Consider the following 115,343-nt stretch of genomic DNA (forward strand, 5'->3'; position numbering starts at 1 on the left):
GTTCGATGTCAACATATTTCATCCCTAGTATTCCTCCCTAACTTTACGAGAGATATATTGTGCTAGTAAGTTCATGAGTAGTGTAAAAACAAATAGTGTCATCGCAACAGCGTATAAGCTATAATAAATCGTCGACCCAGCAGGAGCATCCCCACCTGTCACCTCAACAATATAAGCGGTCATTGTTTGCATTGATTGCGTAATATCAAGGGTAAATGCTTTTGAACTTCCACTAGCAATCGTAACGATCATCGTTTCTCCAATTGCTCTTGAAATTCCTAATACAAAGGAAGCTATGATCCCAGAAGCAGCAGCAGGAAGAACGACTTTCCAAGTGACTTCAAGTTTTGTCGCTCCAAGAGCAAGTGCGCCCTCTCTCATTGAATTCGGTACAGAGCTCATCGCATCTTCAGAGAGGGAAGCAACCATCGGTATAATCATAATCCCCATAACTAATCCGGGACTTAAAATATTTGTTGCTTCTAAGCCTGGCACGAATGTTCTTAACAAGGGCGTAATTAAAGTTAATGCAAAAAAACCATAAACGATCGTTGGAATCCCAGCAAGAACTTCTAATATTGGTTTCAACGTTCTCCTTACTCTGTTTGATGCATATTCACTTAAATAGATCGCGGTCATGACACCAATGGGGATGGCCACGAACATCGCTATGACTGACGAGATAATCGTTCCGGTTACAAGTGGAAGAATCCCAAACTGGGCTTCTGAACTTAACGGTTTAAGAACAGTCCCTGTATAAAAATCTAAAAACGGGATATCAGTAAAGAAAAGAATCGTTTCACTTAAGAGTGTATAGAGAATACCGATCGTTGTTAAAATAGAAACGGTAGCAATGGCTAATAACATACCTGGTACCATTTTTTCCGTTATCGAACCAATACTAATTGTTTTCTTATTTTTATCTATCATTTCGCGGATATTGGCTTTTTTGCTATCTTCCGTAACCACGTTGTTTTCCAATTTTAAAACCCCTTCATCTCCTAGACATAAGATAAATTCTTAATTTCAAAACGGTGTCGCTGCAAACCTGCTGTAGGATACACACCTTACAGCAGGATCATATCGTCGCAGCGAATCACGTTATCTTTGATTACTTTAATGCTTCTAACGTTCCAAGATATCCTTCAATATCGTCATCTGCTAGCGGTGCAAAGCCAGTTTCAGCAGCTACCTCTTGCGCATGTTCCATTGTATAGATCGCATAATCTAATACTTGAGGCTTCTCTTTTGCCATGTCTACATTTAGATACGTAAATACAGGACGAGTGAACGGAGCATACTCTCCATCTTCAGCAATCGTGTCTAATGACGGTTCAACAGGTCCATTCCCAAAATCAACATGTACAGCTGTTAATTTATCGGTATTATTGACATAGTAACCATAACCAAAGAATGCAATTGCATTTTTATCTTCCGAAACTAGATTCACTAGTGTTGAGTATTCTTGTTGTAGATTCACACCATCAACGAGGTCTTGTTCATCTAAGATGACTTCCCAGAAAAATTCATACGTCCCATGGTTTTCATTTGGCCCCATAGCTACGATCGGCTCATCTGGAAATTCTGGACGGATATCAGACCATTTCTCGTTTTCAGCACTACCTAAGAAAATGTCAATTATTTCTTGTTCGGTAAGCTCTGTTGCCCAATCATTTTCCTTATTAATGACAAATGTCAATCCATCTAACGCTACTTTTAATTCTTGAACGTTAAGACCTAATTGTTCTGCTTCAGCTAACTCTTCTTCTTTAATCTCGCGAGAAGCATTGTTGAAATCTGTCCCATCTTCCTCTAAAAACTTTTTAAATCCAGCAGATGTACCCGCACGGCTCACTTCAACAGAAACATCCTCTTGTTCATTGATCATATAATTTTCAGCCATTTGCGCCATGAATGGAAAAACTGTCCCAGATCCATCGATAACAACCGAACCTGCTAATTCATCTTGGGTTACATCTTCATTGTTCTCAGTTTCATTACTTGCTGTTTCCTCTTCTGTTTCAACGGTGGTATCTTCCCCGCTTCCACATGCGACTGCCAACATCATTACAACGGCCATTACAACGAATAATAAAAACTTTTTCACAACTAGCCTCTCCTTTTACCAATTAAGGTGTCTCTGGTTTTGTTAATAGAGTAACTCACTTCTCTCTATCACAATTCAAAGTATAGTAGTCTATTATTAAGGACAATTAGAGTAGACATTAAGCTTTCATAAAAAATGTGAAGGTTTTGTAAAAAAATATAAAAACGCCTTAACAGTTCAATCTGTTAAGGCGTAAATCGCAATGTCAAACCCGCTGTCGCTGTCTGAACATAACCAGAATAATAGGCGTTTGCTTCCCTGACTAATTGCTGATGGTCACCAAAATGTGGGAGATGAGTTAATAGCAATTGCTTAGCTCCCGCTTCAGATGCTACCGTGGCTGCGTCCTTACTCGTCATATGACCAAAAGACGCCGCTTCTTGCCCTTCATAAAAACTTGCTTCAGCCACGAGCAAATCCGTTTCACTCGCGAATGCCGACAGTTCCGGAAAATAACTTGTATCTGCGGTATACACCAGTGAGTATCCATTATATTCAACTCGAATCGCGTAGCATGGCTTCGGGTGGATCGTTTTACAAAATGAGACTTGGAACGGGCCAATCGAAATCGTTCCGTCAGCTTGATAAGCAACTGCTTTAACATATGGCGGATAAGAAAGCTTCTTAAATTCATCTTCATCCTCACGATGCCCATATAAGAGAAGCGGATTAGTGCTTTTACCAAGCTTTGAGTTAATAAGACGATTATAGTGAAGAACACCGATATCAGCGATATGATCTTGGTGATAGTGTGAGACAATGACTGCATCTAATGTTTCTGGTGCACAGTATGCTTGCATTTGCGACATTGCCCCACTACCACAATCAAGTAATAGGCGATACCCATCAGCTTCAAGCAAGTAACTCGATGTCGCCTCCCCACTTCCCGGATACCCATGCCAATAACCAATCACCGTAAACTTCATTATATCCCACCCTTTCAATGACTATTTTTAGTATAACCCGAACGAACCTCTCTAAGCCTTACACCAAATAAAATTAAGAGAGGACAACCCTCCTCAGCGCTATATCCAATCAACATTCTTAACCACCCCTAAAAAAAGAATTGAATAACGTAGATAGCGAGACGCGAAACGGTGATAACCGTTTCCGCCGACGATACGTCCGCGTAGAGAAGATGTGGCGAACGCGCTGTAAGCATGCTTTTCGCTTACATAAGCGTACGACATATTCTTCTCGTCAAGGGTCAAGCGATTCAACCTATCCAAAGCGATAGGAGTATTACTCCTATGGGACGTTCGCTCTTAAAAAAGCTAAGAAAAAAGCCTTTAGTGATCGAATCACTAAAGGCTTTTTTAACTTATGCTTCTTGAGCAACTGGATATACACTTACTTGTTTGCGGTCACGACCAACGCGTTCAAACTTAACAACGCCGTCAACCTTAGCAAATAGAGTGTCATCTCCACCTTTACCAACGTTTACTCCAGGGTAAATACGAGTACCACGTTGACGAACTAGGATTGATCCACCAGTAACTTCTTGTCCGTCAGCACGCTTCGTACCAAGACGTTTCGAGATTGAATCACGACCGTTCTTTGTACTACCTACCCCTTTTTTCTGTGCGAAAAATTGAAGGTTCATTTTCAACATGTTCATTCACCTCCTGTGGTTTCAATAACTTTTATATGTTCGCTGTATTGTTCTGCGATTGATTGTAACGAGACAATCATGCCGTCTAATAAGAGTTGAACTTTCTCATGTGTATCACTGTCTAAATGACTAGGTATGATACAGCGGAGAAAGCCTCCGTCATCCTCCATCTCGACATCGAGTTGAACATGACATAGAGCATCAATTGCATTCACCGCTCCAAACGAGACCGCAGAAGCACCAGCACAAACGAGATCATAGCCATAAGGACCAGCATTAGCGTGTCCACTCATCGTAAATGATGAAATCTGCTTGTTTAGCTTACGTTCTACACGTACGTTAATCATCGTAATGCCTTATGCGTTGATTTTTTCAATAACAACTTTTGTATAAGGTTGACGATGACCTTGCTTACGACGGTAGTTTTTCTTTGGCTTCATTTTGTAAACGATGATCTTCTTCGCACGACCTTGTTTTTCAACTTTCGCGCTAACTGTTGCACCTTCAACGTAAGGAGCTCCAACTTTCACATCGTCTCCGCCTACCATTAATACTTTATCGAAATTAACAGCATCACCTTCAGCAGCGTCTACTTTTTCGATATAGATTTCTTGGCCTTCTTCAACTTTGATTTGTTTTCCACCAGTTTCAATAATTGCGTACATTCTCTGCACCTCCTCAATATACTAAGACTCGCCATCCCAGGTGCGCACTGCGCTTAAAACCTGTTCTGTGCGGTTGTAGCTCTTTGGGTGCTCACCAAACAACTAACAAAAGCTATAATAGCATGAGTCACTTCTTCGTGTCAATAACGTTTTAACAGTCATCAGCGCTCACTTGCTAAAATGATTATACTTAAAAGTTGCGCAGAAAGCAATGTGGGTTTAACGGTTAGTTTTTTCCAATTGAAGCAGTCTTTGCTTTGCGCCTTCATCCTCACCAATAAAACGTATCTCGTAGTCATGTTCAGTCATTTTTTCATTGCTATAAATATAGATATGATAATGAAACGCCTCTTCTAACGCTTTCACGTGCTCGTCATTTTCTCCTTTTATGATCGTAGCAACATGTGGAGGCACTTCAAGTAGCAACGCCTCATCATCCATATTTCGATATTCCCACAGCAACCGTTCTACTCGGTAGGCTTGTGCCTCGTCCGATAGCACGGTCCCCTTACCACTGCACGTCGGACAAGGCTTTGATAAGCTGTCCTGTAGGTTTTGACGAACCTTTTTCCTAGTCATCTCAACTAAACCTAACCCAGTTATGCCGACAACGTTTGTTTTCGTCCGGTCGTCCTGTAAAGCTCTTGTAAATGCATGCAATACCTCTTTGCGATCTGCCTCATGACGCATATCGATGAAATCAATGACAATAATTCCTGAGATGTCACGAAGTCGAAGCTGCTTGGCAATCTCTTTTGCCGCTTTTACATTCGTTTTCTTGATTGTCTCCCGCAAATCATTTTTCCCGGTGAATTTGCCCGTATTTACATCAATAATCGTTAGTGCCTCGGTTTGTTCAATTAATAAATAGGCACCATTTTTTAACCAGACATGATGTTTTAACGCTTTCTCTAGTTCTTTTTCGATGCCATGGTAAGAAAATATGTTTTCACGTTCACGGTATAGTTTCACCTTCGTTTGTAGGTGTGGATAGGGGTCTAGCAATTCTTTTAAACGTAGGTAATCCTTCTGGTTATCAATGACAATTTCATGTACATCATCAAACGTAAAGTCACGAACAATTCGCTCTAACAAACCGATATCTTGATGAACGAGTGCAGGCGGTTTTAATTCCTTACCCTCCTTCCACACGTCCTGCCAAAATCTACGTAAAAACCTTAGCTCCTGTTCTATTTTTTCAGCTGACTCTCCTTCACAGACGGTACGAATGATCATCCCTTCATTGTCACTTAACAATTCTTCACCGATCAGGCGCCAACGTTCCCGTTCCTGTTCCGTTTTCATGCGACGTGACACACCACAATACCCACCTTCAGGCATATACACGATATAACGGCCGGGAAACGAGACAAGGCCTGTTAGCCGTGGTCCCTTCGTTCCAAAGCCTTCCTTTGTCACCTGAACAAGCAGTTCTTCACCTTTGGTCACAAATTCAGAAATGTTGCGTTTCTTTTTTTCTTCTTCCTCTTCATCAAATCGTTGAAAACTCAGCAAATCATCGCGATACAAAAAACCATTTTTGTCACGTCCAAGGTCAACAAACGCTGCTTGCATCCCTGGTAAGACGTTGACCACTCTTGCCTTATATACATTACCGACGATACGATTTTCAACTGGGCGTTCCACCATGAGCTCAACGACTTGACCGTTTTCAGTTATCGCTGCTCTTCGTTCCGTTGTTGCCAAATTAAAATAGATCGTTTTCAATAATCTCATCCCCCGCTATTCAGACACCTTCATTACTTTTGTCGCACCCTTTCTTACTACCTTCCCTGCTTCATCTCTTCTATATAAAAAGCTAGGCTATTACACCGGACTTAGGAGATCAATCGAAGTGCTTCTTTCATTGTACTATACATATTGTTCCCTTCAAAAAAAACACGTAAAATTTCTTTCTCATCATATTGCTTCCGTTGCTGGTCTGCAAGTAAAGTAACAATGATCGTATGTGAAAAACCGCGCCGGAATTGCTGAACAACATCGCGAATTCGTGTGTCTTCTTGAACGATAATCTTTCGCCTCGCGAGGGGGATAAGCTGCGGACGATAAAACCGCTCCATTAAAAATCGCATAAAATAATAATTTCGTTGCCTCCATTGCAAATAGTGTGATGCATATAAAAAGGTTAACACCACCCATAAATTTAAATGAAACGGATAAAGGTAAATACTCGTTATACTCACAACAAATAAGCTAATAAAAGAAAATATAAGTGCTCGTTTTTGCGCCACTTGAAAGGGCCACTTCATGGAGCATAACAACAAGACTAATCTCCCACCATCTAACGGCCATACCGGCAAGAGGTTAAACAACAAAATCATTACATTATGAGCAACAAAAATCTCATGATCATTGACAGTCCAAAAATCAAATTGTAAACAAGCAAACGAAAGTAAAATCAACCAGAGGTGCTGCAGCGGTCCAGCTATAATAATAATAAACTCCTGATATAATGGCCGGTTCCCGTGTTCATCCATCTCTGCAACGCCACCGAACGGTAGCAATTCAATTTTCGTTATTTTCCATTTAAAAAAATGGGCCGCTATACTGTGACCCATTTCATGGATAAAAACAATTGTAAAAACCATTAACACTTCGCGAAAATACCCGGTTAAAATCCCGATACCGATCACAAACCAGAAGAATGGATTAATTTTTATTTTGTTGAAAAGGTCGAAGAAGCTAGTCAAATGAAATCACTTCAATCGGATCAATGTAATCCTCGCCTTGCTTTAACGCAAAGTAATATTGTCCATGTTCGGTTTCACCCTCCTTGGAGACACTGCCAACAACTGTACCCGTTGATACGTGATCATAGAGATTCACCTCGACCTCATCTAGCATTCCATACCATGACTCCCCACCATCATAATGTTGAATGACGACCGTGTTTCCTAGGTCAACCTCTTCATCAACAAAGGTTACTTGACCTCCCTTGACTGCTTCAACGACGGCATCAGCCTCTGTTTCCACTAGCACACCCGTCCCACTTTGTTCAAAGCTTTGGGTCACATGACCACTAGCAGGAACAGCGTAAGCCATTTCGACCGCTTCATTTTCAAAGTCTTCGAGAGCCACATCATTTGTCATCGGCAATAAAGCCATTGGTCGACCGAACTGATTTTCATACCAATTTGAAATTTGTGCAAATTGTAATTCATGTTCATAAGAGTGTTGTACAAACTGCCTAGCACCTTCAAGCTGTGGATTACCTGTTTTAAAGAGGATGGCAACGATTAAAAATAAACATACTGCAGCCATCAATCGGAATAGAAATAAATCTTTTTGCATCCACTTCTCCTGAGGTGGTCCGCCTTTCTTCTCATCTTGATAAAGGTAAAAATCAGGCTCGTCTCGCGCTTCATCATGACGGTCAAAAATCTGTGGTGCTGACCGTTCTTTCTGTTGTACTTTGCCCTCAACTTCTCTTCGTCGTTGCACGACTTTTTTACGAATCTTATCCACTCGTTTTGACATTAGTTCCCCCCACCTTTACAAGCCTTCATTTGTTTTGTCTGCTTTTTAAGCGTCTCTATCATGGGCCTTCGGTCATGACCTTGTCTCACTTGTTTTGTAATACATCTTATGACTTGTCCCCGCAAGATATGCAATAATAGAGGAAAGAGGAACGAAATATTAATAGTGCGTGTTTAAAAGTAGTATAAAAAGTGAAAGTTCAAGAGGTATAGCTATTATTACGTGAGCAGTGTACAAGTAAGCCAACGAAAGAAATTCGACAGTAACTTTTACGGGACACTTTGAACATTATCTAATAACAATGAGGGATTCATATGAAAACAGATCACAACATAACAGGCGTTGTCCTCGCTGGAGGGCAATCAAGAAGATATGGAAGTCCAAAGGCATTCGCCACGTTTCAAAACAAACCATTCTATCAATGGGCAGTTGAGGCATTAACGCCTCATACAGAAAAAGTGATTGTCATTAGCCACCCGACATTAACAAGACGGCTTCAAGATATCGGAAACTATGAAACGATTGAAGACGACTCAGCCGTAAAAGGACAAGGACCACTTGCCGGCATTTATAGCGCGATGTGCCACCACTCCTCCGAGTGGTATATGGTTCTACCGTGCGATACGCCACTTATTGACGAGAAAATCGTTGGGGTATTGTGTGCTCATGCAGTCCAAGGTAAAAATAGCGATGCGGTTGTACCAACAGCTGCAGGTAAGACACAGCCCCTTGTAGCGATCTACAACCGTCGTTGTTTACCGATCATTGAAAAGCTATTAGCAGATGGTCAGCTTAGGATGATGGACTTATTATCTAAAATCAAGGTTGAACACATTCGTCGAGATGAAATTGGCACCTCAGATCAAGCCTTTATCAATATTAATAAGAAACAAGATTGGGAGAAGCTACAGTGAAGGTCAAAGATATTCGCCGTTTTGTAAAGAAACGGACCCTCGGCCTCGGTTCGCTGTTTCCTCTTATTTCCCCTAATTGAGCAGGTAAACGGACTCTGGATCCCTTATCGGCTTTAAATGCACGGATTCCGCGCCATTTCTGGGCATTTAACGTCTCCTCTGTCCTCTTCACACCTTTATTAGACGAATTTTACCCGAATAGCGGAATCAGGGTCCGCTTCCTTCTATGAGCGGACCCTCAGTTCTTTATTTTGCGAGTGTACTTGCCCCTGCCTGCTACACCTTCAACTTAATTTCTCTTTCCTCAGTGAACCACCCTAAAATTCTAACCTAAGGCGGCGTGAGTAAGCTTACTCCTCTGAACACTCACCCCTGCTAGCGCACTCCGACCCCTTTTCTACCGAAAGAAAAAACACAGCCCTAATTAGGACTGCGTCTCATTCGCCTCTAGCTTTTCGAGCCGTTGTAATAAAGGCTTTTTCCAACTTGCGGCGAGTTCTTCTACATTTACTAATTTTTTTAACGCCTGCTGATTTTCCTTGTCATGATACATCGTTTGATTCGCAAATGCGATCGACACACCGCTTTTGTGTCGTTCTTTTACAACTAGCCGTGAATGCTTTGAAACATGACCTTCCTCTAGTACACGAAAGTAAAAGCCGCTGTAGCCTGTTTGTTGCACTCGTTGCGGCAAGTTCTCTAGCTTATGTACACGAGCAATCTTATAGCAGGGCTGCCGCGGCTGGCTTACTTGCACAACAGCACCACCAAGTTGAAACACATCTCCAATACAAACATCAGCCTCTGTTAATCCTCTAACCGTCAAGTTTTCTCCAAATGCGGATGCCTCAAGCTGTATACCCAGCTCACGTTCCCAATAATGATAATGGTCATAGCTATAAACACAAACAGCCTTATCAATACCACCATGGTTTTTCATATCGGCTTGACGATCCCCTGCCAAGTTTTCCTTAGACAAATAGACTGGCCCATCTACTGGCGTTTTTATGAAACCTGTTTCTACATCGCCTCGCTCGGAACGTAACCATTGCGGCTGCCCGACATTCACTGAAACTATTTCAATCATGAATACTCCTCCTTAGCCACCACTGACTGGAGGAATAAGGGCAACTGTATCTCCTTCTTTGATGACATCTTGATCGTCTCCATACTCTTCATTAATCGCCACCATAAAGCGCTCAAGCTCAGGTAAGCTCGGATAGCGCTCACTCAACAGTTGCTTTAACTCGGTAACGGTAAGAGATGACTGTTCCAGCTCAACCTCCCGCCGGCCTACGATTTCTTCCAATTCAGCAAAAAATAATACTTTGATCATCATTTTCCCTCCAGCTCAGGTTTTCCTGTTGGGTATGGTGTTTTTTCTAATTGGTCACCAATCCACTTCTCGCCGTCTTCCCAATGCTCTTTTTTCCAGATTGGCACAATCTCTTTAATTCGCTCAATCGCATAGCGACTCGCCTCATAAGAATCAGCGCGGTGCGGTGTTGAAACTGCGATCACAACCGCAATGTCGGTAATTTCTAACCGACCGATTCGATGAGTAATCGCAACTCTTGTATTTGGCCACTTTTCATTAATTTCACTACCTATTTGTGCTAGCTTTTTCTCAGCCATTGCCACATAGGCATCATATTCTAAATATAACGTCCGCTTCCCTTTTGTCAGCTCCCTTACAGTGCCGATAAACGTATTAATGGCACCAGCATGAGGATGTGTCACTTTCGTCACCACTTCTTCAATAGAGATCGGCTCATTTGTCATTATAAAAAGGTTGTCACTCATGCATATCCCCCCTTACATAATTGTCTCGTAACCACGTAATCGCTGTCTCATCACCGATCGAAAACACTGGGACTCTAATCCCTTTAGACAGGTCTATCAGTCGCTCATCCCACGTAATGACAGCGATAATATTTGTTAATTCGTGAAGCAACGCCCGATCACCTGCTTCTTTTATAATCACTACTTTCGGATAGTCTTCAAATTTATAACCTTCCACAACGATACAATCAAATTGAAACGGTTCATACAGTTGGATTAAATCCGCCAACCTCCAGGATTGATCGTTCGTGATTTGTAGCTGTAACTGGTTTTGTCCCGTCACTATCGTTGCTGCTGAGCCAGCTTGGCGATGGCGCCAAGAATCTTTCTTTTCATCCAGTGCCGTTAAAGGGCCTTTATGTCCGTGATGCTTAATGGTAGCCACGTTGATGTTGGATTGAGTAAACGAAGCAACAACTTTTTCAACAAAGGTCGTTTTGCCACTGTTACTATAGCCGACCACTTGAATGACGGATGTTACTCTCCCCACGGGTTCGAACTCCCTTCACCTTCTAGTAATAAAACATCGACAACGGTTCCTGCTTCAAATCCCCTTGTTCCTCCTGGCAGCACAAGTAGAGCATTTGCATCAGCAAGGGATGTGACGATTCCAGATTTATCAAGACCTGTCGGTGCGACAACAAGTTGATTACCCTCAATGGAGACGCGACTACGGACAAAACGCGTAAACGGATTGGGCTTCGGGAAATCCTTCGTCAATGTCGCCTTTGCTCGCTGTAAGTGTGGCTTTTCTGATGCAAAAAAGCGCTGAATGATTGGTCTCGCATAAAGCTCAAACCCAACATAACAAGCGGATGGATTTCCTGAAAGTCCAAATAACAGCTTTCCGTTATATTCAGCAACAGTTGTGACACTGCCCGGACGCATCGCAATCTTATTAAATAGCACGTTGGCTCCTAATTTTTTATAGATTTCAGGTAAATAGTCATAATCGCCAACAGACACCCCGCCTGTTGTTATTAAGACATCAACTTCATCAATGGCCGCTTTAATCGCGTTGAAACATTGATCAAAATCATCAACAAGTTTGCCATAATATTTCGGCTCAGCACCTGCACGTTTAATTTGTGAAGCGACCATATAGGCATTGCTGTTGCGAATTTTCCCTGGAACGAGCGGTTCACCAACATCAAGAAGCTCCGTTCCGGTTGCATAAATACCGACAAGCGGCTTTTTAAATACTGGTACCTTGGCATAACCAAAGGTCGCCAGCAATGCTTTAATCCCTGGATCAATCTTTCTACCTTTCTCAACGAGCGGATTCCCCTTTTGGGCATCTTCTCCTTGAACAGAAATGTTATCACCTGCTTGGAACGAGCGCTTAATCTGAATATAAGAGTTCCCTTCCTCGTCCGTTCGTTCCTTCGTCAACTCAAACATGACGATAACATCGGTTCCTTCAGGGATTTGTGCTCCTGTCATAATTCGAATCGCTTCGTATCGCTCTGGCACCTTAGTAGCAAGCGATCCTGCTCCGATTTCTTCGATCACTTTAAACTCAACCGGTGAATCTGCAGATGCTTCCTTCGTATCTTCAGCACGCACGGCAAATCCATCAAGTGGAGATTTATCAAACGGGGGGACATCATGGTCCGGGATGAGTGGCTCTGCTAAATACCTGCCATCACTGTCTTCAATCGAGACATGCTCAACCCCCGCTTGCTTTGTAAATTGTAAAACCGCTTGAACGGCCTCTTTCACTGGTATTGGCTTACGTTGTTCAAACATACATCCACCTCTATTTACTCCTCATTCTATTTGCATTACGTTATACCCATTATACGCCTGTTCTTACCTATTATAAAAGTTTCAATGCCAATTAACTGTACAGAAAATCACAACATTCATTATGTATTTGTTTATAATAGGGTTGATTAGCATGTACGTGTTCACTTCGTTGAATTATAATGAACGTATACACACAAACATCTCAAATCGAGAACAATATCACCTTATAGGAGATTTCTATGCACCTACTCATTTTCAAGACTAGAGACGTCCACCACTTTGGAGAACGGATTCAAATAAAAAACAAGCAAGAATACGCACCCGATAAAAGAGGTCAGGCACATGGGTGAGCTTAATTTATTTCCATTATTATTATCGTTACGCGTCGCAGGCACCGCAACCATCATTACGATCATCATCGGGCTGCCACTTGCCTATTATTTAAGTCGTTCAAAAGGCAAGCTGGCCGATATCCTCGATACGATGCTCACGTTGCCAGTGATTTTGCCACCAACAGTGTTAGGGTATTATTTATTAGTACTGCTCGGACGGCAAAGTAAGGTAGGACGTTTTTTAGAAGATACGTTTGGGATAACGATTGTATTCACACCCACAGGTGCAGTGATTGCGGCAACGATCGTCTCAATCCCTTTTACGATAAAATCCGCAAAAGCCGCCTTTTCTTCGATTGACCATAACTTGCTAAATGCAGCTCGAGTTCTTGGACGCAGTGAGTTCAATTTGTTCTTCGCTGTCATTATCCCCCTTGCCTGGCCCGGGATCGTCTCAGGGATTACGTTGAGCTTTGCACGAGCTTTAGGAGATTTTGGAGCGACATTAATGGTTGCCGGTAGCATTCCTGGTGAAACGATGACGATGCCAATCGCGATCTATGATGCACTTCTCGCTGGGGATCGTGAGCTTGCTAACTTGCTCGTCTTAATAATGACAGTTGTCTCGATCGTGATTATTTATATCGTCAACCGCCTAGAAAAACGAATGATTAAGGAGCGTCAATCATGATCGACGTTAATATCACAAAAGAATGGAACGAATTTCAATTAGATGCCTCATTTCAATTTAAAAAAGGGGTTCTCGGTATTTTAGGACCTTCTGGCTGCGGTAAAAGCTTAACCTTACAAGCCATAGCCGGCCTACAGACGCCTGATCATGGGACAATTACGTTAAATGGACAGACCCTTTTTGATGCAAAATCGAAAGTAAATGTAAAGCCAAAGGATCGTAACATCGGCTATGTTTTTCAAAATTATGCATTGTTTCCGCATTTAACTGTTGCCAAAAACATCGGCTTTGGCCTAAAGAAGGTCAACAAACGAGAACGTCTGCGTCGTGTTGATGAGATGCTAACAAAAATGCAGCTAGATGGCTATGGCAACCATTACCCATCAGAACTCTCAGGCGGCCAGCAACAGCGTGTCGCACTTGCGCGTACGCTAATAACCGAGCCAGAACTGTTATTACTAGACGAACCTTTTTCTGCGCTCGATCAGCACGTCAAACATGCCCTTGAACAAGAGCTCGTATCTCTTCTCAAAAAAAACTTTGATGGAATCGTTCTGCTGGTTACGCACAATATTGAAGAAGCCTATCGCTTATGTGATACGATCGTTATCTATGAAAATGGGAAGACAGTCCAAGTCGGAGAGAAACAAGAAATATTAGAGCGCCCCGCAACGTTAACAGGAGCGCGTCTGATTGGCTGCGATAACATCTTCAAAATCAATACCCTTTCAGAAGAACAACATGAGCTGGTTGTTCAAGTCAATCAACTTCTCATCCGTACAAGCAAAACAGAGCTAGCACCAACACATCTCGGTATTCATGCGCATAAACTCAAGCTCACCGATCAGCGAGATGAAGAGAGAAATCAGTTTTCATGTACACTTGAAACAGTGATTGAAGGTATTAACAGAACGACCATTCACGTCAACTGTCATGGAACAACCATGACAGTTGACGTAGAGAAAGAACAAGCAAATCTACTTCTTCAATCAAACGAGCTATACTTGACGATACCATCTGATAGTGTCTTTTATATTTCTAAAGAATCCCCTTGAACCACCTTCTGCTCCCAAGCTATCTTCCCTGCTAACTGTCACTAGCGTTCCAGCTACTACCAAAAACACTTGAGGCAAGAACCTCAAGTGTTTTTTTAACGTATCCCAAAGAATTTCTTCACTTTTGAAAAGACACCACTATTTTCCTCAAGAGATAGAAGAGGTACTGTTTCCCCTAATATTCGTCGTGCGATGTTTCGGTACGCGATAGACGCTTTTGTATTTGGTTCCATCGCAATCGGTTCACCTTTGTTTGAGGCTTTGATGACATTATCATCATCAACGACAATGCCGAGAAGTTCAATTGCAAGCACAGACACAATTTCATCGACATCTAACATGTCTCCGTTTTTCATCATATGCCCACGAATACGATTGACAACTAGTCGTGGTGGTTCAATATCTTCTTGCTCTAATAACCCGATAATCCGATCGGCATCTCGAACCGATGACGTTTCCGGGGTTGTGACAACAATCGCCTTATCTGCTCCTGAAATGGCATTTTTGAACCCTTGCTCAATTCCGGCTGGGCAATCGATTAACACATAATCATACTCACGCTTTAATTCCTCGATGATCTCGCGCATATGATCTGGATCAACGGCTGTTTTATCTTTTGTTTGCGCAGCTGGCAGTAATGCTAAGCACTCAAACCTCTTATCCTTAATTAGTGCTTGTTTCACGCGGCAGCGTCCTTCAATGACATCAACTAAATCATAAATAATGCGGTTTTCTAGACCCATAACGACATCTAAATTACGCAAGCCAATATCGGTATCGACAAGACACACTTTTTTTCCGGAAAGCGCAAGGGCTGTCCCAATATTTGCCGAAGTCGTTGTTTTACCAACGCCTCCCTTACCTGAAGTAATGACAATTGCCTCTCCCACGCTCATTTCCCCCTTCTTCCTCTAGTACAGATGCTAGATATCAATTTCTATAACTCTCTAATCTAGTTAAATTTGGTCTTAATTGTGTTAACTGTTGAACCCGTTCAAGCGTAATTTCATCCTCAGTTCCATCTATGTATGCACATTCCATTTCATATCCAACCGGCTCCGTATGATCCGGTGCATATTTGACCAACTCGGCAATCCGAAGCTGAGTCGCCGCCATATAGGATGACGCGATCACTGACTGCTTGTCACCATGACAACCTGCATGAGCCACGCCTTTTAAAGCACCCATAACAAAAATGTTCCCTGTTGCGATGACCGTCCCTCCTGGATTGACATCGCCAATAAGCAATAAATCACCTGTAATTTCAAGAACTTGTCCAGAGCGGATGATTCTAGCAATTGAAACGATTTGTGACTGTTTTCGTATATTCTCAGCCTCAACCTTACTGATCACATTCGAATCAATTTGCTCAACATGCAAATTTTTATTCTCAACTATGACTTGTTTTAAGTCTGACTCTTGTTCATCAGTTAAATAACGGTTACCAATCGAAACTTTCACACTTACTTGCGGTCCATCAGTTAATTGATAATGGTTAGATGATAGCTTTTCATCTAATTCTTTGATCAGTTCAGCATACGAACATCGGTCATCTAACATCAGAATAAGGCCATCTTTGGTTCCTTTTATTGTTACATAATGTTTTGTTTGTGTCATTCCAAAGTTCACCTCAAACACTGGTTAAATACATCCATAAATACTATTCAACAATGGGGCGGGCAATCCCTTTTTTATTAGATTAATTTTCTCGTTGATAGTCCAATCGTTTTATGTACAGCAAAAATTTCTTAAGTGGATACGCGATCAGCGCAGCAAATACACCATTAAGGATCACCCCTGGCAAAAGACGTGTAGATAAGAAAACCTCATGGACAACTTCAATGTGTCCGATTAATGTGTAGAGACCATAGACAAAGTACTCGACAAATACGACAGCTAGGAGCGTAAGAATAACAATCAAGGCATAACTGCGTTTAACCCTAGCAAAACCAAGGGCAAACGAGTAACCAACAAGTCCGAGCGCAAATGTATAGATCCCTAGTAAATTAGTATAAATCACATCATAAAAAATGCCAAAGATCATGCCATAGACTAAACCATATCCACGTCCATTAAAAATAGCAATAAATACAATCATTACGACAACAAAACGTGGAACAAGCAGCAAATCACTGCCATAGGCACTAGGTGAAAAAACTTGAAAAATTGTCCCTTCAAAAATAAATAAACAAAAGACGATCATAGGAAGGAGATAACGAATCACGAATCATCCCCCTCAATCAATTCCGGATCTAGCGACGTACTTGTTCGCTCAATCACCATCACGTAATCAATGTTATAAAAATCAGCTTCTGGCTCAACATGAGCGTTGGCAGTGAGGCCGTATTCATCTGGTTCTACATCAACAACTTTGCCAATCGGCAGTCCTTCTGGGAAGATTCCCCCTAACCCTGAAGTACTAACGATTTGATCCTCTTCAATATCAGCATCAACGTCCAACTTTTTTACTAGCAATGTCCCTCGCTCTTGATCATACCCTTCAACAAAACCAAAAACCGGCTCCTCACCGTGAATCATTGCGGATACCCGGTTTGTCGGATCATGATCCGATAATAGCTGTACTGTGGATGAAAATTGAGAAACATTATTGACTTTACCAATTAATCCTTGGGAATTGATGACCGCCATGTTCGGTTCAATCCCGTGTTGAGCACCTTTATTGATACCAATAAACTCACTCCAACGATCAGGGGTGCGGTGAATGACCAGTGCAGGTCTCATTTGATAGTCATTTAAGCTTTCTTCAATTTCAATCAGCTGTTTTAAACTTTCATTCTCACCCTTTAGCAAATTTCGCTCAACTGAAACCGCAGCATATTCATCTAAACGGGACTTTAGGACTTTATTTTCCTCATAAATGTATCTCATCTCTTGTATATTCTCAAAGAAACCCGCTACAGATTGAGCGGGTTTGTTGAAGATGGTTTGTACCCATCCGACAGAATCTCTCATAAATTGTTCTGGCCATGTCACTCTCTCGCGATCACTCATTGAAAAACCAATCAATGCCACTAAAATAATAATGCTGACCATAAGAACAATAAGTCGTTTGTTGGAAAAAAATTGTGGCATAGCTTACACCTTCTTAGCCTTTTCTTTGCGAGCGGACCGTAATCCCTGCCTTCGATCGAAACAGGTGAAGGTTCTCAAGCGCTCGTCCAGTTCCTAGTGCAACGCAATCAAGTGGCTCTTCAGCAACGAGTACTGGCATGTTCGTCTCTTCACTTAAGACACGATCAATGTTACGAAGAAGAGCTCCACCGCCTGTTAAGACGATGCCTCGGTCCATAATATCAGCTGCTAATTCTGGAGGTGACTTTTCAAGCGTGTTCTTCACTGATTCAATAATCGTTGTGACCGTATCATCTAACGCACCTGAGATCTCCTTTGCTGTGATGGAAACCGTTTGTGGCAAGCCTGTCACAAGGTCACGTCCACGAATATCCATATCCTCGACACCTTCAGGGTCACCAGCCGAACCAACTTCTACTTTTAGCGCTTCTGCTGTTCGTTCACCGATCATTAAATTATAATTTTTCTTAATGTATTGAATGATTGCTTCATCCATATCGTCACCTGCAACACGGATTGATTGACTCGTTACAATCCCACCTAGGGAGATGATAGCGACTTCTGTTGTTCCGCCACCAATATCAACGACCATGCTCCCTGTTGGCTCCCATACCGGTAGATCCGCACCAATCGCAGCCGCAAACGGTTCTTCAATTGTGTAGGCTTCACGTGCACCTGCTTGCTTGGTTGCATCTTCAACCGCTCTTTTTTCAACTGCTGTAATGCCAGATGGTACACATACCATCACATTTGGCTTTCTTGTAAAGATCGAGCGATTTTTTTGTGCTTGTTTAATGAAGTATTTCATCATTGTTGCCGTTGTGTCGAAGTCTGCAATAACGCCATCCTTCATTGGGCGAACAGCAACGATGTTTCCTGGCGTACGTCCAATCATATTCTTTGCATCATTCCCGACAGCCTCAATCGAACCCGTATCCGTCCGTAAGGCAACAACAGATGGTTCTCTAACAATCACACCTTTGCCCTTCACATAAACGAGCGTATTCGCTGTCCCTAAATCTATACCTAAGTCTTTTGAAAAACCACCAAACATCTATGTATCTCCCTTCATGAATAACGCAAAACTCATAAGCTTTATTATACTTAATTATTGCCAAAAAAAATAGCCTTAAAGTTCACCTTCGATAATTTTACATTTTTTTCACTCCGAATGGAAAGAGGCTTACCCGAATTTAAGTCGAAAGCTTCACTTTTTGCTATTGAACGTATCCTTTTTCCTTAAGACTTATATATTTTTGATCACCAATAATGACATGATCAAGTAGCTCAATACCTAGAACCTTTCCACTTTCAGCCAATCTCTTTGTCACTTCGATGTCCTCGTGACTCGGTGTTGGATCACCAGATGGATGATTATGAAGACAAATCATCGAGGCGGCTGAACGTCGAAAAGCCTCCTTAAAAACTTCGCGTGGATGAACAATGCTTGCATTTAAACTACCGATAAATACTGTTTGTTTATGAATGACTTGATTCTTCGTATTTAAATATAAGCAAACGAAATGCTCTTGAGTTAAAAAACGCATTTCATCCATCACATAGCGCGACACATCATCTGGGGAACGAATCACGTAACGATCTTCTGAGCGTAAGCAGCTAATTCTTCTACCGAGCTCAAGCGCTGCACGTATCTCAACCGCTTTTGCACGGCCTATCCCTTTGATCGCTATTAGCTCTTCAATGGTCGCATCCTTTAATAAATGCAAGCCATCAAAATGCTGCAACATTCGTTGCGCAAGTGAAATCACAGATTCATGACGTGTACCACTTCGCAACAATATCGCTAACAGCTCTTGATTCGATAAGTATTTTGCACCTTCATTAAGCAGGCGCTCTCTCGGCCGTTCACTGACAGGAACATCACGAATCATTAATCGATTTTCTTCCAATAGAAAGTTCCTCCCTTACCTATTGTTTACAATCAAACAGTTTTCATGTACATTGAATCGCTTTTTTACAGTGCGTGTTCAAAAAGGAGGACAAAAAGAACCGAGAAGTTCGAGGCGGCGTAGCTAGGATAGTGTAGCGTATGCTGTTCATACGTGAGCAGCGCACATGCAAGCCAGCGAAGAAATTCGACGGTGATTTTTACTGGACTTTTTGAACATCCTCTTACTATGTTGCAATTAGTGCCTTGAATGGTTAGTTAAGAGACCTGTGGGGTAATCCCAAATGACTTCAACTCACGAACCGTGCGCGCAAGTGGTAGCCCAACGACCGAAAAATAGTCACCTGCTATCGACTTGACAAGCGTTGCACCAAAGCCTTGGATGCCATAGGCACCTGCCTTATCAAACGGCTCATTGGTGCTGACGTATTGCTCAATCTCGTCAGCAGTTAACTCCCAGAAGGTGACGCTTGTTCTTTCATGGAATGTTCGAGTTTGGTCTTTGCTGACAATCGCAACCCCAGTATAGACCGCATGCTCTGTTCCTGAGAGTTGGCTGAGCATCGCTCTTGCATGATCAGCGTCCTTCGGTTTTCCGAGAATTTGCTGATCTAAGGCCACAACTGTATCAGACCCGAGCACGATAGCATCAGGATTTTTTTCAAAGACATCTGTTGCCTTTTGGCGAGCTAACGATTCGACAGCTTCACTTGGAGTGTGGTTGGGATTGATCTGTTCGTCTATTGAACTTGTGGATATGGTAAAAGGTAGAAAAGCTTGTTCGAGAAGTTCTTTACGGCGTGGTGAACCAGAGGCTAAAATAAATGTTTTCATGAAGAGATCATCCTTTACAATAAAAATTTACGGTATCTTTTATTGTACAAGGATTACCATTAGAATACCAAATTACACAACCACTCGCAACTCCATTTTTTGAACATTCTGTAACCTTAAGCTGATTTAGCTACCATTCGAGGGACAGGCACCCTAGGTACAATGTTTTAACGTTGTACCTAGGTGCAATGATTTATGAAACACTTAACTGATCCATTAATGCTTCATAAGCGAGCATTGCCTGTAATAATGATTGTTGCACACCCCACATCTGGCTAGCCTGTCCCTGTTGCTGATAACTGCTGACTTGTTCAACTGCAGTTGCGATCGCTTCTGTAAATGGCTTCGCATTTGCTTCGATTTGTTCACCAGCTGATTCAAAAAAAACGGCACTTGTTTGCTGCCAGTGCTGATGTTGTTCATTCAGTGACTGAACATTTTCCGCATTAATTAACGAGCCGTTGCCTGCGATCCCATTCACTGATAACGCAATCAATTCTTGCCAAATCGCGACCCCATCGACAAAAAAGTTAACCGCTTCAGTGCTTTCGATGTTCGCTCCAGTTGCAGGAACGGCAAACGATTTAATATACGTTTCTTGCCCTTGTGACTTATAGTAGTCACTAATCGCCGTGGCTTGCTCTCGGTCTTGTCCAAGTCCAATAAACATATAGACTGGATCACTTCCTTCAGTCAAAACAGCTGGGTAACCGGCTTGGTTTAGGCTTGTAACAATTTCATTTCCTTTGACAGACGTTGAAAAAGCGCCACCTTGTATGACCTCTGCCTGAAGGGTCGGAACCTCAGATAACTCACTAGTCACAGGCAATGCTCCGCTTGTCCCATTTAAAGTCGCATCCTGTTGGGACGGTTCATTTGTAAAAACGGTTAAAACCATAAAGCCAAAACTTAAACCAACGATAATTGCAGAAACGACCGAAACCAATAATCCAACAGGAAGTGTCTGTAATGAGAAGCGTTTGTGATTGCGATGCTTTTTCTTCTTCCTTTTATATGGAAGCTTAGGGCTTTTTTCACGATTGCCATCATCCCAAAACGGCTGACGATTTTTCTTTCGCTGATTTAACTTCTTGCCGAAATCAATAATTTTCGTTCGAGGTGTGTCTGGTTGCTCGTTCTGTTGTTCGTCGACAGTTGGAAGTTGTTCTTCCGTGAGGTTATATGTACGTTCTTCGTTGTTATCATGATGATCAGTTTGGATTTCCTCGTACGATTGCTCTTGTCCATTTAGCTTGATTGAAATTCGCCGGTCCTCTTTGTTCATCGTCTCCAGCTCCTTTCTACGGTCTGTCCACATTAGAGGCTTGTCAACATGCTACTTATTTCTATTCTATTATATTGAACAGATTGATAGAACTAGATTTTGCAGATATTTGTGATTTTTCAATGTCGCTTCGCTCCTCCGCTTTTAATGATCTACTTTAGAAGGTATCATAATTGGTTTAAAAAAGAACAAGACATTTGTCGCCTTGTTCTTGAAAGTTTTGTCGGAACACACCCTATTGATTAGGGTAGTAATACGTTTCTATATTTACTGAGAATGCAATCACTTCAGATGGATTTTCAGCAAAGAGGAGCTGTTGTTCATTTGGTTGGGTAAAGTTAACTTGTAGGATTGAAGTTAGCCGCTCTCTTGTTTCTAACTCTTCTAGAAATGATAAGAAGTGATCATAATCTGGAGAAACAACTTGAAGTGACAAACCGAGCACATACACACCCTCTGGCGGTGTTAGTTCAGGTCCAGGCTCCTCACCTGCCTCTGCTTGCTCTTGTTCACGTTCTTCGTTCCGATAATTGACCACACTCTCATCCAATGCCCCATCATATTGATTGAAGGAAATCGATTCAATTCGACTGTTACTTACGGTCTCTACCTCACTTAATGACAGTAAATACCCGTCAACCTCACGATCAAGTGGCATTTGCCGTTCAAGCTGTGTAAGATTGGCGTCCGTTGCACCTCCTCGTTCAATTTCTGATCGCAACGCCGCAATTTGTCGTTCTTCAGCTGTGATCAACTGTTCAAATTCACTCTTTTCATGTTCTAACGGGAGGAGAAAAAAATAATAGAACAACGCTAACAATGAAAATAGAAACGCCAGACTGACTAAAAGCTTAGAGCGATTTTCAATGAGCCATTCCATGACGACTTCTCTCCTCCTTCCTTAATTCAAGCGGATCTGCTTGCAGTGACAAACTTACATCATAACGAGGTATGACCTTAAATTGGTTGGTCTCTCCTTCATGTTCAAACGTATGTACCGAGTTGATTTGCACATCGGCAACAAACGCTGACCGTTCTAATTCAGTCACATATGCAGCTACGTCCTCTAATGTTTCGAATTGAACTTGAATGCCTGTTTGACGGTTTTGATAATTATACGAGCTTAAATAGCCGTGGCTAGGTAAGCGCATATTCAAATCTGAAATGAAGATTGTCGTCGGTACTTGGAGGCCTTCTGTATAATCAATCGCTTCACGTAAGCGAATACCGATTTCCTCTCCTTGAACAATCCCAACCTCTTCCTCAAGGTCCGCTCGTTCTATCACAAGGCGGTGATATTCTTGTTCAGCCGATTCGACATCTGCTTTTAGACTCATATACATCACAAGTAAAGCCGTCGTAAACAAAATAAAAATCAGTGCAAAGATGACCAATGTGACCGTAAAAAGAGGACGTTTTTTCTCACGATTAGGAAGTAAGTTGATATCAACTAACAAGTTATGTCACCTCTTTCAACGACAGCCCGATCGTCGCTATAAACCCTTGCGAAAATGACTGTTTTCCATCAGTCTCTTTTGCTTCCGTGATTGAAACTGGAATTTCAACACGCTCAGCGAGCTGTTCTTTAATGCCAGTGAGGTACGGATGATCACCAGTGACTATGATGTTTGTCACTTGCTTGTTCCCTTGGTGCATCGAATAGCGGTAAAAGTTTAAAATTCGCTCAATCTCCTGGAGCTGATCATCAAGTTTGGACCAAATCTCTTCTTCATTCCCTTTGTAACGCCAGCTTAACTGCTTCGTTTCTTGTTGATAGCTGCTTGTCCACGCATCGTTTCCGAGGTCAAGCGTTTGATGTCGAATAAATTCAGGGTGATGCTCTGAAAAAATACTAATATTCACAGTCGTTAAATCGAACTTCGCAAACAAGTAATTGCTCTTCGTCGCGGCAATATCTTGTTGATAAAAATAACGATATAACGCAAGCGCTGTCACATCGGCTGCTATAGGCTTAAGCTTTGCTTCATCTAGTAATTCAGTATATGTAAGAACTTCATCCTCTGGGGCCGCAAATAAAAATCCCTCACGAACGTCTTGCCCTTCGACTGCTGGCAAAACATGAACATCAAGGACCGGATTAGAAAACGGCAAGTGAATCGAGCTACCAAGCTCCATCATTATATAGCCATTGACCTCATCATCAGCAACATCTAATGGGACCTCAACCTTTTTCATAATCACAGTTGAATCTGGAACAAAAAACTGCACTGGTCTGTTTTTAATGCCCCAATCGCGGACACAACTCTCGATCATACCGACAAAGGCTAGCTCGTCAACAACCTTCCCATTTTCGACGATTCCCGCCGGTAACTCTCGTTCACGCGTACGCACGACGCCAGGCAGTGTATGATTTTTATTTTCAACCATTCGAACGACGTAATCGTTGATCGTTAGACTAATCGTTTTTTTATTCGCTTTAAACGTAAACATTGCTACGGTCTCTCCTTTGTCGTCAAACCCTCGAATCAGCTTATCCTCTCTGTTCAGGAAGCCCGTCTGGGTCCCTAAAACGGAAAAGCCTAGGATAAGCACCTAGGCCTTTTGTTACATGGTAATAATCTTATTTCAGTATAAACGATATGACCTTCTAGTGGTAGAGCACTGCTGTCAAAAACAATTAGAGAAATTGTACATACCAATGCCAAAGGCTTTCCCCGAAGAAATAAATGACAAGCGCACCGATCGCAATAAAAGGACCAAAAGGGATGGGATTTTTACGCTTCACTTTTCCTGTCATCATCATTATTCCCCCAACAACAGCACCGATAAACGTTGCAGCAAACAATGTTAACAGCACGTCACGCGTCCCGAGTATGAACCCGAGCACAGCAAAAAGCTTAACATCCCCGCCCCCCATACCACCACGGCTGACGATGGCAATCAAATAGAGAAGTCCGCCACCTACAAAAAAACCAACAATCCCGTCCCACCATGGCTCATGTGGAATAAGCACAGTGATTGGAATGAAAACGATAAAGAAAAACAATAAAATTTTATTTGGTATAAGCATCTTATGTAAGTCAGAAATCGTAATGATGACCAGTAACGAAATGAGAAGGAGTGCAATTAATAACTCACTCGTCCAGCCAACGAGCACGGCTGCGACTAAAAACAAACACGCCGTTAGCCCTTCAAATAACGGATACTTGATAGACACCTTCGTCCCGCAGCCTTTACACGTTCCTCGCTGAAATAGATACGATAGCACCGGAATCAACTCAGATGCTGATAAGGTACGCTGACAGCGCGGACAATGCGAGCGCGGCTTGACAATTGATTCGCCATCAGCAACACGAATACCGACAACATTGTAAAAAGAGCCAAGGACAAGGCCGAGGATGAATATATAAATATAAAGGATCGTTTCCATGAGATCAGTCCTTATTTAAAAATAGAGTGGAAACTAGTTTATTAGGTTCCCACTCTATTTTTGTAACGTCTTTAACTTTCTGTTTGCCTATTCTTCCAGACCTTCTAGATAATCGATAATTTCTTGTTCAGTAACAAGACCGTCAACATCATTTATTTCATCTAAATCAGCTACATCATGCCCATCAATCGTCCAATCAGCTTCCGTACGAGCAACAGTAATCCCTACATCATCCAAGTCTACACCATCAATATAACGTGTAAGTTCATCATTATCACAACCGTCGTTATCAGCACAATCCCTATTTGCCTCAGCACTACTAGCTGCATATAGCTTAGCACCTGAGATAATATTTAACGCATCAGAGGCGGTTGCACGATCATCCGTATCCCCAATTATATTCCCAATCGCCGGCACAGCAATCGCTGCGATGATTCCTAAAATAACAACAACGGCTAACAGTTCGATCAACGTTAGACCGCGTTGATCCTTTAATAATTTCATTCGTTTGATCATTCTTCTCTCTCCTTTGTTTTCTAAAATCATTACAACGTTCTATAAAAAAGACCAATTTTATATTGCATCGCAAAACAAAATTGGTCGGTTGCACTAATCGCTCCGGGTTATCCAAGTGCCCAAATGAAGATAACCGTTCTTTGCGTCCCTTTTTATCATCGTCGTTTTTACCTAGGAAAACACGACTACTTTGTTTCCTACCTAGAATTTTATACCATAGAATAGACCAATTGTATAGCTATTTTTTAAAAAGCGTTAAAAATTTCAAACATTGGTAACATAATCGCTAAGACGATTGTCCCGACGATGCCGGCTAATAACACAATCATTAATGGTTCGATTAACGATTTTAGAGAATCGACACTTCGTTCTACCTCATCTTCATAAAAGTCCGCCACTTTTGCGAGCATTAAATCTAAGGATCCCGTCTCTTCACCGATTTGCACCATTTGTGATACGAGTGGTGGAAAGACCCAGCTATCTTCAAGTGGCTGTGCTAATGAATTCCCCTTTTCAAGGCTATCTCTCGCTTCAAAAATCACCTTTCCAAGCACCGGATGATCGACGACCTTTTCAACGATCGTTAATGCTTGCAGGATCGGTACCGAGCTTGCAAACAATGATGAGAGCGTACGCGTCATTCTTGCGACAGCCGCTTTCTGTAATAGTTTCCCGAACAGCGGAGTTTTTAAACTGATATAGCCGATCCAATAACTGACACGTTCATCTCGTTTTTGTAAAAGAATGATGCCTATAACAATTAGGGCGATTACTAAAATCAACAGCCACCAATACGCTTGGACGAAGTCACTTGCGTCTAGGACGAAGACTGTAATTGCAGGCAGCTGGGCGTCGAATTGGGCAAACATATCAACAAACGTTGGTACGACAGAAGCTAATAAAAACATCACAACCCCGACCGTCACTAGCCCGATCGCAATTGGATAGCTCATCGCTGATTGAATTTTCTTTTTGAGTTGGAATTGCTTTTCAAAATAAGTGGCTAGCCGGTCGAGCGTTTCATCCAAATTCCCACTCGCTTCACCAGCCTTCATCATGTTCACAAACATTGATGGGAAGACTTTGCGATGCTTTTCCACCGCAGCAGAGATCGCTGTACCTTTTTGTAAATCTTCGTCCATTTGCTGAAGGACTTTTTTTAATGCTTTACTTTCTGTTTGCTTCGCTAAGATTCTCGTCGCATCAATAATCGTAATCCCCGCTCGTATTAACGTCGCGAACTGGCGGCAGTAAATGACGAAGTCCTGGCTTTTGACGGGATTTCCGATCGTGATGTCTTGCTTCCATATGCTTGGCTGCGTTTCAACGATCTCAATTGGCATCAGGTTCATTTCCCTTAACATTTGGACAGCCTGATTTTTAGAGCGGCTTTCTATGGTGCCTTTCTTCCGTTGACCACGACGGTTCTTTCCAATGTATTTGTACGTTGGCATCTTACACTTCACCGTCGCCTAAATATTGTGTAGCAATGTCAGCTGAAATCCGCTTTTGGTCACGAAGTTGCTTGATCGCCATTTCAAGTGTGTGCATGCCTTGGGCTCGGCTCGTTTGCATCACACTTTTAATTTGATGGTTTTTCTCATTACGGATCAGATTCGCCACTGATGGCTGATTAACGAGCACTTCTGTCGCAGCTACTCGGCCTTTCCCATCTGCTGCTGGAAATAAGCGCTGGGCGACGATGCCAACGAGAGTCGCTGCCAGCTGGATACGAATTTGTGGCTGTTGATGTGGTGGGAACACATCAATGATTCGGTCAATCGTCTGTGGTGCACTGCTCGTATGAAGCGTTGCTAAAACAAGGTGCCCTGTTTCCGCTGCGGTAATCGCAGTGGAAATCGTCTCTAGGTCACGCATTTCACCGACAAGGATAATATCGGGGTCTTGACGTAACGATGCCCGTAAGCCGTTCGCAAACTTTTCAGTATCAAAACCAACCTCCCGTTGATTGATAATGCTGAGCTGATGCTTGTGAAGATACTCGATCGGATCTTCTAGCGTAATGATGTGCTTGGAGTAGTTGCGGTTAATGTAATCAATCATCGCTGCTAGCGTTGTTGATTTCCCTGATCCTGTTGGTCCAGTCACTAAAATTAACCCTTGTGGCTTCTCCGCTAACGTTTGTAACACCGCTGGCATTTGTAAATCTTCTAAACTAGGTACCTTCGTTGGTATCACCCTGGCAACAAAGCTGATGCATGAGCGTTGCCGATAGACATTTAAGCGAAAACGTGAGACACCAGGGATTCCGTAAGAAAAGTCATATTCCCCTCGTTCAACAAAGTCATCCCAGTGTTTCTCTGGAATGAGTGCTCTCGCCATTGCTTCTGTTTCACTCGGAGTGAGCGCTTCTTTCCCATACTGCTTTAACGACCCGTTGATGCGAACAATCGGTGGCGCTCCAACGGTAATGTGTAAATCAGATGCATTCGTTTCAAAGGCGAGCTTTAGTAAATCTTCAACCTGTTCTTTCATTATGTTCACCCCCTATTTATTCCGCTAGTGACACTCGTAAAATTTCCTCAGTCGTTGTAATCCCCTGCTTCACTTTGATTAACCCGTCATCAATGAGAAAAATCGTTCCATTTTTTAACGCATAGCGACGAATCGCAGCAATCGGTTCGTTGTTCATAATCATCGCACGGATCTCATCGTCGATGCGGAGGACTTCATGAATCGCAATCCTGCCACGGTAACCCGTCATATTACAGCTCGGACAGCCTTTTGCACGGTTGACTGTATTGATTGTTAAGCCACGTTTTTTAAAGATCTCTTTCTCACGTTCGGTTGCTTGTTCCGGTTCAGTACAGTCTCGACAAACTCTACGCACAAGACGCTGTGAGACAACACCAGCAAGTGATGACGCGACTAAAAATGGCTCAATGCCCATGTCGATGAGGCGGGTAATCGTTGCAATCGAATCATTCGTATGAAGAGTACTTAAAACGAGGTGCCCTGTTAATGACGCACGAACGGCAATTTGCGCCGTTTCAAGGTCACGAACTTCCCCGATCATAATAATGTCTGGGTCTTGCCTTAAAATTGAACGCAATCCCCGCGCAAATGTCATGCCCGTATTCTCATTAACATTGACTTGTGAAACCCCCTCAAGCTGATACTCAACCGGATCTTCAACGGTAATAATGTTCACTTCCTCGGTATTGAGTTTGTTGAGTGCGGCGTATAGGGTCGATGACTTCCCTGACCCTGTTGGTCCCGTAATTAAAACAATCCCATTCGGCTGGGTAATCATATTCATAAATAACGAATGGTTGTATTTGTTTAAACCAAGTTTATCAATGTTATTAATCGCTGAACTCAAATCAAGCAGCCTCATCACAATTTTTTCACCATAAATCGAAGGTAACGTTGCCACGCGAATATCAACCGGCTTAAAATTAATGTTCATCTTAATCCGTCCATCCTGTGGGACACGACTTTCGGTAATATTCAAATTCGACATGATCTTAATTCGAGCAATAATGACATTTTGCATATGCTTTGGCAGCGTACGCTCGGTATGAAGCACACCATCAATACGATACCGGACGCGAACTTCATTTTCCTGTGGATCTATGTGAATGTCACTTGTTCGTTGTGTAACCGCATTTGTAATGATTTGGTTGACGAGACGAACAACGGGAGAGTCATCATCGGTTATTCTTGTTTCCTCAATGTCCTCGTCGGTCGGTAGATCCCCCATCAATTCTTCCATCGACTCTTGAAGGTCGTAGTGCTTGCTAATCATCCGCATTAATTCATCTTTGGTTGCAATCCCAGGCTCGATCTGAAAGCCTGTCGCCATTCTCAATTCTTCAATCACGAAATAATCCATTGGATCAGCCATTGCCACAAACAGCTTATTTCCTTCCTTTTTTAGCGGAATGACGTTATGACGTTTTGCAAGCTCTTTTGGAACCATCTTAACTAGGTTAGTGTCGATCGGATAACGGTGTAAGCTAATATGAGGAATCCCAAGCTGAAACTCAAGCACTTCAATTAATTGTTGTTCGGTAATGTACCCTTCCTGTAACAGCGCATCCCCTAGTTTTTGATCGGGTGATTTTTCCTTTAAGGCGACCTGTAATTGCTCTTCTGTAATTAACCCTGATTCAACGAGCAAATCACCTAAACGTTTTCTTGCCATTGTCACTCACCTGCTTTCCCTAATGGACCGTGTCTAAAAAAGCACCCCTTTTTGAACAGGCTCTAATGCCCTTTCATCGGAATCTCTATGTCAGGCTGTTCATCTTCGCCTTCTTCTAGTCGATCTTCTTCTTCACCAGGAATCTCTTGATCTGAGCCGTCCCGCTCTTGACCATCTCCTTCATCCTCTGGAGGTCGTTGCGCTTGATCTTGTTCCTCTTCGTTGCCGTCTCCTGTTTCCTCCGGTGCCTCAGTCACAGTTGAGCGTAGCACAACTCTCGCTGTCGGTGGATAATAATCCGTAGCGATCCATTCTTCACTAACCACTTTACCGCGATCATCATAGCTATAGCGATTCACTGTTGCTCGGTAGCCATTCTCACCATCATGCTGGATGACTTCTGCATAAACAGGAAGTGCGGGATCGTAGCGATGAATTGTTCTTGGCTCAAACTCCTCTTCATCAACAACTTCATAGTCGAAAGAGGTCTGTAGCGCTCGACCGCTAATTTCAACCGTTAATTGTTGGCCATCACTTATCGCTGAAAGCGTATAAGGTGTTGAATTGGTGTTTTTGAAAACGAGATCTCTCTCCCCACGTCGAAAATCTGCCTCTAACCCTGGTGTCGTATATTCAGGTATCGATCCTTGTGAATGACGTTCAATGATATCAAAGTTCGTCCCTAACACAGCTATGTAAAGAGTTGAAGCCAATAATCGAAGCTCACGACCATCGATGCCAAACTCAACCGTATCACCTAGCACGTGATCTAACGAAAAGCTAGCATTCGGTTGAATAACATGTCCATCGATTTGTTCAATCACCTTTTCGAGTGATAAAAATTGGCTTGTTATGGGTAGTGTAGCACGAGCAAGCACTTCTTCCTCTACCATATCCTCATCGTAAACGGCCTCAATCGCTTCATTACGTAAATAACGTGCCTGCTCCAGGACACGTTCAACGGTAGCCGACCTATTAATGTCATCTGGCCAACCTTCAGTTACTTCTTTATGTATACCTTCTAAATCGACAATCATCGGTATCGTCACAGCAGTTGGCTGCTGCCAAAATGCATACCAAGGCTGCTCGAGTTGTTCGGTGACAGTCGCGATCGTCTTTTCTATCTCAAAATCAAACGCTTCACGAGTTACGAACAGCTCTTCTCCCGCAACGGTCTCAACCACAAGTGGCGCACCTTTTTTCCAATCGTCTACATGTTGATGAAGCTGCTTCTCTGCTTCTTCTACCGTTAAGCCCCCAACATGAACTCCAGCTAGCATCGATCCTTCTGGTATCGTTGTTCCACCATTGATTCGTTCAACAACTGGGATCGCAGCCATTGTAAGAAAATAGAGAAGCAGAGCTTGAAGAAGGATGAGCATCCATAGTTTTACGATTGCTTGCTTTGGTTCTTGATCTGTCACTCGTACATCCCCCTCTATTTGTCGGTCAAATCAATATCTTTTAGCATTTGCTCTCTATTCGTTGCTATACGCTGACGAGGCTGTTCACCCTTATCTTCTTCATCCCTATCTTTAGTCACGTTTCTATCGATAAGTTCATGCTTTGATGCTGCCGTATCTTCTTGATCCTCAGCACCGATGTCATCTACATCTTCTAGCAATTTCATCCGTGCAACTAACAATTCATTCTCTTCATCTACAGAAGCTTCCTCATCGGTAGAGTCATCGATTTGCTTTAGCTCGCCCCGGTGAGTTAACAACTCATGTTCAACACCTTCGACCTCTACTTGACTTTGCTCTTCTTCAACCTCCCTTAAGCTTAGTGCTTCTAGTTCATCACGTTCGTCTTTCGTTTGCCTATCGTCAACTGGCTCCCTCTGATACTCGTCACGAACATGAGCGTCTTTTGATTGACCGGCTACAAGGTCCTCCTCGTGGCCTTCAGGTTCAGGTAAGGCAGGTCCATCCGTGTGTTGATCTGTTTCTTGGTCCTGAAACTCACCTGCATTTTGATCAGAGCTACCCACTGTGGCACTTAGGGCTCCTATATTCTCTGGAGGCAATTGCGTGTTTCTCTTATGTAAAATTAAAACCGAGCAAGTTAACAGCAAAACAAGAGCTAGTAACCCGAACCAAACGTGATAAAGGGAGGTAATAACTAGCGCCAGCGCACTTGAAAGGACAGCAGAACCGAAAGCAAGCCACTTCTGATCATTCTTTATGACGATAAAGTTAACAAGCATAAGCAGCAATGCAAACACTAAAAATAAAATAAATGACATGACTATCCTCCATCCAACTTCCACTAATTTATGATTTCATTTCTGCGTAAAAACAGCTATACTTATCTACTACGATTATTGTCTAACTGAAACCTAATCACATTCAAAGAAAAGATAAAGTTAGTATAATACATCATAAAATATAGTCATTCAGAACTATATTTTATCATTCAAATGCTGGATATTCATCCACTAAATTCGATATTTTTTGTTATAGAGCCTGTTCAAAAAGGGCTATCCCCCCCATTTGGACAGACTTGAAGCAATGAGCGGAGCCGCTGCAGCTTTTTAAAAGCCTGTAGGAGTGGTTTTTCCCTAGCAGGCACGCAGCGTGTGGAGCCATTGCAAAACACTTTTTAAACACGCTCTAATAATACCCGAACACTCGACAGCTAAAACGAATGAAGAAGGTGATCTCTTGAGTGAAGGTCGTAAAACAACGTCATCACAACAAGGCTTCACGTTGATCGAAGTGCTTGCCTCGATTGTCATTTTAACGATTATCATTACAGGATTTATGACATTTTTTATACAAGCGTTTAATTTCAACACAAAAACGGAAGATGATTTACAGGCGATCCATGTCGCACAAGATGTATTAGTAGCGATCCAAGAAAATCCTTCTAGTTGGGATATCGGTACGTACCAGTCATGTGAACTCAAAGGCAATGGCAGTCTTCATTTAGAGGATTCAGATCCAATCACAAACGAGTGTCACTACGAAGGCACGTTTATTTATCCAACAGTAACGATCAATCAAACTCCATCTGAAGCAGAGCTTGGATTGTACCGAATTCATGTAATGGTCTTCAATCAAGACGACCGACAACTTACAGAAACCTATGGCTATTATTCTAATTAAAAGGATGATTAAATGAACCGTTATATAACGAATCAAAAAGGTTTAACCTTAATTGAATTACTAGCTGCGATCTCGATTTTTGCAATTATTGTTGGACTCGTCTACGGCGTGTTAATTAATGGGATTAACTATTCAAATATCGCTCAAACGAAAACCGCGTTGCAGCAAGAAGCTAATTATGTGATTACAATGACTAGAAGCCAACATCAAAATAGTGGCTATGAATCTTATCAAATTGATATCGGAGAGAACCTTACAAGCATCAACATCGGGGAGCATGAAATCAACAACCCAAACATTAATTACACTGTTGAAGCTCTCAGAAATGGTGAAGTCGAGCTTGCGGAAAATGATCTGATTGACCCACATCAGCCCCTATATATTCACCTGATCGTTACTGATGCCAGAAACGATCAACATTCATTTGAAATACGAACAACGATACGCAGACTCTAAAGAAGGAGGAGTCAAATGAGATTATTTACTGAACAAAGAGGCTCTACATTATTAGTTACGTTACTAACCGTTACTGTCTTTATGATCGTCGGAATGTCTGTCATCGCTGGTACGTTAACGAATGCCAAGCAGATCAATCAAACAGAAGCCGACATCCGAGCGACTCACCTTGCTGAAATGGGCGTTGAATACTTTAGAGAAAAGGCAATCAAAAAAATCGTGGATCAAGACGAACACCCGCAATCCGAACGTGAATTTACTCAGCTTGTCAACGAATCTGCAACGGAAACCGAAAGTGATTTATTTTCAGTTATGATTAATGATGTTGAGCTTAACTCTTCATCCCCCGATGACCGTTACACGTTGATTAGCTTTAGTAGTTATTCAAACGATGCTTTTGTCGTCATCGACTCTACTTTACGAATTAATGAAAAGCGCTTCCCGACAGAAAGCCCACCTGACTATGAATATGTTAGGAACTTTGAAGCTAATAACCGTCATGTATTTGATGATGTTTATTTTGCTGGTGGATTAACGCTCTCGACGCACTCGACTGTTATCATCCATGGTCATGCATATATTGATGGCGACCTCCGCTTACAACCCCATTCAACACTAACCGTACACGGAAACGCCTTTTTAAATGGGACATCCAAACAACTACCAAATTCAGATGCCTTTGTCGTTTTCGGGGAAGAAGCTGATTTAGGAGATGAAACGACTTATTATTGGGATATCACTTCCGATGCGATCATTCTTGATACGGTATATCGAAAAAGATAATCACTTAACTCGCTCCAAATAACCTGTTGAAAAGGCTGGAACAAAGGGTAAACACCTATTTTTTGTCACATCCTCTTTCAATTTATGGTCATTTTACTATTCTCTCCCCAAACTAGAAAGTCGATCCAATTATAAAGTACACTTATTAAACATACATAATTAACCAAAAACATGCTATATTGGTGATAATTAGTTAAATAGATCGATAGTTTTATGAATATGTTCACGTGTTAAGGAAGTGATAGTTTGAAAGTTATTAAAAATAACGATGGCTCAACTTTGTTAGTCACGCTGTTAACGATTACGATCTTTACTGTTATTGGCCTTTCTGTTATCACCGGAACAATAAATAACGCAAAGCAAGTGAATACGACAGAAGCAAGTATTCAAGCAACACATCTAGCAGAGATGGGGGTAGACTATTACGAAAAGGAAATTACAGCTTTTGTTGAGAAGGAAACTAGAAATGAGGTACAAAGGTTAAAAGAGCGCTATGAACAGGACCTAGAAGACTACAATAACGAGCAATCAGTAAATAAGCCCGTCGAGCCAGACTATGCAATGGAGTCATTTGAATATCTAAAAACAGAATTTGATCATTTCAAAAAAAGTTTATTAAAAAGCAGCCCAGTTGAAGTTTCTACATCACCTGATTCTAAAGCGATATTTACAATAGAAAATGTTTCAAATATAGAGAATGATATTATGGAGAAGTTTACCATAGGTTTTGACAGTGTAGGTACAGTAGGCTCTAATAATATTCAAATACTTAGATCCACAATAGAATTTTCATTTTTGCATTCTCTCGATAGCCCCCCTAATTCCCAAGGGTCTTTTAACCTAGACCCTTGCTTAGAAGGCCAGACGAACTTTAAAGAATCAAATAAATGTCAATTTAATAATGACACCGTTTTTAATAATAATATTTCAATAAATGGTCAAGGGAAATTAAAAATAAATGGGGATGCAAAGTTCAAAAAAGACTTAGAACTAAATGGTAATCCAGCTAGCCTATGTGTAAGAGGCCAACTTTCTGTCGATGGTAACATTAGTGATTCTGGTAATAGTGTAACAAGTATCTATGTTCTCTCAACAGAAGGGGAATTTAATCTGTCAAATTTAAACTTCGAAGTAATCATTAATAAGAGTAACAATAAATATGATGGATCTGCTAGTGGTCAAAGTATTGTTATAAACGTGGTTGACGAAACAACATTTAATAAAGAATGTTCTTTTACAGTCGATAAAGATACCCCAGAAGAACTCCCAACAAATGAAAGGACTTATTGGGACAACACTAATCGAGATGTAAACTATTAAACGATTAAGAAGGTACATAGAGTTAAGCCCATGTACCTTATCTTGTTTCAAAAAAAACGTTTTTCTACTCCTTCTCCACCACCTGATTCCCTTCAATCAAATACTCACTAAACTCAACGTTGATATCACCGTCATCTAGGATCAGCTTCAACAACCCAGTTTCGGCGGTTGGTCCACTGACATAGTCGGGAAAAAGGAAGTTTCCTAGTGAATAGGCAATCGGTTTACCGTTGTACTCTTCGATCGGTTGCAGAACATGTGGGTGGGTACCGACAATGGCGTCTGCACCGGCGTTAATCATCACTTCGGCGTATTCAATTTGATACGGCTCTGGCTCTTCAGCTAACTCGCTCCCCCAATGAATGTACACAAGCACATAATCAGCTTCAGCGGCTGTTTCAGCGATAATTCTTTCCATGCGATCTAATTGATAGCCGCTAGCGATCCCTGGTTTATCTGGCCCGGCATACCATGAGACATCAGGTAAAACACGCGAGAAGCCGAGGAAAGCAACCGATTCATCGTTGATTTCTATGACGTTTGCAGCATACGCCTCCTTTTTATTTCTCCCTGCACCAATATGGGCAATCTCGTAATCTTGTAAATGCTCTATCGTGTCTACTAATCCAGCTTCCTTAAAATCCATCGTATGATTGTTTGCTAGACTAACCATGTCAAAGCCTGCATTCTTAACCCCTTCTAGGAAATGGGGTGGCATTTTAAATGCAAATTGCTTTGGAAACGCATCTGTACGCTCAGTGACAGCTGTTTCCAAATTCACGACCGCAAAATCGGCGTTCTGTACTTCTTCTTTAACAAATTCAAACGGATAATCGACACTAAATTCCTGCACAGCATACTCAATCGACCCGCTCATCATTAAATCGCCTGCAAAAATGATTTCTATCGGTTCGATCGGTTCTTCTACTTCAATGACCTCTTCAACTGGCACGTCTTCTCTCGTCTCTTCTTGGTACTCTTCTTCGTACTCTTCTTCGGTGTCGTATGGTGTTTCCGTTACGGCTTCTCGGCTCGTATCATAAAGTACGACAAGAGATGTTAAAGCCACAAATGCAATTGTAAAAACGATTAATTGATACCAATATAACTTTTTCATACGCTACCCTCTTTATAACATTAAGCACTGATATAAGTTTTCTTACTTTCCATAGTACTAAACTGTATTCTATTTTTCTACTCTATTTCCCAAATTTTGTATTTAAGAGTGTTTTTCTCCTAGAGGCGAGTAGCGTGCGAAGCCATTGCTAACTTTTTTTACACGTACGATAAGATCTATCAAAAGGAGGAGATCCTACTCCTATTGTGATAGATTGTAAGCACTCAATGGAGCAACTACTAGGGGGGGAAAGCGTATATCGTTCTAGCTCCCATATTAAAGGTCACTTTCCAAATGCTTCCTAACGTCTGAAATAAAATAGAGAGAGCCAGTAATAATAAAGACATCCTCTTTACGAAGCGACTTCAGGATCTTCTCTATCGCTTGCTTCCAATCAGAATGGATCGATTTGTTTGTAAACGTCGAAGCCTGATATAAATCATCTGCTAAAGCCGCACGGAAAAAGTCATACGTCGTAAATGTGATCGATTCGATCACATCGTATAACGGACGGAGCATCACATCGATCTCTTTTTCCTTCGTTGCTGCAAATAACACGTGGACGTTTTTATCTGGATACGTTTGCTTAATCGTATTTGCTAACGCTTCGACTCCTTCGTTGTTATGGGCACCGTCTAAAATCACTAGTGGATCCACTGAGACTTGTTCAAAGCGTCCAAGCCATGTTGTTTTTTCTAGCCCTTGACGAATGGCTTCAGGATCAATAAAAAATAAACCTGTTTTTTGTAATAGCCCAATCGCCATCAACGCTAAACTAGCATTCTTCACTTGATGCTCACCTTTCATGACGATCGAATATTCGTGAGCATGACTACCCTGAGCATAAAAGGAGAAGGATTGCTTAAGCTCGTTTACGTGAAGGTCTTTATAGCCAAAGTCAGTATAAAATTGATAAATCGGAGCTTTCTTACGTTCAGCTTCATTCTTTAAAACACCTAACGCTTCAGAATCTTCAGCAGTGGTCACAACGGGTACCCCTTGTTTAATAATCCCTGCTTTTTCATAGGCAATCTCAGAAATCGTATCTCCGAGAATGTGCATATGATCATGACCAACATTCGTTATTAGTGAAAATAATGGCGTAATCACATTTGTTGAGTCAAATCGACCACCAAGGCCAACCTCGACTAAAACAATGTCAGGCTTAGCGATGGTAGCAAAGTAAACGAACGCGATCGTCGTGATCACTTCAAATTCTGTCGGTGAACCAAGCTCTGTCGTCGCTAATTCTTCCACAAGTGGGCGTACTTGATTAGCAATCGCAACTAGGTCTTCATCGGGAATCGATTCCCCATTGATCGAGATCCGTTCATTAAACACCTCGATGTAAGGGGACGTAAATGTGCCAACCGATAGGCCTGTCTCAGCGAGAACATGGCGAAGGAAGCTGACAGTTGAGCCTTTTCCATTGGTTCCACCGATATGGATCGTTTTCAGTTTTTGCTCTGGATGAGAAAGACGACTTAGCAACCATTCCATCCGCTTTAAGCCAGGCTTAATACCAAAAGGCAGTAAGCCATGAATCCACTCAATCGTCTCTTCATAAGTATTCATCATCTTCTTTTCCTCCAAATCAAAATAAAGCAAGGGGCTGTCCCTTTGGCAACGAACCATCACCTCAAGCACAATAGGCAAAACTTCAATTAAAAGTTGTACTGTACCGAATTGAGGTGGGTCGTCACTTATTGGACACCCCCATAAAATCATTCAACGCTTATTGTTTTAATTCATTAATGCGTGCTTCAACAGCTGCACGCTTTTCTAAATAATCCTTCTCTTTGGCACGTTCCTCTTCAACAACCTTTTCAGGAGCTTTTGCAAGGAAGCCTTCGTTGCTTAGCTTCTTTTGAACACGAGTCACTTCACCATCGAGCTTTTTCAACTCTTTTTCTAGTCGAGCAATTTCAGCATCTAAATCAAGCAGACCTGCTAACGGTAAATAAAGCTCAACACCCGTTAAGACTTGTGACATCGACTTTTCTGGTATCGGGATATCCGTACCAAGCTTTAATTCGCTCGGATTACAGAATTTATCAAGGTATGAATAGCCTCGCTCAAGCTGCTTTAATACTTGATCATCTTTTGCTTTAATATGAAGCTCGATTTCTTTACTCATCGGTACATTTAACTCGCTGCGCGTATTACGGACAGAGCGAATGATTTCTTTGAGAAGGTTCATATCAGTAACGGCATCGCTGAAGATGAACTCCTCACGCTTTTCTGGCCATTTCGCAACCGTGATTGATTCGCCTTGATGCGGCAAATGCTGCCATATTTCCTCGGTAATAAACGGCATGATTGGGTGTAGTAAGCGCATCGTTTCGTCAAGAACGTATGCAAGAATGGAGCGTGTCGTTTTCTTCGCTTGTTCATCATCGCCATATAACGGTAATTTCGCCATTTCAATATACCAATCACAGAAGTCATCCCAAATGAAGTTATAAAGCAGTCGACCTACTTCACCAAACTCATAGCTATCGATTAAGCGAGTCACATCTTCAATCGTTTCTTGGAGACGCGTTAAGATCCATTTGTCAGCAATCGACTTCTCACCACTCAAATCAATTTCTTCGTATGTTAATCCATCCATATTCATTAAGGCAAAACGTGACGCGTTCCAAATTTTATTAGCAAAATTCCATGTTGATTCGACCTTTTCCCAGTAAAAACGCAAATCATTTCCCGGGGAACTTCCAGTCGACAAGAAGAATCGCAATGCATCGGCACCATATTTATCGATGACATCCATTGGGTCGACACCATTTCCAAGTGACTTACTCATCTTACGACCTTCAGAGTCACGAACTAGTCCATGAATAAGCACATCTTTAAATGGACGTTCACCGGTAAATTCAAGCCCTTGGAAAATCATTCGAGCAACCCAGAAATAGATAATATCATAGCCCGTTACAAGCGCGTCTGTGGAATAGTAACGTTTAAAGTCTTCAGCATTTTTATCTGGCCAACCCATCGTTGAAAACGGCCATAACGCTGAACTAAACCACGTATCGAGGACATCTTCATCTTGCTCCCAATTATCGATATCCTCAGGTGCCTCATGGCCAACATAGACTTCACCTGTTTCTTTATGATACCAAGCTGGGATGCGGTGTCCCCACCAAAGCTGTCTTGAGATACACCAGTCACGGATGTTCTCAATCCAGTGTAAATACGTTTTCTCAAAGCGTTCAGGAACAAAGTTGACTTTGCCGTCTGATTTTTGTAAGTCAATCGCTTGCTTCGCGAGTGGCTCCATTTTCACGAACCATTGTGTTGATAAATACGGCTCAACGACAGCACCGCTTCGTTCTGAATGACCAACGGAATGCATATGATCTTCAATGTTAAATAAAATACCGTCTTCTTGTAAGTCTTTTACAATTTGCTTACGACACTCAAAGCGATCCATGCCTTGGTATTTACCAGCATTTTCATTCATTTGACCCTTTTCATCCATCACAAGAATACGCTCAAGGTTATGACGGTTACCGATCTCAAAGTCGTTCGGATCATGTGCTGGTGTAATTTTAACAGCACCTGAACCGAATTCCATGTCGACATAATCGTCAGCGACAATTTCAATTTCACGGTCAACAATTGGTAGTTTTACTTTTTTACCGATAAGGTGCTTGTAGCGATCATCATCAGGGTGAACAGCAACGGCTGTATCTCCTAGCATCGTTTCTGGACGTGTCGTTGCGACTTCAATCGAACCAGATCCATCAGCAAGTGGATATTTCATATGATAAAAGGCACCTTGTACATCCTTGTAGATGACTTCAATATCAGAAAGGGCTGTCTTCGTTTGCGGATCCCAGTTAATGATATATTCACCGCGGTAAATAAGGCCTTTTTCATACAGTTGAACGAAGACTTCACGAACTGCTTTTGAAAGACCTTCATCAAGCGTGAAACGCTCGCGTGAATAATCAAGTGAAAGCCCTAACTTTGCCCATTGCTGACGGATAAAATCAGCATACTCTTCTTTCCACTCCCAGGACTTTTCAAGAAACTTCTCGCGACCAAGGTCATAGCGGCTCACGTTTTGTTCACGAAGCTTCCCTTCAACCTTTGCTTGCGTTGCGATCCCCGCATGGTCCATCCCTGGTAACCATAACGTGTCATACCCTTGCATGCGTTTTACACGTGAGAGAATATCTTGTAATGTTGTATCCCATGCATGTCCTAAATGCAGCTTCCCGGTTACGTTTGGTGGTGGAATTACAATCGTATACGGTTGTTTTTCTTCGTCACTTGTTGCTTCAAAAAATTTGCCATTGACCCAATAAGGATACCATTTCGCTTCGGTTTCCTGTGGGCTATACTTCGTTGGCATTGACAGTTCTTCATTTGCCATGGTTCATGACCTCCTATGTATTAAAAATAGATTGAAAACAAATTTTTCATATGCATCACGCGTCAGGGGGAATGCATAACACAAAGGCTAAAAAACGATAAAAAACCCCCTCCATCCAAAGGACGAAGAGAGTTCGATTTCGCGGTACCACCTTTGTTTGCAGGTAACTCAAAAAACGATAGCTGTTAACGCTACCTGCACACTTCATTCCGATAACGGCGGGTGCCGGCTTACTCTACTGTTCGCTATCACACGAAGTTCAACTAAGCTGCTCCAGGGCGACATTCAATCCTTACATCCTGAAAAATCTCTCAGCTACTGATTTTTCTCTCTGAAGGGTTGGGGATCTACTCTTCCCTATCTTGGCATTTCATGGATTTTACAAAGAACGACAAAAATTTCGTTTCAATCACTCTATGTATTATATTACGCTTAACGCCTTGTTTTCGTCAATAACAGCTTCGCCTATTTTTTTGGAAATTATTCTTCACCGAGTGCTTCTCTTATTAAAAAGCGATTTTTTTACACATCATGACGAGTCCACGCATAGCTTACAATAAGGACGTTTAACGAAGGGAGCGAGGACTATGTCCCCAAGAAGGCGATACCCCATTTGGTTACGTCGTGCTCGTGATGTGTTGTACCAATTTACATTTCCATTGTTAATCTTTCAGTTGATTCGGACGATTTTTTTTCCATCGACCTTTGATGTGTTCCTATTAATCTTACTTGCCGCACTTTATATTAGTTTCCTATTAGGCTTAGCTTGATTCATTTCGTCTGAATAAATACGCGCACAATCCATATCCCCCTCCCTTTCTCGCTCACTCTTGAGACTGGGGATCCCCTCTAAATAACAAGTAAAACCACTTACAGGTCTAATCTGTAAGTGGTTTTTGTTCTCTCGCATCGTTAAACAACTGTGACGTGAAGCGCTGTACCTTCCTCATGTTCAATAAACGCCGTTCAAGCCGTTGCACAAGCTGAAGCTCTGATAAATACCGTTCATTTTGACGATAAGTATCAATCGAGTGAATGATTGGTTCAGGAAATAAGAGGTAGCTTGCAAACAACGACTTTTCCTCTTTCTTCAAGAGAAAGATCTGTTCATACACTTCAAACCAATACAGAGGATCCAGCGGTCCGCCACCCTCAGGTCGGGCCTCAGGGGCCTGCGCTCCCCATAAATGATGAAAAGACCGCCTGTAAAAAAGCGCCAAATCTCTTGCCGGTGTATCTAAAGCTGCCTTTTCAAAATTAAGCAAGTATGGTTCACCATAATCATCAAAGAGAACATGTTGATGAGATAGCCGGGTGTGACATAGGACACTTCGAAAACGCTCATTTTCTTGGCACTGTTCATACCAACTCTTTAAATGCTGCTTAGCCTCTTCTGCCATATGCATCATTCGCTGAACATGAGTGAGAAACGTGAGTTCAAACGGAGACATATATGTTTTTCGCTCCGCAAGTTCAGCAAATTGTTCCATCTTCGCTTGTCTCATTCCCCAACGTTTCAATAATGTTTGATACGACTGATCAATCAAATCTTTGGAATAAACTTGAGTTTTCTCTGTGAGGTTATGAATTTTTGCCATCTGTTCAATGATTTTTATATCCTTTGGTATCGCAGGATTGTCCGCTTTAGGTGTCATCCACGGCATTAAATAGTAAGTGCGTTGTCCTGTGCTAATCGTATAGTCACCGTACTTCGTGGGAATTAGCGGAATGACTTGATCGTACCCCAACCGATCGAGCCGGCGCATCACATGAACAAACCACTCAGCAACATCATTAGCCATTTCCGTTTCTTTTAAAGCAAATGTTCCACGGCTTGTCGTAACTTTTTTTACTTTGCCAATGTGCTCAATTTTCTCCGGGTATAAATCATAATAAAAAAGGATTTGTGCAAATGCCTGTGTCATGTCGCCACCTTCTTTCGCTCATTATCGATCCAGCGACTAAGCAAAAGGACGAGTTTGCGGCTTGTTTCCCATCGTTGCTGAAAAACTTCAAATTGCGCTAGACCCTCTGCACTTGTCCGTGTTTCTTCCAGCTTCTTCAAACAATCGTCAAGCTCCCACGGTTGCAGGCATTCAGATAAAATCAACTCTCCTTGTTGACCAGTGAGATCGATGTGACGATGTAACACTGTAATGAGGTTCTCTAATGACTCTTCACCGTTTTCATAGAGCCACTGTTCAAGGAAGAGTCTGATACTTCGATACCCACGTTCTGGGCGTTTGGTCGTTGCCTGCCAAAGCATGACATTATAGATTTGCTTGGCCTGTGTGAGCGAAACAAATGGGTCCATTAAAGGAAGAGGCTGATCGTCCTCTGCTTTCTTCAGACGTTCTGCGGCTGCCATGCGATTTTTCGCTTCAACACAACTGCGCTTTAACACAAGTCTTGCAACTTCATCTAGCTGTACGATCTCATCAACCTTTGAAGTGATTTGCTCAATTGAAGTCATTATCGGAGCATCAGACTCTCTGAACTCTTCTGCCCACTGCTTACCACTTGCAAGCATCTCCCCAATCAATAACGCCCATTTTGCCTCATGTCCCTCCATTGGATAGAGGGTGGTCACTTCATCATGAAGTGAGACCCACCCCTCTTCAAAGCTTATATGTGTCGCGCCTGATTTGGTACGGATCATCCGATTAATCATCACATCAATGGTAGGACGACAGCTCTCACGCCATTTGATGTGCCATTCTAATTGTTGTTGATCATTCCAATGATAAATTCGTTTTTTCCCTGCATCTGTTTCTAGCAGATCATCATCGTGCCATTTAGTAATCTTTAATTCATATTCCTTTTCAATCAACTGACGAAGTTTCATAGGTAAACTCCTTTTACGTTAGGATGTTTGAGAATTTGCAGAGACTGGAATATATAAAATTTGCCCCTCTTCTACTCTCTCCTCGTCTAAACGATTGGCGCGGATCAGTTGACTAGTTGATACTTCGTAGCGCTCGGCAATCGTATCTAGTGATTCACCTTCTTGAATGATACACATTCTAACTTTTGAAAATTGCTCCTCCATGCCCTTGGTTAACATTTTTGTTAGATATAGGGCATTCTCTTCTTTATGAGAGGAGTACGATTTTTGGGTGCCATCTTCAGCTTCGATATCCTCTTCATCGCGAATTCCATCCTCTGCTACAGCTTCACCCGGCTCCTCTACCGCTTGAGTCTCAACTTCCGGCTTCTGTTCAGAGATCTGTTTTAATGGAGCGAGATTAATTTTTGTACGCTCTTTTTCTTCCTCTTCACTTGATTCAACCGATTCAACAGGCTCATCATCTCTACCTGTATCAGAAAACTGAGTTTCAGCCGCTTCTACTTTATCTAGCTCCGGCTCTTTGGCAGCATGAATGTTAATTTTTGTACGACCTTCATCAGCTACAGGTTCAGCTTCTTCTGACACTTGCTCACCCTCATCTTCATCACGTTTTTCTCCCTCTAGTTGCTCCTCATTCACCGTTTGTGCACGTACTTCTTCAACGTCCTCTGCTGAAGCCTCAATAGCGATTTCTTCTGGCTCCTGTTCAGCCGTGTTCTCTGTTTCCGATGCGTCTGGTCGCGTAGTTTCTTTTGACTCTTTAATTGGCTCTTCAATGGCTTCTTTTGCGTGATAATCAGTATTCGTAGTATCCGCTCCGTCCGGTTGTGTGATTGGCTTATTTGGTTCGCGTTCAATGTTTTTTCCTTGTTCCTGGATGTCTCCAGGATCTATCGTTGATTCGGTTGTGTCTTCTTCTGGAGTTTTCCTTGCTTCAAATTGGAAAGTCTCAAATGGATGAGGTTGTGGCGTTAGTTGCTCTTCGCTTAGTTGGCTCGTTTGATTGAAAAGTTGCGGTTCAGATGCCTCTACCTCATCATGTTGCTCAGCACGAACAGCCTCTTCTGGTACTTGTGAGCTTTGATCAGAGGCATCCATCCCACTAATCGTTACATCAGCTGTTAATTGAATACAACTTCGCTCTGGTAGATCATAATCAAACGATTCAATTTGAACATAAATATCATCGAGATTTGAAATGCGATTCAATGGAATCGTCACATCAATTGGAAAGTAATGAGTAATCTCGCCGAGATCGTCAGCCGTGTCCGTTACATCCTCAATCGAACGAAATGATACTTGCTCTTGTAGTGATTCACTCTCCGTGTTCGGATTCTCATTGTCATTTTCAGGGCGATATTCACCAAAAAGTTGCAAGCCACCGCGAATGACTATATGATCAGACCTCTCTTCAATTGCGATTTCCGGTTCAAGTGACATTGAGACAATTTCACTAATTTCCTGTCCTTTATTTAACCATACCGATTCCTCAATAGAAAAAGATAATTTCGATGGATGATCTTGTGGCAAACCGATCTCCTCCTTCAAATCTATTTTACAGTCAGGTGTGATGTCCGATCTTAGGAAGACGTTCTTTTGTCAATACAATACAGATATATGACAAGACCTTAGTTAATATGAATAAAAAAAGATAACTTTCTCACAATGGTGTACTAAACGATATGATGGAACGGACTTGATTATGACTGATATCCATCTGAAACGAATTCATGGACGTGAATGACTCCGCATGGTGAGCCATACATTTACCGGGGTGCAGAAACAATCTTTTTTATAAACAACATCTCCTCCTTCAGTCCATTCCCCTCATACTTCAATCTAAGACGGTCGTTTCTTTACAATAAAAAAAATAAAAAAGCCCCACCTTCAACCTATTTGTTGAAAATGAGACTTTTTGAATACTTATTTTAATTTTGAAAAGGCAACTTCAGCTGCAGCAATTGTTTTTTCGATGTCTTCATCACTATGTGCCGTTGATAGGAACATGCCTTCAAACTGAGATGGCGGTAGAGAAACCCCTTGCTCAAGCATGTAGCGGAAGTAGTTCGCAAAGTAATCAAGGTTTGAAGTAGATGCTTTTTCGAAGTTAATAACATCTTCATTTGTAAAGAAGAAACCAACCATCGAACCGGCGATATTCGTTGTATGAGGAATATCGTGTTTCGTAGCAGCCGCTGATAACCCTTCTGCTAAACGCTGTGCTTGCTTCTCAAATGTTTGGTAATGCTCTGGTGTTAGTTGGCTTAACGTTTCATAGCCTGCTGTCATAGCTAGTGGATTACCTGATAATGTACCTGCTTGATAGATCGGTCCGCTTGGCGCAATTTGTTCCATAATCTCACGTTTACCACCGTACGCCCCGACAGGTAGACCGCCACCGATGACTTTTCCTAAACAAGTAAGGTCAGGTGTCACATTAAAATAGCCTTGCGCACAGTTATAACCGACGCGGAAGCCAGTCATCACTTCATCAAAAATCAGCAGACTGCCTTGGTCCGTTGTGATCTCACGCAGCGCTTCTAAAAATCCTGGTTGTGGAGGGACAACCCCCATATTCCCAGCTACAGGCTCAACAATTACTGCTGCGATATCATCACCGAACTTTTCAAATGCTAGCTTTAAGCTATCAAGATCATTATAAGGAACGGTTAATGTATTTTGTGCAATCGTTTCTGGAACACCAGGGCTATCTGGTAAACCTAGTGTCGCAACACCTGAACCTGCTTTGATTAATAATGAATCACCATGTCCGTGATAACAGCCCTCAAACTTAACGATTTTGTTTCGGCCCGTATAGCCGCGCGCTAGGCGTAACGCACTCATCGTCGCTTCTGTCCCTGAATTCACCATACGAACAACATCAATAGACGGTACACGCTCAATCACAAGTTCAGCAAGCTTTGTTTCCAACTCATGTGGCGCACCAAAGCTTGTCCCTAATTCTGTTGTTTTCTTCAACTGCTCAACGACTTGATCATCGGCATGACCCAAAATGAGCGGCCCCCATGACAGTACATAATCAATGTATTCATTTCCGTCAATATCCGTAATCTTTGAGCCTTTACCTTTTTCCATATAGACTGGCTCCATATTGACCGATTTAAAGGCACGAACTGGGCTGTTCACCCCACCTGGCATTAGTGGTTTCGCTTTTTCAAAGGCTGCTATTGATTTTTCATATGACATTTGATCACCTCTTCTAATTAGTTATCTTCATCAAGCCAACGTGCAACATCTTTTGCAAAATATGTAAGAATTAGATCCGCACCTGCTCGTTTCATACTTGTTAATTTTTCAAGAACTGTGCTCTTCTCATCAATCCAGCCATTCATACTCGCTGCTTTGATCATTGAGTACTCACCACTGACGTTATAAGCGACGACTGGAGCTTTAAAGTTATTTTTTACTTCACGAATGATATCCATATACGATAGTGCCGGTTTAACTATTAAAAAGTCTGCACCTTCTTCGATATCAGATTCAGCTTCACGCATCGCTTCTAAACGATTGGCTGGATCCATTTGGTACGTTTTACGATCGCCTGATTTCGGAGAGCTATGAGCGGCATCTCGGAATGGGCCATAAAAAGCTGATGCATATTTAACCGCATACGACATAATCGGAACATCCGTGTACCCTGCTTCGTCTAGTCCTTGTCTAATCGCTGCGACAAAACCATCCATCATATTTGAAGGTGCAATGATATCTGCCCCTGCTTCTGCTTGTGAAACAGCCGTTTTTGCTAGCAACTCCAGGCTTGGGTCATTTAAGATCTTACCGTCTTCAACGACACCACAATGGCCATGATCTGTAAATTGACATAAACAAGTATCCGCAATCACCGTTAGGTTTGGATTGTTTTCTTTAATTTGGCGAACGGCCTTCTGAACAATCCCATGATCACAATATGCCGATGTACCGACATCATCTTTATCATGAGGAACACCAAATACAATCACCGCTGGAATCCCTAAATCCTCAACTGTGTTCATTTCTTCATTTACTAAATCAAGAGATAATTGAAAGACATTTGGCATCGAAGGAATTTCATTTTTAACCCCTTCGCCTTCAACAACAAAAAATGGATAAATTAAGTCTTCTTTTTGTAACACCGTTTCCCTAACCATTGAGCGAATTGATGGTGTTTGTCGTAAACGACGATGTCTACGAAAATGGATTTGACTCACACGTCATTCCCCCTTCAAATAGTTATGTATCGCTTCCATAAGCCCATCTATTGTATATGTATTTGCGACAATTTCTGGATGTAATCCGTTTGCCATAAGTGTATCAGCGGTGATTGGTCCAATCGCTGCAATTTCTACGCCTTCGATGTAGGAGCGCCATTCTTGATGATCATTCAGTAATTGGACGAAATGATTGACCGTTGATGAGCTTGTAAACGTAATCAAATCTAACTGGCGAGTTTCAAGCACTTGTCGCAACCGTAATTTTGAAGCATCTGCACGTACCGTTTCATATACATCGATTTCGGTCACAACGAACCCTTCTATTTTCAGCCCATCAGGAATGACACTGCGTGCAAGGTTTCCTTTTGGAAATAGAACGCGCTCACCTCTACCTAATACTTCTTTCAACGAACGAAGTAAGGATTCAGCAACAAAAGAGGGTGGTACGAGATCAGCATTACTTCCAAACCTCTCTAACTCTGCTTGCGTCTTATTACCTACAACAGCAATCTTCAAATGATCATAATCGTTTAAGTCATATTGATATGTATGTAAAATCGAAAAGAAAAAACGAATCCCATTCACACTTGTAAACACAAGCCAGTCATAACTATCCAATTGTGAGATCGCTTTTTTTATTGCAGTAAGATCGTCCGGCTGCTGGAAGGATAACAGCGGCACCTCAACCGGAATACCGCCAGCTTCCTTAATTTTAGCTGAAAGCTCGTGTGATTGTGACTTCGCTCTCGTAACTAAAACATGTTTACCTGCTAGCAGGCCTTCACTCATTACTGATCAAGCTCTTTCTTAACTTTATCTAAAATATCTTTTGCCCCTTCATTCATGAGACGAGTCGCAATTTCCTCACCAATCGCAACGGGATCATCACCTGTGATTGACTCTTGCAAAATCACTTTCCCGTCTGGAGAACCAACAAGTGCTTTAAGGTTTACTTGGTTATCTTCCGCTAACGTCCCGTACGCTGCGATTGGTACTTGACATCCACCTTCAATCTTGTGGAGAAATGCACGCTCTGCCGCAACCGTTCGTTCTGTTTTCGCATCATTGATTTTTTGGAGCAGCTCGAGTACCTCTGTATCATCTGCACGACACTCAATGCCCAGTGCCCCTTGTCCGACTGCTGGGATACAAACGTCTGGCTCTAAATATTCCGTAACAATATCATCGCCCCAGCCCATACGCTCTAATCCGGCTGCTGCTAGGATAATCGCATCAAAGTCCTCTTCACGCAATTTGCGTAAACGTGTTTCAATATTACCGCGAATCCACTTTACTTCAAGATCAGGACGTTTGGCTAGAAGTTGAGAAGAACGACGTAAACTGCTTGTCCCAACAACTGCCCCAGCAGGTAAATCAGCAAGGCGGACATTGTCATTCGAAATAAAGGCGTCACGTGGATCAACACGCGCTGTAACGGCTCCTAATTTAAATCCAGGCGGAAGCTCTGATGGCACGTCCTTCATACTGTGAACAGCCATATCAATTTCATGGTCCTCCATTGCTTGCTCAATCTCTTTAACGAACAAGCCTTTTCCGCCAACCTTTGATAGCGTAACATCTAAAATTTTGTCACCTTTTGTTACAATCTTTTTAATTTCAAACTCAAAAGGAACATCTAGCTTTTTTAGCTCTTCAATGACCCATTCTGTTTGCGTTAATGCTAAGTTACTTCTTCTTGAACCGATGACTATTTTTCTCATAATTTTCCTCCAATTTTGCTCAATCTAGATCTATTATAATCCATTTAATACCACAAATGAAATTCCGAAAAATTCCCTGACAAAAAGTAATTAATGAGAACGATTAAAAAAGCGGCTACATTCATGAGCGCGACGGAATAGCCCCGTATTTGCTTGACCACCCGTTGGTACAAATAGTACCCATAGATCAACAACACCCCCAATGAACCGAGTACTTTGGCATCGACCCATGGCATTTGTGGGAGTTTGATTGATGCCCACACTAATCCTAAAATCAGTCCTACTAACAGCAATGGAAACGCAACTACCGTTGAGACAAAGGCAAGCCGGTCTAGCTTTGATAAGCTCCCGAGTCGCAACAAGCGCTTTCCCCATAGCTTTCGTTTTAGCATTTGGTGCTGCATCACATACATGATTGAAAATGCAAACGCAACCGTGAATGCCCCATATGACAACAGAACCATTGTGACATGGATGACAAGTAACTCCGAAATTAATAAATCAGACAACTGCTGTGGAACATCACCTGTTGGCGTAAATAGACTTAGCGCCATCATTAAGAAACCAACACTGTTTGTAAAAAACACTAGAAAATCGACACGAAAATACCAATTAATCACTAGCGAAAGGCTTACAAGAATCCAAGCATAAAAAAACAACCCTTCAAATGGTGTTAAAATTGGCAGACGGTTATATTCGATCATTCGGAAGACAAAAAAGACAGTTTGTAATACCCAAACAATAGAAAGCAACCAGAAGGCGACTCGGTTGACCTTCCGGTTGTGTTGTATAAAATCAATAAAATATCCAATTAAACTTCCACTATATAAAATAATCGTAATAACATAAATCCAATTTAAAATAGCCACAAGATAACTCCTCTCTTAGGAGCGAACAAAAATACCGTTAGCCTTTGCTAGACTTTCATGCTTTTTCTTTGACCATTCCTGTTCAGCCATCTCTACGCGATACTTTTCTCGTTCTTTCTTCTCTTGTAATGCCACTTCTTCTTCAAGTGCAAAGATTTTCGTAAATAAACGTAGCGACTCTTCTGCATCCTCTTCACCAGCCATCTCTTTGGCGCGCGTAATCGGATCACGTAACAGTTGGTTCACGATACTTTTTGTATGCTTTCTTAGCACTTTCTTTTCTCGTTCGGTTAAATCCGGAAGCTTCCGCTCAATACTTTGCATCGTTTCTGCCTGGACATTTAATGCTTTCGTGCGAAGCGCAGAGATAAGTGGAACGACACCTAATGTATTTAACCACTGTTTAAACTCATCAATCTCAGCTTCAATCATGAGTTCGATTTTTTCCGCTTCCTTCTGGCGTTCCTGCATATTTGCTTCAACAATCCCTTGCAAGTCATCGATATCATAAAGATAGACATCATCTAGCTCTGCTAGCTGAGGATCTAAATCTCGTGGTACTGCGATATCTACCATGAATAACGGTCGACCTTTTCGTGATTTCAGCGTATCTTTGACAAGGTCTTGTGAAATCACATAGTTTTGTGCCCCTGTAGAGCTTATTAAGATATCTGCTTCAACAATTGCTGATTGTAGTTCTTCAAATGGCCGTGCCTGTCCTAAAAAACGCTTTGCTAATTCGGCAGCCTTTGTTTTCGTACGATTAATGACCGTAACTTGCTCAGCTCCGTTAGCATGTAAATGTTTGGCTGTTAATTCACTCATTTTTCCAGCACCTAGAATAAGGACATGCTTATCTTTGAAGTCTCCAAAAATCTTCTTCCCTAATTCTACCGCTGCATAACTTACAGACACAGCATTATTGCCGATCTCTGTTTCTGAATGAGAACGTTTCGCAAGCGTAATTGCTTGTTTAAACAATTCATTAAAAATTGTGCCTGTCGCCTGTTCAGCTTGTGCAAATAGAAAACTATCTTTGACTTGCCCTAGAATCTGTGTTTCACCTAAAATCATTGAATCAAGACCACAGACTACCCGGAAGAGATGTTCAATCGCATGCGTGTCTTCTCGGATATCAAGGTATTGCGTAAACTCTTCTTTTGGAAGGTCAAACCATTCCGATAAAAATGCCTTCGTAAAATGCCGTCCTGTATGCAATTGGTCAACTACCGCATAAATTTCTGTACGATTACAGGTTGAAACGATCGTACACTCTAATATGCTCTTTGAATGTCTTAATTGATATAGCGCCTGTGAAAGTTCCGACTCCTGAAAAGCAAACTTTTCGCGAATTTCGACAGGGGCTGTTTTATAGTTTAATCCAATGACTAGGATGTGCATAACAAACTTCACCCCCAGATAATTTCAAAAAAACCTCATGTTCATTTTTAACTCCGACACATACTGTCACAATTATAACATGTATTCTCGATCACTCAAAAAAAAAAATTGTGAACAGATCTTGAAACAGTATGCTATGATGATGGTGTTGTTTCTGATTATTGGTTGCATAGGAATTTATTCCTTAGGATAACCAACTTCTTACTATAATAGTACCATAACTAAAAAGGAGCGTCGAATCATGAAGCGTCAAGGCATCTTCCCTGGAATATTGTTGATTGCTGTAGGCCTCTTTTTCTTTCTGCAACAATTCCAATTGCCATTTGTCCATTACCTTTTTTCTTGGCCCACAATCCTACTTGTCGTCGGCCTCGCTTTTTTATTTCAAGGCTATATCGGTCGGGAGCATAGTAGTTTATTTCCCGGTGCTCTGCTCTTCGGTTTTGGGATTCATTTTCATGCCCTCAATTTCCTACCTTTTTGGCCAAACCATTGGGCGATGTTCACACTGATCACCGGGCTCTCTTTTATCCTTCTTTATAGCAGGACGAAACGAGATGGCCTATTTCCAGGAGTAGCGCTTGTCATCGTCTCATTGCTAGCCTTTTTTTATTCCGGGTTTATCCACTGGGTGAATCAACTTTTTACGATTGTCGATGGTTTATGGCCACTTGTCCTGATTATCATTGGTTTATACTTGATCTTAAAGAAGAAATAATCCACTAGAAATAAGAGCAAAAGTGCGTCAAGCACTCTTGCTCTTATTTGATATAAGCCTCGATTGTTTTCCAAATCTTGTCCTTCCCTTCGGCTGTTTCTGATGAGAACAGCAAAAGTGGATCTTCCGGGTCTTTTTCAAGGCTTTCTTTGATTTGTTTTAATTGCTTTTGCCACTTTCCTTTCGGTACCTTATCGGCTTTTGTCGCAACAAGGATTACCGGTATTTCAAAATGTTTAAGCCAATCATACATCAGTTCATCATCTTTTGATGGCTTGTGACGGATATCGATAATTAAAACCACAGCTTTTAATTGCTCACGTTCCTGTATGTACGTTTCAATCATCGTTCCCCATGCCTCTTTTTCCTTCTTCGAGACTTTGGCAAAGCCATAGCCGGGCACATCGACAAAATGGAGAACGTCATTAATCGTAAAGAAATTTAACAGCTGTGTTTTTCCGGGCTTTTGTGACGTTCGTGCTAAATTCTTTCGGTTAACCATTTTGTTAATAAACGATGACTTTCCAACATTCGAGCGCCCTGCTAACGCAATTTCTGGTAGGTGCGTTTTCGGATAGTGCTCTGGTTTGACTGCACTTGTTACCAGCTCTGCTTTTGTTACTTTCATTTCTTCTCTCCTAATGCATGTTTTAATACCTCATCTAAATGAGAAACTGCAATGAATTTTAAGTCTCCTCGGACACTATCAGGAATATCTTCTAAATCCTTTTCATTATCCTTTGGAATGATGATCGTTTTTAATCCAGCCCGGTGTGCACTCATTGACTTTTCTTTCAAACCACCAATTGGTAACACACGGCCACGAAGAGTAATCTCACCTGTCATACCGACTTCTCTTTTAACGACACGTCCCGTTAACGCAGAAATCAATGCAGTAGCCATCGTGATCCCTGCTGACGGTCCATCTTTTGGTGTCGCTCCTTCTGGGACATGGATATGAATATCGTTGTTCTCATTAAATCCAGGGTCAATATCAAGCTCTTCTGAACGTGAACGGATATAACTAAAAGCCGCTTGAGCACTTTCTTTCATAACGTCGCCAAGTTTCCCTGTGAGTGTGAGCTTTCCTTTTCCAGGTGCAATTGATACTTCAATTGATAACGTATCCCCACCAACTGTTGTATACGCAAGCCCAGTTGCAGCGCCAACTTGATCTTCCTCTTCAGCCATTCCATAGCGGAATTTAGGTTTACCAAGCATCGACTCAACTGTATTTTCTGTTAATACTACCCGTTGCTTTTCGCCTGAGACAATCTGCTTAGCCGCTTTTCGGCATAACGTAGCCATTTGCCTTTCTAGGTTACGAACCCCTGCTTCACGGGTGTAGTAACGAATCACTTTTAGAATCGCTTCTTCCTTAACTTGAAGTTTCCCTTTTGAAAGACCATGTTCTTTCATTTGTTTAGGCATTAAGTAGCGATCAGCAATCTTTTGTTTTTCAAGCTCGGTATAGCCAGGTATATGGATAATTTCCATCCGATCAAGAAGCGGTCCCGGAATCGTTGCGACGTTATTTGCCGTCGTTACAAACATTACCTTCGATAAATCATAAGGTTCTTCAATATAATGGTCACTGAACGTGCTGTTTTGTTCGGGGTCAAGCACTTCTAATAGAGCCGCTGCTGGATCTCCACGGAAATCATTGGCCATCTTATCAATCTCATCAAGTAAAAAGACCGGATTAATTGATCCAGCTTTTTTCATGCCTTGAATAATTCGACCTGGCATGGCACCAACATACGTGCGACGGTGACCACGGATTTCCGCTTCATCACGAACGCCTCCAAGCGAAATTCGGACAAATTTCCGATCAAGCGCTCGGGCGACAGAGCGAGCAAGCGAGGTTTTCCCGACCCCAGGAGGTCCTGCTAGACATAAAATCGGCCCTTTTAATTCCTTCGTTAATTGTTGAACCGCTAAATATTCAAGGACACGCTCTTTCACTTTTTCAAGGCCATAGTGATCTTCGTTAAGGATATCTTCAGCCCGATTAATATCAAGAAGATCCTCTGTTTCCTCGTTCCATGGAATTGTCAGTAACCAGTCGATGTAGTTACGAATCACTGAGCTTTCCGCTGAAGTGGCCGGCATTTTCTCATAGCGATCCAATTCTTTTAATGCCTTCTCTTCTACATTTTCAGGCATGTCTGCTTCTTCAATTCGCTCTCGTAACGAAGAGATTTCACCTGATTTGCCCTCTTTATCACCTAACTCTTTTTGAATCGCCTTCATTTGTTCACGAAGGTAATATTCTTTTTGAGTTTTCTCCATCGACTTTTTAACACGTTGACCAATCTTTTTCTCAAGCCCTAATACTTCTTTTTCATTATTTAAAATCTCGATCAATTTCATTAGTCGATCTTTCACTGATATGATTTCAAGAACCTCTTGCTTTTCAGCTATTTTTAACGGTAAGTGAGACGCGACAACATCAGCAAGTCGGCCTGGCTCAGCGATATCAGACACAGATGCTAATGTTTCGGCAGAGACCTTCTTTGATAATTTAATGTATTGTTCAAATTGTTCTAATACATTTCTCATCAGTGCCTTTTCTTCAGCTTCGGCTTCACTTGATTCTTCAATCAAGCTAACCTCCACTTCAAAATACTCTTCATTGTCGGTAAACTCTTCAATTTTCGCCCGCTTTAACCCTTCGACGAGGACACGAATCGTACCATTGGGAAGCTTTAACATTTGCTTCACTTTTGCTAATGTACCAATACGGTAGATTTCATCTTTACTAGGCTCATCAACGGCAATCTCTTTTTGAGAGGAAAGTATAATTTCATGATCATCGACCATTACCTTCTCAAGCGCTTGAACCGATTTGTCTCTTCCTACATCTAAATGTAGAACCATCGTAGGAAAGACAAGTAAGCCGCGCAACGGTAATAGAGGAATGATTCGTTTGTTTTCATCGCCCATACGAAAGCACCTCCATAACTTCCTGTTGCATACCCAATTCCAAATTCGTTTTAAAATTAGGATCAATAATAAGAATTATTCCTTCATAAAAAGCGTGAAAAAGACGGGCATTCTTATGAGGCTGTAACACGATTTCAAAATAGTGACAGGTCATCCTTATTATAATATCTTGTACAATTTTATCTTATCCTGCCATCTTTGTCTAATTATACGTTCTCTTTACAATGGTGTAGCTGGAGAATCAATCGATTGACTCGCAGGAACAGCTTCTTCCTCACTATGACCTTTTTCAACTAGACCTTGATCGAGTACCTCATCAAACGACTCAACCGGAAGGACCGTGATGCCTGTGATTTCCTGAAGAATGGCTTGTTCATTATCCTTTGGAATAAAGACCTTTTCAACACCAGCTTTTTTCGCTGCTTCCACTTTAGCTACAATACCTCCGACCGGTTTTACAGCACCATGGATGCCAATTTCACCTGTCATCGCTACCGTATTTTTAACTTTTTCACCCTTTATGGCTGAATAAATCCCAGTGGCAATTGCAATACCTGCCGATGGTCCATCTACCGGTGTTCCACCCGGAAAGTTGACATGGATATCGTAATCTTCTGTAGGTAAGCCAATATTGCGAAGCACTGTCACAACATTTTCAACTGATCCTTTTGCCATACTCTTCCTACGAATTGAGCGCATACGATCACCCGTACTTTCTTCTTCAGCAATCCCTGTAATGTTAATCGTCCCTTTTCCTTTGTTTTCTAATACATTCACTTCAATTTCAAGAAGCGCTCCCATATTGGGACCGTAAACAGCAAGTCCATTGACCAAGCCAATTTGTGGCTCCGGGTGGATTTTTCGTTCCGGTCGCGGGGACAATTGACTTGAATGAATCACCCACTCAATATCAGCAGCTTTAATTTGTTTGCGGTCTTCTGCTGTCGCGAGCCCTGCTGCAATTTGAACGACATTGACAGCTTCACGACCATTGGTTGCGTATTTCGAAATGATTTCTAATGCCCCATCTTCAGCGGTAAACTTAATTTTTTCAGCGGCCTTTTTGGCAATTTTAATAATCTCCTCTGGCTGTAACGCCCGAAAATAAACTTCAAGACAACGAGAGCGAATGGCTGGTGGTATCTCTTGCGGTGTACGAGTCGTTGCACCAATTAAGCGAAAATCTGCTGGGAGACCATTTTGAAAGATTTCATGGATATGACGAGGGATTTGCGTATTTTCTTCATTATAATAAGCACTTTCTAAAAATACTTTACGATCCTCGAGTACCTTAAGAAGTTTATTGAGTTGAATCGAATGTAATTCACCAATTTCATCAATAAATAGCACACCGCCGTGAGCTTTTGTTACAGCACCTTGCTTCGGCTGTGGTATTCCAGCCTGTCCCATGGCACCAGCCCCTTGATAAATCGGATCATGAACCGAACCAATTAATGGATCAGCAATGCCCCGTTCATCAAAGCGAGCCGTTGTCCCATCTAATTCTACAAATGTCGCCTCTTCCTTAAACGGTGATTTTTGGTTCTTTTTTGCTTCTTCTAGTACTAATCGTGCAGCTGCTGTTTTTCCAACACCGGGAGGTCCATAGATGATCACGTGCTGTGGGTTTGGACCACAAAGAGCTGCTCGTAGCGAACGAATGCCTTCTTCTTGCCCAACAATTTCTTCGAAGTTTGCCGGGCGAACCTTCTCAGATAATGGCTCACTTAAAGAAATCGCCTTCAAGCGACGCAAGTTTTCCATTTCTTTACGAGATTCTTTATCAACAGAAACCTTCTGTGTCCGTTGATTTCGTAATAAATTCCAAAAGTAAAGCCCAATAATGATCCCGAAGAAAAGCTGAATAATTAATGCAATTCCTGTCCAATTCATAGATGCGAAACCTCCTGGAAATATAATTAATCATTTTAAACGAAAGGATAAAAGCTTCGTACTTTGAAACCTGCGCCATCGGCTCGAGGTCACTTCGGTCCGTCAATTGAAGCAAATTATCGCTTTTACTTCCGGCTCTCCAGTGCTAGTCGCCGATTTGCGGGCGCCTTGTGCTTCTCTTAGTATCTCCGAGATTTCCATCACTAAACAGAAAAATCCTTGACTAACCAATTGTAGTCAAGGATTTTCTTTGTATCTAATTATGCACTTTCCTTCGGCTCAGATTTATCGAGTTTAATCTCTGTGCCATCTTCTGTTTTTAACGTTGGGGCTTTGTTGTCTGTTACTGTTTCTGGTGTAATGATACATTTGACAATATCTTCACGCGATGGTAAATCAAACATAACATCAAGCATCATCGCTTCAATAATTGAACGCAGGCCACGTGCACCTGTTTTACGTTCAATCGCTTTTTGAGCGATGGCACGTAAGGCTTCTTCTGTAAACTCTAGCTCGACGTCATCAAGCTCAAGTAATTTTTGGTACTGTTTCACAAGTGCATTTTTCGGTTGCGTTAAGATCTCAATTAAAGCATCTTCATCTAACGGTTGTAGACTTGAGATAACCGGTAGACGACCGATGAATTCTGGAATCAGTCCAAAGCGAAGCAGGTCTTCTGGTAATACCTTTGCTAAATATTCACCTGGCTCCAACTCTTCTTGTTTTCCTTCTGATCCAAACCCAATCACTTTCTTACCAAGACGGCGTTTAATGATTTGTTCAATCCCATCAAATGCTCCACCACAAATAAAGAGAACATTCGTTGTATCGATTTGGATGAATTCTTGATGAGGATGCTTACGCCCACCTTGAGGCGGTACACTAGCTGACGTTCCTTCAAGAATCTTTAAGAGCGCTTGTTGTACCCCTTCACCTGACACATCTCTTGTAATTGATGGGTTCTCAGACTTACGAGCCACTTTATCAATTTCATCAATATAAATAATTCCTTTTTCCGCTTTCTCAACATCATAGTCAGCTGCTTGAATTAGTTTAAGAAGAATATTCTCTACATCTTCACCAACATAACCTGCTTCAGTCAATGATGTTGCATCAGCAATCGCAAATGGAACATTTAAGATACGAGCTAATGTTTGCGCGAGTAATGTTTTCCCGCTTCCTGTCGGCCCAATCATACAAATGTTACTTTTCGCTAGCTCCACATCTTCTGATTTACTTGAAGAATTAATTCGCTTGTAATGGTTGTAGACTGCAACAGATAGTGACTTTTTCGCTTGCCCTTGGCCAATGACATAATCATCGAGGATCTCTCTAATTTCTTGAGGTTTCGGAATTTCTTGAAATTCAACTTCTTCTTCCGTCCCTAACTCTTCCTCTACGATTTCTGTACATAACTCAATACATTCATCACATATATAAACACCTGGTCCTGCAACTAATTTACGGACTTGGTCTTGAGTCTTACCACAAAAGGAACACTTTAGTTGCCCTTTTTCCTCATTAAATTTAAACATCGTATCACCCCTTACAATTATTGCACCTCTGAAACAACAGCGTCAATTAATCCGTACTGTTTCGCTTCATCAGCGCTTAAAAAGTTGTCACGTTCTGTATCTGCTTGGATCTTATCAACCGGTTGCCCCGTATGTTTGGCATACAATTGATTGACCTTTTCTTTTGTCTTCAAAATCCAATCAGCATGAATTTTAATATCTGCAGCTTGACCCTTTACTCCACCTAAAGGTTGATGAATCATCACTTCGCTATTCGGCAAAGCAAATCGCTTGTTCTTCGCACCTGCCATTAGTAAAAATGAGCCCATGCTCGCAGCCATACCTACACATATCGTGGAAACATCGGGTTTTATGTATTGCATTGTATCATAGATTGCCATTCCGGCGGTAATCGAACCACCTGGCGAATTTATGTATAAGCTTATGTCTTTTTCTGGATCATCGGCAGCTAGAAACAATAACTGAGCGACTACACTATTTGCAATTTGATCATCAATTGGTGAGCCAATGAAGATAATGCGATCTTTCAGCAAGCGTGAGTAAATATCATAGGATCGTTCGCCACGGTTGGTCTGCTCAACAACCATAGGTATTAAATTCAATAAAAGGCACCTCATTTCCTCTTTTTCGCATGATTGATTGCTTAATTTTTTTATTGCTTCCTTGTTAGCTTACCCGATTGTTTATGTGTATAAAACAAGGCACGAAAAATTCGCGCCTTGTTCCTTACTTATTATTATGCAATTGTTTTGCTATTATCAACAAGAAAATCTACTGCTTTTTGAATTTTCAAGTCACCTTTAAGAGCATCAGGTCCGCCTTGCATTTGTAAAAGTTGCTTAATCTCATCAACTGGACGTTGGTACATTTCAGCCATTTTCTCAAATTCTTTTTCAACATCTTCTTCAGACACTTCGATGTTTTCTGCATCAGCAATGGCTTCAAGCGTTAGGTTGATGCGTACACGTTTTTCAGCATCAGATTTGAACTGCTCACGCATACCCTCTTCATCAGTACCTGCAAATTGATAGTACATATCAATTGTCATACCTTGTGCTTGTAAACGTTGACTAAATTCTTGTAGCATACGATCAACTTCTGTCGTGATCATTGCTTCAGGAATGTCAATTGTTGCATTTTCAGCAGCTGCTTCAACAACCGTGTCACGTTTATGGTGATCTGCTTCATGTTCTTTATCTTTGACAAGCTTGTCCTTAAGCTCTTGCTTAAGCTCATCTAATGTTTCAACATTTTCATTAACATCTTTTGCAAACTCATCATCAAGTGCTGGAAGTTCTTTACGTTTTACTTCGTGAACTTTCACCTTGAATGTTGCTGGCTTTCCAGCTAGATCTTCTGAATGATACTCTTCTGGGAATGTTACTTCAACATCCTTTTCATCTCCAGCTTTTAAGCCAACAAGCTGCTCTTCAAAGCCTGGAATGAATTGACCTGAACCGATTTCTAGAGAATAGTTCTCAGCTTGTCCACCTTCAAATGCTTCGCCATCAACAAAGCCTTCAAAGTCCATAACAGCTGTGTCTCCATTTTCAATCGCTTGGTCTTCAACGACAACAAGTTCTGCTTGGTTTTCTTGAAGTTGTTTTAATTCGTTTTCAACATCTTCATCTGCCACCGTAACATCTTTTTCTTCAACTTCTAGCCCTTTATACTCACCAAGTTGTACTTCTGGCTTCACTGTTACGTTTGCTTTGAAAATAAGGTTGCTACCTTTTTCCATTTGATCGATATCGATGTCAGGACGATCAACTGGCTCGATGCCTGCTTCATCAATTGCTTGTGCATATGCTTCCGGTAATAGAATGTCTAGTGCATCTTGATATAAAGATTCCACACCAAACTTTTGTTCAAATAATGAACGAGGAACTTTCCCTTTTCTAAATCCAGGAACATTCACTTGGTTTCTTACTTTTTTAAATGCTTGATCAAGTGCAGCATCTACTTTTTCTGCCTCAACATCAACGGTTAAGACACCTTGGTTTCCTTCTAACTTTTCCCATTTAGCAGTCATTTATTCTTTCCCTCCAACTTTCATAAGGTTGACCCGTAACGAATAAACCTTTTAAATTCCATGATTTACAACCATTACATTATAACATATCACTTATTCAATTCAAGAACAATTGCTGTATTATAGCTTGAATGCCCATTGAAAGACTTGCTTGTTTACCGTCGTTATTTCTTCTGTTTTTTCAAGTAATACTCGTATTGGCTGATCATACGTTTTCGCAATCTCCTCTTCAGTATAATCACTTCCAATACTTTCTAGTCCTGCCATATGTATAGCTGCTGCCCAGAGATCTTTATCCTCAGGGGTTGGTGTAAGCGGATACAATGCAATCAAATAATGCCACCATAACTCTACCATCATCTCGTATAGACTTGGGTTCTCATGTTCAACTTCTTCTGATAATCGATTCAATACTCGTAATCCTAGTTCACTATGTAGTACATCTTCAAGTTCATCGGCTTTAATCGAAATCGTTTGGTCAAATTTATGTACAGTAACGGTATCATCGATCCCCTCTTCTTTGATCATCTGCAAGACCATCGTTTTCAAGATCGGATCGTTCTCTTCTACTTTCAAAAATTCATAGAAAGCAGCTAAAACATGCTCATTTATGACATTACCTAACTGTTGAATCGCATGCCATTGTAAATTAGGCTCATGACTGTTTAATTGCTCAAGAAGTACATCGATCGCATCGACGCTTAGCTCATCGGCTTCGCGATCAATTTCGATCGAGGGCTCAGCCTCCGCCTCAACCATCTGTCTACTAAAATGCAACAGTTGGTAAAATGATTCCGCTAGATGCGGCGGTAGCTTATCTTCAGCAATTATCGCTTCAAGCATCGTTACAACTTCATCATATTTTGACAGTTGAACTAGTAAAGAGACATGGACTTGAAGCACATCATAGTAATCACCAATATCCTCCTTTAGCATCGTTTCACTCGCTTCTTTTGCTTCATTTAAACGACCAAGTTCAATTAAGCTTAACACTTCACCAAACCTTCCTTGAGCATGATTTGGTTCAACTTCGAGTGATTGCCTGAAGTAGGATAGGGCTTGTGTATAATGCTTTTCTTTTAAGGAATCCATCCCTTTTTCAACCAACTTGTTGATGAGACCTGGAAACAGCACTACATTTTCTTTCGTTCGTTTGCTTTGATCATCACCCATGCAATCGCTCCACTCTGACTAATTAGATTCTAAAGAAACATGGACTAACCATCTATGTATCGTCGGCTTACCCATTAGTTTACCAGTTACAATCATGAAATACAATTCTCATTAATAACATTAAAAATCTCTTAACATGATCATTCTAAAAGTTCTTGGGTGTGTACGCAAAAAGAGGACGAAAAGAAATAAAAACTCTCACCTATTAATAGGAATCCATCATAAAAACAAAGTCTTGGTAGTAAACTCAACTACCAAGACTTGTGCAATGAGCACCTAAAAAGTGAGTGTAGGGCCCCTTTAACCGATCGATTGCTTATGCATTCACTTTTTCTTCATATGCTGCGATTTGGTCTTCGTATGTCAAAGTAACGCCAATTTCATCCCAACCGTTCAAAAGCATTTCTTTCCAATAACTATCAATCTCAAATGAAGCAGCAAAGCCATCTTCATCCGTAATCGCTTGCTTCTCCAAATCAATCGTGCTTTCATAATCAGCACGCTCGGCTTTCTTCATTAACTCATAGACTTTCTCTTCTGCTAAACGGATCGGTAAGATGCCATTTTTTACACAGTTATTATAAAAGATATCAGCAAAGCTAGGAGCAATGATCACTTTGAAACCATAATCTTGCAAGGCCCATGGTGCATGCTCTCGTGAAGACCCACAACCGAAGTTATGATCGGCTACTAACACCGTTGCCCCTTGGTTATGACTTTGGTTTAATTCAAACTCAGGATTGTCTGATCCATCCGCATTAAAGCGCCAATCAAAAAACAAATATTGTCCAAAGCCAGTTCGCTCAACACGCTTTAAAAATTGTTTTGGGATGATTTGATCAGTGTCTACATTCACACGATTTAACGCTGCTACTTTTCCTTTATGAACGACAATTGGTTCCATTCCTTCCACCTTCTTCTCTAGTATTCATAGATTCATTGATTAAACTGGAGATTTATCAAGTGTTCGTACATCAACGAATTTGCCAGTAACTGCAGCTGCAGCTGCCATTTCCGGGCTGACAAGATGTGTTCTTGCCCCTTTTCCTTGACGGCCTTCAAAGTTACGGTTCGAGGTTGATGCACAACGCTCGCCTTCAGGAACAAAATCAGGATTCATGCTTAAGCACATACTACAGCCAGATTCACGCCATTCAAAGCCAGCATCGATGAAGATTTTATCTAGTCCTTCTGCTTCTGCACGTAGCTTAACTTTTTGTGAGCCTGGGACAACCATCGCTCGGACATTTTCAGCGACTTTCTTCCCTTTTGCTACAGCTGCCGCTGCACGAAGGTCACTCATGCGTGAGTTTGTACATGATCCGATAAAGACATGATTGACTTCTACATCTGTCATTTTCGTTCCTGGCGTTAACCCCATGTACTCTAGTGATTGTTCAATCGCTTTTTTATCAGAAGAAGTTGTTGCATCATTTGGATTGGGAACTGTTTCATGAACGCCAATTCCTTGTGACGGATTTGTTCCCCATGTCACCATCGGTTGAATTTCTGATCCATCGATTTCTACACTGCGATCGTACACCGCACCTTCATCTGTTGCTAGTGCACGCCATTCTTCAACCTTCTTCTCAAACTCTTCTCCAGAAGGAACATTTTCTCGTCCTTGTAAATAGTCAAATGTCACTTGGTCTGGGCTAATTAATCCTGCCTTCGCCCCTGCTTCGATTGACATGTTACAAATCGTCATTCGTTCTTCCATTGTCATGCCACGGATCGCTTCACCTGTAAACTCGATGACAGAACCTGTACCGAAGTCAACGCCGAACTTTGCAATAATGGCTAGAATCACATCTTTTGCCGTAATTCCTTCGCTAAGACGTCCCGTTACATTGACTTGAAGTGTTTTCGGCTTCGCTTGCCATAGAGATTGTGTCGCTAATACGTGCTCAACTTCACTTGTCCCAATTCCGAATGCAAGTGCGCCAAAAGCTCCATGAGTCGAAGTATGACTGTCTCCACAAACGATTGTTTTTCCTGGCTGTGTTAAACCAAGTTCTGGCCCAATGACATGAACAATACCATTATCTGGACTGTTCAGATCAGCAATGTTAATACCGAATTCCTTACAGTTTTCAGATAAAGTTTCCATTTGTTTTTTTGCGATTTGATCAGTAATATTGTAGCGATCAACCGTAGGAACATTGTGGTCCATCGTTGCAAATGTTAAATCAGGTCGTCGAACTTTACGATTATTTAAGCGTAATCCTTCAAACGCCTGTGGTGATGTCACCTCATGAACCATATGAAGATCAATATATAGTAGATTAGGTTTGCCCTCTTCAGCTACAACCGTATGTTTATCCCAGATCTTTTCAATAATTGTTTTTGGACTCATTCTCCTCTTCCCCTCACTTTATTCACTAATATCATTTGATGAAGGATAACTATGCTAGAGTTAGTTAGTAACTTTTGCTTGATTTGTCATTGCTGCAATAACCTTTTCTGTCATTTCTGTTGTTGATAGAGTCGTCTCACCTTCAGCAGCAATGTCCCCTGTACGATAACCTTGTTCAAGTACTGTAGACACCGCTTTGTCAACGACTTCTGCTTCTTTGCTTAGTCCAAATGAGTATTTGAGCATCATCGCAACTGACGCAATCGTTGCTAGCGGATTAGCCTTCCCTTGTCCAGCGATATCTGGTGCTGAGCCGTGGACAGGTTCATAAAGTCCAGGTCCTGTGCTACCAATACTCGCTGAAGGAAGCATACCAAGTGATCCTGTTAACATCGACGCTTCATCACTTAAAATATCTCCAAACATATTTTCCGTTACAAGAACATCAAACTGTTTTGGATCACGAATTAATTGCATGGCCGCATTATCGACGAGCATATGTTCAAGCTCGATATCTGGGTATTGCTTGCCGACTTCTTCAGCAACTTCACGCCAAACACGGCTTGATTCTAGAACATTCGCTTTGTCAACCGATGTTACTTTTTTACGACGAACACGAGCTAGTTCAAACGCTTGTTTAATGATACGTTCAATTTCACTACGTTTGTAGTAGAGCGTGTCAACAACAACTTGCTCGCCGTTTTCTTCTCGTCTTTCCTTTGGTTCACCAAAGTATAACCCGCTTGTAAGTTCACGTAAGATCATTAAATCTACGCCTTTAACGACTTCTTTACGAAGAGTTGATGCTTCAATTAAGCTATCAAAAGCTGTGACTGGTCGTAAGTTAGCAAACAAATTCAGTTCTTTACGAATCCCCAAGAGACCTTTTTCTGGACGCATATCGCCAGGAAGTGTATCCCACTTAGGGCCACCAACAGCACCTAACAGAATGCCGTCACTTTCCTTACATACACGAACAGTTTCAGATGGGAGTGGCGAATTCTCCTCATCAATCGCCACCCCACCGATTTTTGCATACGAATATTCAAACTCATGACCAAACTGATCAGCAACTGTATCTAGTACATTAACAGCGGATTGGACAACCTCAGGGCCGATCCCGTCTCCAGGTAATACTGTGATCTTTTTTTTCATTTGATCCTTCCTTCCCATAACTCACTTCACCGAATTAGATGTGAACTTTACTTTCAGCTACTTCACTACGATTTTTCCGGTTTAAGATACGGTTTACCGCATTGACATAAGCTTTTGCAGAAGCTTCTAACACGTCATGGGCTGTGCCACGACCGCTCGATTCAACGTCATTGAACAATACTTTGACATATACTTCTGCTAATGCATCACGACCTCCAGTAATTGACTGAATACGATAATCTTTCAGAACAATTGGAGCATTAATAATTCGTTCTAGCGTATTGTAAACCGCTTCAACACTTCCAGACCCTGTTGCTGCTTCTTGAACGAGCTCACCATCTGGATTTGTCATCGTAATTGTTGCCGTTGGAATGTTTGTCGTTCCGTAGTTCACTTGGATCGTTTCTACTTCATAGTATTTAACAGCAGAACCAATCTTCTCTTCTGTCATCAGTGCGAAAATATCATCCTCTGTGACTTCTTTTTTCTTATCTGCAAGCTCTTTAAATTCTTTAAAGACCTTTTTGATTTGCTCCTCTGTCGCTGTATAACCAAGTTCTTTGACCTTCTCTTTGAAGGCATGGCGTCCGGAATGTTTTCCTAATACCATCCGGTTAGAAGAAACACCTACTAACTCAGGCGTGATAATTTCATAGGTTGTTTTTTCTTTTAAGACACCGTCTTGATGAATTCCTGATTCATGAGCAAAGGCATTGTCACCAACAACAGCTTTATTGTTAGGCACAGCCATACCTGTTAGCTTACTGACGAGAGTACTTGTGCGCTTAATTTCGTTCAGTTTCAACCCGGTTTCTGCTTGATAAAAATCACCACGAATTTTTAGAGCAACGGCAATCTCTTCTAGTGAGGCATTTCCGGCCCGCTCACCGATGCCGTTAATCGTACATTCGACTTGCTCAGCGCCATTTTCAATCGCTGCTAATGAGTTCGCAACCGCCATTCCAAGATCGTCATGACAGTGTGCCGAAAGCTTAGCCTTATCAATGTTTGGAACATTGTGCTTCAAATAACTAAAGATATGACCAATTTCCTGCGGGGTAATATAACCAACCGTATCAGGAATGTTAATGACACTAGCACCTGCATCAATGACCTTCTCTACAATTCGGACGAGAAAATCAAGATCGGAGCGACAAGCATCCTCAGCTGACCATTGCACGTGCGGGAAACGTTGTGACGCATATTTCACGGAGTCAACCGCAGCTTCGACAACTTGGTCTGGTGTCATTTTTAGCTTATGCGTCATATGAATAGGTGAGGTCGCAATAAATACATGTAAGCGTGGTTCTGCTCCGCCTTTAAGCGCATCCCAAGAAATATCAATTTCTTTCTGAAGCGATCGGGAAAGACCTGTCACAGAACTCCCTCTTACTGTATCTGCAATTGCCTTCACGGAATTGAAGTCCCCTTGGGAAGAAGCTGGGAACCCAGCTTCAATAATATCTACACCAAGGCGTTCTAGTTGTTTTGCAATCTCTATCTTTTCCTCAAAGTTAAGGTTCACTCCTGCTGATTGTTCTCCGTCCCTTAACGTTGTATCGAAGACATTAATTCTTTGCACTACCTACCACTCCTTTTGATTTGGCCTTAACAAATGGCATCATTTCGCGAAGTTCACGTCCGACAACTTCGATAGGGTGCTGTTTTTCTCTTTCATTAATTGCAGTATATTCAGGGCGGTTCACTTGATTCTCTTGAATCCAACCTTTTGCAAATTTCCCTGTTTGGATATCTGTTAAAATCTCTTTCATCGCAGCTTTTGTCTCATCCGTTACGACACGAGGTCCTGCTTGGAAGTCACCCCACTGTGCTGTATCTGAGATGGAATAGCGCATATATTCAAGTCCACCTTCATACATAAGGTCAACAATTAGTTTTAACTCATGTAAACATTCGAAGTAAGCGACTTCTGGTTGATAACCTGCTTCTACTAATGTTTCAAACCCAGCTTTTACTAGTGCTGATGTACCACCACATAGTACGGCTTGCTCACCGAATAGATCTGTTTCAGTTTCTTCTTGGAATGTTGTTTCTAATACGCCAGCTCTTGCTGAACCAATTTGTTTTGCATACGCTAATGCAATGTCTTTTGCTAATCCAGTCGCATCTTGATACACTGCGATAAGCCCTGGTACACCTGCTCCATCTTCAAACGTACGACGAACGAGGTGACCTGGTCCTTTTGGTGCAGCTAAAAATACGTCTACTGTTGATGGAGGAACGATTTGGTTAAAGTGAATGTTAAACCCGTGTGCGAATGCTAATGCTTTACCATCCGTAAGTGCTGGTTCAATTTCTTCTTTATATACTTTTGGTTGATGCTCATCTGGTAGTAACACCATAATTACATCTGCTTGTTGTGCAGCTTCTGCTACTGTATAAACATTAAAACCATCATTTTTTGCTTGATCCCAAGACTTCCCTTGACGTAGACCAATGATCACATCAACGCCACTTTCGCGTAAGTTTTGTGCATGGGCATGACCTTGAGAACCGTACCCGATGATTGCTACCTTTTTCCCTTGTAATACACCTTCATTTACATCTCCGTTATAAAATACTTTTGCCATTATAAATCTCTCCTTTTTTTAAAAATAAAATGTAGTTTAATAGTTTTTATAATTAATTTTTAATTAATTAACGTATATCGATTTTCATCAATGACTGATTTTTTTGTTCCCCGTTTAAAGGCTGTAATTCCTGTTCGGGCAATTTCCTTAATTCCATATGGACGTAAAAGGTCAATCAGCGCTTCTACTTTTTGGTGGTCACCCGTGACTTGAACTGTCATGCTCTCACGGCTAACATCAATAATCGTGGCTCGAAATGGGCCAACAACAGCAGCAATTTCGCCACGCTGTTGTGGGGAAGCAAAAATCTTAATGAGTGCTAACTCCCTTGCCACTATCGGCTCATCAGTAATGTCTTTTACTTTTAAGACATCCACTTGTTTATTCAATTGTTTTATCACTTGTTCAATGCCTTGGTGGCTATCAACGACGACCACAAAGGTCATCCGTGATATTGATGGATTTTCAGTAATCCCAACTGTGATGCTTTCAATATTGAAGTTACGTCGAGCAAATAATCCTGTAATCCGGTTCAAAACACCAGAAGTATTATTTACCGTTGCTGTAACTGTACGTTTCATGGCTTAATCCCCTCCATTTCATGTTGTCCTTTTCCAGGTGCGATCATTGGATACACATTTTCTTCTTTTGTGACCCGGAAATCTATTAATACCGGACCTTGATGTGCCATCGCTTCTGTTAACGCCTGTTCAACATCGTCTTTCTTGTCGATTTTCATCGCTTTAATATCATAAGCTTCTGCTAGCTTGACGAAGTTCGGCTGGATTGGGAAGAGCGAATTTGAGTAACGTTCTTCATAAAATAATTGTTGCCACTGTCTAACCATTCCAAGTGATGCATTGTTTACAATCACAACTTTAACCGGCAAGTTTAGCTCTTGTAAAATTGATAATTCTTGAGCTGTCATTTGGAAGCCTGCATCGCCTACAACCGATACGACTGGGGTGTGAGGTTCAGCAAATTGAGCTCCAATTGCGGCTGGGAAACCAAAGCCCATCGTTCCAAGTCCACCTGATGTCACCCAACGGTTCGGCTTATTAAACTTATAATACTGAGCGGCCCACATTTGATGTTGACCAACATCAGTGGTAACAATCGCTTCCCCATTGGTCACTTTATAAATCGATTCAATTAACTGCTGTGGCTTAATCGTGCCTCCCTCTTCTTTATACCAAAGTGGATACTCTTCTTTTAAACGTTGAACCTCTTCACTCCAAACCGCATTGTTACCGCGTTCGGCTTCTAAAGCAACGAGTTCCTTAAGGGCCTCTCTTGCATCACCTACAACTGGGATTTGTGCTTCAACATTTTTTCCAATTTCAGCTGGGTCGATATCGATATGTGCTACTTTTGCATTTGGTGCAAAGTGAGCTAAATTACCTGTTACTCGATCATCGAACCGTGCCCCAATACTAATGAGTAAATCGGATTGGTGAATCGCCATGTTTGCTGTATATGTCCCATGCATCCCAGCCATTCCTAATGAAAGCTCGTGCTCACCAGGAAAACTACCTAAGCCTAATAACGTATTAGCTACAGGAATATTTTGCTGAACAGCATAATCGTATAACTCATCAAAGGCTTGTGCATGAAGGACACCAGCTCCTGCTAAAATGACTGGCTTTTTCGCTTCACTTACAGCTTCAGCAAGCTTGCGAATTTGCAGCTTATTTGGAATGACAGTAGGTTGATATCCTGGCAAATCAACTTCCTCGTCATAATCAAAAATTCCTGAAGCAATGGAAACATCTTTCGGTAAATCAATGAGCACAGGACCAGGGCGCCCAGTTGTAGCAATGTGGAATGCTTCTTTTATGATTCTCGGCAGCTCTTCAACCGAACGAACTTGGTAGTTATGCTTTGTAATTGGCATTGTTACCCCAATGACATCTGCTTCCTGAAACGCATCTGTTCCAATCACTGAAGTAGCAACCTGCCCCGTAATAACCACAAGCGGAAGCGAGTCAATCATTGCATCAGCAATACCAGTCACTACATTTGTTGCCCCTGGTCCTGATGTAACGACACAAACACCTGGTTTACCCGAAACTCTCGCATACCCTTCTGCCGCATGGATCGCCCCTTGTTCGTGACGAGCTAAGATGTGACGAATACCTGTTTTATAAATCTCATCATAGGTAGGTAGAATGGCCCCCCCGGGATACCCAAAGATGACATCTACATTCTCTTTTGCCAAAGCTTGAATCAACATACTAGAACCCGATAGTGTTTGCTTTTCAGTCGCTGTAGGCTTCGCTTCTTTCTTTAACTTGGTACTCATTTTTGCCTCCTCCTTCTTACCAGTTAACTAGTACCCCTTGAAACGGTTATAAAAATTGTATTGAAACTTGAGGATCGCCTAAAATGAAAGGCGGGGCCTCAATGACAAAACGTAAGGATAGGTTACAGTTTACTTTTTTTGTATTAAAAAAATCTTTCCACCCCAAACGTGACCACAATCTTGGTCAAAGGGGTGAAAAGATCTCTTTCCACGGTACCACCCTTATTCATGACAGTTTTACAACTACCATCTTATGAGCGACGTTTATCGCTCCGTTTAGTTAACGAGTGCAGTGTACACCCGACCAATCCTACTTAACTAGCTGTTCGAACTGGCACTCAGAGGGGAGTTCATCATATGTGATTCCACCGCATCTCAGCTTACGCGGCTCTCTGTTGAAATCGAACGATATGATTACTTTTCCTCTTCAACGTTTTATCCTATTTCCTTTTTAGGTTCAGGTTAATGTTTGAATAGTAGATTTATATTTTCATAATCCCACCAGTGTTAGCTGATGTTACTAATTTTGAATATCTTGCTAAGTAACCTTTTTTCACTTTAGGTTCTGGTTCTACCCAGCCCTCTTTTCGTTTAGCAAGCTCTTCATCTGAGACTAATAGATTCAACGTGCGATTTGGTAAATCAATCTTGATTTTATCGCCATTTTCAACGAAAGCGATCGGACCACCTTCAGCAGCTTCAGGAGATATATGTCCAATTGAAATTCCTCGAGATGCACCAGAAAATCTTCCATCTGTAATTAACGCCACTTTCGTTCCTAAGCCGCGGCCAACAATTGATGATGTTGGTGCTAACATCTCCGGCATTCCTGGCCCGCCCTTTGGTCCTTCATAACGAATGACAACGACGTGATTTTCCTTGACAGTCCCATCATCAATCCCTTTTTGTGCTTCTTCTTGTGATTCAAACACAATCGCTTCTCCCTCAAACGTTTGAATCGATGAATCGACAGCTCCAACTTTAATGACTGCGCCATCTGGAGCAAGGTTGCCGTATAAAATCGATAAGCCACCTACTGGACTATAAGGATTGTCTTTTCTTCTGATGACGACATCATCAGTAATCTCTGCATCTTTTACAGTCTCATATAAGCTTTCACCTGTAATTGTGATTCGTTCTGGATGAATCGCTCCATCGATTTCACAAAGCTCTTTTATAATGGCACTAACACCGCCCGCCTTATGAACATCATCCATCGAATAATCGGAAGCAGGACTGATCTTACATAAATACGGTACACGCTCTGCTACTTCATTAATGCGGTTGAGCTCATAATCAATTTCAGCTTCATTTGCGATCGCAAGTGTGTGGAGAACCGTGTTTGTTGAGCCACCCATTGCCATGTCTAAAGCAAATGCATCATCAATCGTTTCCTTTGTGACAATGTCACGTGGTCGGATATCTTTTTCAATTAAATTCATTAAGTGCTTAGCAGCATCTTTAATTAGTTGATGACGCTCTTCTGATGTTGCCACCATCGTTCCATTTCCTGGTAGTGCTAAACCAAGCATCTCCATTAATGAGTTCATTGAATTCGCTGTAAACATCCCTGAACAAGAGCCACATGTCGGACAAGCTGATTGTTCAATTTCTAGTAACTCTTCTCTCGTCATTTTTCCTGAACCAAAAGCTCCGACGCCTTCGAAGACTGAAGCGAGTGATAAGCTTTTGCCGTCTTTTGTTCTTCCAGCTTCCATCGGCCCACCTGATACAAAAACGGAAGGGACGTTCGTTCGTACCGATGCCATTAACATACCAGGTGTAATTTTGTCACAGTTTGGGATGTAGAAGACCCCATCAAACCAATGAGCATTAATCACTGTTTCAGCTGCGTCACAAATGATTTCTCGACTTGGTAATGAATAACGCATGCCTATATGCCCCATCGCGATTCCATCGTCAACACCAATCGTATTAAATTCAAACGGAATACCGCCGGCTTCAATAATTGCTTCCTTTGCCACTTCAGCAAATTTATTTAAATGCATATGCCCTGGAATAATATCAATATATGAGTTACAAACACCGATAAACGGCTTATTCATATCTTCTTCTTTAACACCTGCAGCTCGTAGTAAACTACGGTGTGGGGCCCGATCTATCCCTTTTTTAATCATGTCACTTCTCATAGTACTCGCTCCCACCTCGTTCAAATTGTTTCTTCATTCTGTTCTTCGATGATTTATTATTAACTTACTTCGATTCCTGTGTTATCCTCGTAAACCTTCACACCATCCTCTACAACATGTTTGCGGAACGCTTTTAACAAGTTCTTTGTTTCAGGTCCAGGAACCCCTTCACCAATTTGTCTACCGTCAACTTTGACTACAGCGATAACTTCAGCTGCTGTACCTGTTAAAAAGACTTCATCTGCAACAAACACATCGTGACGTGTAAATGGCTCTTCTTTGACTTCATATCCAAGATCTTTAGCAATATCAATAATTGCGTTTCTTGTAATCCCTTCTAATGCCCCGAGGTAACCGGGTGGAGTTAGGAGTTGGTTCCCTTTGATAATAAAGACATTATCCGCTGATCCTTCAGCAACATACCCTTCGTTATTTAGCATCAGTGCTTCACTAACACCTGCTAATCTCGCTTCAATTTTCACTAAAATATTATTTAAATAATTTAATGATTTTACTTTTGGACTAAGTACATCCGGACGATTACGTCTTGTTGGTACAGTTACAATCTCTAGTCCATTTTCGTAAAGCTCTTGCGGGAACAACGATAGGCTTTCAGCAATAACAATCACTTGTGGTGTACGGCAAGATGCGGGATCAAGACCGAGGTTCCCTACACCTCGTGATATCACTAAGCGGATATACGCGTCCTTTAATTGATTTTTCTTGAGTGTCTTAACGATAATTTCCGTTAACTCCTCACTTGTATGCGGGATTTCTAGCATAATTGACTTTGCTGAGTTGTATAAACGTTCTAAATGTTCTTCTAGCTTATAGACATTTCCGTCATAGACTCGAATCCCTTCAAATACCCCATCGCCATATAAGAAGCCGTGGTCGTATACGGAAATCTTTGCGTCTTCTTTTTTTACTAACTCCCCACTTAAATAAATCCATTGTTCACTCACAAGATTCACTCCTCTCATCGATGTCAAATCATTTTCAAATTGGAATATTGCGAAACTTACAACTAAGATAAAATCCGACTTTTCGGATAATTATCGACAGACTTCGCAGTCTCTTTTGGATATACTATAGCGATCTTTGTCATATATTTAAGAAAGCGGTTGTCGATAGAGGTCATTTCCACTTAGAAAACATGCACAAAATAGCTGTTTCCGCTCATATGTTTTGTGAAGAAGTATTCTCATTTGCTTCACTTATTTATTTATATTTCTTATTGGAAATTTAAAAATGTTTTCCTTGTTTGAGCATTATATTACGCTTAATACGGTTGCTGGTCAACCACTTTTTAAAAAATTATTTGATAATTTCGATTAGTGATTTTTCCTGAATCCGCTTACAGTATGATCACAATAGGAAAGGTGGTCTGAAAATAAAATTAATTTCTTTTTTACTGACACTTTTTATAACGAAATCATGATCTCAACTATCATGGACAAAACAATCATATACTTCTCTCCCTAAACGATTTACATGTTAACAGCGAATAGGCTCTCGCTTCTGCCTGTTAACTAAAAAAACGCCAGTATTGTTTTCCAAACACTGGCGTCTATCGTTTATGTATTCATTTTAAAAAGTTGGCGTCCCAGGAGAGATTCGAACTCCCGACCGACGGCTTAGAAGGCCGTTGCTCTATCCTACTGAGCTACTGGGACTTGTTTTACTTGCTATGGGATATCTTTGTGAAGAATGCCTAACAATTGTTCAGAATATGTGCATCACGTTTGTGTACTTTATAAGACTAGACATATCAATAGATGTTTAACGTTTACTCTTGTGTCTACATGTCAATCCAGACAAGTCTATTTCTCGTCGCATATTAGCAATTTGTCTAAATAGACATGCTCCTGCGCGTTTCGCTTGCTCGTCGCAAATCTGGAATGAAGTGAACTCGTTTGCTCCTGCGTCTTCTCGTTTATTCACAGTAGTTTATTCCTCGTCGCATGTTAGCAAAGAAGTTGAACAAGTAGTAAACATGGAGCGGGTGATGGGAATCGAACCCACGACCAGAGCTTGGAAGGCTCTTGTTTTACCACTAAACTACACCCGCATGAATTAGTGATCGAATAGTGAAGACAATTATTAATATAAAGGAATTATTAACAAATGTCAACAGTTATCTGAACATTTAAAGAGACGATCCCATGTCTGTCTCTCCATGGAACTGTGGGATCTGTCCCCTTATTGTTCAGTCCTGGCCAATTAGATAATGGCTCGTTAGGTCTGGGATATCTTTTCCGGTTCGATCATAGAATGTGACCGTTACCTCACGATTTTCATTGATCTCACAGATACAGTATGTTTGCTCCTTGCGGTTTCTCGGTAAGCGAATGCTACCTGGATTAATGTAAACAACGTTATTTTCGCTAAAAGACGTCGCCACATGAGAGTGCCCAAAACAAGCTATATTGGCACCCACTTCCTCAGCTCGATATGTAATCGGAACATGGCTCATTTTTACGTTGTATAAATGCCCATGTGTCATGTAGACACGAGTCCCTTCAATCTCTTCTACTCGCTCCTCTGGAAATTCTTCATCAAAATCACAATTTCCACGCACAACATAACAGTTTTCTAACTGCGGTGCGTGATGTGGCAATTCAGAATCGCCGCAATGGAAAATAGCGGACACGTTAGGCTTTTGTTGAGCGATCACATCAGCAAGCTCATCTGTCCAGCCATGACTATCGCTTATGATTAGGATTTTCACGGCACTCCCTCACTTTAATTAAAAATTTCCTGCCACTGCTCCTCAAGCCTCTTTAACGCTTGAGCACGATGGCTGATCTGATTCTTCTCTGCTTCGGGCAGTTGTGCCATCGTTACATCTTTCTCTGGTATGTACATAATGGGATCATAGCCAAATCCATGGTCCCCGATCGGTTCTTGAGTAATCAACCCTTCACAGTTTCCTTCAACAATTTCCGTTTTTCCAGATGGAAATGATACCGCAATTGCACAATGAAACCTCGCCGTACGTTGTTCGACTGGGACTCCTTTTAATTCTTCTAACACCTTTTCAATATTTTTTTGGTCGTCCTTTTCTGGCCCCGCATAACGAGCGGAGTAAATCCCTGGATGCCCGTTAAGAGCATCGATAATTAAACCTGAATCATCAGCAAGAACGGTCTTCCCAAACTTTTGAGCGATCGTTTCTGCCTTTATTTTTGCGTTTTCAGCAAAGCTTTGACCGTCTTCAACGATATCGGGGATATCTTCATAGTCAAGCAATGATTTGACGACCATGCCCTTTTCTGCAAACATCGCTTTAAACTCATTAACCTTACCTTTGTTCTTTGTTGCTATGATGATTTCCTTCATTTTACTCTTCCTTTTCCATGCTTGTTTTTTGTTTATCTAAAATCATATTGGTTACCTTCTCACCAATCACTTGCTGTTGAATTTCGATTAATTGTTCAATTCCGTGATGCCCTAGATCTAATAATTGATCAAGCTGCTTTCTAGAAAACGTTGCTTCCTCACCTGTACCTTGCAACTCTACAAATTCGCCACTACCAGTCATGATCACATTCATGTCGACATCAGCCTTTGAATCCTCACTGTAACACAAGTCTAAGAGCTCTCCAAGTTTTGGGTCTACCCCAACAGAAATCGCTGCTAAGAAGTCTTTGACTGGAAGAGTTTTGATTATTTTTCGATTCAGATAGTTTTCAAATGCTAACACAACCGCGACAAACGCACCTGTAATCGCTGCTGTACGTGTACCTCCATCAGCTTGAATGACATCACAGTCAATCCAAACTGTCCGCTCTCCAAATTTATCTAAATCGATCACTGAGCGCATCGCACGTCCGATCAACCGTTGGATCTCCATCGTTCTTCCTGTTACCTTACCCTTTGAGGATTCTCGGATATTACGCTGCTCAGTGGCGCGAGGTAACATTGAATATTCAGCCGTCACCCATCCTTTTCCTTGACCTCTCATAAATGGGGGGACTCGGTCTTCAATACTTGCCGTACAAATGACCTTTGTATCCCCCATGGCTATTAATACAGATCCTTCCGGATGTTTCAAATAATTTTTTTCAATATGTACTGGCCTTAACTCGTTATGCTGTCTTTGGTCTACTCTCACGTAAGATTCCTCCTCATAAGCTTTACCTTCATGTAGTATTTACATAAACTAGAAGTTTTATCATTCATAAAAAAAGGTAGCGAATGGCTACCTCATCTATCCTACACTGATATTATAGCAAATAAAAGCATCGATTGTTTAGAATTGCCCAGTATTGACCCTTGTAGGTCTTGAAACTGGTTCAGCAAGCGGTTCTCCAGAAGCCTTTAAGATCTCGCTTTCTCCATTAACATGCAGGGCCACTTGCTCCACCCCTTCTTGTTCTGTTAGTGATAGCACTAACATGTTTAGGACATCTTCTGATAGAGCTTCACCTTCTGATTGATTTAATAGGGCCTCGTTGAAGTTTAAGGTGACGACACCATTTTGGTAATCAGGTTCATCAATGAGTTCAACACCGTAACGAATATCCGTTAATAATGTTGAGTGACTTGAAGGGCCATTCAATAGCTCTGAGACAACCGTTTGATAAGTACTTTGGTCATTGCTCTTTGCAACCCTTCTAGTCACAGGGACATAATAAGTGTTGTCCCCCTGCTGTGAAAGGAAGTAAAGGGTAACCCCTTTACTATTAACAAGGTCAACGACTCCTTCTGTCTCAAGGTTAATGCCATTTGCTCGGCTAAAACCTTCCCCGATTGGAGTATCATTGACAGGCATTGTCTCCTGCTCATAACCGTTGATACGGATTTGTACACGATCTACCTCTTCAAATTGTGTCGCTGTCCACGTAATCGCTTGTAGGATCTTCATCTCATCCTCAGGAAGGTACTCTTCAAATTCAGGCGAAAAATCAACAATGGCAACGCCATCTTCTAAGTGAACATCTACTTCAGTTCCTGATGGAATAACTGCTCGAAATCCGCTAGGTAATTCGTTTGTAATTGGTCCACCCTCAACTAAATATTCTAATGATTGCTTGATTGCACCTTCTTCTTTCGGTAATTCCATTGTTTGTGGCACAACTAATCCGTCTTGATCAAGTAAATACAATTCACGAGTAACCGTGTCAGTCATGCTATTTTCGTCAACGTCCTCCGTCGCTTCACCTTCCTCTACTAGCGGTGCGTCACCGTCCATGTCCGTTTCTAACGGCTCTCCTTCATCAATATAATCGACTGGTGGAGAATCCATCTCGTTTAACGTTTCATCTGCACCAAAGTTACAAGCAGAAACAATGAGTGATAAAGAAAGAAGTAAAATGACTGGCACTCCTGTTCTGAATAAGTTACGCATTGTGTTCCCTCCTCAAGGTAGTTTGTACTACATATATACGAGCTTGTTTCTGTTTTAGACCACCTTGTCTAAAAGATTTTAGAAAAAATTTTTTCATGCCATGAAGTCAAGCAAAAAAAGGAGGGCAGAACACACTCTAAAATCGCTGAACATTAAAAAGCCGACCTAAAAGATTTCACATCTTTTAGCTCAGCTTTGAGCGCTATCAATATATGGAGTGAACAAACGGGACACAATTTCTAACTAGACCAATCATGAACACTAGTGAACCTTTTTCTCGATTATCCTAACTGTATTCGTTCTACATGTTCAATTTCAAAATCTAACCAGTTATTAGCGATCCGTTTAAATCGGTCACCATCACCGGTAGTATAAAACATATGATTTGGTGTTCGTTGCTCCGTATATAAGAGATTTTGATGATAAAGAAGAGCACTTACTTCCCGCGCCGTTTCATCACCTGAACAAATCAACTCTTTCTGTTCACCGACGACTTGTTGAATCACTTCGCCAAGCAATGGGTAATGTGTACAACCGAGTATAAGTGTATCAAATGAACGGTTGATTAGCGGCTTTAATGTCTCTTCAACGACAGCTAGTGCTTCACTTCCATCCAATATCCCTTGCTCAACTAACGGGACAAAACGCGGACACGCTAGAGATTCTATTTCAACATCACTATTTATACTTTTTAACGCTTTTTCATAAGCTTTACTTTCAATCGTCCCTGACGTACCAATGACGGCAACATGATCTCTCTTCGTCATTTTCAAGGCGGTGATCGCTCCTGGATGAACGACACCAACCACTGGAATTGAAAGCTTTTCTTTCACTTCCTCAAGAACAACGGCTGTTGCGGTATTACAAGCAATCACTAGCATTTTGATCCCTTGATCAACTAGCTTCTTAATCATTTGCCACGTAAACTGCCGTACTTCTTCAGCTGGTCGTGGTCCATATGGACATCGTTCCGTATCACCTATATAGATAATTTCTTCTTTTGGTAGTTGCCTTAAAATTTCTTTTGCAACCGTTAATCCACCTACACCTGAATCAATCACACCAATTGGTTTATTCAAACATACTCCCTCAATTTCTAAAAAAATATATAAGACTTTATGCTTGTGCTGCATTCATTTCGTCGTAAAGCAATTCCAAACTGTTTGGTTCATCAGATCTTCATTTGCTATAGATGTCCGAGAACATCGTCTAAATAAGCTTGTCGTTTCTTGATCACTTAATGATCCCTTTTCCTATTTCAAGTAAGTAAATGCGAACACCTAACGATCCTTAGCAACAACATTTTATTTTTCCCATAGGATCGATGAGGTCTGCTGTCGTACTTCATGTAGATCGTTCGTCAATCATAGGTCAGCTTGTTCACGCAGAAATTGCAAGGCATTAAACTGTGGCGGTGTAATCGGATATTGGCTTAAGATATCACGGCCTTTTTTATTTTACATATAAGATATCTTACGTATTGTCACTTCTATGTATGCCACCTGATTACAATCGCTCTTCACCCGCATTCCTCTCCATTCACTTATTTTCGCTGTTTTTTGATTAAAATGCAAGAACATTTGAGAGAAGGCTACGATGGGCCCAAGCCCCCTTAAAGGCAAAAAGAAAAGCACTGAAAACATCAGTACTTTTCTCGGGCCATCAACCTACATCAACCTTATTGATTATAAGTTTCAACCAACTTTTGAACTTCTTCAGACGTACCTGCCATCATTGCTTTTTCAGCTAGTGTAGCAAGGTCTGCTTTTGAAAGCTTACTCATTTGACTTCGTGCCGGTAAAATCGACGTCGCACTCATACTAAATTCATCAAGACCTAGTCCTAAAAGTAGTGGGATCGCGATTTCATCTCCAGCCATTTCACCACACATCCCTGCCCATTTTCCTTCTTTATGAGCAGCATTAATCACCATGTTAATTAAACGTAAGATGGCTGGATGATATGGTTGGTATAAGTAAGAAACGCGTTCATTCATTCGGTCAGCGGCCATGGTATATTGAATTAAGTCATTTGTCCCAATGCTAAAGAAATCAACTTCTTTTGCAAATAAATCAGCTGCAACCGCTGTTGAAGGAATCTCAACCATGATTCCAACTTCAAGCTCATCAGAGACAGAAACCCCTTCTTTTTGCAATTGGCTCTTTTCCGTTTCAAGCATATTTTTTGCTTCACGAAGCTCCTCTAATGAAGCAATCATTGGGAACATAATTTTTAAGTTTCCAAAAGCACTTGCACGTAACAATGCTCGTAGTTGTGTGCGAAAGATTTCTTTTTCTTCTAAGCATAAACGAATCGCACGGAAGCCTAAAAATGGATTTAACTCTTTTGGCAAGTCTAAATATGGCAGTTCCTTATCCCCACCGATATCTAACGTACGGATAACAACTGGCTTGCCTTCCATTTTTTCAACCACTGTTTTGTACGCTTCAAATTGCTCCTCCTCTGATGGAAGGTTATCTCGTCCCATATATAAAAACTCTGTACGGTAAAGACCGATGCCCTCTGCTCCATTATTAAGAACGCCTGTTAAATCATTTGGTGTTCCGATATTTGCAGCAAGCTCCACATGTGCGCCATCTTTTGTCGTCGTCGCTTCATTGACAAGCTTAGCCCACTCTGCCTTCTGCTCCTGATAATCAGCAAGTTTTTGCTTGTATGCTTGTAGCTCGTCTTCAGTTGGGTCGACAATGACCTCACCAGCTAGGCCATCGACAATAATTGTTGTACCTGACGGAATATCTTTTGTGACGGTTTTCGTCCCAACAACAGCTGGAATTTCCATTGAACGTGACATAATCGCTGAGTGTGACGTACGCCCACCAATATCTGTGGCAAACCCTTTAATATACGTTGGGTTTAACTGCGCAGTGTCCGATGGTGTTAAATCCTCAGCAATAATCACTGTTTCTTCATCAATCATGGCTAATGATCTTGTCTCAAGACCTAATAAGTGACCAAGTACTCGCTTTGATACGTCACGAATATCTGCTGCACGTTCCTTCATATATTCATTATCCATGTTCTCAAACATGGAGATAAACATCGAAGAAACCTCATCCAACGCTGATTCAGCATTTACCTGATCATTATTAATCTTATCCTTAACGGCATCGACAAGCTCTGGATCGCTTAATACAAGAAGATGAGCGGCAAAGATTTCTGCTTTGTCTTCCCCTAGCTCTTCTTTTGCCTTATCTTTGATGACGTTTAGCTCACCTTTTGCTTTCTCTAGCGCATCTTCAAATCGTTTGAGTTCAGCGGCAGGATCTTCTACTTTTTTAGAATCAATCGTATATTCAGGTTCTTCAAGCACAAATGCTTTCGCAATTGCAATCCCTGCCGATGCTGCAATCCCTGAAATTTTGTTACTCATTATTCCCCAAGCCCTTCTTTAATGATTTCTTCTAACGCTTGTAGTGCTTCATCCGCATCAGAGCCATCTGCTTTTATCGTAACTGTACCTCCTTGTCCAACGCCTAAAGACATTACGCCCATAATTGATTTTAAGTTCACTGATTTCCCATTGTGCTCAAGAGTAATATCAGATGAAAATTGTCCTGCTTTATTAACTAACTGCGTCGCTGGACGCGCGTGAATTCCTGTTTCTGCTGTAATTTTAAATGTTTTTTCTGCCATGTTAAAAACCACCTTTTTAATGTTTTATTTATGTTGAATAGTAACTATTTCAGATTCACCTAACTCGACAGCACCTTCTTTGTTCACCTTAACCTCTTGGTCTTCATTTAAATTAGTAAAAATGATTGGAGTGACCACTGATGGTGCATGTTCTTTTATATAGTCCAGGTTGATCTTTAATAGTTCCTGTCCACGCTTCACTTCATCACCTTGATTCACCAACGTTTCAAAACCTTCACCATCAAGTTGTACGGTATCAATACCGACGTGAATCAAAATTTCATGTCCGCCCTTTGTTTCAAGGCCTATCGCATGCTTCGTTGGGAAAAGATTAACAACCTTGGCATCCATAGGCGCTATAACAACACCTTTTGTAGGTTCAATCGCGAAGCCATCTCCCATCATCTTAGATGAAAAGACCTCATCCGGCACATCAGCCAAAGGCAACACTTTCCCTTCAAGTGGTGAGATCAGTTGCTCACTATCAAAATCACATGCTTTTGTAGTATGTTCATCCTTCACTGGATCTACTTGTTGTGCATCAATGTTTTTACTGACTTCTTTTCCATTCATGATATCTTTAATTTGCCCTTTTAACGTATCAGATTTGGTACCAAATATCGCTTGAATGTTATTCCCCATTTCAAGCACACCTGAAGCTCCTAGCTTTTTGAGTCGATCCTTATCAACGTCATCTTTTTCTTTAACTGACACACGCAGGCGAGTAATACAGGCATCAAGGTTAGTGATATTTTCCTTCCCACCTAATGCAACTAATACTTGACCTGCTAACTGTTCGTTATTACCTTGATTGGCATCCTTATCGTCTGAATCATCCTCATCAGGTTCACGGCCTGGTGTCGCAAGATCCCATTTTCGAATCGCAAATCGGAATCCAAAGTAATAAATCACAGCAAAGCCAAGGCCGACAGGAATAACCATCCAAGAGTTTGTTGATAGACCCCAATATAGGACGTAGTCAATGAACCCGCCTGAGAAAGTGAACCCAGCCTTAACACCGAGTAAATCCATCACAACGAACGAGAATCCCGCAAACACACAATGGATTAAAAACAAGACCGGTGCAACAAACAAAAACGCAAATTCAATCGGCTCAGTGATCCCTGTCAAGAAGCTTGTAAGGGCTGCTGAAGCCATAATCCCACCGACATATTTTTTATGTTGCGGTTTTGCCTCATGGTAAATGGCAAGTGCAGCTGCTGGTAAACCAAATAACATAAATGGGAATAAACCAGCCATAAATGTACCAGCAGTCGGATCTCCTGCGAAGAATCTCGTCATATCCCCTCGAACGACCTCACCAGCGTCATTGACAAAGCGTCCAAATTCATACCAGAACGGCTGATAGAAAATGTGATGGAGACCGAAAGGGATTAACGCACGCTGTGTAAAACCAAAGATAAACGCTGCCACTGTAGAACCCGTCTCTGTCGCTAGGACAGAGAACCAATCGATGACTTCTTGGATAGGTGGCCAAACAAATACGAAAATGATACCTAATAATACAGATGTTGCCGCTGTAATGATTGGAACAAAACGCTTACCAGCAAAGAACCCTAAAAATGGCGGTAACTCAATATTATAAAAACGTTTGTATAAAGCAGCAGCGACAAGACCAATAATGATCCCGCCAAATACCCCCATCTGGATCGTTTCAATCCCGAGGACGACTTCGGTTTCCGCACCCATATAATTAGCCATAATGCCTAATGTCGAGTTCATCACTAGATAACCGATCACAGCTGCTAAACCTGCAACTCCATCACCATCAGCAAGGCCAATAGCGACACCTATCGCAAATAGTAAAGCCAAGTTACTAAAAATAACATCACCGGCATTAGCCAAAACGGGAATGTCAAAGACATTTTCATGGCCAAGTCCAAGTAATAGCCCGGCAGCTGGTAAGACCGAAACTGGTGTCATGAGCGCACGGCCGACACGTTGTAAAATTCCAAATGCCTTTTTAAACATATCGTTCCTCCTTTAAATTAAAATAAGCAAACAAAAAAGACATAAGTAAGATGAATATACGAATACAAAGTAACTGGGATCTTATCGTTAAGTTGCCCAATTCTTTGCTCATATACACGGTCTTTACTTATGCCTGATCGTATCAGTAACACGTAAATGAATGTACTTGCTTCTATTTAATTATTTAGAGGAAAGCCTTTGCAAGTGCAGTGTTAAATAAACCGCTTCTGCCTCGGCTACAGGTAATTTTAATTGCTTTTGGATAATTTTGATCAACTGCCAAGACAGATTATAGCACAATGGATAATCGTCTTTCAACACTTGAATTAATCTCTCATTCCCCTCGGTTACTTCTCCTTTTAATGCACGCTCAATCACTTGCTGGAGGTGGCTTACAAGCCGTGAATATGTGATCGAATTGGGCTCAATACGAAGATCTAACTTCTCCTCAATTAGCGACACTAGTGCTGTAAGTAATTCGGAATGGCTTCGTATCTCCGATAAGCTTCGATTTGAAATCGCACTATGAATATGGAGTGCCACAAATCCAATCTCTCCTTCAGGTAAACTCGTTGCCATTGTTTGATTAACCAAATCAACAACATCTCTGGCTAAAGCAAATTCCTCTGGATATAACAGTTCTGTTTCCTGTAAAAAAGGATTTTCGATATCAATCCCATTTTCTAAGCGTCGAATCGCAAAAGAGAGATGGTCAGTTAAAGCAATATGAACACGCTCATTTAACGGTTGATCTAGACGCTTTCTAACGATTTGAAGCGCATCATGAACAGTTGCAACAAGCGTTTCATCGACGTCAGATAGTAGCTGCTTGTATTCTTCCTGTTCCTGTTGATTAGCTAACAGAAATAATTTATCAACTTGATCATTCGCGATCGTGTCCCCACGCTTTTTGCCAAATCCAATGCCTTTCCCAATGACAATAACTTCAGCTGCATTCTCCGCCTCAGCGATGATCACATTGTTATTTAGTACTTTTACAACTGTAAATGGCCTACTCATGGCAGTTTATCCTTTCTTTTTCCTACACTGATAACAACCTACGTTATGTATTTTACCGAACGTATTTTTAACCGTCAAACAAAGACTGTCGCAGTCTGACATGTTTCGACAAATCCGAAGGCACTCACATCATGTTTCCTTAAATCCTTTAGTTGCATTGCTTTTTATTCTCCAACGTACCTATATGCTACGTCCCGACACTACGACCGGGACGCAAAAAAATCGGCTTTCAATAAGAAAGCCGACATGACTAAATTTCAATTTCCCCTAACCTAATTAACTCAATGACCGCCTGGGAGCGCCCCTTAACTCCAAGCTTTTGCATCGTATTAGAGATGTGATTACGCACAGTTTTCTCACTGATAAACAGTTGTTGCGCAATCTCCTTTGTCGTCTGATCTTGAACAAGTAGCTCGAATACTTCTCGTTCCCTTTTTGTCAGTAAAGGTTTTGGTCCGTATTCTGATCCTTTCAATGCATTCACCCCTTCTTGCCGGGCTGAGAGCTAGAGACTGATTCACCCCAACGCTTTCAACAAAATTGAAAGCATCGCCCCATTGAAAGAAGGTATTTAGTCACCATATAGTATGTAGTCATAAAAGCGCTTGTGACTTCATAAACATATCTATTTTAAAATGCAACACTTAGGTCGACTATTTACTGGCAATGCTTTCTCCTGTGAGCGCCACTTTAACGGCATCATCCCATGCAATTGAACGATTTGTTTGTTTGGAAACTTGGACGATTCTTCCTCTTCCAGTAAAACAAACATCACCTTCTTCATTTTTCGCCATATAGTGAATGTCAGCAGACGTTCGTCCAATCGTAGCGACCTTCACATAGATGTCTAACTTCTCATCAAAAAACACTTGTTTTAAATAGTCACATTGCAAATCACCGGTCACAAGGATCGACTCACTCTCTTGCCGCATCCAGCGTTCCATCAAACCTAATGTCTTCAAGAACTCAATTCTCGCTTCTTCAAAATAGACAAAAACATTCGTGTTATTCAGGTGACCAAATGCATCTGTTTCTGAAAATCGAACAGTTATCGAATGGTGATATGAAAATGAATCTACCCAGTCACTAAAATTTTCGATGTATGGAATTGTTGGCATTTGAACGCCCTCCTTATCTATCTACCTTTGTCTATCAATTCTTCCCGTTTCTACTAAAACTAAACCAATACCGTGAAAGCCCATTAAAGCGGTGTGAGTAAGTGATCTTCTCTGACTTCCCTTCCTCGGTTACGCCCCCTCTTATCTACAGCAAAACAAAAGAGAAGGCAACCTCAAGTGCCTTCTCTTCCTCACTTCTATTAAGCATAGCTTCCAAAGAAGTTTTTAAATGATTGTAACGTTGTTGAGCGGTTTAATGCTGAAATTGATGTTGTTAATGGAATTCCTTTTGGACAAGACTGAACACAGTTTTGCGAGTTACCACAGTTCGCAAGTCCACCGTCACCCATAATTGTCTCAAGTCGTTCTTCTTTGTTCATCTCACCTGTTGGGTGTGCATTAAACAAACGAACTTGAGATAATGGTGCTGGACCGATAAATTCAGACTTATCATTAACATTTGGACATGCTTCCAAACATACACCACATGTCATACATTTTGATAATTCATATGCCCATTGACGCTTTGTTTCTGCCATACGTGGCCCAGGACCTAAATCATATGTTCCGTCAATTGGAATCCATGCTTTAACTTTCTTAAGCGAATCAAACATACGTTGACGGTCAATCATCAAATCACGAACGACCGGGAATGTTTTCATCGGTTCTAGGCGAATTGGCTGTTCTAATTGATCAACAAGCGCTGTACATGACTGACGCGGCTTACCATTGATAACCATTGAACATGCACCACATACTTCTTCTAGACAGTTCATATCCCATGTAACTGGTGTTGTTTTTTCACCTTTTGCATTAATAGGATTACGACGAATCTCCATTAATGCTGAAATGACATTCATATTGTTTCGATATGGAATATGAAACTCCTCTTGATACGGGCTACTATTGGCATCATCTTGACGGGTAATAATAAAACGAACTACATTTTCGCTCATGACTTACCAGCTCCTTGCTTTTTTTGGGAGTAGTCGCGTTTACGAGGCTTGATTAGCGACACATCAACATCTTCATATTCGAACTCTGGTGCATTTGTATTCGGGTTAAATTTCGCTTTTGTTGTCTTTAACCATTCTTCATCATTACGATCCGGGAATTCAGGCTTGTAGTGTGCACCACGGCTTTCATTTCGGTTATATGCACCTAACGTAACCACGCGTGCCATGTGAAGCATTCCCTCAAGCTGACGTGTAAATGAAGCCCCTTGGTTGCTCCATTTTGCCGTATCAGTAATGCTGATATTTTCATAGCGTTCCATTAATTCTTGGATCTTGTTATCTGTTTCTAGAAGCTTTTTATTTTCACGTACAACCGTAACGTTATCTGTCATCCATTCGCCTAGTTCTTTGTGAAGGACGTAAGCATTTTCAGTACCGTCCATTGACATAATCTTATCAAACTTCTCTTGTTCCTTCTTCACTTGATTTTCAAAGACAGAAGAAGGTAGAGAATCTGTTGATTTCTCAAGGCCATTAATATAATTAACTGCATTTGGACCTGCAACCATACCACCATAAATCGCTGATAGTAACGAGTTTGCACCAAGTCGATTCGCACCGTGCTGAGAATAATCACATTCTCCGGCAGCAAATAAACCTGGAATGTTTGTCATTTGGTTAAAGTCAATCCACATACCACCCATAGAATAGTGAACGGCAGGGAAAATCTTCATCGGCACTTTACGCGGATCATCACCCATGAATTTTTCATAGATTTCAATAATACCGCCAAGCTTAATATCAAGTTCTTTAGGGTCTTTATGTGATAGGTCAAGATAAACCATGTTTTCGCCGTTGATTCCAAGCTTCTGATCGACACAGACACTAAAGATTTCACGTGTAGCAATATCACGTGGAACAAGGTTACCATAGGCAGGGTACTTTTCTTCAAGGAAGTACCATGGCTTACCGTCCTTATACGTCCATACTCGTCCACCTTCACCACGAGCTGACTCACTCATAAGGCGTAACTTGTCATCTCCAGGAATCGCTGTTGGGTGAATTTGAATAAACTCACCATTTGCATAATATACACCTTGTTGATAAAGGCTTGATGCCGCAAATCCTGTGTTAATAACCGAGTTTGTTGACTTACCAAAGATAATCCCTGGTCCACCTGTGGCCATAATAACAGCATCCGCAGGGAACTCTTTAATTTCCATTGTTCGTAAGTCTTGTGCTGTTACACCACGACAATTCCCTTCATCATCTAAAATTGCCGACAGGAATTCCCATCCTTCATATTTGTTAACAAGGCCAGACGTCTCATGACGGCGCACTTGCTCATCTAATGCATATAATAATTGTTGTCCTGTTGTTGCACCAGCAAACGCTGTACGGTGATGCTGCGTTCCACCGAAACGACGGAAATCTAGTAACCCTTCTGCGGTACGGTTGAACATAACTCCCATACGGTCCATTAAGTGAATAATACCAGGTGCAGCCTCACACATCGCTTTAACAGGCGGTTGGTTTGCAAGGAAGTCGCCCCCATAAACCGTATCATCAAAGTGCTCCCATGGTGAATCCCCTTCACCTTTCGTATTTACAGCACCGTTCATACCGCCTTGTGCGCACACAGAGTGAGAACGTTTCACTGGTACTAATGATAATAGGTCGACTGGCACGCCTTTTTCTGCCGCTTTGATCGTTGCCATTAGACCCGCTAATCCACCACCGACAACTACAATTTTACCTTTACTCATTTGTGACTCACTCCTTAAATATTGGCTAGATCTGGATTAATAAATGCTAAAATCGCTCGAATACCGATAAATGTTAATACGACAAAGATACCTAATGTCACGTATGTAGCAATTTGTTGTGAACGTGGAGTAACTGTAATCCCCCAAGAAACGGCAAATGACCATAACCCATTTGCAAAGTGGAATGTTGTTGATACAACACCAACAATATAGAAAACTAGCATAAATGGACTACTTAAAATATCGGCCATCATATTATAATCTACATGCACGCCGAGTGCTGCTTGAATACGAGTTTCCCAAACATGCCAAACAACGAAGATTAACGTGATAACCCCAGTAACACGCTGTAATAAGAACATCCAGTTACGGAAATATCCGTACTTGCTCGTATTGTTTCTCGCTTGAAAAGCGATATATAGACCATAGATTGCATGGTAAAGTAATGGAATAAAAATAAGAAAAATCTCTAGAAAATAGCGAAATGGTAGATTCTCCATAAATTGTGCAGCTTGGTTAAATGCACTTGCTCCCCCTGTAGCAAAATGGTTAATAACCAAATGCTGAACCAAGAAGAGTCCTACTGGAATGACTCCTAACAAGGAGTGAAGTCTTCGGTTCATAAACTCTCGATTTGCGGCCATGCCATTGTTCCCCCCATTTTTAATTTTAAATTTTAAACTCCTATTTGCACGATATTCTCTATATTTCTCTTTTTCTTATCATTCAAAACCTCCCCCACTCCAATTGTCTAACACTCTCTTACTCTACTAACTTATTTTTGAAACTTTTGTGAAAGTTTCTGTGAATAAAATCCGACAATTTTATTGTACTCTCATCCTCATATATCGTCAAGAAAACGGATACAGGATAAATTCAAAAAATTCTAATCGGTTGCTTACTGCTATGCGATTTAAAAAAATTTATTTTTTTGTCAATTGGGGGCGAAAACTGTAAGACACATCGCCCCCCTTGATACATTTCTTATCCAATAATGATCCGCTCAGTCGGATACTTAAAGTAGCTCTTCTGCTCACGACGTCGAACAGAAAATAGAAAGACAAGTAAACCAATTCGTCCGATAAACATCAGCACCATTAATACGACTTTACTTGGCCAACTTAAGTCCGCTGTAACCCCTGTTGATAAACCACACGTTCCAAAGGCTGAACTCGCCTCAAAAATGATCGCAATCAGTTCAATGTTATTACCACTTTCAAATGCAGCGATTAACATCACAGCAACAAAGAGCATCATTGTGAATACGGATAGAACGATAAATGCTTTCTGCTTATCCTCAGGATGAATTTCTCGTCCAAACACCTTGACATCGCTTTTTCCAAGTGCAAAACTGCGGATTGTCAAGAACATGATCGCGAGCGTCGTTGTACGAATACCACCGCCAACACTAGAAGGACTTGCACCGATAATCATCAGTCCTGAAATAAACAGCAACGTAGCTATACTTAACTCAGATACGTCCATCGTTGCTAACCCACCACTTCTTGAAGTTGCAGAATTAAACAATGAATAAAAAAGCTGTTGATGCCACTCTAGACCGACATAAAAGTGCCCTCGCTCAAGGAGCCAGATGCCAATGACCCCGATTAAAAAAACAACAAAATACGTAATTGTCGTGATTTTCGTAAATAAACTAAATTTAAAATGCGGGTCACGTCTTGAAAAGTATTCCTTGACTTCAACTAATACCGGGAAACCAATCGCACCGGCAAAGATTAATAAAATCGTTACAAGTTGAACGTAGTAATCATTGGCAAACGGAATCAGTGACTCACCAGTTATGTCAAATCCTGCATTCGTAAATGCACTTAACGCCGCAAAAGCTCCTTGGTAGTATGCTTCAAGTGTCGTATCAAAATAACGGAGGTAATACGTGCCTAAAATAAACGCACCGATTATTTCGATGATCAATGCAACGACTAAAATGCCACGCATTAAATTCACTAACCCTGAAAATGTATTTTGGTTGTGATCGACCATGATCAACATCCGCTGCGATAAGACGATTTTCCTACGAAACAACATCCAAACAAAGGTCCCTAATGTCATAATCCCGATACCACCGAGTTGAACCGCAAGGGCCAAAAAGACAATACCGGTAAAGCTGTACGTCTCTGATACATTTACGACCGTTAAACCAGTTACACTGACCGCACTTACTGACGTAAACAATGCTTCTGAAAACGACAACTGGACACCCTCTTGATGGGATATTGGTAAATAAAGCAAAATACTAAAAAGAATCATCGCAGCAATATACGAGATCATAATAATTCTAAAGGGAGTTAACAGATGTTTAAATGCAAGCTTCATTTTATGTACCTCCACTCTCATTCGGGCTATAGTATATCACTTCTCAACACTCGAAGCTATAGAGAAAAGAAGGAGGTCGTTATATAATAGAATGGACAGAGAGGAGTATACATAATGAGTAAACACACCCCCCTAGACAAAAACGTTAAACGAGAAGCTTCAAGCTTTGGCTACCAACTCTTGCGAGCAGATGTATTAGCCAACCTACTTGGAAAAGAACAAGAACAAATCCTTTATTGGGCTGGTAAATCACTAGCTCGAAAATATAAGCTTTCATCCATTGATGAGGTTATTGTTTTTTTTAACCAGGCTGATTGGGGAACGCTAGCAGTCATCAAAGAAAAGAAAACGGAAATGATGTTTCAATTAACGGATCACCTCTATGATGAAAGCCACCCATATTCTGTCCAGTTAGAAGCTGGATTTCTCGCTGAGCAAATTCAACAGATCAAATCACGTATTGCTGAAACGACGGTCAAACAAAAGAAAGCTACATTTGTATTTACCGTCCAATGGGATCATAAAGATGAGGTTTAAATCATCCCGAACTGAACGTATATTATTCTGTCTGATCGAGCTTTGAAGCAATAAAGCTACATGTCTTACGATGAATTCTTATCTTTCATCGTAAGACATAGCATACGAATCTATAGTCCTATATGCTCAGCACTTCTTCAGCTAGTTGAAATTCCTCATGTAGTGCTTCAACAGCCTTAACCATGACAGCTTCTTCAATGACTGTTGACACTTTAATCTCAGATGTACTAACCATTTTTACTTTCACATCTTCTTTTGCAAGTAATTGGAACATTCTTGCCGCCACTCCAGGGTTTGAAACCATGCCAGATCCGACAATCGATACTTTTGCTAAATTCTGTTCGCAATCAACAGCTTCAAAGTGCAAACGATGTTTGTTTTCTTCTAAAACCGCTACTGTTTCTTGACGAATATCATCGCTGATTGAAAATGAGATCGTTGTTGTTTCTTTTCCAGTTTCATTTTGAATAATAATATCTACATTAATTCCATGTTCCGAGAGAATCGTAAATAAGCTTGGTAACGTAGCCAGGTCATTAGGCAACCCAGACACTGTTACTTTTGTGACATCACTTTCAAATGCAATCCCTCGTACAACCAAATCTTTTTCCATTGACACTTCCTCCTCAATTACTGTCCCTTCTTCTTCTACCATGCTTGATGCAACCATCAATTTGACTTTATGGTTTTTTGCAAATTCAACGGCACGTGGGTGCAGGACTCCCGCCCCTAAATTAGCCATTTCCAACATTTCATCATAAGAAATTGATGCTAATTTTCTAGCTTTGCTCACATACCTCGGATCAGTGGTATAAACACCCGTCACATCTGTAAAAATATCACAGCGCTCCGCTGACACAGCAGCCGCAAGTGCAACAGCTGTCGTGTCCGATCCACCACGACCAAGTGTTGTGATCTCCTCACCCTCACTTACTCCTTGAAAGCCAGCAACAATCACAATCATTCCATCCTCTAGGTAGCTATTGATTCTCTCAACATCAATGCCGGTAATTCTAGCGTTACCATGTGCTTGTTCGGTCTGAATCCCTGCTTGCCAGCCTGTCAAAGAGACTGCTCGATACCCGCGTTCTTGCAAAGCCATCGTTAATAAGGAGATCGATACTTGTTCACCTGTCGATAGCAACATATCCATCTCACGCTTGCTCGGTTGAGCAGTGACTTCGCCGACTAAGCTGACGAGTTCATCCGTTGTTTTCCCCATCGCCGAAACGACCGTTACAACTTGATTTCCTTGTTCAACCGATGAAATGATTCGATCAGCCACATGTTTGATCCGCTCTGTTGATCCAACTGATGTTCCTCCATATTTTTGTACGACTAATGCCATATTGCTCATCCTCTCCTATGTAAAAAACTTAACTTTAAAGAACTTACCCGCAAACACATATCAAGAAATAACTTCTCTTACTTCAAATAGTTCACTAAATATTCAATCAAGTGAGGCATAAGGAAGCTACTTTCCCTCTATTCCTTCATCGCTAGCGCTCTCCGGGGTTCCCTTTTCCACCCTTGAACCAACTTCTCCTCACCAGTGTATCTCCCGCATACTCCAATCTAAGGCGGTGCGAGTAAGCCTTCTTTACCACAACACCAAAAAAGCAACAGTAGGAACGCCCTCACTGTTGCTTGGTATACAAAAAAGTCGGTATCTCCACACTTCGTCCCCTGCATCTCGTGAGATAGTTCTCCACACAACCTTTGGGTTGGTTGCGTGACAGCCTTGTACCTATTCAATACAAGTCCAGCAAAAAGATTGTTGAGGCTCTTTTCACTTCGGCGAATTCCCCTTTCAGCAATGATCATCGGATCTCAACATCCTCGCTTTGCCTACTAATGGTTTTCGCTCCTCTACCATCACTTCTTCTATGAAGTGTGGCTTTTTTTAATTTTTTTATCAACTTTAATCGTTAGTTGTTATTTTAGCAAAACAACAATTGAAAATCAACGAGAAATTCAACTATTTTTCAAATGGTCAACAAGCGCTTCGGCTACAGGTGCTGGAACATTTAACTGACGGAAATCTTCAACACTTGCTTCCTTCATTTTTTTCAATGAGCCAAAGTGCTTTAACAACCGTTGTTTTCGTTTTTCACCGATGCCAGGCACATCATCTAAAATCGATGAAAACATCGATTTCCCACGTGCTTGTCGATGAAAATTGATCGCAAACCTGTGGACTTCATCCTGTATTCTTTGTAAGAGGTAAAATTCATGACTATCCCGTTTTAATGGGATTACCTCGGGCGGGTCTCCCATCAATAGCTGTGACGTCCGGTGTTTATCATCTTTAGCTAAACCACATACAGGGATCGATAACCCTAGTTCATCTTCAAGCACACTTTGCGCAGCTGAAATTTGTCCTTTACCACCATCGATCACTAACAAATCAGGCAATGGTCCATCTTCCTTTAATAGACGAAGGTAGCGCCGACGAACAACCTCACGCATCGAACCGTAATCATCAGGCCCTTCAATCCCTTTTAACTTATACTTACGGTAATCCTTCTTACTCGGTTTACCATCTAAAAACGTAATCATGGCAGACACAGGATCAGTCCCTTGAATGTTAGAGTTGTCAAATGCCTCGATCCGATACGGTGTACTGATTCCCAGTGCCTCCCCTAAATTTTCAATGGCTTTAATCGTGCGTTCCTCATCCCGTTCAATTAATGAGAACTTTTCCTTTAACGCCATTTCAGCATTTTTGGTCGCAAGGTCCACTAATTCTTTTTTCTTACCACGTTTCGGTTCAAATACTTTTACCTCGAGCAATTGAGCAACAAGCTCTTGATCCGTACCGCTTGGTACGAGGATCTCCTTTGGCTTCATATGTTCCTTTTTTAAATAAAATTGTCCGATATACGTTAAAAAGTCTTCTGAAGCTTCACCGTAAAATGGAAAAATGGATACATCTCGTTCAATCAGTTTTCCTTGGCGAATGAAAAAGACTTGTACACACATCCACCCTTTATCATATGAGTACGCAAAAACATCACGGTCGATCTGGTCAGAGATCGTCATTTTCTGCTTTTCCATGACAGCTTCAATGTGCTTAATCAAGTCACGAAATTCCTTCGCCCGTTCAAAGTCTAATTGTTCAGAAGCGCTATTCATCTTTTCCGTTAATTCTTGCTTCACTTGCTGATGACCATTATTTAAAAAACGAACAATGTCAGCGACAAGTTCTTTATTTTTTTCATCACTTACTTCATACACACATGGAGCTAAACATTGATTGATATGGTAGTATAAGCAAACCCGATCAGGTAATGTCCGACACTTTCTTAGGGGGTAGAGACGATCTAACAATTTTTTTGTTTCATTCGCCGCACTCGCATTCGGAAAAGGACCAAAGTATTTTCCTTGATCCTTTTTTACTTTTCGAGTTGTGATCAAGCGCGGATGTTCTTCCGCGGTAATCTTTAAATACGGATATGATTTATCATCCTTTAACATAACATTGTATTTCGGATCGTATTTTTTAATTAGGTTCATTTCAAGGATAAGCGCTTCGATATTCGAAGAGGTAATTATATATTCAAAATCAGTGATTTCACTCACTAACCGCTGTGTTTTCCCATCATGGGAACCAGTAAAATAAGATCGAACGCGGTTTTTTAAAATTTTTGCTTTTCCGACATAAATGACCGTTCCTTGCCTGTCTTTCATTAAATAACAGCCAGGCTGCTCAGGTAAAACAGCGAGCTTTTCTTTAAGGTTATCCATCCTCCTCACTCCTTGCTACTATTGTTACCAAAAATCACGTTTTTTTCAACCGCTCTCGAGCCGCCTTCTTCTCATTTAGATTTTTTCCAGTATCCTTCACGCAAAGGCCGGACGAGTAAGCTATTACTTTTCCTTGTCTCCTTGCTGCGCACTCTGCACCCCTTCAATTAAAAAAGCCTGATCCGTAATACGAATCAGGCTTTTTATTGGCTCTTATAGGTGCTTATTAAGAAGCTCAGCTAGTGCATCTTTTGGTTGGAAGCCTACCACTTGCTCGACAACTTCACCATCTTTAAAGACCATTAATGTAGGGATACTCATGACTCCATGCTTGCTAGCTGTTTCTTGGTTTTCATCAACATCAAGCTTCGCAATTTTCACTTTATCTCCCATTTCTGCATCTAGCTCTTCAAGAACCGGTGCAATCATTTTACAAGGCCCACACCAAGGTGCCCAAAAGTCAGCTAGGACTACTCCTTCACTTGTTTCGCTTGCAAAATTTTGATCCGTAACGTTTACAATCGCCATGTTCGTAACGTCCTCCTTATTTATCGTGCTAATCACTTATTCAAACAAATTATACCATCCGTCGTACTCACACGCTATAAATATGCTTACAGAATTTATATTACCCAATCGTGTTATGTTTGAAACCACTTTTTCCTGCAAACAATAATAGAAAATAATAAATATACGTGAAAAGCTGCCCTTTGAAGGACAGCTTTTCACGTATGTTTTATGATTCAACTAAAACGTTTTTCAATTCTTCTGTAAGTAATGGAACAACCTCAAATAAGTCAGCAACAATTCCATAGTCTGCGACTTCAAAGATCGGTGCTTCTGGATCTTTATTGATGGCTACAATTACTTTTGAGTTAGACATCCCTGCTAAATGCTGAATCGCACCAGAGATACCAATCGCAAAGTAAAGGTCAGGTGTTACAACTTTCCCTGTTTGACCAATTTGTAAGGAGTAATCACAATATTCAGCATCACACGCTCCACGAGATGCACCAACTGCTGCTCCAAGGACATTCGCAAGCTCATCTAATGACTTAAAGCCTTCTTCACTTTTCACACCGCGTCCACCTGCAACAACAATTTTAGCTTCTGAGAGATCAACCCCGCCAGTTGACTTGCGCACGATATCCTTAATTTGTGTTCGCAAATCAGTTAATTCTACATCAAGCCCAGCTACATTTCCGCTTCGTGACTCATCAACCTCAAGTGGCTCGATGTTGTTTGGACGAATCGTTGCAAAAATAATTCCCTCTTCAATTGCTTTCTTTTCAAAAGCTTTACCTGAATAAATTGGACGCGTGAAAACAACATCACCGCCATCGACTTCAATGGCAACCGCATCAGAAATTAAACCTGAGCCTAATTTTGTCGCGACACGTGGCGAAAGATCTTTTCCTGCCGATGTATGTCCCATCACAATTCCTTCTGGACTCTCCGCATCAACCACTTGTAAGAACGCCTGTAAGTAAGCATCTGTCGTATATTCTTTCAATTCAGGACGTTCTACCGTAACGACACGGTCAGCTCCATACTGAATTAATTTATTACCCAAATCACTTACACTTTCACCAAATAACGCTGCAACAACTTCACCACCGTCGGCAACTTGTTTTCCTGCTGCAATCGCTTCAAATGTTACATTACGTAATTCTCCATCACGAGCTTCACCTAATACAACTACTTTTCTAGACATATTGATTTCCCCCCATTAAAGAACTTTAGCTTCTGATTTTAGTAACGATACTAACTCTTTGACTTGATCTCCAACTTCACCTTCAAGAACTTTCCCCGCTTCTTTAGCAGGTGGTAGGAACACTTCGATAGTTTTTGTTTTTGCTTCTACATCCTCTTCTTCTAAATCTAAATCATCTAAGTCTAATGTATCTAATGGCTTCTTCTTAGCCTTCATGATCCCTGGTAACGATGGATAACGTGGTTCATTTAACCCTTGCTGCGCTGTCACAAGAACCGGAAGAGACACTTCAACAGTTTCTTGGTCCCCTTCAACATCACGCTCGATTGTTGCAGTTTGCCCTTCAATATCTAACTTTGTAATCGTTGTCACTTGTGGAATGTTTAATTCCTCAGCAACACGTGGGCCAACTTGTCCAGATCCACCATCAACGGCGACGTTACCGCCTAAAATGATGTCATAGTCTTGATCTTTTAAATATGTCGCAAGCAATGTAGCCGTCGTAAATTGATCAAGTTCATCAACATCTTCTGTGTCAATTAACACTGCCTTATCTGCACCCATGGCTAATGCTGTACGTAATTCCTTTTCAGCATCCTCTTCACCAACAGTTACGACTGTCACTTCTCCTTCGTGCTCATCACGTAACGTAATTGCTTCCTCAATCGCATACTCATCATATGGGTTAATAATAAATTCTGCGCCCCCATCATCAATTGCTCCATTACTAATTGTAATTTTTTCCTCTGTATCAAATGTACGTTTCATAATTACAAAAATGTTCATCATATTCCCTCCCTAGGTAAAATAAAATCGGTTTATTTATTTTTAAACGCTGGCTTTCGTTTTTCTATAAATGCGTATATCCCTTCTTGGCCATCTTCAGATTCAAACGCTTCCCCAAACAGCTCCGCTTCTTTTGCCACTCCTTTTTCAAAGTTTTGATCTTTGGCATAAGTAAGTAGTTCGAGTGCGAATTTAATCGAGACCGCACTCTTTTGCGCGATTTTCTCCGCTAGTTTCAAGGCTTCCTCGTTGAGCGCTTGCTCAGAATGAATGCAATTAATAAGGCCGAGTGACAATGCTTCCTTGCCTGTGATCGGCTCACTAGTTAAAATCATTTCTGCTGCTTTCGCTGTTCCTACTAAACGTGGAAGGCGTTGACTACCTGCAAATCCAGGAATTAAACCTAATTGTAGCTCCGGTAATCCAAGCTTCACATCTTCCGTTGCTAGTCGAATATGACATGCCATCGCAAGCTCTAATCCTCCGCCTAATGCAGCACCGTGAATCGCGGCAATGACAGGCTTTGAAAACTGCTCAATTCGATCAAATAGTTGCTGCCCCTTTTTAGCAAGCTCAGTGAACTCAGCGCCACTTTTAACAGTAGTAAACTCTTTAATATCTGCTCCAGCCGCAAAAAAACGACCTTCACCATTGAGAACCACTACTTTAATATCCGTGTCCTGCTCAACCTCATCAAGTGCCGCAGATAAATCGTTTAAAACGGCACCCGAAAGCGCATTTGCAGGTGGACGATTCAGTGTAACAATAGCGATATGATTCTCTTTTTTTAGAAGTAGATTCTCCATCACTTTCTCACTCCTCCCAGTCCAAGAATGAAGATCATTCAAGTCTGTCTATCTATTTATCTACTGCAAAACCATTGATTAAAAATTGGTGCACAGGCTTTGCAAGTGATACCAAATCATATTTGCAACCTTTCATCACCCAATTGGTAACCACCTCGTCTAATGTACCAAAGATCATTTGCCGGCTTAGTCGGACATCAAGGTTGCTAGAAAAGAAACCGCTTTCTTTTCCTTCTAATAAAATAGAGTCAATCAAGCGTAAATAATCCTTTAATACGTCATTTATCTTCAGACGTAGTTCGGTGTTCGACTGTCTCAACTCTAGCTGTGTAACGATGGCATATGAATGATTTGCTGCTGCTTGGGTGAAATGCCTTTTTACTAATATATATAATTTCTCTTTAACGTCGTTAACTCCTGCTATTTCTTGTTCAATATCTAGGATAAATTTGCCCATCTTTTCTTTAAATAGAGATACTAAAATATCTTCCTTGTTTTTAAAATATAAATAAATCGTGCCATCAGCAACGCCTGCTTCTTTGGCAATTTTTGATACTTGGGCTTGATGATAGCCTTTTTCAGCAATCACTTTTACGGCTGCTTCTATAATCTGCTCGTATTTCAGTCCTTTTCGTTTGGCCACGTCATTCTTCCTTTCAGTAAGAAAAGCGCAAGGCGACCAACTATCGGCCATAAACACTGGTATACCGGTAGAAGAAACATGAAGCTTCAATTGGCGGACCAAAGTGAGCTCGAGCCGATGACGCCTGGTGCTAAACATTTTTCAAAGTACAATACTTTTACTACTTCATTAATGAATGACTATTCACTCATATTTCATATTGTAATAAAAGGTAAATGATTTGTCAATCCAAACGTCAGTTATTTTGAAATTTTTTGAAAAAGGAGTTTTTTTGAAAATCTAAAAATCTATCTTTATCATATACTAAATTTGTATATGAAACAATTAAAGTTTCTAAAAAAAGTGTAAGCGTTTTACATTATTGATTCCATGACAGTTGCTCTAAAGGCATCATTGAACCTTTAGAGCAACTGTTCATTTTATGTTTTACGTTTGTCCTCTTCCTCTTCTACTAAGACACGCCGCAAAATTTTTCCAACCATTGTTTTTGGTAGCTCGTCACGAAATTCATAGCGTTTTGGGACTTTATACGCAGCAAGATGTTTCCGACAAAAGGCATCAAGCTCTTTTTCAGCTACCTCATGTCCTTCCTTAACGACGATAAACGCTTTGACCGTTTCACCGCGATAGGAATCTGGTACCCCAATGACAGCTGCTTCTTGAATACTTTCATGCTTATAAAGCACTTCCTCAACCTCACGTGGATAGATGTTATATCCACCAGCAATGATCATATCTTTTTTTCGATCAACAATATAAAAGAACCCATCTTTATCCATGTAACCCATATCGCCGGTTAACAACCAATCCCCACGGAACGTTTCTGCCGTTGCTTCTGGGCGTTGCCAATAGCCCTGCATGACTTGTGGGCCGCGAATCATGAGCTCACCAACTTCATTGGGTCCTGCCATTTCGCCAGTTTCAGGTGAAAGAATTGCCGCCTCCGTATCAGGCCATGGGATGCCAATGCTACCTTCTTTTCGTTTTCCCCAAATCGGTGTCGATATTGAAACTGGTGACGTTTCAGTCATACCAAATCCTTCGACGAGGTTACCACCTGTGATTCGTTCGAATGTCTCTTGAACTTCGCGAGGTAACGGAGCAGCACCACTTAAACAAGCTTCGATCGATGAAAGATCGTATTTTTTGACGTTCGGGTCATTAATCAGCGACACGTACATCGTTGGTGCACCTGGAAAAATCGTAACCCGATGCTTTTCAATTGCTTTTAAGACATCTTTGGCCTCGAATTTTGGTAAAATAATCATTTTCATTCGATTCATGATCGCGACATTCATTACAACTGTCATTCCATACACGTGAAAAAACGGTAAAGCAGCTAGGACCTTTCCTTCTCCTTTTCCAATTTTGTACATCCACTGAATACATTGTGTTGTATTCACTACTAAATTGTAATGGGTAAGCATGACACCTTTTGCTGGGCCAGTCGTTCCGCCTGTATATTGAAGCAAGGCTAAATCGTCTTTTGGGGACAGGTCGACTTTGATCTCTTCCTCCCCTCCTTTATCAATGACCTCAGTAAATGGGAGGGTTTTCTCATCAAATGAGATTTCAACTTTTAGTTTGGACTTCTTTTTTTGAATATACGGATAGATTACATTTTTAGGAAAGGGTAAATAATCTTTGATGCTCGTCACAATGACATAGTCAAGCTCTGTCTCTTTTCTTATTTTTGACACGCGGGGAAATAGTAAATCAAGGCATACGATTACTTTTGCACCGGAATCAACTAATTGATGTTTGATTTCTCTTTCAACATAGAGTGGATTCATTTGCACGACAATCGCACCTGCCATTAAAGCCCCATAATAGCTAATGACTGATTGTGGACAATTGGCCAGCATAATTGCAACGCGATCACCTTTTTGTACACCTAATGAACGCAATTGGTTCGCAAATTTTATCGACTCTGTATACAATTCTCGGTAAGTCATTTCCTTACCAAGAAAATGAAGCGCGACCATGTTCGGATGCTTCCTATTTGCTTCCTGCAAATAGGAATGAAGTGTCCGTTCCTCATAAGTGAGAGAGGATGGCACCTCAGATGGATAATGCCTTAACCACACTTTCTCCTCAAGCGATATTGTCATTACGTTAGCCTCCTTATGTGCTCCCTACCTTCATGATCGAAAAACTTTCTATTACCATTGTATTGGAAACGCTTACCATCATGAGTATTTTTTATATGGACACTAACACGGCATCTCCTCTCTAGTGAAAGAATCTCTTACTTCCATTTTAGACGGTGTGAGTAAGCCTCCTTGATAATCACCATTGCTGGTAAACCTCGTGAGGGTGTGGTCCCCCTTTTCAATCAAAAAATCGACTGAACTCAAATTTCAGCCGATTTTATAAAAAGAACCTATATTTATTTCTGTCTTTCATGATATTCACAAAGAACTTCACATCATACGATGAACAATAGATAGATCAAACCAGCAATCATAAAAACCCCGCAACAGACATATAAAACTTTCCAAAGTGTTTCCACCTTCCACTCTCCTCTTTTCTTTTGTCACTAGCGTGCAACGATACTCGCTCCAATCACATAAGATAGCCCGACAGCTAGGATGAAAGCGATAAATCCGACCGCTCGATTATCTCGAGCGATCTCTTCATCAACCTTAAATTTCGGGGTTAGAAATTCAAACATAAAATAACAAAATAACAATAAACCAAACCCATACATTCCCCAAACAAGCATCGATAATAGTGAATCATGATAACTAATCGAATAACGAAAGACATTGCTAATTCCAAAGATCTTCCCAGATGTTGCTAGTGCAACGGCGCAATTACCGTTCTTGATTTCTTCCCAATTATTATACCTTGTTACCGTCTCAAAGACCGCTAATGAAACAATAATCGCAAGCACAGCAACACTATAATAAGCTGCGGTCTGTACAAAAGGATTTTCAATTAATTGTTCAATCATCCGAAAGCGCCTTTCTTATTTTAATTCAACAACGGTATTGCCAAGTCCACCTTCATTCATACCGGCATCCCGGGCACGTTTGACGTGACGGTGATTTTTCAACAGTTGTTTGACTCCCTTACGTAACGCTCCCGTTCCTTTTCCATGAATAATAGAGACTTGATGATATCCAGCCAGAATCGCATCATCTAAGTACTTTTCTACCTTTAGCATAGCGTCTTCATATCGTTCTCCACGTAAATCTAACTCGGGTTTTACATGGTGATCATTTCCTCTCACCGTAGCTAATGGTTTCGTCTCCACTTGCTTTGGTCGGTCAATATACTGAAGGTCATCTTTCTTTACCTTCATTTTCATAATACCAATTTGAACTTGAAATTCGTCATCACTGATCTTCTCAAGAATGTGACCTTTTTGCCCAAAGCTCAGTACTTTTACTTCATCACCAGCCTGTAGCTTATGCTCTGTTTTTTTCGGTTTAGGCTTTTTCTTCTTTTTTGATTGCAGTGTCGGTGCAGCTTCATCCAGCCGCTTCTTAGCATCAATCAATTGATGTTCTTTAACCGTCTGTGTCTCTTTTTGCCATTCACGGAGCTCTTCAATGATAAAATTCGCTTCTTCCTTAGCATCCTCAACCGCTCGGGTCGCCTTTTCTTCCGCTTCTACTAATATCGACGCTTTTTCTTGTTCAAGTGAATCAAGGTTTGCTACTAAATCTTGACGTAGACGTTCAGCTTCTTCTCGAACCTTGCGCGCTTCTTCTACATCGGCTTCTGCTGCTTTACGACTATCCTCTAATGAAGCGATCATTCGTTCAATTTGGTTATTATCACTGTCAATTTGCGCTTTCGCTTTTTCAATCACGTCTTCTCGTAACCCAAGGCGACGAGATATCGCAAACGCATTGCTTCGTCCTGGAACGCCAATCAACAACCGATAGGTCGGTCGCAACGTTTCAACATCAAATTCAACACTTGCATTCATCGCACCTGGGCGGTTATATGCGTAACCTTTCAATTCACTATAATGCGTTGTCGCAACTAAACGAGCACCACGACTATAGACATCATCTAAAATTGCGATTGCCAGTGCCGCCCCCTCGGTCGGATCTGTGCCGGCACCAAGTTCATCAAATAAGACAAGGCTATCATGGTCGACTTCATTTAAAATATCAACAATGTTTGTCATATGCGATGAAAACGTACTTAAGCTTTGCTCGATCGATTGTTCATCCCCAATATCCGCAAATACCGATTTAAAGACAGCAACCTCCGAGCCTTCTTCTACCGGGACATGAAGACCAGATTGCGCCATTAACGTTAGTAAACCAACCGTTTTTAACGTGACTGTTTTACCACCGGTATTCGGACCAGTGATAATTAACGACGAATAATCTTTACCGAGTTCAACGTCAATCGGTACGACTTCATCTGAAGGAATGAGCGGATGGCGCGCTTGATAAAGGTTAAGATGACCATCACGATTTAGTCTAGGTTGCGTCGCTTTCATTTGCTTACTATATAGCGCCTTCGCAAAGATAAAATCAACTTCTGCAAGCTGTGCGACGTTGTGTAACAAAACATCAACATGCTCTGACACGTGCGCTGACAGCTCTGCTAAAATGCGCTCGACCTCTTGTTTTTCCATCGCTCTTGCTTCACGAAGTTGGTTATTCATCAATACGACCGCTTGCGGTTCGATAAATAGGGTTGCACCTGAAGCCGATTGGTCGTGAACCATACCACCAAACGCACCGCGGTATTCTTGTTTCACCGGGATCACGTAACGGTCGTTTCGAATCGTAATAATCGCATCCGAAAGCTTCTTCTGGTTACCTGAGGAACGAATAATATTTTCGAGCTTTGATCGAATCCCTGACTCATAACTTCGCATTTGGTGGCGAATCGTCCGCAGTGTTGGGCTTGCTGAATCAAGCACTTCACCATTGTCATCGACACATTGTTTAATGTCACGTTCAAGGTCAGTGAGCGGCTCAATCTCAGCAACAATCCCCTCAAGTAACGGCAATTCAACCTCATCTTCAAGCATCGTTTCAATAAACTTTTTAAATCTTCGTCCCCCATAAATCGTGCTCGCAATTTCCAATAGTTCATGAGCATTTAACAACCCACCAATTTGCGCGCGCTTCACGCTTGCGCGAATATCACGGATTCCGCCTAATGGCGCTTGCCCCTTCAATCGCAGTACTTTCGTTCCTTCATACGTACGGTTTTGCCAATCATCGACTTCTTCAATGTTTGTCGACGGTTGGAGTTCACCAATCTTCTGCCTTCCGAGAGTCGACGCCGCATGTTCGAGTAACTGCTCTTTCATTTTTTTATATTCTAATACACGTAACACTCTTTCTATCATGCTTTTCCCCTTTCTAGCTATCACTAACTACACGTTAGTGATGACGAGTTAAAAACTGTTCCAACTCATCAAGTGACCACGTATTAAGTACAGACTTTTTCTTTACCATTCCCTTTTTTGCTGTGCTCACTCCAATTTCCATGTGATCGAGCATTGAAATGTCATGTGCATCTGTATTAATCGCTAGTTTCACACCTTGATCTTCAGCCTTCCGTAACCATTTCGCTGCTAAGTCTAATCGGTTTGGATTCGCATTTAATTCTAAAGCTGTATCGGTTTTTGCAGCTAATTCAATTAATAGTTCGAGATCAACATCATATCCTTCACGTCGTCCAATTAAGCGTCCGGTTGGATGAGCAATTAAATCAACGTTTTGATTATTTAACGCCGTTGTCAAACGGTCCATAATTGTCTGACGATCCTGTGAAAACGCTGAATGAATCGAGGCAATCACAAAGTCCATTTCAGCCATCATCACATCATCATAATCAAGCGTCCCATCCGGTAAAATGTCCATTTCAACGCCAGCTAATATTTTAAAATCATCATAGTTTTCGTTAAGACGCTCGATTTCTGCTCGCTGCTTACGGAGCCGTTCTTCCGTTAACCCGTTAGCGACTTTTAAAAACTTCGAGTGATCGGTAATCGCGATAAATGAATACCCTTTTGCCCTAGCTGCTTCCGCCATTTCCTCAATCGAATACGCTCCATCACTCCATGTTGAGTGCATGTGCAAATCACCGTTAATATCATCAAGATGAATGAGCGGGACCTCATCAGCAAACTGTTCAACTTCTCCTTGATCCTCACGAGCTTCTGGTGGGATCTCATGAAGTCCAAAATGGTTAAAGAACTCAGCTTCACTAGCAAAGGTTTGCACCTCACCAGTTTCAACGACCTCGACACCATATTCACTAATTTTTTCGCCACGCTCTTTAGCGAGCTGACGCATTTTTACATTGTGATCTTTTGACCCTGTAAAATGATGAAGCGTTGTTGCATAAGCCTTGTCCTCAACAAGTCGAAAGTCAACTGAGATTGTATAGTCATACGCAAGCTCAACTGATACCTTCGTATCACCACTTGCAATAATTGAGGACATTTTATCTAATTGGACTAATCGCTCACGTACAGCTGAAGGATCATCCGTAGAAATAATAAAATCCAAATCCTTCACAGTCTCACGCATACGTCGCAAGCTCCCAGCGCGTGAAAATCGCTTGATTTCAGGAATTTGTTTAAGCTGCTCTTCGATCTCATCAGCGATCGGTAGTACAAAAGCTAGCGGAAGTCGATCCGGACGTTGCCCCACTTCAGCAATCGCTGCTACGATCTTTTCTTCAGTCTTTTTACCAAAACCACTAAGAGATTGCACTTTGTTTTCAAGACAGGCTTGATTCAAGCTGTCCATGTCTGTAACCCCAAGTTCTTGATAAAGTTTACCGATTTTCTTTCCGCCTAATCCTGGCAACTTTAATAGAGGCAGTAAGCCAGCAGGCAACTCTGCTTGTAATTCCTCAAGCACCGTTGATTTCCCCAGCTCCCGTAACTCTTCAATCACTTCAGCTGTCCCTTTACCGATCCCTTTCAGTTTGGACGGATCCTCAATTTCTGTTATTGGCCGTTCATCCGTTTCTAGTGCCTGTGCGGCTTTGCGGTAAGCAGATGTCTTAAACGGATTTTCCCCTTTAATTTCCATATATATAGCAATTTGTTCTAACGTTTTTATGATCTGTTTTTTATTCATCACGATCGTCCTTTCCAAATGTCACGTACAACCTACCTTAAGCCATCATAAAATGTAGCGAAATAGAAATCAACATAGAACCCCTCTTTAGCCGAAAACGAACAAATAATAGGAAACGCCTGTGACAAACAAAAAGCTTCTCCTACAACGAGAGAAGCTTTTGTTCCTAGAGGTGGCTACTAATCCACAAGTCCTTAATCCATGCAGATAAAAATGGTGTGTAATTTAGTATAAGCTGAGCAACAAATGATCCGTGCAGAAGCTCTTGAACGAAATCAATTGGTAATAATGCCGCAACATGAAGAACAATAAATAATAGTAAATACGTTTCAATTACGGCCAGAGCCCCGCCAAGCCAGCGGTTTATCATTCGTAGAATCGGTAATTGAGCTAACACGTCTACCATCGAGCCGATAATTTGCAATAAGATTCTCGTACCAAAAAATAAAATCGCAAAAGCAATACCTGAATAATAGACATTCTCAAAGTCAAAACTAGAAATGAACATCGAAATCGGGTCATCGCCTGTTAGCTGTGGATACGGAATCCAAAGGCGTATATACGAAGCTAACTCTTGATAATAGAGATAAGCAACAATCAGTGAGACGACAAAACCTAGCAAATGAACAAGTTGCAAAATCATGCCGCGTCTCATCCCGACAAAAAAGCTTGCTACTAAAATTAAAAAAAGAATAACACTAAACATCGTTTCTTTCTTCCTTGTCTTTCTCGAGTTGTTCGAGTTTCTCCTGTAGTTTTATATATTCATCAACAACATTAACAGCAGTTAAAACCGCGAGGCGCGTTGTATCTAAATAAGGATTAACACTTTTGATCTCCCTCATTTTCTCGTCTACTTGTTTAGCCACTTTTGTAACGTGACTTGGTGCCTCATAGCCAACAATTGTATATTGCTGTCCGTATATTGATACCGTAGTCCTTTGTTTCTCCTTCCCATCTGCCACCAAAAAGCCTCCTATTCGTCATAAGAATCCTATCTTATATCATAACACGAACATTCCCATATGGAAATATTTCAAAATTGGAACGACTCACCAATCCTAGCTTGATTTACAATCATACGATGGACACCCTCGAATTCACTCGAACACTTATTCATGGCTTTGGTTTACGTCATGAAGGGTTCTGTTATACTGTATAAACAGTACTGCACGAAATAAAGGAGTGAAAAAAGGATGGCAAATTCCGTCTTAAAGGTATCAACGGCAACGATCGCCAAAATGAAAGAACATTACAGTACATACGTGCAAACCAAATCTCCACAAGGGGCTGTTTTTACTGCGAAACCACCCGGGTGTACGATTACCGCCTATCATTCCGGAAAAGTCCTATTTCAAGGGAAGAATGGTGAAGTAGAAGCGAGTCAGTGGCAAGGAGAGACAAGCGCTTCGCAAGCAAACTCCACACAAAAAAAGCCAAAAAAAGCACACGGCTACGAGCCTCCACAACATATCGAATCGATGTCGATTATCGGTTCTGACGAAGTCGGCACTGGTGATTACTTCGGTCCAATTACTGTTGTTGCTGCGTTCGTAGGTCGCAATCAAATTGCATTGATGAAAGAGCTTGGTGTCAAAGATTCAAAACATCTCACCGACAAGCAAATTGTAGCGATTGCCAAAGACCTGATCAAAACCATACCATACAGCCTGCTTGTCCTCCGTAACGAGAAATATAATCAAATGCAGCAAAAAGGGATGTCGCAAGGCAAAATGAAAGCTATCTTACATAACCGCGCTCTCCTCAATGTCATTGATAAACTTGAAGGAACCTCTTATGATGGTATCTTAATTGATCAGTTTGTTGAGCCAACAACCTTCTTCTCACACCTCAAATCAGAAAAAAGAAAGCTGCAAGGCGAGATCTTTTTTAGTACGAAAGCAGAAGGAATCCACCTTTCCGTAGCAGCCGCTTCAATTATCGCTCGTTATGCGTTTTTAAAGGAATTTGAGGCCTTATCTGCAGAAGCTGGATTTGACATTCCAAAAGGAGCCGGACGCCATGTTGACGTCGCCGCAGCTCAATTAATGAAAGCAAAAGGAGCCGATCAACTAAACCATTTTGTGAAACTCCATTTTGCTAATACAATGAAAGCTAAGCAGCTAGCATCAGCCTCACATTAACAACTTCTGGCTAAGCAATTGGAACCATGATGCTCATATAAAACAATACGAAAGGGTGCTTGAGAGAAGGTAAAAACAACCGATTCTCAAGCACCCTTTTTTTTAACGATTCTTTAAAAACAACTGTTGCCACTCATCTTTTTTGTTCACCGTGATCCAACGGTCAACAGCTGTACCCGGTAGTTCTTGTAACTCGTCGTACTGATGTTGATGATTAAGTAGCCTACGAATTAAATGATCATACACCGCTTTGTAATGTTTCGTCGCCTCACCACAGCTCATTTTATTCTCCCCACACAGTGGGCAGGTATGCCGCAATAAACTTGCCGGTTCATGAGGGACAATTCGGTTAACGACCCACTTTTGATCATGCTGCAAGTACAATAGATCTGTCGTAAACAAAAACTCTTGATGTCCATCCATTTCAAACACGACATTCCACACAAACGAATCAACTTTTTCTATCGAACAGATATCAGTAACTTCAAACAAATGCTTCTCCCCTTTTTATTCAAGCATTTATCCTCGCAACGTTGCGCCTGCTTGTTTTTCTAATTGTGATAATACATTCGTATGAACCTTCGTCACTTCTTCATCCGTTAATGTCCGCTCAGGATCATAATATTTTAATGAGAAGGCAAGGGATTTCTTTCCTTCTTCCATGTGCTCCCCTTGATATAAATCAAATAAGTAGACATCCTTGAGAAGGTCTTGCCCAGCTGTCTCAATCACCGTTTTCACGTGATCTGCACTTACATCCTCATCAACAACTAACGCAATATCTCTTGTGATCGATGGATAGCGTGGAAGCTGTTGATAGAAAACAGCATCTACTTCAGCTTCTAATAATGTCTCAAGCTCAAGCTGGAACACATACGTTTCGTTTAGGTCTAATTCTTTTTGCAAGCTTGGGTGGACTTGTCCAATCACACCAACTTCTGATCCATTGTGTTCGACAATCGCTGTTCGTCCAGGGTGGAAACCAGGTTTTTGCCCTTGTGTAAACGTGATTTCACTTTCTAAGCCTAGCTTAGCAAATAAGCCTTCAAGTACCCCTTTGACAACGAAAAAGTCAACGAGCTTCTTCTCTTGTTGCCAAGGATGATTTTGCCACACACCAGTAAATGCACCAGCGACCATTTCTTTTTCGGTTGGTTGCTTGGTAACGACCTCTTCCTCACTTAAAAAGATTGAACCAACTTCATATACTGAAACATCATTGACGTTACGATTGCGATTATAGCTAATCACATCAAGTAAATGAGGGAGTAGACTCGTTCTCATCGTACTACGATCCTCACTCATTGGCATCGAAAGAGTGACAGGTGTTAGCCCTTCATTTTCACCTGCTAATCCCTTCGCCTGTTTTGGTGTTGTCAGTGAGTACGTAATCGCCTGCGAAAGACCAGCCGTTTCTAAATAACGACGAACGACACGGCGTTTTGCTTGGTAATCTGTTAGTGCTCCTGGTGTTGTTGCACCAATAGGTAGTGTCGTTGGAATATGATCATACCCGTATAAGCGAGCCACTTCTTCGATAATGTCTTCTTCAATTTCAATATCAGCTCGTCTAGTTGGTGCATAGACCGTGAATGTTTCTCCTTCAACAGTGAATTCAAATTGAAGTCGCTTGAAGATTTCGCTTACGTCATCACCTGACAATGATGTTCCAAGTAATTGATTAATACGAGTCAGTGTTACCGTTACTTTTTGTTCTGATAGCGTTAAGTAATCTGCTTCTACAATGCCAGACACGACCGTTCCACCAGCAAGTTCAGCCATTAGCTGTGCAGCACGATCTGCCGCTTTAGCCACACGATTAGGATCGACACCTTTTTCAAAGCGATGACTAGAGTCACTACGTAACCCTAAATCTTTTGATGCTTGGCGAACAGTCGGGCCTCTAAAATAAGCCGCTTCAATTAACACTGTTGTCGTATCATCTTCAACTTCTGACGTTGCTCCACCCATGACACCGGCAACGGCAGTAGGTTCATTCCCGTTTGTGATCACAAGGTGCTCACTTGATAGCTTTCTTGTTTCACCATCTAACGTGACGATCTCTTCACCCTCACGTGCGTGACGGACGACAACTTCTTTTGAACCAAAACGATCATAATCGAAAGCATGAAGGGGTTGTCCATATTCTAATAATACGTAGTTGGTAATATCAACGACATTACTGATTGGACGGATTCCTGATGCAATCAAGCGATTTTGCATCCATAGCGGTGATGGTCCAACCTTAAGATCCTTGACAATTCTTGCGCCATAATAAGGGTTATCCTCTTGCGCTTCAACCTTGACTGAAATATAGTCAGCCGCCTGCTCACTTGATTCTGAAAGCTCTACCGTAGGAAGCTTCACTTCACGCCCAAGAAGCGCTGCCACTTCATAAGCGACCCCTATCATGTTAAGGCAATCGGCACGATTTGGTGTTAAGTCCAACTCTAACACTTCATCATTTATGTTTAGATGCTCAAGCGCATCAGTTCCTGTTTCAACATCATTCGGGAATACAAAGATTCCGTCCGCAAATTCTTTGGCAACGAGCTTACTCTCAATGCCTAGCTCTTGTAAGGAGCAGATCATACCATGAGAAGCTTCCCCACGCAGCTTTGCTTTTTTGATTTTAAAATTGCCTGGAAGAACCGCACCGACTTTTGCGACAGCTACCTTCTGTCCTGCTGCAACATTTGGTGCCCCACACACAATTTGTGTATTTTCTTCTTCGCCGATATCAACCTGACAAAGGTTTAGCTTGTCTGCGTTCGGATGTTGTCCACATTCAACGACATGACCGATCACGACGTCCTTAATACCTTTATTAAGCGAATGAATAATATCAACTTCAACACCGCCACGTGTTAATTTTTCGGCAATATCAGCCGCTGTTAAATCACTAATATCAATATATTCTTGTAACCATCGATATGAAACTAGCATTTGTTTTGTTCCTCCTTACGCCCGTTTAAATTGTTGTAAAAAGCGGTAATCGTTTGTATAGAAATGACGAATATCGTCGATGCCATACTTTAACATTGCAAGTCGTTCAACACCCATTCCAAAGGCAAAACCACTATATTTATTTGGATCAAATCCACCCATTTCAAGTACACGTGGGTGTACCATGCCAGCTCCTAACACTTCAATCCAGCCCGATTGTTTACACACTCGACAGCCGTCTCCGCCACACATCACACATGAAATATCAACCTCAACTGATGGCTCTGTGAATGGGAAAAAGCTTGGGCGTAAACGAATTTTTTGATCTGGACCAAAGAACTTTTTCGCAAAAGTTTCAAGTACGCCCTTCAGATCACTCATGCGTACATTTTCGTCAATGTAAAGTCCTTCGATTTGCATAAACTGATGGGAATGTGTCGCGTCGTCATCATCACGACGGAACACTTTACCTGGACAAATAATTTTGACTGGACCTTTTCCTTCATACTTTTCCATCGTTCTTGCTTGCACAGGTGATGTATGAGTACGTAATAATAAGTCATTTGTAATATAGAATGAATCTTGCATATCACGAGCCGGGTGTTCCTTCGGCAAGTTTAGTGCCTCAAAGTTATAATAATCCGTTTCAACTTCAGGGCCTTCAGCAACGGAGAAGCCCATTCCCATAAAGACATCCTCAACATGTTCAACAACACCTGTTAACGGATGACGACTCCCTACTTGTACCGGACGTCCTGGTAATGTGACATCAATGCTTTCTGCTGCGAGCTGTTGCTCAACCGCTTCTTCTTCTAAACGCTGTTCCTTTTGTTCAAGTTTTTCCGTGATCGCAGCGCGAACATCATTTGCCATTTGTCCAACCTTTGGACGCTCTTCAGCTGATAATTTCCCCATGCCACGAAGAACTTCTGTGATTGGCCCCTTCTTCCCTAGATAAGCCACTCGAATTTCTTGTAATGCTTTTAAGTCACTTGCTTCTTCAACTTTTGCGATTGCTTCTGCTTGCAACGCCTCTAAACGCTCTTGCATGACTCTTTCCTCCTTTATGGAATCAGATTTTAACAAGTTTTAGTGATCGCTATCTCCTATTAGGGGGAACAACAAAAAAAGCCCTCATCCCAAAAAAGGGACGAAAGCTTCGCGGTACCACCCTAATTAACAGTAGCTCCTGCTACTGTTCACTTCATTACGATAACGGCTTCTGCCGGTTCAACCTTAATAAGAAACACAAATGATCCTTATCATCCGGTGACAGCTCCAGAGTGAATTCAACTGTGTTGCCATAGAAATGCTTTCAGTCCAGGACATTTCCTCCCTTCATGGCACTTGCAGCCTACTACTCTCCTTCAACACTCTTACTTATGTACAATTTCTATCTATTATAGATAAAAAAAATTAGACTTGCAACTCTACCCACGTAAATAATAAAGCAAAATCCCTGTAGCCACCGCAACATTTAGCGATTCATTTTTCCCATAAATAGGAATATAGAGGTTTTGATCGGTTTGTTCAAGCAACGATTTGCTCACACCTTCTCCTTCATTTCCAACAATAAGTGCAAACTGCTGTTGCGGTTCGATCGCTGTAAACGAACTTCCACCTTCAAGTGCCGTTCCAAAAACAGGAAGCCCTTGCTGCTTACAAACTTCGATCGCTTCGCTCAAGTCTTTCTTGATAACTGGAAGATGAAAAATTGAACCTTGCGTTGCACGAATGACCTTACTATTATAAACATCGACACTCCCACTTCCAACAATCACTCCAGACATTCCAGCACTATCAGCCGTTCGAATCATCGTCCCAAGGTTACCCGGGTCTTGGATCGCATCAACGAAGAGATATCGCCCTTCTGCAAGAATGTCTAGACCTGTCTGTTCGATTTTACAAATAGCAGCAATTCCTTGCGGGGTTTCGGTTTCACTAATTTCTTTCATCACCCGTTCGGTTACAATCGTCACCGAAACATTGTCAACGACCCACCCTGTTGGGATTGAAAACTGTTCATCGACAATCAGTTCTTCAATGTCAGCTTCTGCTTGCAATGCTGCTTCGATGAGATGTGTCCCCTCAATTAAGACGCTCCCCTGTTGCTCACGTCCTTTTTTTGTATGAAGCTTCTTCCATTGTTTTACTCTTTGGTTTTTATGTGATTCAATGCGGTTCATGATTCTTCTATCACCTTTTCTACTCGTTATTTCACGTTTGATAAACGTTGACGGTCAACTTGTTTTCTTTAAAATTATAACCCACAAATTGGTACATAATCCAAAACAAATAATGAAATACTATTTGTAAAGCAATCAATTGATAGCTTATTACACATTTTAGCATACAGGAGGTGTGACACGTGAGTTTTAACTTACGACAAGCAATCTTATCTAATGTTGCAGGAAGTGATGAAAAACAAGTTGAAGCAACGATTCAGGATGCGATGCAAAGTGGCGAAGAAAAAATGCTTCCAGGTCTTGGTGTACTTTTTGAAGTGTATTGGCAACATGCAGATGAATCTGCTAAAAACGAAATGATCTCACAAATTGCCGATGGGCTTCGTCAATAAAATGACACTGTAGAGTTCATTGTTTCCATTTCGAAGCAGTCAAAAAAGCCGGTCGTAAAATTAAACCGGCTTTTTTGACATGCTATCATGAAAATGTAATTTCTTTCACTGTTTCAGCATCTAACTTCTTAATGACTTCAACAATCAGTTTTACTGCATTTTCAAAGTCATCACGATGGAGAATCGCTGCATGAGTATGGATATAACGAGTCGCAATCGTAATCGATAATGCTGGTACACCATTTGCCGTTAAATGAATCGATCCCGAATCCGTACCCCCACCAGGAACGGCATCGAACTGATATGGAATCTTTTTCTCATCAGCAGTATCTGTGACTAGGTCACGAAGCCCTTTATGAGAAACCATTGATGCGTCATAGACGATAATCTGTGGGCCATCACCCATTTTCGCTAATGCATCCTTTGTCGTTACACCCGGTGTATCACCAGCAATGCCAACATCAACAGCAAAACCGATATCAGGCTGGATCTGATTTGTCGCTGTTTTTGCCCCACGTAAGCCGACTTCTTCTTGAACCGTACCAACACCATACACAGTATTCGGATGATCCTCATTTTGAAGCTGACGTAACACCTCAATAGCAATCGCACAACCAATACGGTTATCCCATGCCTTTGCCATTAAATATTTTTCGTTTTTCATGACTGTAAAGTCACAAACAGGCACAATGGCATCTCCCGGACGAATACCAAACTCTTGGGCTTCCTCTTTACTGGATGCACCAATATCAATGAACATGTCTTTCTTATCCATCGATTTCTTGCGTGCTTCTGGTGGTAGAATGTGTGGTGGTTTTGATCCGATCACTCCGGGTACATTGCCTGTTCGTGTCATAATCGTTACTCGTTGCGCGAGCATTACTTGCTCCCACCAGCCACCAACCGTTTGAAACTTAATGAACCCTTTGTCATCAATGTGGGTAACCATAAATCCGATTTCATCAAGGTGACCTGCGACCATGATTTTCGGACCACTTGCCGTCCCTTGCTTTTTCGCAATTAAGCTACCAAGATTATCGGTTGACACCTCATCTGCTAATGGTTCAATGTGCTTTTTCATCACTTCACGAGGTTCGCGCTCATTACCTGGAATCCCATTTGCATCGGTCAATTCTTTTAACATTTGTAACGTCTCATCTAGGTTCGCCATATGTAAAACCTCCTTTAGCTTCTGTATGATCATTTCTCATCCATTATAACGATAACTAAAAAATAGCACAATTTTTCCAACAGGCCCCGACAAGACTAGTCAACAAAAAACAAACTTAGCGCTGGAATAAATGAAATAATTAAAATGTTGATAATCATGACGATAATAAAAGGAATAATGGCACGTAACAAACTTTCAAACCTTGTCCCAGCTATATTTGAGGCAACGAATAAATTGATACCAACCGGTGGTGTAATAAATCCAACGGCTAAATTC

General features: G+C 41.4%; 107 protein-coding genes, 2 tRNA genes, 2 riboswitches and 4 other annotated features (2 of these 115 cut by a window edge). Of the genes, 12 read left to right on the plus strand and 97 right to left on the minus strand.

Annotation, left to right across the window (positions count from 1 at the left end):
• The 10 genes from pstA to KH400_RS00310 all read right to left on the minus strand — a co-directional run.
• A protein-coding gene (gene pstA, locus KH400_RS00265; protein ID WP_217221154.1) for a phosphate ABC transporter permease PstA crosses the window boundary here: on the minus strand, nucleotides 1–22 show its beginning. The gene continues 863 nt to the left of window position 1, outside the view; the window shows 22 of its 885 coding nt (coding positions 1–22); it begins with the start codon at nucleotides 20–22; its stop codon lies beyond the left edge, outside the window.
• Nucleotides 23–24: 2 nt separating this feature from the next.
• On the minus strand, nucleotides 25–930 hold the full coding sequence (gene pstC, locus KH400_RS00270; protein ID WP_217221534.1) for a phosphate ABC transporter permease subunit PstC: 906 nt from the start codon (nucleotides 928–930) through the stop codon (nucleotides 25–27).
• A gap of 181 nt (nucleotides 931–1,111) precedes the next feature.
• A complete protein-coding gene (locus KH400_RS00275; protein WP_312888994.1) occupies nucleotides 1,112–2,107 on the minus strand; it encodes a PstS family phosphate ABC transporter substrate-binding protein in 996 nt (331 codons plus the stop codon).
• Between the two features lie 185 nt (nucleotides 2,108–2,292).
• On the minus strand, nucleotides 2,293–3,033 hold the full coding sequence (locus KH400_RS00280; protein ID WP_217221155.1) for an MBL fold metallo-hydrolase: 741 nt from the start codon (nucleotides 3,031–3,033) through the stop codon (nucleotides 2,293–2,295).
• Nucleotides 3,034–3,428: 395 nt separating this feature from the next.
• Nucleotides 3,429–3,719, minus strand: a complete 291-nt coding sequence (gene rpmA / locus KH400_RS00285; protein ID WP_217221156.1) for a 50S ribosomal protein L27 — start codon at nucleotides 3,717–3,719, stop codon at nucleotides 3,429–3,431.
• 2 nt (nucleotides 3,720–3,721) lie between these two features.
• Complete coding sequence (locus KH400_RS00290; RefSeq protein ID WP_217221157.1) at nucleotides 3,722–4,066, minus strand: ribosomal-processing cysteine protease Prp; 345 nt, start codon at nucleotides 4,064–4,066, stop codon at nucleotides 3,722–3,724.
• A gap of 9 nt (nucleotides 4,067–4,075) precedes the next feature.
• The gene (gene rplU, locus KH400_RS00295) at nucleotides 4,076–4,384 is read right to left on the minus strand and encodes a 50S ribosomal protein L21 (protein ID WP_217221158.1); all 309 of its coding nucleotides are present in this window, start codon (nucleotides 4,382–4,384) and stop codon (nucleotides 4,076–4,078) included.
• Nucleotides 4,385–4,398: 14 nt separating this feature from the next.
• Nucleotides 4,399–4,469: a sequence feature (ribosomal protein L21 leader region), on the minus strand.
• Between the two features lie 134 nt (nucleotides 4,470–4,603).
• The gene (locus tag KH400_RS00300; protein ID WP_246589104.1) at nucleotides 4,604–6,121 is read right to left on the minus strand and encodes an Rne/Rng family ribonuclease; all 1,518 of its coding nucleotides are present in this window, start codon (nucleotides 6,119–6,121) and stop codon (nucleotides 4,604–4,606) included.
• A 101-nt stretch (nucleotides 6,122–6,222) separates the two neighbouring features.
• On the minus strand, nucleotides 6,223–7,095 hold the full coding sequence (locus tag KH400_RS00305) for a M50 family metallopeptidase (RefSeq protein WP_217221160.1): 873 nt from the start codon (nucleotides 7,093–7,095) through the stop codon (nucleotides 6,223–6,225).
• A complete protein-coding gene (locus tag KH400_RS00310) occupies nucleotides 7,088–7,882 on the minus strand; it encodes a M23 family metallopeptidase (protein WP_217221161.1) in 795 nt (264 codons plus the stop codon). The genes KH400_RS00305 and KH400_RS00310 overlap by 8 nt, the downstream gene beginning before the upstream one ends.
• A gap of 314 nt (nucleotides 7,883–8,196) precedes the next feature.
• On the opposite strand from KH400_RS00310, the gene mobA reads away from it, so the two are divergent.
• Nucleotides 8,197–8,796, plus strand: coding sequence for a molybdenum cofactor guanylyltransferase (gene mobA, locus KH400_RS00315; protein ID WP_217221162.1), 600 nt, complete (start codon nucleotides 8,197–8,199; stop codon nucleotides 8,794–8,796).
• Between the two features lie 424 nt (nucleotides 8,797–9,220).
• Here mobA and KH400_RS00320 read toward each other — a convergent pair whose 3' ends face one another.
• From KH400_RS00320 to KH400_RS00340, 5 genes are read right to left on the minus strand one after another with little or no spacing between them, the layout of a single operon-like run.
• Nucleotides 9,221–9,883, minus strand: coding sequence for an MOSC domain-containing protein (locus KH400_RS00320; RefSeq protein WP_217221163.1), 663 nt, complete (start codon nucleotides 9,881–9,883; stop codon nucleotides 9,221–9,223).
• Between the two features lie 12 nt (nucleotides 9,884–9,895).
• A complete protein-coding gene (gene moaD, locus KH400_RS00325; RefSeq protein ID WP_217221536.1) occupies nucleotides 9,896–10,132 on the minus strand; it encodes a molybdopterin converting factor subunit 1 in 237 nt (78 codons plus the stop codon).
• Entirely contained in the window at nucleotides 10,132–10,599 is a 468-nt protein-coding gene (locus KH400_RS00330) for a molybdenum cofactor biosynthesis protein MoaE (RefSeq protein WP_217221164.1), read from the minus strand. The genes moaD and KH400_RS00330 overlap by 1 nt, the downstream gene beginning before the upstream one ends.
• Nucleotides 10,592–11,128, minus strand: coding sequence for a molybdopterin-guanine dinucleotide biosynthesis protein B (gene mobB / locus KH400_RS00335; protein ID WP_217221165.1), 537 nt, complete (start codon nucleotides 11,126–11,128; stop codon nucleotides 10,592–10,594). Before mobB ends, KH400_RS00330 begins: the two co-directional genes overlap by 8 nt.
• Nucleotides 11,116–12,387: a molybdopterin molybdotransferase MoeA gene (locus KH400_RS00340; RefSeq protein WP_217221166.1), complete on the minus strand. Its 1,272-nt coding sequence runs from the start codon at nucleotides 12,385–12,387 to the stop codon at nucleotides 11,116–11,118. Before KH400_RS00340 ends, mobB begins: the two co-directional genes overlap by 13 nt.
• A gap of 342 nt (nucleotides 12,388–12,729) precedes the next feature.
• On the opposite strand from KH400_RS00340, the gene modB reads away from it, so the two are divergent.
• Nucleotides 12,730–13,410 carry a molybdate ABC transporter permease subunit gene (modB, locus tag KH400_RS00345; protein WP_217221167.1) on the plus strand — a complete coding sequence of 227 codons (681 nt, stop codon included), beginning with the start codon at nucleotides 12,730–12,732 and terminating at the stop codon, nucleotides 13,408–13,410.
• Nucleotides 13,407–14,465, plus strand: coding sequence for a sulfate/molybdate ABC transporter ATP-binding protein (locus KH400_RS00350; protein WP_217221168.1), 1,059 nt, complete (start codon nucleotides 13,407–13,409; stop codon nucleotides 14,463–14,465). The genes modB and KH400_RS00350 overlap by 4 nt, the downstream gene beginning before the upstream one ends.
• Nucleotides 14,466–14,560: 95 nt before the next feature.
• Here KH400_RS00350 and minD read toward each other — a convergent pair whose 3' ends face one another.
• The 18 genes from minD to KH400_RS00440 all read right to left on the minus strand — a co-directional run bounded on the left by minD (nucleotide 14,561) and on the right by KH400_RS00440 (nucleotide 31,906).
• On the minus strand, nucleotides 14,561–15,355 hold the full coding sequence (minD, locus tag KH400_RS00355) for a septum site-determining protein MinD (RefSeq protein ID WP_217221169.1): 795 nt from the start codon (nucleotides 15,353–15,355) through the stop codon (nucleotides 14,561–14,563).
• Nucleotides 15,356–15,395: 40 nt separating this feature from the next.
• Nucleotides 15,396–16,082: a septum site-determining protein MinC gene (gene minC / locus KH400_RS00360; RefSeq protein WP_217221170.1), complete on the minus strand. Its 687-nt coding sequence runs from the start codon at nucleotides 16,080–16,082 to the stop codon at nucleotides 15,396–15,398.
• 82 nt (nucleotides 16,083–16,164) lie between these two features.
• A complete protein-coding gene (mreD, locus tag KH400_RS00365; RefSeq protein WP_217221171.1) occupies nucleotides 16,165–16,689 on the minus strand; it encodes a rod shape-determining protein MreD in 525 nt (174 codons plus the stop codon).
• Complete coding sequence (gene mreC, locus KH400_RS00370) at nucleotides 16,686–17,558, minus strand: rod shape-determining protein MreC (protein WP_217221172.1); 873 nt, start codon at nucleotides 17,556–17,558, stop codon at nucleotides 16,686–16,688. Before mreC ends, mreD begins: the two co-directional genes overlap by 4 nt.
• Nucleotides 17,559–17,571: 13 nt before the next feature.
• Nucleotides 17,572–18,612 (minus strand): rod shape-determining protein, encoded by a 1,041-nt coding sequence (locus KH400_RS00375; RefSeq protein WP_217221173.1) that lies wholly within the window; start codon nucleotides 18,610–18,612, stop codon nucleotides 17,572–17,574.
• 163 nt (nucleotides 18,613–18,775) lie between these two features.
• Entirely contained in the window at nucleotides 18,776–19,450 is a 675-nt protein-coding gene (radC, locus tag KH400_RS00380) for a RadC family protein (protein WP_217221537.1), read from the minus strand.
• A 275-nt stretch (nucleotides 19,451–19,725) separates the two neighbouring features.
• Nucleotides 19,726–20,301 carry a Maf family protein gene (locus KH400_RS00385; RefSeq protein WP_217221174.1) on the minus strand — a complete coding sequence of 192 codons (576 nt, stop codon included), beginning with the start codon at nucleotides 20,299–20,301 and terminating at the stop codon, nucleotides 19,726–19,728.
• A gap of 193 nt (nucleotides 20,302–20,494) precedes the next feature.
• The gene (locus KH400_RS00390; RefSeq protein ID WP_217221175.1) at nucleotides 20,495–21,586 is read right to left on the minus strand and encodes a hypothetical protein; all 1,092 of its coding nucleotides are present in this window, start codon (nucleotides 21,584–21,586) and stop codon (nucleotides 20,495–20,497) included.
• A 235-nt stretch (nucleotides 21,587–21,821) separates the two neighbouring features.
• The gene (locus KH400_RS00395) at nucleotides 21,822–22,466 is read right to left on the minus strand and encodes a hypothetical protein (RefSeq protein WP_217221176.1); all 645 of its coding nucleotides are present in this window, start codon (nucleotides 22,464–22,466) and stop codon (nucleotides 21,822–21,824) included.
• Complete coding sequence (locus KH400_RS00400; protein ID WP_217221177.1) at nucleotides 22,450–23,043, minus strand: PilN domain-containing protein; 594 nt, start codon at nucleotides 23,041–23,043, stop codon at nucleotides 22,450–22,452. The genes KH400_RS00395 and KH400_RS00400 overlap by 17 nt, the downstream gene beginning before the upstream one ends.
• Nucleotide 23,044: 1 nt before the next feature.
• Nucleotides 23,045–24,037 carry a type IV pilus biogenesis protein PilM gene (gene pilM, locus KH400_RS00405; RefSeq protein ID WP_217221178.1) on the minus strand — a complete coding sequence of 331 codons (993 nt, stop codon included), beginning with the start codon at nucleotides 24,035–24,037 and terminating at the stop codon, nucleotides 23,045–23,047.
• Between the two features lie 187 nt (nucleotides 24,038–24,224).
• Nucleotides 24,225–24,977: a prepilin peptidase gene (locus tag KH400_RS00410; protein WP_217221179.1), complete on the minus strand. Its 753-nt coding sequence runs from the start codon at nucleotides 24,975–24,977 to the stop codon at nucleotides 24,225–24,227.
• Between the two features lie 87 nt (nucleotides 24,978–25,064).
• The gene (locus KH400_RS00415) at nucleotides 25,065–25,493 is read right to left on the minus strand and encodes a type II secretion system protein (protein ID WP_217221180.1); all 429 of its coding nucleotides are present in this window, start codon (nucleotides 25,491–25,493) and stop codon (nucleotides 25,065–25,067) included.
• Between the two features lie 73 nt (nucleotides 25,494–25,566).
• A riboswitch (cyclic di-GMP riboswitch) is annotated at nucleotides 25,567–25,650 on the minus strand.
• Nucleotides 25,651–25,738: 88 nt separating this feature from the next.
• Nucleotides 25,739–26,947, minus strand: coding sequence for a type II secretion system F family protein (locus KH400_RS00420; RefSeq protein WP_217221181.1), 1,209 nt, complete (start codon nucleotides 26,945–26,947; stop codon nucleotides 25,739–25,741).
• A gap of 1 nt (nucleotide 26,948) precedes the next feature.
• Nucleotides 26,949–27,989 (minus strand): type IV pilus twitching motility protein PilT, encoded by a 1,041-nt coding sequence (locus KH400_RS00425; RefSeq protein WP_217221182.1) that lies wholly within the window; start codon nucleotides 27,987–27,989, stop codon nucleotides 26,949–26,951.
• A 16-nt stretch (nucleotides 27,990–28,005) separates the two neighbouring features.
• The gene (locus KH400_RS00430) at nucleotides 28,006–29,661 is read right to left on the minus strand and encodes a GspE/PulE family protein (protein ID WP_217221183.1); all 1,656 of its coding nucleotides are present in this window, start codon (nucleotides 29,659–29,661) and stop codon (nucleotides 28,006–28,008) included.
• Nucleotides 29,662–29,723: 62 nt separating this feature from the next.
• Entirely contained in the window at nucleotides 29,724–31,085 is a 1,362-nt protein-coding gene (locus tag KH400_RS26355) for a VanW family protein (protein ID WP_217221184.1), read from the minus strand.
• Between the two features lie 14 nt (nucleotides 31,086–31,099).
• Nucleotides 31,100–31,906, minus strand: a complete 807-nt coding sequence (locus KH400_RS00440; protein WP_217221185.1) for a hypothetical protein — start codon at nucleotides 31,904–31,906, stop codon at nucleotides 31,100–31,102.
• A 418-nt stretch (nucleotides 31,907–32,324) separates the two neighbouring features.
• Here KH400_RS00440 and KH400_RS00445 point away from each other — a divergent pair, with 418 nt between their 5' ends.
• The 4 genes from KH400_RS00445 to KH400_RS00460 all read left to right on the plus strand — a co-directional run bounded on the left by KH400_RS00445 (nucleotide 32,325) and on the right by KH400_RS00460 (nucleotide 35,327).
• Complete coding sequence (locus KH400_RS00445; protein ID WP_217221186.1) at nucleotides 32,325–32,768, plus strand: type IV pilus modification PilV family protein; 444 nt, start codon at nucleotides 32,325–32,327, stop codon at nucleotides 32,766–32,768.
• 12 nt (nucleotides 32,769–32,780) lie between these two features.
• A complete protein-coding gene (locus tag KH400_RS00450; protein WP_217221187.1) occupies nucleotides 32,781–33,224 on the plus strand; it encodes a prepilin-type N-terminal cleavage/methylation domain-containing protein in 444 nt (147 codons plus the stop codon).
• Nucleotides 33,225–33,239: 15 nt separating this feature from the next.
• The gene (locus tag KH400_RS00455) at nucleotides 33,240–34,007 is read left to right on the plus strand and encodes a hypothetical protein (RefSeq protein WP_217221188.1); all 768 of its coding nucleotides are present in this window, start codon (nucleotides 33,240–33,242) and stop codon (nucleotides 34,005–34,007) included.
• 246 nt (nucleotides 34,008–34,253) lie between these two features.
• Nucleotides 34,254–35,327 (plus strand): hypothetical protein, encoded by a 1,074-nt coding sequence (locus KH400_RS00460; protein WP_217221189.1) that lies wholly within the window; start codon nucleotides 34,254–34,256, stop codon nucleotides 35,325–35,327.
• Nucleotides 35,328–35,391: 64 nt separating this feature from the next.
• On the opposite strand, the gene KH400_RS00465 is transcribed toward KH400_RS00460, so the two are convergent.
• The 3 genes from KH400_RS00465 to KH400_RS00475 all read right to left on the minus strand — a co-directional run bounded on the left by KH400_RS00465 (nucleotide 35,392) and on the right by KH400_RS00475 (nucleotide 40,822).
• Nucleotides 35,392–36,444, minus strand: a complete 1,053-nt coding sequence (locus KH400_RS00465; RefSeq protein WP_217221190.1) for a CapA family protein — start codon at nucleotides 36,442–36,444, stop codon at nucleotides 35,392–35,394.
• Nucleotides 36,445–36,720: 276 nt separating this feature from the next.
• Entirely contained in the window at nucleotides 36,721–38,022 is a 1,302-nt protein-coding gene (locus KH400_RS00470) for a bifunctional folylpolyglutamate synthase/dihydrofolate synthase (RefSeq protein ID WP_217221191.1), read from the minus strand.
• Between the two features lie 157 nt (nucleotides 38,023–38,179).
• Nucleotides 38,180–40,822: a valine--tRNA ligase gene (locus tag KH400_RS00475; RefSeq protein ID WP_217221192.1), complete on the minus strand. Its 2,643-nt coding sequence runs from the start codon at nucleotides 40,820–40,822 to the stop codon at nucleotides 38,180–38,182.
• Nucleotides 40,823–40,937: 115 nt separating this feature from the next.
• Nucleotides 40,938–41,195 (minus strand) — a binding site (T-box leader).
• A 214-nt stretch (nucleotides 41,196–41,409) separates the two neighbouring features.
• On the opposite strand from KH400_RS00475, the gene KH400_RS29390 reads away from it, so the two are divergent.
• Complete coding sequence (locus KH400_RS29390) at nucleotides 41,410–41,592, plus strand: YszA family small membrane protein (RefSeq protein ID WP_246589106.1); 183 nt, start codon at nucleotides 41,410–41,412, stop codon at nucleotides 41,590–41,592.
• Between the two features lie 108 nt (nucleotides 41,593–41,700).
• Here KH400_RS29390 and ysxE read toward each other — a convergent pair whose 3' ends face one another.
• The 9 genes from ysxE to hemA form a co-directional block, all read right to left on the minus strand.
• Nucleotides 41,701–42,747 carry a spore coat protein YsxE gene (gene ysxE, locus KH400_RS00480; protein ID WP_217221193.1) on the minus strand — a complete coding sequence of 349 codons (1,047 nt, stop codon included), beginning with the start codon at nucleotides 42,745–42,747 and terminating at the stop codon, nucleotides 41,701–41,703.
• Nucleotides 42,744–43,667 (minus strand): hypothetical protein, encoded by a 924-nt coding sequence (locus KH400_RS00485; RefSeq protein ID WP_217221194.1) that lies wholly within the window; start codon nucleotides 43,665–43,667, stop codon nucleotides 42,744–42,746. The genes ysxE and KH400_RS00485 overlap by 4 nt, the downstream gene beginning before the upstream one ends.
• 18 nt (nucleotides 43,668–43,685) lie before the next feature.
• A complete protein-coding gene (gene spoVID / locus KH400_RS00490) occupies nucleotides 43,686–45,200 on the minus strand; it encodes a stage VI sporulation protein D (RefSeq protein ID WP_217221195.1) in 1,515 nt (504 codons plus the stop codon).
• 393 nt (nucleotides 45,201–45,593) lie between these two features.
• On the minus strand, nucleotides 45,594–46,877 hold the full coding sequence (gene hemL / locus KH400_RS00495) for a glutamate-1-semialdehyde 2,1-aminomutase (RefSeq protein WP_217221196.1): 1,284 nt from the start codon (nucleotides 46,875–46,877) through the stop codon (nucleotides 45,594–45,596).
• Between the two features lie 17 nt (nucleotides 46,878–46,894).
• Nucleotides 46,895–47,878, minus strand: a complete 984-nt coding sequence (hemB, locus tag KH400_RS00500; RefSeq protein ID WP_217221197.1) for a porphobilinogen synthase — start codon at nucleotides 47,876–47,878, stop codon at nucleotides 46,895–46,897.
• Nucleotides 47,879–47,881: 3 nt separating this feature from the next.
• Nucleotides 47,882–48,670 carry a uroporphyrinogen-III synthase gene (locus tag KH400_RS00505; protein ID WP_217221198.1) on the minus strand — a complete coding sequence of 263 codons (789 nt, stop codon included), beginning with the start codon at nucleotides 48,668–48,670 and terminating at the stop codon, nucleotides 47,882–47,884.
• The gene (hemC, locus tag KH400_RS00510) at nucleotides 48,670–49,602 is read right to left on the minus strand and encodes a hydroxymethylbilane synthase (RefSeq protein ID WP_217221200.1); all 933 of its coding nucleotides are present in this window, start codon (nucleotides 49,600–49,602) and stop codon (nucleotides 48,670–48,672) included. Before hemC ends, KH400_RS00505 begins: the two co-directional genes overlap by 1 nt.
• A gap of 44 nt (nucleotides 49,603–49,646) precedes the next feature.
• The gene (locus KH400_RS00515) at nucleotides 49,647–50,471 is read right to left on the minus strand and encodes a cytochrome C assembly family protein (protein ID WP_217221206.1); all 825 of its coding nucleotides are present in this window, start codon (nucleotides 50,469–50,471) and stop codon (nucleotides 49,647–49,649) included.
• A 15-nt stretch (nucleotides 50,472–50,486) separates the two neighbouring features.
• On the minus strand, nucleotides 50,487–51,872 hold the full coding sequence (gene hemA, locus KH400_RS00520) for a glutamyl-tRNA reductase (RefSeq protein ID WP_217221207.1): 1,386 nt from the start codon (nucleotides 51,870–51,872) through the stop codon (nucleotides 50,487–50,489).
• 241 nt (nucleotides 51,873–52,113) lie between these two features.
• Here hemA and KH400_RS00525 point away from each other — a divergent pair, with 241 nt between their 5' ends.
• Complete coding sequence (locus KH400_RS00525) at nucleotides 52,114–52,590, plus strand: LiaI-LiaF-like domain-containing protein (RefSeq protein ID WP_217221208.1); 477 nt, start codon at nucleotides 52,114–52,116, stop codon at nucleotides 52,588–52,590.
• Between the two features lie 43 nt (nucleotides 52,591–52,633).
• Here KH400_RS00525 and yihA read toward each other — a convergent pair whose 3' ends face one another.
• From yihA to KH400_RS00690, 33 genes are all read right to left on the minus strand, one after another.
• Nucleotides 52,634–53,218 carry a ribosome biogenesis GTP-binding protein YihA/YsxC gene (yihA, locus tag KH400_RS00530; RefSeq protein WP_217221209.1) on the minus strand — a complete coding sequence of 195 codons (585 nt, stop codon included), beginning with the start codon at nucleotides 53,216–53,218 and terminating at the stop codon, nucleotides 52,634–52,636.
• Complete coding sequence (gene lon / locus KH400_RS00535) at nucleotides 53,215–55,536, minus strand: endopeptidase La (RefSeq protein WP_217221212.1); 2,322 nt, start codon at nucleotides 55,534–55,536, stop codon at nucleotides 53,215–53,217. The genes yihA and lon overlap by 4 nt, the downstream gene beginning before the upstream one ends.
• A gap of 219 nt (nucleotides 55,537–55,755) precedes the next feature.
• A complete protein-coding gene (gene lonB, locus KH400_RS00540; RefSeq protein ID WP_217221219.1) occupies nucleotides 55,756–57,429 on the minus strand; it encodes an ATP-dependent protease LonB in 1,674 nt (557 codons plus the stop codon).
• Nucleotides 57,430–57,689: 260 nt separating this feature from the next.
• A complete protein-coding gene (gene clpX / locus KH400_RS00545) occupies nucleotides 57,690–58,964 on the minus strand; it encodes an ATP-dependent protease ATP-binding subunit ClpX (RefSeq protein ID WP_217221222.1) in 1,275 nt (424 codons plus the stop codon).
• A gap of 17 nt (nucleotides 58,965–58,981) precedes the next feature.
• Nucleotides 58,982–59,566, minus strand: a complete 585-nt coding sequence (gene clpP / locus KH400_RS00550) for an ATP-dependent Clp endopeptidase proteolytic subunit ClpP (RefSeq protein WP_281418614.1) — start codon at nucleotides 59,564–59,566, stop codon at nucleotides 58,982–58,984.
• A 134-nt stretch (nucleotides 59,567–59,700) separates the two neighbouring features.
• On the minus strand, nucleotides 59,701–60,996 hold the full coding sequence (tig, locus tag KH400_RS00555; RefSeq protein WP_217221224.1) for a trigger factor: 1,296 nt from the start codon (nucleotides 60,994–60,996) through the stop codon (nucleotides 59,701–59,703).
• 120 nt (nucleotides 60,997–61,116) lie between these two features.
• Nucleotides 61,117–62,169, minus strand: a complete 1,053-nt coding sequence (locus KH400_RS00560) for a DUF3196 family protein (RefSeq protein WP_217221225.1) — start codon at nucleotides 62,167–62,169, stop codon at nucleotides 61,117–61,119.
• Between the two features lie 316 nt (nucleotides 62,170–62,485).
• A complete protein-coding gene (leuD, locus tag KH400_RS00565; RefSeq protein ID WP_217221226.1) occupies nucleotides 62,486–63,073 on the minus strand; it encodes a 3-isopropylmalate dehydratase small subunit in 588 nt (195 codons plus the stop codon).
• Nucleotides 63,074–63,112: 39 nt separating this feature from the next.
• A complete protein-coding gene (gene leuC, locus KH400_RS00570; RefSeq protein WP_217221227.1) occupies nucleotides 63,113–64,525 on the minus strand; it encodes a 3-isopropylmalate dehydratase large subunit in 1,413 nt (470 codons plus the stop codon).
• Nucleotides 64,526–64,585: 60 nt separating this feature from the next.
• Complete coding sequence (gene leuB / locus KH400_RS00575) at nucleotides 64,586–65,680, minus strand: 3-isopropylmalate dehydrogenase (RefSeq protein ID WP_217221229.1); 1,095 nt, start codon at nucleotides 65,678–65,680, stop codon at nucleotides 64,586–64,588.
• A gap of 34 nt (nucleotides 65,681–65,714) precedes the next feature.
• Nucleotides 65,715–67,262 carry a 2-isopropylmalate synthase gene (locus KH400_RS00580; RefSeq protein WP_217221231.1) on the minus strand — a complete coding sequence of 516 codons (1,548 nt, stop codon included), beginning with the start codon at nucleotides 67,260–67,262 and terminating at the stop codon, nucleotides 65,715–65,717.
• The gene (gene ilvC / locus KH400_RS00585) at nucleotides 67,249–68,271 is read right to left on the minus strand and encodes a ketol-acid reductoisomerase (protein ID WP_217221232.1); all 1,023 of its coding nucleotides are present in this window, start codon (nucleotides 68,269–68,271) and stop codon (nucleotides 67,249–67,251) included. The genes KH400_RS00580 and ilvC overlap by 14 nt, the downstream gene beginning before the upstream one ends.
• Nucleotides 68,272–68,330: 59 nt before the next feature.
• Nucleotides 68,331–68,852, minus strand: a complete 522-nt coding sequence (gene ilvN / locus KH400_RS00590; RefSeq protein ID WP_217221234.1) for an acetolactate synthase small subunit — start codon at nucleotides 68,850–68,852, stop codon at nucleotides 68,331–68,333.
• Nucleotides 68,849–70,573: an acetolactate synthase large subunit gene (gene ilvB, locus KH400_RS00595; protein WP_217221236.1), complete on the minus strand. Its 1,725-nt coding sequence runs from the start codon at nucleotides 70,571–70,573 to the stop codon at nucleotides 68,849–68,851. The genes ilvN and ilvB overlap by 4 nt, the downstream gene beginning before the upstream one ends.
• Nucleotides 70,574–70,758: 185 nt before the next feature.
• Nucleotides 70,759–71,013 (minus strand) — a binding site (T-box leader).
• Between the two features lie 42 nt (nucleotides 71,014–71,055).
• Complete coding sequence (gene ilvD, locus KH400_RS00600) at nucleotides 71,056–72,723, minus strand: dihydroxy-acid dehydratase (protein ID WP_217221238.1); 1,668 nt, start codon at nucleotides 72,721–72,723, stop codon at nucleotides 71,056–71,058.
• A 59-nt stretch (nucleotides 72,724–72,782) separates the two neighbouring features.
• On the minus strand, nucleotides 72,783–73,688 hold the full coding sequence (gene ilvE / locus KH400_RS00605; RefSeq protein WP_217221239.1) for a branched-chain-amino-acid transaminase: 906 nt from the start codon (nucleotides 73,686–73,688) through the stop codon (nucleotides 72,783–72,785).
• 634 nt (nucleotides 73,689–74,322) lie between these two features.
• Nucleotides 74,323–74,399: transfer RNA gene (locus KH400_RS00610), tRNA-Arg, on the minus strand.
• Nucleotides 74,400–74,720: 321 nt separating this feature from the next.
• Nucleotides 74,721–74,794, minus strand: a tRNA-Gly gene (locus KH400_RS00615).
• A 138-nt stretch (nucleotides 74,795–74,932) separates the two neighbouring features.
• Nucleotides 74,933–75,454: a metallophosphoesterase family protein gene (locus KH400_RS00620; protein ID WP_217221242.1), complete on the minus strand. Its 522-nt coding sequence runs from the start codon at nucleotides 75,452–75,454 to the stop codon at nucleotides 74,933–74,935.
• 14 nt (nucleotides 75,455–75,468) lie between these two features.
• On the minus strand, nucleotides 75,469–76,065 hold the full coding sequence (locus KH400_RS00625) for an XTP/dITP diphosphatase (RefSeq protein WP_217221243.1): 597 nt from the start codon (nucleotides 76,063–76,065) through the stop codon (nucleotides 75,469–75,471).
• Nucleotide 76,066: 1 nt separating this feature from the next.
• Nucleotides 76,067–76,840: a ribonuclease PH gene (gene rph / locus KH400_RS00630; RefSeq protein ID WP_217221244.1), complete on the minus strand. Its 774-nt coding sequence runs from the start codon at nucleotides 76,838–76,840 to the stop codon at nucleotides 76,067–76,069.
• A 138-nt stretch (nucleotides 76,841–76,978) separates the two neighbouring features.
• Nucleotides 76,979–78,076: a GerMN domain-containing protein gene (locus KH400_RS00635; RefSeq protein ID WP_217221245.1), complete on the minus strand. Its 1,098-nt coding sequence runs from the start codon at nucleotides 78,074–78,076 to the stop codon at nucleotides 76,979–76,981.
• 281 nt (nucleotides 78,077–78,357) lie between these two features.
• A complete protein-coding gene (gene racE / locus KH400_RS00640) occupies nucleotides 78,358–79,155 on the minus strand; it encodes a glutamate racemase (RefSeq protein ID WP_281418615.1) in 798 nt (265 codons plus the stop codon).
• Nucleotides 79,156–79,754: 599 nt separating this feature from the next.
• Entirely contained in the window at nucleotides 79,755–81,470 is a 1,716-nt protein-coding gene (gene ptsP, locus KH400_RS00645; RefSeq protein WP_217221247.1) for a phosphoenolpyruvate--protein phosphotransferase, read from the minus strand.
• Entirely contained in the window at nucleotides 81,470–81,733 is a 264-nt protein-coding gene (locus tag KH400_RS00650; protein WP_217221248.1) for a phosphocarrier protein HPr, read from the minus strand. The genes ptsP and KH400_RS00650 overlap by 1 nt, the downstream gene beginning before the upstream one ends.
• A 24-nt stretch (nucleotides 81,734–81,757) precedes the next feature.
• Nucleotides 81,758–83,725 carry a glucose-specific PTS transporter subunit IIBC gene (gene ptsG, locus KH400_RS00655; RefSeq protein WP_217221249.1) on the minus strand — a complete coding sequence of 656 codons (1,968 nt, stop codon included), beginning with the start codon at nucleotides 83,723–83,725 and terminating at the stop codon, nucleotides 81,758–81,760.
• A 180-nt stretch (nucleotides 83,726–83,905) separates the two neighbouring features.
• The gene (gene glcT, locus KH400_RS00660) at nucleotides 83,906–84,745 is read right to left on the minus strand and encodes a glucose PTS transporter transcription antiterminator GlcT (RefSeq protein WP_217221250.1); all 840 of its coding nucleotides are present in this window, start codon (nucleotides 84,743–84,745) and stop codon (nucleotides 83,906–83,908) included.
• Nucleotides 84,746–84,995: 250 nt separating this feature from the next.
• The gene (locus KH400_RS00665) at nucleotides 84,996–85,220 is read right to left on the minus strand and encodes a helix-turn-helix domain-containing protein (protein ID WP_217221251.1); all 225 of its coding nucleotides are present in this window, start codon (nucleotides 85,218–85,220) and stop codon (nucleotides 84,996–84,998) included.
• 178 nt (nucleotides 85,221–85,398) lie between these two features.
• On the minus strand, nucleotides 85,399–85,863 hold the full coding sequence (locus KH400_RS00670; RefSeq protein WP_217221254.1) for an acyl-CoA thioesterase: 465 nt from the start codon (nucleotides 85,861–85,863) through the stop codon (nucleotides 85,399–85,401).
• Between the two features lie 200 nt (nucleotides 85,864–86,063).
• A complete protein-coding gene (gene sdhB / locus KH400_RS00675) occupies nucleotides 86,064–86,819 on the minus strand; it encodes a succinate dehydrogenase iron-sulfur subunit (RefSeq protein WP_217221255.1) in 756 nt (251 codons plus the stop codon).
• A complete protein-coding gene (gene sdhA / locus KH400_RS00680; protein WP_217221256.1) occupies nucleotides 86,816–88,585 on the minus strand; it encodes a succinate dehydrogenase flavoprotein subunit in 1,770 nt (589 codons plus the stop codon). Before sdhA ends, sdhB begins: the two co-directional genes overlap by 4 nt.
• A gap of 14 nt (nucleotides 88,586–88,599) precedes the next feature.
• On the minus strand, nucleotides 88,600–89,229 hold the full coding sequence (locus tag KH400_RS00685) for a succinate dehydrogenase cytochrome b558 subunit (protein WP_217221257.1): 630 nt from the start codon (nucleotides 89,227–89,229) through the stop codon (nucleotides 88,600–88,602).
• Nucleotides 89,230–89,569: 340 nt separating this feature from the next.
• Nucleotides 89,570–90,919 (minus strand): TrkH family potassium uptake protein, encoded by a 1,350-nt coding sequence (locus tag KH400_RS00690; RefSeq protein WP_217221259.1) that lies wholly within the window; start codon nucleotides 90,917–90,919, stop codon nucleotides 89,570–89,572.
• Nucleotides 90,920–91,033: 114 nt separating this feature from the next.
• Between KH400_RS00690 and KH400_RS00695 the strand changes: the two genes are divergently transcribed.
• A complete protein-coding gene (locus KH400_RS00695) occupies nucleotides 91,034–91,456 on the plus strand; it encodes a YslB family protein (RefSeq protein ID WP_217221260.1) in 423 nt (140 codons plus the stop codon).
• Between the two features lie 118 nt (nucleotides 91,457–91,574).
• Here KH400_RS00695 and KH400_RS00700 read toward each other — a convergent pair whose 3' ends face one another.
• From KH400_RS00700 to zapA, 13 genes are all read right to left on the minus strand, one after another.
• Entirely contained in the window at nucleotides 91,575–92,804 is a 1,230-nt protein-coding gene (locus KH400_RS00700; RefSeq protein WP_217221262.1) for an aspartate kinase, read from the minus strand.
• Nucleotides 92,805–93,149: 345 nt separating this feature from the next.
• Nucleotides 93,150–93,336, minus strand: a riboswitch (Lysine riboswitch).
• 94 nt (nucleotides 93,337–93,430) lie between these two features.
• Nucleotides 93,431–95,203 (minus strand): excinuclease ABC subunit UvrC, encoded by a 1,773-nt coding sequence (gene uvrC, locus KH400_RS00705; protein ID WP_217221263.1) that lies wholly within the window; start codon nucleotides 95,201–95,203, stop codon nucleotides 93,431–93,433.
• Nucleotides 95,204–95,416: 213 nt separating this feature from the next.
• A complete protein-coding gene (trxA, locus tag KH400_RS00710) occupies nucleotides 95,417–95,731 on the minus strand; it encodes a thioredoxin (RefSeq protein ID WP_217221264.1) in 315 nt (104 codons plus the stop codon).
• A gap of 208 nt (nucleotides 95,732–95,939) precedes the next feature.
• On the minus strand, nucleotides 95,940–96,917 hold the full coding sequence (locus KH400_RS00715) for an electron transfer flavoprotein subunit alpha/FixB family protein (protein WP_217221266.1): 978 nt from the start codon (nucleotides 96,915–96,917) through the stop codon (nucleotides 95,940–95,942).
• Nucleotides 96,918–96,932: 15 nt separating this feature from the next.
• Nucleotides 96,933–97,703: an electron transfer flavoprotein subunit beta/FixA family protein gene (locus KH400_RS00720; protein ID WP_217221538.1), complete on the minus strand. Its 771-nt coding sequence runs from the start codon at nucleotides 97,701–97,703 to the stop codon at nucleotides 96,933–96,935.
• 32 nt (nucleotides 97,704–97,735) lie between these two features.
• A complete protein-coding gene (locus tag KH400_RS00725; protein WP_217221539.1) occupies nucleotides 97,736–98,509 on the minus strand; it encodes an enoyl-CoA hydratase in 774 nt (257 codons plus the stop codon).
• 52 nt (nucleotides 98,510–98,561) lie between these two features.
• Nucleotides 98,562–99,152 carry a fatty acid metabolism transcriptional regulator FadR gene (gene fadR, locus KH400_RS00730; protein WP_312888995.1) on the minus strand — a complete coding sequence of 197 codons (591 nt, stop codon included), beginning with the start codon at nucleotides 99,150–99,152 and terminating at the stop codon, nucleotides 98,562–98,564.
• 419 nt (nucleotides 99,153–99,571) lie between these two features.
• A complete protein-coding gene (locus KH400_RS00735) occupies nucleotides 99,572–101,263 on the minus strand; it encodes a long-chain-fatty-acid--CoA ligase (protein ID WP_217221267.1) in 1,692 nt (563 codons plus the stop codon).
• Between the two features lie 428 nt (nucleotides 101,264–101,691).
• Complete coding sequence (locus tag KH400_RS00740; protein ID WP_217221269.1) at nucleotides 101,692–102,108, minus strand: DUF350 domain-containing protein; 417 nt, start codon at nucleotides 102,106–102,108, stop codon at nucleotides 101,692–101,694.
• A gap of 15 nt (nucleotides 102,109–102,123) precedes the next feature.
• Nucleotides 102,124–104,481 carry an endonuclease MutS2 gene (locus KH400_RS00745; RefSeq protein ID WP_217221270.1) on the minus strand — a complete coding sequence of 786 codons (2,358 nt, stop codon included), beginning with the start codon at nucleotides 104,479–104,481 and terminating at the stop codon, nucleotides 102,124–102,126.
• Between the two features lie 34 nt (nucleotides 104,482–104,515).
• Nucleotides 104,516–106,228: a DNA polymerase/3'-5' exonuclease PolX gene (polX, locus tag KH400_RS00750; protein ID WP_217221271.1), complete on the minus strand. Its 1,713-nt coding sequence runs from the start codon at nucleotides 106,226–106,228 to the stop codon at nucleotides 104,516–104,518.
• 166 nt (nucleotides 106,229–106,394) lie between these two features.
• Nucleotides 106,395–106,934, minus strand: a complete 540-nt coding sequence (locus KH400_RS00755; protein WP_217221272.1) for a CvpA family protein — start codon at nucleotides 106,932–106,934, stop codon at nucleotides 106,395–106,397.
• Entirely contained in the window at nucleotides 106,927–107,193 is a 267-nt protein-coding gene (gene zapA, locus KH400_RS00760; RefSeq protein ID WP_217221273.1) for a cell division protein ZapA, read from the minus strand. The genes KH400_RS00755 and zapA overlap by 8 nt, the downstream gene beginning before the upstream one ends.
• Before the next feature lie 231 nt (nucleotides 107,194–107,424).
• On the opposite strand from zapA, the gene rnhC reads away from it, so the two are divergent.
• A complete protein-coding gene (rnhC, locus tag KH400_RS00765; RefSeq protein ID WP_217221274.1) occupies nucleotides 107,425–108,372 on the plus strand; it encodes a ribonuclease HIII in 948 nt (315 codons plus the stop codon).
• A 102-nt stretch (nucleotides 108,373–108,474) separates the two neighbouring features.
• On the opposite strand, the gene KH400_RS00770 is transcribed toward rnhC, so the two are convergent.
• The 4 genes from KH400_RS00770 to KH400_RS00785 form a co-directional block, all read right to left on the minus strand.
• Nucleotides 108,475–108,864, minus strand: coding sequence for a hypothetical protein (locus KH400_RS00770; protein WP_217221275.1), 390 nt, complete (start codon nucleotides 108,862–108,864; stop codon nucleotides 108,475–108,477).
• A 27-nt stretch (nucleotides 108,865–108,891) separates the two neighbouring features.
• Nucleotides 108,892–111,318 (minus strand): phenylalanine--tRNA ligase subunit beta, encoded by a 2,427-nt coding sequence (gene pheT / locus KH400_RS00775; protein ID WP_217221276.1) that lies wholly within the window; start codon nucleotides 111,316–111,318, stop codon nucleotides 108,892–108,894.
• Between the two features lie 15 nt (nucleotides 111,319–111,333).
• On the minus strand, nucleotides 111,334–112,368 hold the full coding sequence (gene pheS / locus KH400_RS00780) for a phenylalanine--tRNA ligase subunit alpha (protein ID WP_217221277.1): 1,035 nt from the start codon (nucleotides 112,366–112,368) through the stop codon (nucleotides 111,334–111,336).
• Nucleotides 112,369–112,461: 93 nt separating this feature from the next.
• Nucleotides 112,462–112,698, minus strand: a binding site (T-box leader).
• Between the two features lie 50 nt (nucleotides 112,699–112,748).
• Nucleotides 112,749–113,504, minus strand: coding sequence for a TrmH family RNA methyltransferase (locus tag KH400_RS00785; protein WP_217221278.1), 756 nt, complete (start codon nucleotides 113,502–113,504; stop codon nucleotides 112,749–112,751).
• Nucleotides 113,505–113,686: 182 nt separating this feature from the next.
• On the opposite strand from KH400_RS00785, the gene sspI reads away from it, so the two are divergent.
• On the plus strand, nucleotides 113,687–113,896 hold the full coding sequence (gene sspI / locus KH400_RS00790) for a small acid-soluble spore protein SspI (protein WP_217221279.1): 210 nt from the start codon (nucleotides 113,687–113,689) through the stop codon (nucleotides 113,894–113,896).
• Between the two features lie 85 nt (nucleotides 113,897–113,981).
• Here sspI and KH400_RS00795 read toward each other — a convergent pair whose 3' ends face one another.
• A complete protein-coding gene (locus KH400_RS00795; protein ID WP_217221280.1) occupies nucleotides 113,982–115,067 on the minus strand; it encodes a M42 family metallopeptidase in 1,086 nt (361 codons plus the stop codon).
• A 95-nt stretch (nucleotides 115,068–115,162) separates the two neighbouring features.
• Nucleotides 115,163–115,343, minus strand: the 3' portion of a protein-coding gene (locus KH400_RS00800; protein ID WP_217221281.1) for a TRAP transporter large permease. It continues 1,085 nt past the right edge of the window; 181 of the gene's 1,266 nt are visible here — the last part of the coding sequence; its start codon lies off the right edge, out of view; its stop codon occupies nucleotides 115,163–115,165.

The sequence above is a fragment of the Desertibacillus haloalkaliphilus genome (assembly GCF_019039105.1).
GTDB lineage: Bacteria > Bacillota > Bacilli > Bacillales > KJ1-10-99 > Desertibacillus > Desertibacillus haloalkaliphilus.

Bases quoted from the DNA above. Each gene is read 5' to 3' on its own strand.
- leuB (WP_217221229.1), bottom strand. From the start codon at position 65,680: ATGAAAAAAAAGATCACAGTATTACCTGGAGACGGGATCGGCCCTGAG.
- ilvB (WP_217221236.1), bottom strand. From the start codon at position 70,573: ATGAGTACCAAGTTAAAGAAAGAAGCGAAGCCTACAGCGACTGAAAAG.
- uvrC (WP_217221263.1), bottom strand. From the start codon at position 95,203: ATGGATAACCTTAAAGAAAAGCTCGCTGTTTTACCTGAGCAGCCTGGC.
- trxA (WP_217221264.1), bottom strand. From the start codon at position 95,731: ATGGCGATTGTAAACGTTACGGATCAAAATTTTGCAAGCGAAACAAGT.
- ilvD (WP_217221238.1), bottom strand. From the start codon at position 72,723: ATGAGAAGTGACATGATTAAAAAAGGGATAGATCGGGCCCCACACCGT.
- KH400_RS00785 (WP_217221278.1), bottom strand. From the start codon at position 113,504: ATGAACCGCATTGAATCACATAAAAACCAAAGAGTAAAACAATGGAAG.
- mobA (WP_217221162.1), top strand. From the start codon at position 8,197: ATGAAAACAGATCACAACATAACAGGCGTTGTCCTCGCTGGAGGGCAA.
- minC (WP_217221170.1), bottom strand. From the start codon at position 16,082: ATGACACAAACAAAACATTATGTAACAATAAAAGGAACCAAAGATGGC.
- KH400_RS00695 (WP_217221260.1), top strand. From the start codon at position 91,034: ATGAGTAAACACACCCCCCTAGACAAAAACGTTAAACGAGAAGCTTCA.
- sdhA (WP_217221256.1), bottom strand. From the start codon at position 88,585: ATGAGTAAAGGTAAAATTGTAGTTGTCGGTGGTGGATTAGCGGGTCTA.
- KH400_RS00670 (WP_217221254.1), bottom strand. From the start codon at position 85,863: ATGCCAACAATTCCATACATCGAAAATTTTAGTGACTGGGTAGATTCA.
- KH400_RS00310 (WP_217221161.1), bottom strand. From the start codon at position 7,882: ATGTCAAAACGAGTGGATAAGATTCGTAAAAAAGTCGTGCAACGACGA.
- pheT (WP_217221276.1), bottom strand. From the start codon at position 111,318: ATGCTAGTTTCATATCGATGGTTACAAGAATATATTGATATTAGTGAT.
- pheS (WP_217221277.1), bottom strand. From the start codon at position 112,368: ATGCAAGAGCGTTTAGAGGCGTTGCAAGCAGAAGCAATCGCAAAAGTT.
- mreC (WP_217221172.1), bottom strand. From the start codon at position 17,558: ATGCCACAATTTTTTTCCAACAAACGACTTATTGTTCTTATGGTCAGC.
- KH400_RS00350 (WP_217221168.1), top strand. From the start codon at position 13,407: ATGATCGACGTTAATATCACAAAAGAATGGAACGAATTTCAATTAGAT.
- KH400_RS00625 (WP_217221243.1), bottom strand. From the start codon at position 76,065: ATGAAGGAAATCATCATAGCAACAAAGAACAAAGGTAAGGTTAATGAG.
- KH400_RS00455 (WP_217221188.1), top strand. From the start codon at position 33,240: ATGAGATTATTTACTGAACAAAGAGGCTCTACATTATTAGTTACGTTA.
- KH400_RS00740 (WP_217221269.1), bottom strand. From the start codon at position 102,108: ATGATTGAACAATTAATTGAAAATCCTTTTGTACAGACCGCAGCTTAT.
- rpmA (WP_217221156.1), bottom strand. From the start codon at position 3,719: ATGTTGAAAATGAACCTTCAATTTTTCGCACAGAAAAAAGGGGTAGGT.
- KH400_RS00485 (WP_217221194.1), bottom strand. From the start codon at position 43,667: ATGAAACTTCGTCAGTTGATTGAAAAGGAATATGAATTAAAGATTACT.
- KH400_RS00390 (WP_217221175.1), bottom strand. From the start codon at position 21,586: ATGAACAAAGAGGACCGGCGAATTTCAATCAAGCTAAATGGACAAGAG.
- KH400_RS00560 (WP_217221225.1), bottom strand. From the start codon at position 62,169: ATGGGTGATGATCAAAGCAAACGAACGAAAGAAAATGTAGTGCTGTTT.
- modB (WP_217221167.1), top strand. From the start codon at position 12,730: ATGGGTGAGCTTAATTTATTTCCATTATTATTATCGTTACGCGTCGCA.
- ptsG (WP_217221249.1), bottom strand. From the start codon at position 83,725: ATGTTTAAAAAGGCATTTGGAATTTTACAACGTGTCGGCCGTGCGCTC.
- KH400_RS00735 (WP_217221267.1), bottom strand. From the start codon at position 101,263: ATGACAATATCGCTTGAGGAGAAAGTGTGGTTAAGGCATTATCCATCT.
- rnhC (WP_217221274.1), top strand. From the start codon at position 107,425: ATGGCAAATTCCGTCTTAAAGGTATCAACGGCAACGATCGCCAAAATG.
- KH400_RS00685 (WP_217221257.1), bottom strand. From the start codon at position 89,229: ATGGCCGCAAATCGAGAGTTTATGAACCGAAGACTTCACTCCTTGTTA.
- KH400_RS00395 (WP_217221176.1), bottom strand. From the start codon at position 22,466: ATGGAATGGCTCATTGAAAATCGCTCTAAGCTTTTAGTCAGTCTGGCG.
- KH400_RS00320 (WP_217221163.1), bottom strand. From the start codon at position 9,883: ATGATTGAAATAGTTTCAGTGAATGTCGGGCAGCCGCAATGGTTACGT.
- leuD (WP_217221226.1), bottom strand. From the start codon at position 63,073: ATGGAACCAATTGTCGTTCATAAAGGAAAAGTAGCAGCGTTAAATCGT.
- KH400_RS00465 (WP_217221190.1), bottom strand. From the start codon at position 36,444: ATGAAAAAGTTATATTGGTATCAATTAATCGTTTTTACAATTGCATTT.
- moaD (WP_217221536.1), bottom strand. From the start codon at position 10,132: ATGATCAAAGTATTATTTTTTGCTGAATTGGAAGAAATCGTAGGCCGG.
- polX (WP_217221271.1), bottom strand. From the start codon at position 106,228: ATGAATAAAAAACAGATCATAAAAACGTTAGAACAAATTGCTATATAT.
- KH400_RS00690 (WP_217221259.1), bottom strand. From the start codon at position 90,919: ATGAAGCTTGCATTTAAACATCTGTTAACTCCCTTTAGAATTATTATG.
- KH400_RS00420 (WP_217221181.1), bottom strand. From the start codon at position 26,947: ATGCCAACGTACAAATACATTGGAAAGAACCGTCGTGGTCAACGGAAG.
- KH400_RS00440 (WP_217221185.1), bottom strand. From the start codon at position 31,906: ATGTCATTTATTTTATTTTTAGTGTTTGCATTGCTGCTTATGCTTGTT.
- KH400_RS00410 (WP_217221179.1), bottom strand. From the start codon at position 24,977: ATGGAAACGATCCTTTATATTTATATATTCATCCTCGGCCTTGTCCTT.
- tig (WP_217221224.1), bottom strand. From the start codon at position 60,996: ATGACTGCTAAATGGGAAAAGTTAGAAGGAAACCAAGGTGTCTTAACC.
- glcT (WP_217221250.1), bottom strand. From the start codon at position 84,745: ATGAGTAGGCCATTTACAGTTGTAAAAGTACTAAATAACAATGTGATC.
- KH400_RS00700 (WP_217221262.1), bottom strand. From the start codon at position 92,804: ATGGCATTAGTCGTACAAAAATATGGAGGAACATCAGTTGGATCAACA.
- radC (WP_217221537.1), bottom strand. From the start codon at position 19,450: ATGATTCGTGATGTTCCTGTCAGTGAACGGCCGAGAGAGCGCCTGCTT.
- KH400_RS00650 (WP_217221248.1), bottom strand. From the start codon at position 81,733: ATGGCAGAAAAAACATTTAAAATTACAGCAGAAACAGGAATTCACGCG.
- KH400_RS00470 (WP_217221191.1), bottom strand. From the start codon at position 38,022: ATGATGAATACTTATGAAGAGACGATTGAGTGGATTCATGGCTTACTG.
- leuC (WP_217221227.1), bottom strand. From the start codon at position 64,525: ATGAGTCCAAAAACAATTATTGAAAAGATCTGGGATAAACATACGGTT.
- clpX (WP_217221222.1), bottom strand. From the start codon at position 58,964: ATGTTTAAATTTAATGAGGAAAAAGGGCAACTAAAGTGTTCCTTTTGT.
- KH400_RS00430 (WP_217221183.1), bottom strand. From the start codon at position 29,661: ATGGCAAGAAAACGTTTAGGTGATTTGCTCGTTGAATCAGGGTTAATT.
- hemL (WP_217221196.1), bottom strand. From the start codon at position 46,877: ATGTCATATGAAAAATCAATAGCAGCCTTTGAAAAAGCGAAACCACTA.
- rplU (WP_217221158.1), bottom strand. From the start codon at position 4,384: ATGTACGCAATTATTGAAACTGGTGGAAAACAAATCAAAGTTGAAGAA.
- KH400_RS00290 (WP_217221157.1), bottom strand. From the start codon at position 4,066: ATGATTAACGTACGTGTAGAACGTAAGCTAAACAAGCAGATTTCATCA.
- KH400_RS00375 (WP_217221173.1), bottom strand. From the start codon at position 18,612: ATGTTTGGTGGTTTTTCAAAAGACTTAGGTATAGATTTAGGGACAGCG.
- KH400_RS00330 (WP_217221164.1), bottom strand. From the start codon at position 10,599: ATGAGTGACAACCTTTTTATAATGACAAATGAGCCGATCTCTATTGAA.
- KH400_RS00525 (WP_217221208.1), top strand. From the start codon at position 52,114: ATGAAGCGTCAAGGCATCTTCCCTGGAATATTGTTGATTGCTGTAGGC.
- KH400_RS00300 (WP_246589104.1), bottom strand. From the start codon at position 6,121: ATGAGATTATTGAAAACGATCTATTTTAATTTGGCAACAACGGAACGA.
- pilM (WP_217221178.1), bottom strand. From the start codon at position 24,037: ATGTTTACGTTTAAAGCGAATAAAAAAACGATTAGTCTAACGATCAAC.
- lon (WP_217221212.1), bottom strand. From the start codon at position 55,536: ATGGGCGATGAAAACAAACGAATCATTCCTCTATTACCGTTGCGCGGC.
- hemC (WP_217221200.1), bottom strand. From the start codon at position 49,602: ATGAGAAAAATAGTCATCGGTTCAAGAAGAAGTAACTTAGCATTAACG.
- ilvN (WP_217221234.1), bottom strand. From the start codon at position 68,852: ATGAAACGTACAGTTACAGCAACGGTAAATAATACTTCTGGTGTTTTG.
- KH400_RS00725 (WP_217221539.1), bottom strand. From the start codon at position 98,509: ATGGAGAATCTACTTCTAAAAAAAGAGAATCATATCGCTATTGTTACA.
- ysxE (WP_217221193.1), bottom strand. From the start codon at position 42,747: ATGACACAGGCATTTGCACAAATCCTTTTTTATTATGATTTATACCCG.
- lonB (WP_217221219.1), bottom strand. From the start codon at position 57,429: ATGAATTGGACAGGAATTGCATTAATTATTCAGCTTTTCTTCGGGATC.
- KH400_RS00720 (WP_217221538.1), bottom strand. From the start codon at position 97,703: ATGAACATTTTTGTAATTATGAAACGTACATTTGATACAGAGGAAAAA.
- KH400_RS00340 (WP_217221166.1), bottom strand. From the start codon at position 12,387: ATGTTTGAACAACGTAAGCCAATACCAGTGAAAGAGGCCGTTCAAGCG.
- KH400_RS00755 (WP_217221272.1), bottom strand. From the start codon at position 106,934: ATGTTTAGTGTTATTCTTTTTTTAATTTTAGTAGCAAGCTTTTTTGTC.
- ilvC (WP_217221232.1), bottom strand. From the start codon at position 68,271: ATGGCAAAAGTATTTTATAACGGAGATGTAAATGAAGGTGTATTACAA.
- KH400_RS00385 (WP_217221174.1), bottom strand. From the start codon at position 20,301: ATGAAAACATTTATTTTAGCCTCTGGTTCACCACGCCGTAAAGAACTT.
- sdhB (WP_217221255.1), bottom strand. From the start codon at position 86,819: ATGAGCGAAAATGTAGTTCGTTTTATTATTACCCGTCAAGATGATGCC.
- ptsP (WP_217221247.1), bottom strand. From the start codon at position 81,470: ATGAGTAACAAAATTTCAGGGATTGCAGCATCGGCAGGGATTGCAATT.
- KH400_RS00450 (WP_217221187.1), top strand. From the start codon at position 32,781: ATGAACCGTTATATAACGAATCAAAAAGGTTTAACCTTAATTGAATTA.
- KH400_RS00745 (WP_217221270.1), bottom strand. From the start codon at position 104,481: ATGATAGAAAGAGTGTTACGTGTATTAGAATATAAAAAAATGAAAGAG.
- KH400_RS29390 (WP_246589106.1), top strand. From the start codon at position 41,410: ATGTCCCCAAGAAGGCGATACCCCATTTGGTTACGTCGTGCTCGTGAT.
- KH400_RS00795 (WP_217221280.1), bottom strand. From the start codon at position 115,067: ATGGCGAACCTAGATGAGACGTTACAAATGTTAAAAGAATTGACCGAT.
- KH400_RS00425 (WP_217221182.1), bottom strand. From the start codon at position 27,989: ATGAAAGAACAGGTTGAAGATTTACTAAAGCTCGCCTTTGAAACGAAT.
- KH400_RS00715 (WP_217221266.1), bottom strand. From the start codon at position 96,917: ATGTCTAGAAAAGTAGTTGTATTAGGTGAAGCTCGTGATGGAGAATTA.
- KH400_RS00635 (WP_217221245.1), bottom strand. From the start codon at position 78,076: ATGCGTAACTTATTCAGAACAGGAGTGCCAGTCATTTTACTTCTTTCT.
- yihA (WP_217221209.1), bottom strand. From the start codon at position 53,218: ATGAAAGTAACAAAAGCAGAGCTGGTAACAAGTGCAGTCAAACCAGAG.
- KH400_RS00505 (WP_217221198.1), bottom strand. From the start codon at position 48,670: ATGAGTGAAGGCCTGCTAGCAGGTAAACATGTTTTAGTTACGAGAGCG.
- hemA (WP_217221207.1), bottom strand. From the start codon at position 51,872: ATGCACATCCTAGTCATTGGATTAAACTATAAAACAGCCCCTGTCGAA.
- KH400_RS00415 (WP_217221180.1), bottom strand. From the start codon at position 25,493: ATGATCAAACGAATGAAATTATTAAAGGATCAACGCGGTCTAACGTTG.
- KH400_RS00475 (WP_217221192.1), bottom strand. From the start codon at position 40,822: ATGGCAAATGAAGAACTGTCAATGCCAACGAAGTATAGCCCACAGGAA.
- KH400_RS00280 (WP_217221155.1), bottom strand. From the start codon at position 3,033: ATGAAGTTTACGGTGATTGGTTATTGGCATGGGTATCCGGGAAGTGGG.
- pstC (WP_217221534.1), bottom strand. From the start codon at position 930: ATGATAGATAAAAATAAGAAAACAATTAGTATTGGTTCGATAACGGAA.